The sequence below is a fragment of the Hyphomicrobium sulfonivorans genome (assembly GCF_013306565.1).
Taxonomy (GTDB): Bacteria; Pseudomonadota; Alphaproteobacteria; order Rhizobiales; family Hyphomicrobiaceae; genus Hyphomicrobium_A; species Hyphomicrobium_A sulfonivorans.
Genome location: NZ_PZPO01000001.1, coordinates 570,911 through 684,575, shown reverse-complemented (window position 1 = coordinate 684,575; position 113,665 = coordinate 570,911). Strand labels below are relative to the sequence as shown.

The following is a 113,665-nucleotide window of genomic DNA, read 5'->3' as shown; positions in this document are numbered from 1 at the left end:
GGCGACGCGCATGGTTACGTCGCTGATGGAAAGCGCTGGCGTGCATGTGACGAATGGCGTTGCAGGCGCACGGGTGGCCAATCAGTCGGTTGCGATCCACCAGCACGAGGCGAATTTTCGTCTCGCATGTCAGATATGGTCCGTTGACGGAAAGCTCGTCGGAAAGTCCAGCGATGCGCCGATGACGCAGCTCACTTCCGTCAACAGCGGTTACACCAATCAGGAAATCAACGGCACGCCATGGCGCGTTTATGCGCATGTCGATCCGGTGCTGGGCATTCGTGTTCTGGTGGGCGACAGCATCAGCCACCGCCAGCGTCTTGTTCGCGATCTCATGTGGGGATTGGCGTTGCCGGGGCTGTTTGTTCTGGCAGCACTCAGTGGCCTGCTGTGGTTGGCCTTGCGCGAAGGTCTGGAGCCATTGCGCCGCATGAGCGCTACGCTGGCAGCACGTTCGCCCGATGCGCTGGAGCCACTGGATATCGGACGTGCACCGGCCGAGATTCGCCCGGTCGTTGACTCCATGAACAGCCTGTTCGACAAGGTGGCGAAGGCGCGCGAGCATGAGCGCAGCGTGACGGCGTTTGCCGCGCACGAACTGCGCACGCCGCTTGCCGGGTTGCGCACTCAGGTGCAGATCGCGTTGGCGGCGTCCGATGCCACCATCCGTTACAATGCACTACGCAGTGCGCTTACCGCAGCCGACCGCACGACGCGTATGGCCGGGCAATTGCTGGCAATGGCGCAGGTTGATGCAACCGAAACGCGTGCGCCTCAGGAATGGATAAACGTTGGCGCTCGCCTGAAGGGCATCTGTGATGAATTGCGCCGTTCGGACACGCAGCCAAATGTGACGATTGAAGCGGCACTGTACGACTGCCGCATTCAGGTCAATCCAGATGCGTTTCACATGGTGGCGCGTAATCTCACCGAGAATGCCATGCAGCACTCCGGTGGCGCGGGTGCCGTGCGCTGGTCGATGGTGGTGGCGGAGCACGCACTGCTGTTGACCTTGGAAGACAGCGGCCCCGGCATCCCTGAGGATGAACTGGCCCTGGTGCGCAATCGCTTTTTCCGCGGCCGTCACAAAAGCGCAATCGGTAGCGGGTTGGGTCTGTCCATCGCGCACACGGCGCTGGAGAAGGACGGACTGGACCTGCACCTTGAGAACCGCGCGCCAGAGGCCGGTTTGCGGGCGCAGATCGCCTTTGCTGTCGAGCGGTTCGTCATCGACATCACCGTGCCAGATGCCGGCGAAAGCCAGTCGGACATTGCGCGCACTGGATAGGCGCGCGCGTCAGTCCATCGACTATCGACCGGAAATGAAAACACGGAAGAACGGCCCATGTGGATCGTGAGATATGCGCTGAGCCATCGCCACAGCATCGGCGTTCTGGCGCTGTTACTGCTGTTGCTCGGCGGGCTGGGCGGACGCGGCATGTCGACCGACATCCTGCCCGCGGTGAACATTCCGGCCATAAATCTGATCTGGACCTATCAGGGCCTTAATCCGCAGGAGATGGCCAGCAAGCTGACGTCGTTCAGTGAGCTTGCGGTGATGAATAATGTCGACAACATCCGCGAGGTGCGCTCCGAAACCGTGAATGGCGTCGGCATCGTGCGAGTCACGTTTCAGCCGGGCACCAATGTCACGGATGCGTTCGCGCAGGTAACATCCGTCAGTCAGACCATTCTGCGCCGTATGCCGCCCGGCACAAATCCGCCGCTGATCGTGCCGTATGTGCCGTCGAGTGTGCCGATCATCCAGCTTGTGCTTGCCTCTGATACGCTCACCGATGGCGCGCTTTATGACTACGCGCGTCTCGCGTTGCGCGCACAGATACAGTCGATACCCGGCATCCGCCTGACGCTGCCGTATGGTGGTGCTTCGCGGCAGGTCATGATCGATCTGAAGCCCGAGGCGCTGCAGGCATACGGCATTTCCGCCGGCGATATTGCGCGCGCAACGGCAACACAAAATCTGACGCTGCCTTCCGGTTCGCTGCGCGTCGATGAACGCGACATCACCATCACCACCAATGCAAGTCCGGAGACGGTGGCTAATTTTGCCGATCTTCCGTTGCGTTCGGTGGATGGCCGGGTGGTGCGCGTTTCCGATGTCGCCAGCGTGCGCGACGGTCAGGCGGTGCAGACCAACATTGCGCGGCTCGATGGCCAGAACGCTGTGATCGTGCAGATCCTGAAGCTGGGCGACGCATCGACACTCGACATCGTGCAACAGATTCATGCGCGCATGCCGGAGCTGCGCGCCGCGGCTCCCGAAGGCATCACGATTGCGCCGGTGTTCGATCAGTCGGTGTTTGTCGTCAATGCGATCAACAACGTGATGGTCGAGGCCGTGATCGTTGGCCTGCTGGTTGCGCTTGTGGTGCTCGTGTTTCTCGGCAGCTGGCGCTCGTCGCTTATCGTGCTGACGTCAATTCCGCTGGCATTGCTGGCCTCTATTGCCGGTCTGGCGCTAACCGGAAACACCTTCAACCTGATGACGCTGGGCGGCTTAATGCTGGCCATCGGTATTCTGGTCGATAACGCGCTGGTCGAGATCGAAAACATCAACCGCAATCTCGAAATGGGATTGCCGCTGAATGAAGCGATCCTCAAGAGCGCCAGCGAGGTGGCGTTCCCGGAGTTCGTCTCGACGCTTTCGATCTGCATCGTGTTTTCGCCGTTGTTCCTGCTCACCGGCACGGCCGCCTTCGTATTTGTGCCGCTGGCGCTGGCGGTCGTGTTCGCAATGATCGCGTCATATGTGTTGTCACGCACGCTGGTGCCGACGCTGGCTTCGCTGATGCTTCATGCCGGTCCCCATCACGCGCCGGGCGGCTTGTTCGGCTTCATTGCGCGTGGTGTCGACAAGCTGCTGGGCGCGTTAGAGCGTATGATCGCAGCCATCGCCGCGCTGCTGTTGCGCTGGAAGTTTATTCCGCTCGCTGGGCTTGTGGTGGCGCTTGGCCTTGGCGGTTGGTCGGCCGCAAATCTCGGGCGCGAGTTCTTCCCAGAAACCGACGCGGGCATGATCCGCATTTATCTGCGCGCGCAAACGGGGCTGCGGCTGGAAGAGACGGCCGTGCGTTTCGCCGACGTGCAGCGCGAGATACTGGAGATCATTCCGCCCGACGAGGTGGAGTTCATCGCCGAGAATATTGGCAGCCCTGAACCGATCAATCTCGGCTGGGTTGAAAGCGGCGTGATCGGTTCGTTCGATGGCGAAATGCTGGTGCAGCTCAGTCATGCGCACGCACCCACGGAGATGTACGTGCGCAAGATCCGTCAGATGCTGACGGAGAAATTCCCGCAGATGGTCGCGTATTTCCGGCCTGCCGATGCAACCTCGCAAACGCTGGCGGGTTCGGCACAAACGGCGATTGAGGTGCGCCTCATCGGTCGCGATCGTGCAGGCAATGCCGAAATCGCGCACGAGCTCATGACGCGCATGCACGATATTCCTGGCGCAGTGGATGTCGCTCAGCGACAGGTGACGGACCTGCCGTCATATTATCTCGAAATCGACCGCGTGCGCGCGTTGCAGATTGGTGTAACACCGCAGGATGCCGCCACTGCATTGCTGGCTGCGCTCGGCGCGTCGGGAACGGTGTCGCCCAGCTTCTGGTCAGACCCCGAGCAAGGCGCGGCCTACACGGTGCAGGTTGTGGCGCCGCCGGCCAATCTCACTTCGCTTGAGCAGCTTTTGAATACGCCCGTGCGCCCATCGGCTGGCGGTGAGCCGGTTGCGTTGCGTACATTTGCATCGCTGCAGATGCGCGAAATTGCGGCCAACATCGATCGCACGACACTGCAGCCCACCATCACCATTCTTGCGAATGTGGAAGGGCGCGATCTCGGCGGCGTCTATGGCGATGTGGCTGCGCTGGTCGATGAGGCGCGCGCGCGCCTGAAGCCCGGCAACCGCATCGTCATCGCCGGACAAGCGCAATCTATGCAGCAGGCCTATGCGGAAATGCTGGGCGGTCTGCTGATGGCGTCCATCTTCGTTTATCTGGTGATGGTGGTGAACTTCCAGTCGTGGATCATGCCGGCCATCGCCATGGGTGGATTGCCGGTGGCGATATCGGGCGCATTGTTCGCGTTGCTGCTGACGGGCACAGCGGTTTCGGTGCCGGCGTTGACCGGCCTCATCATGGTGATCGGTGTTTCGACCGCAAACAGCGTTCTGGTGACGAGTTTCGCGCGTGACCTTTTGCTTGAAGGCATAGCGCCACGTCAGGCCGCGATAGAGGCTGCGCGCACGCGTTTGCGACCGGTATTGATGACGGCGACGGCGATGATCGTCGGCATTCTGCCGATGGCGCTCGGTCACGGTGACGGCGGCGAGCAGAATGCGCCGCTCGGGCGTGCGGTAGTCGGCGGACTCATCTTCGGCACCTGCGCGACGCTGACGTTCGTTCCGTTTCTGTTTGCGACTTTGGCCGGCATTGGTCGACGCAAGCAGGCGGCGAGCGATCATCACTCAGGTCAGAAACAGGAAATCGCACCTACGTCGCTCAGCGGCGTCCCGGCGGAATGAGGATGGAGCAAGTCATGGGCCTGAAACGTCTGGCGATCGCGCTTGCGGTGGTTTCGGTGTGCGGCACCGGTGTTTACGTGTTCACGCGCGCCGATAACGGTGCGTTGCTGGCCGATGCGCTGCGTTATGCGGGGCTGGCAAACAACGCGCATGCCAACCCGGCGCAACAGACAAAGGCCGATGCGCAGCGGGTTCGCGAGGTGCGCGTGATCGCGCCGGTGGCGGCGCCTGAATCTGTTGTGCTGACGCTGTCCGGCCGGACAGCGCCGGTCGAGCAGGCGCTGCTGTCGTCGCGTGCCAGTGGCATCGTGTCGGAACGCCGGGTCGACATTGGCGACAAGGTCAAGGCCGGCGATGTGCTGATCGTCATCGATGCGCCGGAGGTGGAGCAGGAGCTACGCCGTGCCCGTGCGGCTGTGGATCAGGCAAAGGCTAGGCTGACGCTGGCGCGCGTGAACCTTGAACGCTCGGAAAGTCTTGTCGGCAAGGGGCACACGTCGATGCAGACGGTCGATGAAAGGCGCGCGGCGGAACTGATTGCCAAGGCCGACGTTGCCGCCGCCGCTGCGGAGGTGAAGCGGTTGGAGGAAGTGGCCGGCTTCCAGACTATTCGCGCGCCGTTCGATGGCACCATCATCGCGCGGCACGTTGAGCGGGGGGACAAGGTGTCGGGCGAGTCGGGTCAGCAAAGCGGCTACCTGCTGCGTATCGGCAGGCTGGATGAGCTGCGCATTGAAGTGGATGTGCCGCAGTCATCCTCGCTTGTCGTTGTTCCCGGTTCTGCGGCCAAGGTTCAGTTTGCAGAGTGGCCGCAGGAGCTGGAAGCTAAAGTGGTGCGGGTTGCCAGCCAGATCGATGCTTCATCGAGCACCATGCGCGCAGAGCTGCTGATGAATAACCCTGCGGGCAGAATTCCGGCGGGTCTGAATGGGCAGGTATCGATCCACGTCGAGGCCGAGAAGGGCGCTGTCAACGTGCCTTCAAATACGTTGATGACGCGCGCCGGCAAGCAGGTCGTCGCAGTGGTTGATGCGCACAGCAAGGTGCAATGGAAAACGGTGCGCGTTGCGCGCGATCTGGGGGGCAGCGTAGTGATCGCTGCCGGTTTGACGGTAAGCGATCAGGTGATCGTCAGCCCGAATGCGCTGTTGCGTCCGGGTGATCAGGTGGAAATTGCACAACCGTCAGCGCAGGTGGGTATGGCGCGCCAGTAAGCGACGCCACTAAGTTGCGCCAGCGCTCGCGCAGTGCGGATTACCGGTTTTCGTACGGCGGCAATCGCGTGCTTGGTTCTACGTACGTGCGCTGTCCGCGCCATCTGCTGTTGAGCGAGAGCGCGACGCCAACCGGAATTGCGACCAGCAGCAGGATGCCGATTATCAGCGCCGCTCCCACCAGGAAAAACGCCGCCAAAATCAGTCCTGCGATCGAACCGATGACGAGCCCCGCCAACAGCAGCCATGCACGCCATCCGGAAACGACCGTCGTTTGTCCGTTATTCTGGATGACCAGCATATAAAACCTCGCAATCTGTGGCGGCTGATGGCGTCGCCAGCGATATTTAAGGAAACCAGCGGGCAATTGCGAGTGCTGGCGTTGTAAGCGACTGGTTTTGATCCCATAAGATGCGCCGGCGGATCAATGCAGCGACAACGGAAAACATGATAGATCTCTATTATTGGGCCACGCCCAATGGCCACAAGATCACGATATTTCTTGAGGAGGCGGATGTTTCGTTCCGCCTGCTCCCGGTCAATATCGGCAAGGGCGAGCAGTTCGATCCCGCGTTTCTGCGCCACGCACCCAACAACCGCATTCCGGCAATCGTCGATCACTCACCGGGCGACGGCGGCGAGCCGATCAGCATTTTTGAATCCGGTGCCATTCTTCAGTATCTGGGCCGCAAGACTGGGCTGTTCTATCCGCAGGAAGAGCGCGCAAGGGTTGACGTGGATCAATGGCTGTTCTGGCAGGTGGGTGGCCTCGGACCGATGGCGGGGCAGAACCACCACTTCGTGCAGTACGCCAGTGAAAATGTGCCGTATGCGATCGAGCGCTACGTGAAGGAAACGAACCGCCTTTATGGTGTGTTGAACCGCCGTCTGGCCGATCGCGAGTTCATTGCCGGCGAATATTCAATCGCCGATATGGCCTGTTATCCATGGATCGTACCGCACGAGCGGCAGCGTCAAAACCTTGCGGATTTCCCGCATCTGGCGCGCTGGCTGGAAACCATTGCAGCGCGTCCGGCGGTGCAGCAGGCATACGCGCTGGCCGAGACGGTGAATGCAAACGCGGTCATGTCGGAGCAGGATAAGCAGGTGCTGTTCGGCCAGACTGCCAAGCGCGATTGATTTTGATGCTGGCGATCATCGCAGCGCGCCTCAGTTTGGGGAGCGCTGCGATGACGTCTCTGTTTGTCAGCGCGCGCGGATGTAATGCGGCAGAATGAATGGCACGCCTTCCGATGGCGTCCTGTTGGTGCGCACTTCGCAGCCATAGGCTCGCGATAACACATCGTCCTTCAGCACTTCGGCCGGCGTTCCGCGCGCGGTTATCCGCCCGGCACTGAGTAGCACGAGTTCGTCGGCAAACACGGCGGCCAGATTGAGGTCATGCAGAATGGCCATAACCGCAAGCCCCTTGCGCGCCTGCTCCAGGGCCTCTTCCAGCACAACGCCCTGATGGGCGAGATCGAGGCTGGCGGTCGGCTCATCCAGCAACAGAATGCCCGGTTCGTTTTCAGCGCGCTTCGCCATCGCAAGCTGCAAGAGCGCGCGCGCAATGTGTACGCGCTGGCGTTCGCCGCCGGAAAGATTGGTGAACAGGCGATGTTCAAGCGCCAGCAGGCCCACAGTGCGCAGGCAGTCCAGCGCCATGCGCTCGATATGCTCCGGTGGCTCTGCGAAGCCGGGAACGGTTGCGCCCAGCAGAACCACTTCGCGCACGCTGAACGGAAACGAGAGTGCCGTCGATTGCGGCACGACGGCGCGACGGCGGGACAGATCCAGCGCGGTGAAGCTGGACAGCGCGCGGCCGTCCAGCGTGATCGCACCTGAGGTTGGCTTGATCTCGCCCGATAGCAGCTTCAGCAGCGTGGATTTGCCAGCACCATTCGGGCCGACAAGTGCAACCAGCTTGCCCGGCGGGATCGCCATGTTGATGTCGGAGACGAGCGTCTTGCCGTTGATCTGAAACGCGGCGGCGTGTGCAGTCAGCATTGTCTACTCCGAGCCGCCGATGCCGCGTTTCATCACCAGATGCAGGAACACGGGCGTTCCTATCGCAGCCATCACGATGCCGATGGGCAGCTCCGCCGGGCGTACGATGAGCCGCGCGATGATGTCGGCAAACAGCAGCAGCGCCGCGCCAAACAGCGCGCTGCCCGGCAGCACGACGCGATGATCCGGCCCGGCGAGCAGGCGAATGATATGCGGCACCACGATGCCGATGAAGCCGATGACGCCAGCCATCGCGACGGCGGCGCCGACGGACGCGGCGGTGGCCACAATCGCGATGCGTTTGGTGCGCTCGACGTTGATGCCCAGGTGAAACGCTTCGGCTTCGCCCAGCAGGAAGCCGTTGAGGCCGCGGATCAGCAGCGGCGTCAGCAGTGCAATCAAAATGCCGAATGGCAGTATGGCAAGAATCTTGGGCCAGTTTGCACCGCCGAGGCTACCCATGGACCAGAAGGTGAGGTCGCGTAGCTGGCGGTCGTCGCTGGCGTATGCGAGCAGGCCGGTTAGCGCACCTGAAAGAGCACCAAGCGCGATGCCCGCAAGCAGCAAGGTGCCAATCATGAGCTGACCGTGACGTCCGGCGATCGTGACAAGTATCAGCGTCGTCACCATGCCGCCGAAGAACGCGGCAACAGGCAATGCGTAGATGCCGAGGGGCGCGAGTATCGGCGCGGCAATACCATTGCCCAGCACGATGGTTGCGACGGCGAAGAGTGCTGCGCCCGATGACACACCGACGAGGCCAGGATCAGCCAGCGGGTTGCGGAACAGGCCCTGCATGATGGCGCCGGCAATCGCCAGGCTCGCGCCGACGAAGATGCCGAGCAATGTGCGCGGCAGCCGGATATCCAGCAACACCAGTTGTTCGCGGGCGATGGTGGCATCGGTTGTGCCGCTGATAGCGGCGGAGAGCACACGCGGCAACGATGACAGTGTGATGCCGGTGGGCCCAAGGGAAAGCGACGCAACTATTGCAACAGCCAGGAGCACAGCGCTGCCAATGATGACTTGGGCAGGGCTCATGCGGTGGGTTTTCCCCGCCCGGCTGCCCGAGAGGTGAAGCGCTTCACTCGTCATTCGGCAGCGCTCGCCTTCTTCTGCACCAGCTCGGGATAAAGCGCGGCCATCAGCTCACGGGCAGCGCGCGCACAGCGTGGTCCGAAACCGAGCAGGTAAAGGCCGTTCATCTCGATGATCTCGCCATTTTTCATGGCTGGGCTGCCCGCGAGTGACGGGACGGTTTTTATGCGATCGGATGGCATGCCACCAGCACTGTGCTGCATGGTTAGGATTGCGTCCGGTGCAAGCTCGACGCCGGCTTCATCGGTCATGGGCTTATAGCCCGGCACCGAAGCTCCGGCATTCACCGCGCCGGCAAGCTGGATCATCGCATCGGCACCGGTTCCCGCGCCGCCAATGGTGGCCTTGCCGCTCTGCACGCTCAGCACGAACAGCGCGCGCTTCGGCTTCGTAATCTTGGCGCGCTGCTCTGCCAGCAGCGCAAAGTCGCGCTCGACATCTTTAGCCAGAGCTTCGCCTGCGGCTTCCAGGCCGACAACTTTCGCGATGAAGCGGATCTTGTTGGCCACACCCTCAGGCGTCTTGTCATCGGGCACCACCACATAAGGCACAGACGATGACTTCAGCACCTCAATGACCGGAGGCGGGCCGGCATCCGATGAGGCAATGATGACTGAAGGATTGGTTGAAAGCACACCCTCGGCAGACAGTGCGCGCAGATAACCTACATCGGTCTTCTTCTGCAGCGCGTCGCCGGGAAACTGGCTTGTTGAATCAATGGCGATGATTTTGTCATCGGCGCGCAGCGCATAGAGAATTTCGGTTACATCGCCGCCGACGGAGAGAATGCGTGACGTGTCGCTCACTTTTACGTCGCGCCCGCTGCCATCCAGGATCGATTGATCGGCCAGCGTAGAAGTTGCCGACAGGGCAATGCCAGATGCAAGCAGGAGGGAAGAGGCGCAAGCGCGTATCAGATAGCTGCGAAACATTGATATCTCACTTTGTCAGGATGAGCTTGCCGTTGGCGGTGATGCGCAGACGGTACTCCATGCCGTCGTGCTCAAGTATGGCCTCGCGGCCGCCTTTCAGAATATCCGTCACCGCAACGCGTACTTTGCGTTCGCCTTTAGAGCCTGTAATATGTTCTACGGCCGCATCGGGATAGGTTTCTTCTTTGGCAGCGGCCTTCATGACCTGCGCTCCATGGCTTTTTTGAAGATGGCCTCAAAATGCGAGCGGTGCGGCGTTTGTGGCAGATTTGCGCCCGAACACATTTCTTGACTTTAATAGTCATAAAACGTTAACTTGTACAAGTCCGGTACGCCGGATTGTGGTGCGTCCCGCAGTCCTTGGGGAATGCACCGGTACGAGACAAGCCCGCCAGTACGCGTTGCGTGCACGAGCCAGCCAGTCCGTTAGAAATTGATTGGGGGCTTGGAATGATGCATGCGCGTAGCGTTACGAGCGAGATCGCGGCTGTGATCTCGCCCACACTTGTCTCAGAGTGCAATAAGCCAGACACGGCCAGAGCCGCGGTGCGTCGTACTCCTGCCGGACGGCAGCTTGTGCGAGCTTTGCTTCTGCTTGGCGTGTCTGCCATCGCAGTAAATGTAAGCAGCGATGCGTCCGCTCAGGAAAATCAGCTTCCGCCGCTGACAGTTGAGGGAAATCAGGCAAAGAAGCCTGCACAGAAGAAGGCAGCGGCGAAGAAGGCAGCTCCGGCTACTGTTGCGACACAACCTCCGCAACAGCAGCAGTTTAACGCGTCGGCGGCTGCAAACGAGAGCACCATCCAAGCCTCCGAGATACCTTACACGGTACCCGCTGGCGTCAGTGTGGTGGGCGTGGGCGAAATCGACACGTTCGGCCAAACTCGCCTTGATAACGTACTGCGCGCACAAGCTGGCACGTTCACGCGTGAGAGCGCTGGCAATCCTGGCATCGCAGTCAATATCCGCGGTTTCGAGGGCATGGGCCGCGTCAACATGATGATTGACGGCGTCCGCCAGAACTTCCGCTTTCTTGGCCATGAAGCCGGTGGCTTCACCTACGTCGATCCGATGCTGCTTGCAGGCATCGATATTCAACGTGGCGCAATCTCAACCGCCGGTGGCGCCGGTGCGCTGGCGGGTGCTGCAAACTTCCGCACTTTAGGCGTTTCCGACATCATCAAGGATGGTCAGGATTCCGGCGTGTTGACCGCGGTGTCGTGGGGCAGCAACGGAGTTGGCTGGTCGGAGATGATTGCTGCCGGTATGCGGACCGAAAGTGTCGGCGTGGCCGCGGCCATCGCGAAAACAAATCAGAGCAACTACAAAAACGGCAGCGGTCAAACCGTGCCGTTTACCGATCAGGACATCGTCTCAGGACTCGTGAAAGGCTATGGCTACTTCTCGCCGGAAGCGCGCCTCGACGTCGGCGGTGTGTTCTACGACAACGACTTCTCGGCCAATTCCTACTACCAGAATCTACGCTCGAGCATTGTGACGTCGCGCTTCAGATATGCGCCCTCCGACAATCAGCTCGTCAATCTGAACATGGGTGTGCAGTACAGCAACGTTGAGATGACGTATCTCCGCGGGCTGAACGCCGTTGCTACCCAGGCCGGCCGCAAAATCGAAGATAAGGGCGCGGGCTTCGACATCTCCAATACCTCCCGCTTCTACCTGGGAGACGTTCGCGTCAGCTCAACATACGGTGTTGAGTATTTCGTTGACGACTTCAGGGTCACGAGAGGTGCAGTGAACCCTGCGGGACAGAACTCGGTTGGTGGTGTGTTCTCTGAAACCACCTTCTCCCGGGGTATTCTCGATCTGATCGTCGGCTTGCGATACGATTTCTATGGCATCGAAGGCAATGGTACGGTCATCGCTGCTGGCGGGCCGATGCCAATAGGTGCCTATACGGTCGACAAGAATGACGGCCGCATCGACCCGAAGATCACCCTTGCTGCAAAACCACTGGATTGGCTGCAAGTCTACGGCACGTATTCTGAGACCATGCGCGCACCGACGGTTACGGAAATGCTCGTCGGCGGTGATCATCCTGGCGGCGGATCTGCAAGCTACATTGCCAATCCGTTCCTGAACGCAGAGGTGTCCAAAGGTTTCGAGATTGGCGCCAATATTCTGCAGGATCGGATCTTCACTGCGAACGACAGGTTCGGCTTCAAGGCCGCCTATTTTAATATGGACATCGAAAACTACATCGTCACCTGCATGGGGGCCGTGTTCTATTTCTGCAATGCTCCTGGCACCAGCGAGGTAAGCGGTGTTGAACTGCAGGGCAATTACGATGCAGGCTTCCTGTTTGCTGGCATGACCTACACCTATCTTAATAGCAAGCTTCCGGCGCAGACGCCGGGGTTTGGCGCCAGTCAGTTCATGCCGGACAACAACCTCGTTCTGACCGGCGGCTTGCGCTTCTTCGATCAGGATCTTGAGATCGGCGCACGTGGGTACTTTGTCTCCAGTGCTGAAGACCCAGCAAATGCAAGCGGCCGCAGTCCGGGATATGATCTGATGGATCTGTTTGCGAACTACCGTTACTCGGAAAGCATTACGTTCGGTGGCACGGTGACCAACGTGTTCGACGCGACGTACACGCCTATCCTGGGTACTGCGCCGTCGTCATCTTGCGGTTCGTTTATTCCGGGAGCTTGCCCCCCGTCACCCGCAAGCGGCCGCGGACGTACGTTCCTTCTCACCACGCGCGCGCAGTTCTGACAGGGTTGGCTCGGCTTGATGCCGTGATAAACCTGTTGGCATATGTCAGCGACACCTAGGCATCGACATCGGCGGGTACCATGTATCCGCCGATGTGAGTTCAACACGCCCATGGGAGGCAAATAGAATGTCCAAGTTCATCGCCATGAACCGCTTCAAGGTGCAGAAGGGTTCCGAAAAAGACTTCGAGCACGTCTGGCTTTCGCGCGAGACGCATCTGCACGAGCTGCCCGGTTTTGTTGAGTTCCATTTGCTCAAGGGGCCGGAGCGCGAAGACCATGTGCTTTATTCCTCCCACACTGTCTGGCGCTCCAAGGAAGACTTCGAGGCCTGGACCAAGTCGGAGCAGTTCCGCAAGGCGCATGCACGCGCGGGCAGCGGTGACGTGAAGCCGCTTTATGTTGGTCATCCGGAATTCGAAGGCTTCACCGTTCTGATGGAGCAGACGAACGACGGCACCTCCAAGACGCCCGTGGCGGCGGAATAATCGGCGGAGCTGAGATCATGGAAACCGCTGCAGCCGCCACAACTGAACGTCCGCCGCTGGCGGAGCGTGTCGCCGCCGGTGCCGGAGATCTGCTGGAGCAGATCGCGCGCGAATATGGCGTCAGCACGCTGGAGGTTGTGCGCAATTTGCCGGCCGATCAGGGCGTGGTCGTTTCAGGCGATGCCTTTGCCGACATCATGCAGGACATCTCCTCGTGGGGCGATGTTCTGTTCCTCATTCACAATAGCGATATCGTGCTTGAGTGCACCGGCAAGGTTCCGCAGGGCACGTTCGGCCATGGCTATTACAACATCCATGGCGACAGCCCGATCGGCGGTCACATCAAGGCTGACAACTGCAAGGCTATTGCATTCGTTGCACGCGGTTTGAAGCGCATCAGCATGTCGGTGCAGTTTTATAACGGCGCGGGCGAAGCTGTGTTCAAGATCTTCGTCGGCCGTGATGAGAACCGGGAGCTTATTCCGGAGCAGGTGCAGAAGTTCGAAGCGCTGCGCGCGCTACTCGGCGTAAACCCTGCGCGGCCTGTCTGAAGTGCAGGTCGCAAAAAAAAGATTGGGCAGACGGCCTACGACGCCTGTCCTTTGGCGCCGCCTAAGGGAGCAACCTCCCAGTTCCCCTATGCAGCAGGCGCGTCCTAGAGTATGGGCTGGCTTTATGAGCCAGCCCATACTCCTCGTCGCAGCAGCGGCGCTCGTCGATACCGATAATCGGATACTTCTCACCCGTCGCCCGCCCGGCAAGGACATGGCCGGCCTGTGGGAGTTTCCTGGCGGCAAGGTGGAGCCGGGCGAGACGCCGGAAGCTGCATTACGGCGCGAACTGTTCGAGGAGCTGGGCATTGATGTCTGCGCCGAGTGCCTGCACCCGATCACCTTCGCCAGCCACACCTACGAGAAGTTTCACCTGCTGATGCCGCTGTTTCTGATCCGGCAGTGGGACGGCATGGTTGCCGCGCTGGAGGGGCAGGAGCTTGCATGGGTTAGGGCGACACGGCTGAAGGATTATCCGATGCCGCCCGCCGATGTGCCGCTCATTCCGGCATTGCGTGATCTGCTCCGCTAACCGCTACAGTAGTCAACGCGATGCGCGTGCGGTGTGTGCCGGGGCGCGCGGCCTAGAGCCATGCTTCAGTCGGCAGCAATACCAACTGCTATTCGTCCAGCTTCCGTTCCGGCACGCCTAATGCTTCCGCAAGCCGCGCCGACGCAGATCCGGGCCGCAGCGGTTTAGGCTGGCTTTCGTCCGGTGCCCACGCGGTCAGCGTCAGGATTTCAAACGTCGCCGGAATGCGGCCATCGGATTGCGCATAGCGTTCGATGTAAATCTCCGTTGCGCGCAGCAACAGGCTTCGCGTCACCGGCGTCTTGCGCCGCGCGATAAGCATGTTGCTGGCGCCCATCGCCTTGATTTCCCGCATCAGGCTGAGCGGATCGGAATAGGTGACGGTCACGGTTTCGGAATCGACCACCGGCAGCGCAAAGCCAGCCCGTTGCAGCAGCGCACCCATGTCGCGCACGTCGGCGAATGGAGCTACGCGCGGTGATGCGCCGCCCGAAACTTCAGCCTCCGCCGCCAGCCAAGCCGCGCGCAGCTCATGCAGTGTTGTGCCGCCGAGCACGGAAGCCAGTAACAGCCCGTCCGGCCGCAATGCGCGGCGGATCTGGATCAGCGTACCCGGCAGATCGTTGACGAGCTGGAGCGACAGCGCCGACACCGCCAGGTCGAGCGTGCCGTCGCCGAAGGGAAGCGCTTCTTCGTCGGCAACGACGCGCAGGTCGGCCGGGCTCCGCGCCAGCAGCGCTGCCACCGGGTCGAGATCGATGATCCGTTCGACCCCCGCCAGCCCACGGATACGTTCGCTCAACAAGCCGTGATGCGCGCCGATATTCGCCGCCAACGGCAGCGTACGCCGCACGATTGCCAGCCGCTCGGCCAGATCGTCCGCTACCCGCTGGAGCAGAAAGTCGTGCTCGGATACGCGGCCGGCAAAGCGCCGCCGCCGCCGGGCCAGCAGCGGGCGGTCGAAAATGCGGGAGGGTTCGGGCTGGGATTGCAACGGCTAAATCCGGATCGATGACGGCCCTGCGTGCGGCCGAATTAAAAGCGTGTCGCCTCTCGCGTGCCGGCACGTTACCATCGGAGAGATGGCAACTTGCTGAATTTCGGCCTTAACCTATGTCTGCAGCATGGAATAGCACAACTGCGCCGATGCGCCGGGCCGCGCGCGCGGTGTCGGATTTTCTCGTGCCGCCGCTGTGTCTGGCCTGCCATGCTCCGATCGCCCAGCACGGGGCGCTGTGCGCGCAATGCTGGAGCCGGGTCGATTTTATCCGCCAGCCTGTTTGCGACCGCCTCGGCACCCCGCTCGCCATCGATATCGGTGCCCCGGCCATATCCGCTGCAGCGGCTGCCGACCCGCCCGAATATGACCGCGCCCGTGCTGTCGCCCGTTTTGACGGCGTCATGCGCGAGTTGGTGCACGGCCTGAAGTTTCGCGACCAGCACGGCGGGCGCCAGTTTTTCGGGCGTGTCCTGGCGTCGGCTGGGGCCGAACTGCTGTCAGATGCCGATGCCCTGATCCCGGTGCCGCTCACCCGCTGGCGTCTGCTCGGGCGTCGGTTCAATCAATCGGCGGTGCTGGCACAGGAGATTGCCCGCAATACGGGGCTGCGGTACTTGCCGGCGGCCCTCGTCCGCAGCCGGAAAACGCAGCCGCAGGTGGGGCTTACGCGTGTGCAGCGTCGCGATAATGTCGCCGGCGCCTTCGCGGTTTCCGCCAGCGCGCGCGGTAAACTTGAAGGCGCCCGGATCGTGCTGGTGGATGACGTTATCACCACCGGCGCAACGGTCCGTGCGTGCGCCCGCGCCCTGAAGAATGCCGGCGCCGCGCGGGTGGATGTTCTGGCGCTGGCAATCGTTACCGACGAGGCGCTGCTGCCGCCCTGAGATCACCCAGGAAACCGTTGCCCGGTTCGCGGCAATTCTTTTCCGGAAATGTCTAGTATTCGTCGCGATTTGCGCCGCGCCGCGAAAGCATTAAAATGGCGGTGCGTCGTCGCTTAGAGTGCTTCAACGAAACCGCTGAATGACTCTAGAGCGGGCGGGCGCATGAAAGGGGACGCATCTTAAGCCCATGCCAAAGATCACCGTCTATACCACCCGTTTTTGCCCTTATTGCCACATGGCCAAAGAGCTGCTGCGCAAGAAGGGCATCACCGCGTTTGAGGAAATCGACGCCAGCCAGCAGGACGTGCGGGCGCAGATGCGCGAGAAGGCCGGCGGCCGGCATACGGTCCCGCAGATCTGGATCGGCGATCAGCACGTCGGCGGTTGCGATGATCTCTATGCCCTCGACCGCGACGGCAAGCTGGACGGATTGCTCGCCGTGTAGCAATCAGACGGCGGCAGCAAACCAAATTTCACGAAGGTGGCATCCGATGTCGGTCGCGCCAGAGAAGTTTCGCGTCGGCCTCGTGCAGATGTGTTCGGGCAGAACCGTCGCGCCGAATATTGACGCTGCGTGTGCCCTGATCCGGCAGGCGGCGGGTGATGGCGCGCAATACATCCAGACGCCTGAGATGACCAACATTCTGGAGATCGATCGCACCCGCTTGCCGGATGCGTTGCGTCCGGAAGCTGACAACCCGGCAATTCATCGCTTCGGCGAGCTGGCGCGGGAGCTGGGTGTGTGGCTGCACATCGGCTCTCTGGCGCTGCTGGGCGAGGCTGGAAAACCCGTAAATCGCTCCATCCTGTTTTCGCCCGCAGGCGAGATCGTCGCCCGCTACGACAAGATCCATATGTTCGATGTCGATCTCGCGAACGGCGAGAGCTATCGCGAGAGCGCCAGTTACGAGCCCGGTAAAACTGCGGTTCTGGCGCAGCTGCCGTGGGGCGGATTGGGCATGACGATCTGTTACGATCTGCGCTTCCCGCACCTGCATCGCACGCTTGCGCACGGCGGCGCGCAATTCCTGGCGGTTCCGGCTGCATTCACCCGGCCAACCGGCGCCGCGCACTGGCATACACTGCTGCGGGCGCGGGCGATTGAGTGCCAATGCTATGTGTTCGCGGCGGCGCAGGGCGGCAAGCACGAAGACGGCCGCGAAACATTTGGGCACAGCCTCATCATTTCGCCGTGGGGTGAAATTCTGGGCGAGGGCGATGTCGAGCCCGGCGTTATCGTTGCCGACATCGATCTTCTGCGGCTTGAGCAAATTCGCCAGCAGGTGCCATCGCTGCGCAATGATCGTCCGTTCGATCTGGTCAAGTCGCCGCCTCCACGTCAGGGCGGTGCTGCGACGTGATCAGATACAGTCTCAGGTGTGCAGGCGACCACGAGTTTGAAGCGTGGTTTGCTTCCAGCGCATCATATGATGCCCAGGCGGCAGCAGGCGATGTTGTCTGTCCGGTATGTGCTAGCCGCAAGGTCGAAAAATCGATCATGGCGCCCAATGTCGCCGTAAGCGGCCGTTCTGCAGAAATGCCTTCACCGAACGAAGATACCGCGGCCAAGGTTCGCGCGTTGATGCGGGAAGTGCGCCAGATGGTTGAGGCGCAATCGGAAAACGTGGGCGACCGCTTCCCGGACGAAGCACGCGCGATCCACTATCGCGAAGTTGAACAGCGTGCGATCCGAGGCACGGCTTCGGCGGACGAAGTTCGTAGTCTTCTGGAAGAAGGCATTGCGATCGTTCCGCTGCCGGATCTGCCCGAAGAAGCGAACTGACGCTGGTCTGGGATCTAGGACCGGAGCGTCACAGGCGGGTTCGTGCGCGCTCATCACGTTTGCGCGAGCACCACCACGGTATAGAGCACGGCCGACCTCACATCTTCAGTGCGGAAGCGCGGCTCAGTGTTGCCAGGTGAGATCCACGTATAGCTGCGCGCATCGTGGCTCCAGATGCCATGCACATGGCCGGCGCGATCGACAATGATGCCGCCGCCGTCATAGGCCAGCGAGTAGCCTTTGATTTTCAGAATTTCATTCGATCGCAGCAGCTCGAACAGCCGTTGCTTTTTGTCTTCTCTCATCGCAGCCCCCCACGAACTTCCCCTGCTGGCGATGCGCGAGAGTTGAATCGAATCCGATCTATTTCAATGCTTGCCGATACTATTCATTACCAAATAGTTACCAATGATCCTATGGCGGAGCAAAAATGACGCTGGGTTGCTGTCACATAGCCTTCATTCACGCGGGCTAAGCGCGAAGCTGGAGTTCCATGTCTCAACGGAATTAGGCCCGATGACATCGCCCGTTCGCCTCGTAATCGTCATTGCGGCGCTGGTGTGGAGTGGCGTGGCCGCCGCCCAAACGATTTACCCGATAGACCGGGCGCAGATACTGCAAGGCGCCAAATTCGATCTGAAGGTCGAGTTTCCCGGAGCGCCGCCAGCGGGCGATCTGCGCGTAATCATCAACGGCGAAGACGCGGGCAAGGTGCTTGGCAAGGAAGCGACCGTTGTCGAGCGCGAGGACGGAGCTGCGCGGACTGCCTACTGGATCAGGAATGCTGAACTGTCCGGTAGCGGGCCGGTTGTCGTCGAAGCATCGGCCGGTGGTTCAACAGCGCGCGTCACGTGGGATGTGTTCGGCACGCCCGATGGCAGGCTTGCCCGCAACGTCATTTTGCTGGTCGGAGATGGTCTTTCAATCGCGCACCGAACGGCAGCGCGCATGCTGTCGAAGGGCATCTCGCAGGGCAAATATCACGGCGAGCTTGCGATGGACTCGATGTCCAACATGGCGCTGGTTTCAACCTCCGGTACTGATTCAATCGTGACCGACAGTGCGAATTCGATCACCGCCTATGCAACCGGACATAAGTCGTGCGTGAATGCGCTGGGTGTTTATTGCGCGTCGAATCGCGAGAACCATCAGCATCCGCAGTTCGAGACGATCGCCGAGCTTGCAAAGCGCAAGCTTGGATTGGCCGTTGGCATCGTAACTGACACTGAAATCCAGGACGCAACGCCGTCTGGATTTGTCGCGCACACGCGCGCCCGTTCAGATTATGAAGACATCGTGGAGATGTACTTCGGTCTGCAGCCCGATGTTGTTCTTGGCGGTGGTGCGCAATTCTTCCGGCCGGCTGGCGTTGATCGTGGCAAGCGTCGCGACGGTCAGGACTACATCCAGAAATTTCAGCATGCCGGATATGCGTTCGTCGATACTGCAACGACGCTTGGCGATGTCGCGGCACGGCCTGAAACGCGCCGGCTGCTGGGGCTGTTCAATGATCGCAACATCGATGGCGCGCTTGATCGCCGATTTCTGAAGAAGGGCACGGTCGCCAAATTCCCCGATCAGCCGGATCTTACCGACAGCGTTCGCGCGGCGTTGCAGGTGCTGTCGCGCAATGATCAGGGCTTCTTGCTTCTGGTTGAAGCTGGGCGCATCGACAAATACAGCCATTCGCTCGATTGGGAGCGCGCGGTCTACGACACCATCATGTTCGATAACGCAGTGGCAGTGGCCAAGGAATATGCGGCCCGCAGCAATGATGCACTCGTGATCGTCGTGCCCGATCACGCGCATCCGGTGTCGATCATCGGCACGTATGACGACCGCAAGGGCGATGAACTGCGCGAGCGGCTGCAGACCTATGCGTCCGCCGGCTTTCCGGATTACCCGGCGCCGGACGAAGCTGGCTATCCGCCGCGCGTTGATGTCGAGCGGCGACTGGCGATGGTGTTCGCCGCCTATCCCGACCACTGCGATGCCGGGCGTCCTCACCTTGGTGGGGAGAACGTTCCGACCATTGCTGCTGGTGCGGCGGGAGCGCGCGCAGGGGATCGGCGAGGAGAAAAGGCGGCTGCGGCTGAGACCCCAACCTATTGCGCGCCGGGGGAAGCCCGAAAGATCGGCAATCTCCCGATTACTGCACGCAGCGGAGTTCACGCAGCCGATGACGTCCTGCTGACCGCAGACGGCCCCGGCGCGGATGCTTTTCGCGGACGCGTTGACAACACTTACGTATTTCGTGCGATTGCACGAGCGCTAGCGCTAGGCCTAGCGAAGTAAGTCTTCAAACATATCCGTGCATTGCAAAGTACAAAATAAATTAACCTACAGGCGGGCTAATTCATTTCAGCGTAGTAGTGATAGCCGGCCAGATTGCACTTGGCTTGCCGCCACTCAACCGGCTTTCCGTCGATCGCAAACACTATGCTGTCCAGCGTAAGCAGCGGTGTGCCCTCGGCCACCTTCAGTAATTGTGCGTCGACATCGCTCGCTGTTGTGACGGCGACCTTTTCTTCAGCGCGCCCCAGCAGCACACCGTAGTGATGGGAAAGCACGACAATGCTAGGTGAAATGTCATCGGCATGTGAAAGGCCGGGAAAGCGCGACTGCGAAACGGTTGATTCTTCAGTCAGCAATGGTGCGCCTTTGTGAGAAAGAACGCGGCGTATCCGATAAACCGGTTCGCCAATTCGCAACTGTAGGTTGCGCGCCTCGCATTCACTTGCGGTGCCTTCGAGCACAGACGAGCTTTCTGCATCGCCAACTATTTTTGATCCGTCGCGCTCGCGGATATTGCTGAAGCGGACGGCATGCTCGTTGGAAGTTTGATCTATTACAAATGTACCGCGGCCCTGGCGTCGGGAAATCAGCCGCTCGCATTCCATTTCATCCAGTGCTTTGCGCACCGTGCCGACGCTTATTCCCAATTCTCGCGAAAGCTCAATTTCGTTCGGAATTGCCGCTCCCGGTTTCCACGCGCCTGCCGCAATGCGTTGGATCAGGGTGTCCTTAACTTGCAGATAAAGGGGCCGTGTGGAGAACCGTCCTACCGCTGTCATAGGGAGCCTCGAAGGTTTGAGTGACTTGCCTCCGAGCCAAAGGAACTATGGAGCATTTGTTGGCCCCGCCTCTGGCCCGCCAATGTCCGGCAACGCGAAATACGAAACCTTTGCAGTGCATATGACGCGTACGCCATTATCTTCAAAACCATGTGCACTTCGAAGTACTGTATAATAATCGCGATTAACTATAACCCGCATTAGGTCATGTTGCACTGGGGTTGTCCACGTCTATTTCAGCTACTCAACTTAAAGGTGCGACACGCGGGCGCAATATCGACATGCGCCCCGCAAAACTAATACGTGCACGGCGCAAATGTTGTTACGTTAACTATGTTCCATGTTTCGATTGTTTTTGTTTGGTAGTCCGGATTGATGATCTGGGGTTGCGGCAGAGGCTGCGTTTCGCTCGGAGCAAGCGGCGGCTACAAGTATTATTGGCGACACAGCGTATCGGTTCGTCCTTTCGCCCTTGCGGGTATTTTCAGCCCGGTGCAAACAACGGGGCGTTGTTGGCTGCAGATGGCCGGCCTTGGAGGAAGCTTTATGCAAATAATGGAGCTGCGGACGTCCCATGCATCCGTAGGGACGAGCCAATCTGCCGACCGCTCGGTGCGCCATGACTGGTCACGCGAGGAAGCGCAGGCTCTTTATGATGCGCCGTTCAACGACCTGTTGTTCAAGGCTCACACGATTCACCGTCGATATTTCGAACCCAACTCTGTGCAGTGCAGCCGGCTGCTGTCGATCAAGACCGGCGGCTGTGCGGAAAACTGCGGTTACTGCAGCCAGTCAGCGCATCACTCGTCCGGCCTCAAGGCCAGCAAGCTGATGCAGGTGGAGCGCGTTCTCTCCGAAGCGCGCAAGGCCAAGGAGCAGGGCGCTACCCGCTACTGCATGGGTGCTGCGTGGCGTTCGCCCAAGAACCGCGACATGGAAACGCTGTGCGCGATGGTTGAGGGCGTGAAGGAGATGGGCATGGAGACTTGCATGACGCTCGGCATGTTGTCCGACGATGACGTCATGCAGCTCAAGCACGCCGGTCTCGATTACTACAACCACAACATCGACACGTCCGAGCGCTACTACGACAAGGTCATCACGACGCGCACGTTCGCCGATCGCCTCGATACGCTGTCGCGTGTGCGTGAGGCCGGCATCAAGGTCTGCTGTGGTGGCATCGTCGGCATGGGCGAGGAGCCGGAAGATCGCGTCGACATGCTGTTGACGCTGGCCAACCTTCCCGAGCATCCGGAAAGCGTGCCGATCAACATGCTGATCCCCATTCCGGGTACGCCGATGGCGGATGCGGAAAAGATCGACGGTATCAATTTCGTGCGCACCATCGCACTTGCACGCATCATGATGCCCCAGTCGTTTGTCCGTCTGTCCGCTGGCCGTACCGAGATGAGCGACGAGACGCAGGCTCTGTGTTTCTTCGCCGGCGCCAATTCCATCTTCATTGGCGACACGCTGCTGACAACTGACAACCCCGGCGAAGACAGCGATGCCGTGCTGTTTGAAAAGCTGGGCTTGAAGCCGCTCGAACTCAAGAACGGAGCGGGCGAGCAGGGCGATGTACAAGAGCCATGAGCGTGCGCTTGAAGCGCTGACGCGACGCGGGCGCCTTCGGGCGCTCGCACCGGCAACCGGCCTTGATTTCAGCTCTAACGATTACCTCGCACTCGCGCGCTCAACTGAGTTGCGCGATGCTGCGCGTTCAGCTGTGCTGCGCGATGTTTCCATTGGCTCCGGCGGATCGCGGCTGTTGCGCGGTAACGATCGCGAACACGAAGCGCTGGAAGCAGAAGCGGCAGCATTCTTTGGTGCTGAGTGCGCGCTGTTTTTCGGCGGTGGCTTTCTGGCCAATCTTGCGATCTTCTCAACGCTGCCTCAGCGCGGCGATCTGGTTGTTTACGACGAACTGATCCATGCATCGGTTCACGATGGAATGCGGCTGGGCAAAGCGGATTGCGTCCCGGCCCGTCATAACGATGCCCAGGCGGTCGAGGACGCGATCACGCATTGGCGCGCCAACGGTGGCACGGGCACGCCCTGGATTGCTGTTGAGAGCCTTTACAGCATGGACGGCGATGCCGCGCCGCTGGATGAGCTCATCGCCATTGCCGACCGCCACAGCGGTGTTCTCGTCATCGACGAAGCACACGCCACCGGCGTTATGGGGCCAATGGGGCGGGGGCTGGGTGCGGCGCTTGAAGGGCGCGAAAACGTCGTCGCTCTGCACACGTGCGGCAAGGCGCTGGGCGCCATGGGTGCGCTGGTCACCGGCCCCAAAATCCTTTGCGACTACATCATCAATCGATCGCGCCCCTTCATTTATGCCACTGCGCCGTCGCCGCTGATTACATCGGTTGTGCGCGCGTCTCTGCTTGTCAGCCGCTTCGGCGCGGCACGGCGCGATAAGCTGGCTGCGCTGGTTGCGTTTGCTGGCGCGCGATTGAACGAGCGTTGCGGTCTGCCGGTTTCCGGCACGCATATTCAGCCTGTCATTGTCGGCTCGGACGAGCGCGCAACGCGTCTTGCCTCCGCCATGCAGCAGCGTGGGTTCGACATCCGCGCCGTGCGTCCGCCAACCGTGCCGGAGGGCACCGCGCGACTACGCCTGATGCTGACGTTGAACGTTGATGAAGCGCAGGTCGCCGCTGTGATCGATGCGCTCGCCGAGGAGTTGGAGAGGCTGCAGTCATGAGCGCGACAATCGTCGTGACGGGGACCGATACGGGCATCGGCAAGACGGTGTTTTCAGCTGCATTGGTTTCGGCCCTGGGCGGCGCTTACTGGAAGCCGGTGCAAGCTGGTTTGTCCGGACCGACCGACAGCGAAACCGTTCGCCGTCTGGCAGCGGCCGATAGGGAAAACATTCTGCCTGAAACCTATCGTCTGAAGACGCCGGCATCGCCGCATCTTGCAGCCGAGCGCGATGGCATAGAGATCGACGTCGAAACTCTTTCGGCCATTCCCGCCACGCCCCGTGGCACACCGCTTGTCATTGAAGGCGCCGGTGGTTTGATGGTGCCGCTGCGGCGTGACTACCTGCAGCTTGATCTTTATGCGCGCTGGCAATTGCCAGTCGTGCTCGTCGCCTCAACCCGGCTGGGCACAATCAATCACAGCCTGTTGTCCATCGAAGCACTGCAGCGTCGTGGCGTTCCGTTGCTCGGCGTCGCTTTCATTGGCGACAGCATGTCGGATTCGGAAAGCACCATTGTCACCATGGGCGGCACGCGTCGCTTGGGTCGCCTGCCGCATCTCGATGAGCTTTCGCCCGCCTCGCTTTCCGCTGCATTTGCTGCCAACTTCCGTACCGCTGATTTTATCGCAGCTGCTCCTGTTGCGCCGCCATCGTCTGCGCACCCGTCCGCGCCATGACGAACAGGTCCGGCAGTCCGATCTGGCATCCATTCACGCAGCACGGCCTGCTGCCGTCGATGATGCCGATTGCGTCAGCTTCCGGCGCCTGGCTTGAAACGCGCGACGGCACGAAGTTGCTGGATGCGATTTCGTCGTGGTGGGTGATCACGCACGGGCACTGCCATCCAAAAATTGTCGATGCCATTTCGCAGCAGGCGCAGACGCTGGATCAGGTGATCTTCGCCGGTTTCACGCACGAGCCCGCCGAGACGCTGGCCCGCGGCCTGATTGATTTTGCGCCGCGCGGACTTGAACACGTCTTTTTTTCTGACAGCGGCTCAACGTCGGTCGAGGTCGCGTTGAAAATGGCGCTCGGCTACTTCCGCAACATTGGCGAAGCGCGCAGCCGCATCGTTGCGTTTGAGCATGCCTATCACGGCGACACGGTTGGCAGCATGTCGGTCGGCGCGCGCGGGGTGTTCAGCAGCCCATATGAGCCGCTGTTGTTCGATGTGCTGCGCATTCCGTTTCCATCCGCTGGCAACGAGCAGCTCACCATCGATGCGTTTGCAGCCGCGTGCGCTGCCGGCGATGTTGCCGCGCTGATCGTTGAGCCGTTGATCCTAGGCGCGGGCGGCATGCTGATGTACGACGCAAGCGTGCTGCGTGAATTGCGCCGTGTCGCCGATGCCCATGGTGTGCTGCTGATTGCCGACGAGGTGATGACCGGCTGGGGCCGTACGGGCCGGATGCTGGCGTGCGATGTTGCTACCATTGCGCCGGACATCATGTGTCTCGCCAAGGGCATCACCGGCGGGTCGATGCCGCTGGCGGCGACGCTGTGCACGGCGCCGATTTTTGACGCGCACCGTTCGCATGACCGTTCGCGCATGTTCTTCCATTCCAGTTCCTACACCGCCAACCCGATCGCCTGCGCGGCTGCGGTCGCCAATCTCGAAATCTGGCGCGATGAGCCGGTTGTCGATCGTCTGGCCGCATTGGTCGATGCGCACGCCGCGCGCCTGGCAGCGTTCCGAGACAATCCGCATTTCGAAAATGTTCGTCAGCTCGGCACCATCGCAGCGCTTGATTTTAAGGTGGCCGACGGCGGTTATCTCGCCAGCGTGGCGCCCGCGCTGTCGCGCTACTTCCTTGAGCGCGGCGTATTGCTGCGGCCGCTGGGCAATACCATTTACGTCATGCCCCCCTATTGCATCACCGGGCAGGAGCTTGATCTCGTGTACAGCGCCATTGCCGACGCGCCGGATTGGCTGGCGAGGCAAACCGCATGAGCATCGCTGGAACAACAATCGCAGGCGCCGGACATTATGCGCCGGAGCAGCGCGTCACTAACGCCGAGATCGAACAGCGCCTGGGTCTTGAGCCCGGGTGGATCAAGCGGCGCACCGGCATCGAAGAGCGCCGTTATGCAGCGCCGGAGCAGGCGCTCACCGACATCGCCTTCCCGGCCGCCGACATGGCGCTGCGTAATGCCGGCATCGATCGCGCTGCCGTCGCGCTGACGCTGCTGGCCACCAGCACGCCGGATAATCCGCTACCGCCATCGGCGCCGCTGCTCACGCATAAGCTCGGCCTCACCAACTCCGGCGGCATCGACATGGCCGGCGCCTGCGGCGGCTTCCTTTATGCGCTTGCGCTGGGCGACAGCTTCGCACGCATTCACCGGGCGCCCGTGCTGGTGGTGGCGGCGAACATTCTTTCCCGCCGCATCAATCCGGCGGAGAGGGCCAGCTCTGTTTTATTCGCCGATGCCGCTGGCGCCGTCGTGCTGCTGCCAACCGATCGCGCCGACACCGGTGTGCTCGGCGTCAGTCTCGCCACCGATGGCAGCGCCTACGGGCTGATCCAGATTGCTGGCGGCGGCAGCCGTCGGCCGTTCGCCGCTGACCTGCCTATCGAAGAAACGCTGATGACCATCACCGATGGCAAGGCGGTGTTCGTGCGGGCCGTTGAGATGATGTCCGATGCATCGCAGAAGGCGCTCGCGATGTCGGCGCTCGAGCTGGGCCAGATGGACTGGCTTGTGCCGCACCAGGCCAATGGCCGGATCATCGCGGCTGTGTCGAAGCAACTCGGCATGCCGAGCGAACGGGTGCTGAGCAGCGTCGCGGCCTTCGGCAACAGTTCGGCGGCAACCATACCCTTCACGCTCTCACTGGCGATGGAGGCGGGGCAGGTGCAACCGGGGCAGTCGCTGCTGATGTGCGCAGCGGGAGCGGGCCTCACCGGTGGCGCGGTCGTCTACCGCTGCTGAGACGCAGGTTGGCGAGGTGCTTCGCTGGGCTGCGTTGGCCTCGTCCCTGGACAATTTCGCGCGCGGGCGATGGCCCGATTTTCATCCCTAACGCGCGGTTCATGTGGCGTTCAGGCGGAATCGCTGATCCTCTCCGGTCAGTACGCTCCGGGTGCCATTGGACGTCGGACTATGCAGAGTTGGTTGTCGTCTCAAGGCAGGTTGTCCTGCGAGGCCCCCGTCGCGCCGCAATTACCTTTCAGGAACTGGCGACTGTCGTGTCGCGTTGTTTGGGTTAACTGGAACGTGCAGTGTGCCCGTTCCGGTGTCACTTTCCTATCAGCGGCTTAGGTGGGAACCATGCCGAAGGGCGAAATAAGCTCTCTTTCACGGCGCGACCTCAGAATCGACTTTTTTCGCGGCCTGGCGCTGATCTTCATCTTCGTGGATCACGTGCCGGACAACGTGTTCGCGAAATTCACCCTGCGGAATTTCGGTTTCGCGGATGCTGCGGAAGTGTTCGTGCTGCTTGCGGGCTTCTCCGCTGTGCTGGCTTACAGCCGCACGTTCGAGCATCAGGGATTCAAGGCCGGCACGCTGCGGGTCTATGAGCGCGTGCGCGACATTTATTTCTGGCACCTTGCGCTGATTGTTATCTGCGGCATCGGCCTCACGCTCGCGGCGGCCTACTTCGGCAAGTTCTCATACGCCAAGAATATCGGCGTACATGTCTTCTCTATCGATCCGCTGCGCTCAGCGGTGCAGGCGGCGTTGCTCGCCAATCAGCCGAACCTGCTCAACATCCTGCCGCTCTACATTGTGTTGCTGATGTTCTGGATGCCGCTTGTGCTTTGGCTCATCCATCGCAATCCATGGCAGGCGCTGGTGCTGTCGTTTGGTCTGTGGGCCGTCGCCAACGTGGTGACGATGAACCTGCCGAGCATGCAGCATTCGCGAGGTTGGGTATTCAACCCGTTTGCCTGGCAGCTCATCATAACTGTCGGCGCGTTGACGGCGCACTTCACGCGCAAAGTAACGGTGCAGGCTTCGCGCCCACTCGTTGCGCTCGCTGCTGCTTATCTCGCTTTTGCGTTTATCGCTATCGCGCCATGGACGCAGATTCCGGGCTTGGAACAGACGCGTTTGCTTGCGGCGAATCCGCTCGGGCATATGGATAAAACTTACGTCTCTCTTTGGCGTCTTATGAACGTTGTAGCACTTGGCTATCTCGTTCTGGTGCTGATGGCCCCTCAAAGTGCGTTTCTTACGCGTCCTTGGGCGATGGCTATAGGTCGCTGTGGCCGTCACTCATTGGAAGTCTTCTGCGTTGGCACAATCCTGTCATTTATCGGTTGGATTGTAATGGTTGAACTCGGTAAGGGACTTGCTCTACAGATCCTGATCAACACCGTGGGTATCGGGATACTGTTGGGGACTGCATGGATAGTAGCGCAGCGCAACCGCAGCACCGATTTTGGCTTCGTGCCATCGCTGCGCCGGTTTGCAACCGTCCGTCGATCCGCTGCGCCTTCGCAGCAATTGCAAGCATAGCTGTCTCGCTGGCGTTGGTTTCGCCCGCGTCAGCCAACGCCACCTGTGAAGCACCGGATACGCTGGTGCGTTTCAAAGCGCCGCTACCGAAGTTCACGGCGGCGCTCGCTGATGGCAAGCCTGTCAGCATCATCGCTCTGGGTTCATCGAGCACGCAGGGTGTTGGCGCCTCCAGCCCCAACGCCAGTTATCCGGTAAAGCTGCAGGCAGAACTGCGCCGTCGCTTTCCGGGCAGCACCATCAAGGTCGAGAACATGGGCGTCGGCGGTCAGCTCGCCACGCATATGCTGAAGCGCATCAAAAAGGATGTGATCGCGCGCAAGCCCACGCTGGTCATCTGGCAGACGGGCGTCAACGATGCACTGCGCGGCGTTCCGCTCGACAAGTTCCGCGCCACCGTAGTGGCGGGCATCGAGCAGATGCAGCAGGCCGGCATCGACATCGTGCTGCTCGACATGCAGTATTATCCGCGCTCCGAAAAGGTCAGCAGCTTCCCGCTCTATCTGGCTTCCATTCGCCAGATTGCGGAGCAACGCGGCATCCCGGTGCTGCGGCGCTATGCGATCATGAAGCATCTGGTCAGCTCGGCCCAATACACGGCGCAGCAGCTGTTGGCGGCCGATGGCTTCCACCTCAGCGATGCCGGTTATGGCTGCCTGGGCCGCATCGTGGCCGAAGCGCTGCAGGATGAAGTGGGCGATGCTTTCACGCCGCAAAAGGCAGTAGTGCAGATGAAGTATCCTGCCGAAACCGCCAAGCGCGCTGGCACGCTGAAGGCGCCGCTGCGCTGATCATCGTCACTGAGACGGCCAACGGCTGAATCAAAAAAGAGGCGCCCGGAACATTCCGAGCGCCTCTTTTGTTTTCGAACGCAGCATCGAAGCAGCAGGATGCGCACCAGCACGCTGCCGATGTCAGGTGTTATCCGGCTTCTCGCGGCTCAGGCGATAGAGGTTCTGCAGCAAAGCATCGAGGCCGGCACCGCCGCCGTTGCCGCCGGTGTGCAGATCGATCCGCCCCACCTTCTCGACCAGCTTCTCTAGCGCCTCCAGCTCCTTCAGCCGCAGCAGCAGCGGATTGTCCTCCATCAGCTTCGCGGTGTTCAGCAGCGAGCGTGTTGCCGCTGTCTCCTCCTGCCTGCGGATCAGGTTGGCCTTCGCCAGACGCTCCGCCTCTACAACCTTGTTCAGCAGCTCGCGCACGTCACCCGGCAGGATGATGTCCTTGACGCCAATTGCCCCGATCTCGACGCCCAGATCCGCAGCTCGCTCGGCGACGAAGGTTTGCACCTCGCGATCGATCGTGTCGCGCGCTGCCAGAATTTCATCCAGCGTCCGCGTCGCCACGGCTTCGCGAATGGCAAACTGCACCAGCCGATAAAGCGTGCCCGCGACATCCGCCGCTGCCTTGGTTGCTTTCTCCGGATCGGTCACCTTGATGAACGCCGTCAGAGTGATGCGGATGGCAACGCGATCCTTGGTCAGGATCTCCTGCGCCGTCACCTCAAGCGGCTGCGGACGCATGTCCACCTTCGCGATCTTCACCGTGCGCCCAATCTGCCAGAACGCGTGGAAGCCCGGCGACAGCCGCTCCTTCAGCTCGCCATCGACGGTCAGCAGGCCGGTCTCGTGCGCGTCGACAATCGCAAACACGACCAGCTTGGTCGCGTTGGCGAGGTCAATCCGATTGATATGCTGCTTTGCCACGCGCAGTTCGTCAGCGGTGTCGATCACTTCGATATCAACGGCCGTCAGCACGCGCCAGAACGCACGTGTGCTGTTGGGGGGCACCAGATGGCGCGGCGTCCCGTCGAGTGAAACAATCGCAACTTCGGTCGGGCTGGTCTGCACCAGCTCCAGGTTCTGCTCGGCAACCGCGCGGTGCGTGCGCTGAAGCAGCAGCGCGCGCTCGGCGTTCAGTTCCGTACGGACCACCTTCACAATTTCAGCGCTGAGCTGGCGCAGCGGATCGAACGCAATTGTGCGTCCTGGCGCCAGCAGGCGCTCAAAGCGGCCGTCGCGGTAAAGAAACGCGCGCTCATCGTCGCGCACTGTAATGTCGAACCAGAAGCCGAACTTCCGCATAATACTATCCAATCAAATATCGGCCCAATCGAAGCCGCGAAGGTTGCCGGTCCGCTAACCACATCAAGAAGCACGGGCCACGGCTTGAGCCAGGCCGCGCCGCCTTCTGCGCCGGGTTGCGGCCGCTGCTCTCCGGATGGTTGGAACAGCGCCGGTGCCCGTGCTCCGGCATTGCGGTCAGGCGGTATCCGCCATGGCGCAAAGCGCCTCAAGTGTTGCCCCGAAGGGCCGGAAAGCAGACCGGCTTCCCCAAGTTCAAGATGATGCTTCGAAGGCATTCGCGGGATTCGAACCCGCACAGCAAGATCCCTATTCTTGTGCTCAACCATTGAGCGGTCGTGTGGAGAAGCCGAAGGGAATTGAACCCCCTTCCTCCCGGTCTGACCGGGTGCTCTACCGGTGAGCTACGGCCTCGGCTCTTTCTGTTGAACGCGGAACACGCAATCCGCAACGCGGCGCGCGCCAGACGGAGCTCAGCGAGTCCGTACACATGGCCTTCAACAAGCCTTGCAGTAAATCGGCAATTCCGGCGGAATTAAAGCGCGGTTCGATCTTTTGGTGACACTGCGTGTCAGCAATCACACCGCGTCGAACGGGTGGCGTTAGGGCCGCAAATCGGTTAGCTGAGGAAAGGGTAACAGGAAGAGCAGATGACTGGCCTTTCGCGCACCCTTGAGCATGCACGCGATCGCTATGACGTGATCGTTGTCGGTTCCGGTTACGGCGGCGGCGTTTCCGCCTCCCGTCTGGCGCGCGCAGGCAAATCGGTTGCCGTGCTCGAGCGCGGGCGCGAGGTGCTCGCAGGTGGTTTTCCTTCCCGCTTTCCCGATCTGAAAAACGAAATGCAGGTGACGGGCAAGAAGCTCCGCACCGGTCCATCTTCCGCGCTTTACGATGTGCGTCTGGGCGAAGACATGCACGTTCTCGTCGGCTGCGGGCTGGGCGGCGGCTCGCTGATCAACGCCGGTGTCGCGCTGCGCCCGGATGATCGCGTGTTCGAAGATCCATGCTGGCCGGATGAAGTTGCGCGCGACGGGCTGCTAGATGAAGGCTTTCGCCGCGCCCGTTTATGGCTCAATCCGCAGCCAGATCCGCGCGCTGACAGTTTCACCAAATATCGCACGCTGCAATCCGCAGGCGCCGCGCTGGGTCATTCAATTGTGCGGCCCACCATCACAGTCAGCTTCGAGCCGCAGACCAATGTCGTCGGCGTCGAGCAGCCGGGCTGCACCCGTTGCGGCGATTGCTGCGGCGGTTGTAACGTCGGCGCAAAGAATTCCGTCGCGCTGACGTATCTGCCCGACGCGGTGCGCCATGGCGCTGAGTTGTTCACCCATGCTGGCGTGCGTTATGTGCGCAAACAGCCGGATGGTACGTGGGCTGTGCATGTGCGCCGTCTGGACCGTAAAGATGACAGCGACGAAATTGTGCTGCGCGCCGATATTGTGATCCTCTCTGCGGGCACGCTTGGCACCAGCGAGATTTTGCTCCGTTCCCGCGCGCACGGCCTGGCGCTTTCAGATCGCGCGGGCGCCAGCTTCTCGGCTAACGGTGACATCATCGCCTTCGGCTATGGCGCGCGCGAGCCGGTGAACGCGGTCGGGATTGGGTATCCAGCCAAGCTGGAAGGCGTTGAGATTGGTGCAGCCGTTTCGGGTCAGCTCGAAATTGACGACGATAGCGTGCTGGCCAACGAACTGCGCGTGCAGGAAGGCGTGCTGCCATCGGCGATCGCTCCCGTGCTGCCGGTGCTGTTCCTCCCCAACGGGCGTTTGCTCGGCGCACTGCAGAGCCTCGTCAACGGCGTCTACAAAGGACCATTCGCGCGTCTGCAAACCTTCTTTGCGGTGTCGCACGACAGTGCGTCAGGCCGCTTTGTGCTCGATGATGATCGCCTTTCGTTGCGCTGGCCGGACGCAAAGAACGAGCCTGTCTATGCGCGTCTCGATGAAATTCTGTCCAAGGTCGTGGCGCAGTCCGGCGGCAGTTACGTCAAGAACCCGCTGTCCGGCACGGTGATGGGCCATCAGCCCGCCACCGCGCATCCGCTCGGTGGCGCGGGTATGGGGCGCGATAGCGGGACGGGCGTCATCAATCACAAGGGGCAGGTGTTCGACACCGGAGCAGGTCACGGCACGGGTGATGTGCACGCGGGGCTTTACGTCGTCGACGGTTCGGTGATGCCCCGTTCGCTCGGCGTCAATCCGCTGCTGACGATCACCGCGCTGGCGGAGCGAACGTTGCTGCTGATGCAGCAGGATTTCGGTTTGTCATTCGATGCCGAACCGCTGCAGGGCGTGCGTGCAACGCCGCAGGATCTGTCACCGTTCCTCGCCGCGTAATCACGCACCGGCGGCTCCCTCCCTTTTGCACCGGCGACTGCCCTTCGGGCAGCCGGCCGCCGGTGCATGGTTGGGATGAAGCAAGCCGCCGGTGCAAACCAAAATAAAAAGGCGGGCCGCCCTGTTGGAGCAGCACCGCCTGTTTTTATCGCACCAAGGTATCAAGTCACGTCAGCCGCTATCACGCGCTCTTGCGATACTTGATCGGCTCGTCAACGCCCTTCGTCGCATCGCCACCGCTGTAGGAATGCGCGCCCGTTCCGGCAAGCTTGCCCTTGTCGACGATCAGATACTCGGTCCGGATCGGTTTGCCCGCGAAGTAGTTCTCCAGAATTTCGCGGGTGCCGGCGGCGTAGCGTGCCTGCGCCGAAAGCGACGTGCCGGAGATGTGGGGCGTCATGCCGTGATGCGGCATCTTCCGCCACGGATGATCCTTTGGCGCGGGCTGCGGGAACCAGACATCGCCCGCGTATCCAGCAAGCTGTCCGCTTTCCAGCGCCTTCACCACCGCGTCACGGTCAACGATTTTCGCCCGCGCCGTGTTGATGAGGTATGCGCCGTGCTTCATCTTCGAGATCATCTTGGCGTCGAACAGATGCTCGGTTTCCGAATGCAGCGGCGCGTTGATTGTCACCACATCGCAAACTTTCACAAGCGACTCGACGTCCTTGTGATAGATCAGACCAAGTTCTTTCTCGACTTCCTTAGGCAGGCGATGCCGGTCGGTATAGTGCAGCTTCACGTCAAAAGGTTTCAGGCGACGCAGAACTGCCAATCCGATGCGCCCTGCGCCCACCGTGCCGACGTTCATGCCTTCCAGATCGTATGAGCGCTCCACGCAGTCGGCGATATTCCAGCCGCCCTTCTTCACCCATTCATACGACGGAAGATAATTGCGCACGAGCGACAGGATCATCATCACCACATGCTCGGCGACGCTGATCGAGTTCGAGTACGTCACCTCCGCAACGGTAACGCCGTTCTTCATCGCGGCGTCCAGATCGACATGATCCGATCCGATGCCTGCTGTAATCGCCAGCTTAAGCTTCTTCGCTTTCTTCAGCCGCTCCTCGGTGAGATACGCAGGCCAGAACGGTTGCGAGATCACGATATCGGCGTCGGGCAGTTCCTTTTCAAAAACCGAATTCGGGCCATCCTTGTCCGAGGTCACAATAAACGTGTGGCCCTGATCCTCGAGAAATTTGCGCAGGCCAAGTTCGCCTGAAACGCTGCCGAGCAATTCGCCGGGCTTGAAGTCGATTTTCTTCGGCGTCGGCAGTGTCTGCCCGCCGGGATAGTGATCGAGCTTTGGGATGTCGTCGCGGGCATAGGACTTCGGCTGCCCGTCGACGGGATCAGGATAAAGTACGGTGAGTATCTTCGCCATGAGTGCCATCCTCCGAGTTCGGATCTGAGGAAGCGTCCCGTTGCTATGGCTGCGTTCGCCGCAATTTTGCGGCCCGATGGATGCTGTGAGCGCTTCCAGTAACGTGTGCGGTCGAGGTCGACCAGATCACAGGCAAGGGCAGCCGACCCGCGCATCTTTGACGTATGCAGTCGCATGCCGCAGACAAGTGCTGCGCCATGGCAATTCTACGATGAAGTCGATGGCGATGATTTAATCAGAATGCAGATTATTTATCTATTTCACCGGCGGCCTGCTTCCCGGAGGAGAGTCGCCGGTGTAAAAAGACCCTCACCGGCGGCCGGCGGCCAACTTCCCCGGAGGGGTGTCGCCCGTGCGAAAGGACCCTCACCTGTGGCCAGCTCCCCGAAGGGGTGTTGCCGGTGCAAAAAAAGTATTCAGTGCACGCCGGGCATCGGCTTGCGTACGCGCAGCAGGTTCACTGGGCGCGCCTTTACGGGCTTTGCCGCAGCCGCTGCGGCCTGTGCTGCGACGGGCGCTGCCGGCTGCTGCTGTCCGCTTCGGCGACGCAGAGACCACCACTTGCGCGTCGCAGGTGTTTCCTTGCTGTTCGATTCAAGGAAGGCCAGCACGGCGCGCACATGACCCACGAACTCGTCGCGGCGCGCATCGCCCGAGCCATCGCCCTTCAGCATCAGCTTGCGCCAGCGGCCGGTCCAGGTGCCGGGAAGTTGCTTGATCCAGCGGTTGGCCGCTTCAACCTTCACGAACGGCTCATCGCTTTCCTCGGCGGCGTCCAGCACCACGCGCAAAGCAGCGATAACTGCATCGATATTGCCTGCCATCCCGCCCCTCCGCGCCTGACGTTCCCCGGCGGCAGTTTAGCGGCTTTCCAGCGCCAGTACACCGCAAGATCGGTAGGAATCGACGTAACGCACTGCAAATCCGTGTGAAAGTGACTTTTGGGGCGCGCCGGGTTGTCAGTGGAGGTTGGAGACGATCACATCAACCGTTTTCAGGCGCCCGCGCCGGCCTGCACATGCCGGGCGGAATTATCGAGAGTGATCATGCGGCGATCGTGGGATCTGTAACTGCCGTTGGTCGCAGATCGCATGCAGGGCATGTTGCAGCGCGCCGTAGTGGCCAAGCTCGGGCAGCAGATGACGCTCTGCATTCGGCAGCAGCGTCGCCAGCCGCTCCGACATTATCGGCGGTGTCCAGCTGTCGCGGCCGCCCTGCCAGATGATTGTTGGCGTCTTGACCCGTGTCGGCAGGCTCGACCACGGTCCCACATAGGCCAGAATTTCGCGCCGATAGCCGGCGCTACCGTTCGCAAAGCATTGTTTCAGAATGCCTTCCATCGTGCGACGGAATTCTGCATTCCGGGCCATGCTTTCAGACCCATCGGCGAACAACGCGCGATACAGCAGGCCCGGACAGCGGCGGGCGAACCAGCCCTGCATGGCGCTGTGCAGCCGAAACAGCTTCGGGCGCGCCGCCGCCATGCTGAATATCGCCCGGCCCGCCATCGCGTTGATGTGGTCGCTGCCATCCAGCGGACCGGCCGGCGAGATCAAATCGATCTGCGCCACTTCCGGCCCGATGCGGCCCGCCAATTCCAGCGCGGTTCTGGCGCCGAGCGAAAATCCGATCAGGTGCACCGGCCGGTTGTCGGCATAGGCCTGCACGCGGCCGGCGAGATCATCGGCGTAGGCCACGGCGTCGAGGTCTGGTCTGTCGTTCGCGCGATCGGGCGCGAACGTGCCGTTTAGCGCCGCGGGCGGACGGCCGAATAGCTGCAGCTCCGATGGCCCGCCGGGAAAGCCATGCAGATAGACAATCGCCCGATCGGACAGAACCATTGTGCAAGCTCCGCACCATTCATTCAGGGGCGGAGGTATTGAAGAACACGTATGGCTGCGATGTGGCCGCCGGAGCGTTTGAAAATCAGCCCGTAGGGCTCAGCTCGCAAGGCGACCTAAGCGCTTATTAGCGCCGCCCATATGCGGAGCGCCTTCAGGCGCGTGAGCTGAGAGAGAAAAACGCGCGCAGGGTTGGCGTGGCGGCTAAGCGCAAATAAAGTTGGTGGAGCCGAGGGGAATCGAACCCCTGACCTCTGCAGTGCGATTGCAGCGCTCTCCCATCTGAGCTACGGCCCCGGTCGTTGGCGGATTTAGGATGTCGCGCCGAATCTTGTCAAGAAAAGCCAAAGCGGCGCGCGGCACCCTCGGCACAGCAGATAGAGCGTGCAGGGGTGCGCCCAGCACGGCGGCATCAGGCAAGCGCGGCGCGCTGGGAATGCCAGCATTCAAAAGCAGGCTCAAGTTCGTAGAGGTTCAGCAGCCGCTGCGTTGAGGCAGCAAATCTCAGGCACGGGCGCACACTCGGCGCACATCAGAACTCACGCGCAGGCCGGCAATCGCCGGGGTGTCCCGTCGCGATTTAAACCAGCTTGTGCAGTGAGTTAATTGGAGCGGGCGATGAGATTCGAACTCACGACCCTTACCTTGGCAAGGTAATGCTCTACCCCTGAGCTACGCCCGCTTCCATTTGGGTATCAACGCCGCGAAGTGCAGCGGAGGCCGCGTTATGGCGCAACTCCGCGGGCTTTGCAAGCGTCTTCAACAACACCGGGTGCGACCGGATCGCCCGATGCAATTTTGGCCTATTTTCAGCCCTTTTGGCCGGTGGCGGCGCTGAAATAACCCTGCAGGCGGCACTGGCTATAGCCCGCATCGGCAAACAAACGCTTCACTTCGTGCAGGGCGATCTGACGGGTTTCGCCCACGGTTGCCGCGCAGCCCTGTTGCGGCGCGGTGCAGCACATCAGGGCGAAGACGTGCCCAAGCCCGTTGGTGTTGGCTGGCTTGGCGGCGCAAGTCGCGGATGAGGCACGACAGGAGCTGGCCGCTTTTTCCTTGGCTTCGTCTTGGGTTGCCCCCCAGACGACCTGGGCGGAATTTTCCAGATTCGGCGCAAATGCCGCCCAACGCTCCTCAGTCCCCGCGAGAGGCGCTGATCCGAACGCGACAAAGCCCAGCGTGGCGGCAACGGTTATCGGGATGGATAGAAGGGCACTTCGGCGCATCGGGTTTCCTGCATTCAGGGCAGGCGGATGCTAGGGCCGGCTCAGTCCCGTATCAAGACATCGCTCAACACTATGCTAACCGGATTGGCCAGGGCGTTGAGTTTGCAGGATGGTTTGGCGGCGTAAGGGCGAGCTACGCGTTATCTGCGGCGCAGCAGTGGCGCGCTCTTCACCTCTAATATGCAAATGCTGGGCCTATATACTGCCGCATCGCTTTGCCAATTGCTTCAGATCCATCGCCCTGGCCTCGACAATCCATGACCGATCCAGCAGCAGTCACAATCATACAGCCCGCTTCCCGCCAGAAGTTGTTTGAGCGGCTGGCCGAGCTCGGCATCGAGACCGTCACGGTTGAGCATCGGCCGCTGTTCACGGTGGCTGACAGCGCTGATCTGGAGCGCGAGCTGTCCGGCGCACACACCAAAAATCTGTTCCTCAAGGACGACAAGGGCGCGCTGTTTCTGGTGGTCGCTCAATCGACGACAAAAGTCGATCTGAAGGGATTGTCACGGCAATTCGGAGCTGGTCGCTTCAGTTTCGGCAAGCCGGAGCTGCTGCTTGAGGTGCTGGGCGTCACGCCTGGCTCGGTCACGGCATTCGCGGTGATGAACGATGATGCGCTCAGGGTCCGCGTGATAATCGACGCCGCCTTGATGGCGCATGACACCATCAACTGTCATCCGCTGGAAAACACTGCCACCACCAGCATTGCCCGCGAAGATCTGCTGCGCTTCATACGTGCCGGTGGGCACCAGTTGACGATTGAGACGTTGAGCCGGGTGGAAGATCGCCCGCCGCCGTGAGATGGCTTGGCTGGACAGCATTGGCAGCTGAGAGAAACGGTGCCGCTTGTAACAGAAGCGGTGCATGACGATCTGGGGCTTAGTTCCGGGGCTGGCCGCCATGTGGAATTGAGCCGCTGGTGAAGTTTTTGTATTGAGTTGCGCACTGGTGACAGGCTTACTGACGCGCCGCGAGGAGAAACAAAGTATGGAATTTGATTTGACGGCATCGGCCGCAGGCGGCGGTGGTGCTGACATCATCAAAGATTCAACCACGGCGACTTTTGCCAAGGACGTGCTTGAGGCATCGCGCAGCGTTCCGGTCATTGTCGACTTCTGGGCGTCCTGGTGCGGGCCCTGCAAGCAGCTCACCCCGATCCTTGAGAAAGTTGTTCGCAGCTACAACGGCAAGGTGCGGCTGGTGAAGGTGAACGTCGATGAGCATCCCGGCATCGCCGGTCAGCTCCGCGTTCAGTCCCTGCCGACGGTCTATGCGTTCCGCGATGGCCGCCCGCTGGATGGGTTCATGGGCGCCCAGCCGGAAAGCGCCGTCAAAGCATTTGTTGAGCGCTTGCTTGGCGCCGACGAGGAAGCCGACATCGCCACCATTCTCGCGACGGCCGAGCAGACGCTTGAGGAAGGCGATGTGCAGGCGGCGGCTGAAATCTATGCGGCGGTGCTGCAGCAGCATAAGGACAACGCCACTGCGCTGGCCGGTCTGGCGCGCTGCTATCTGCAGACAGGCGACATCGATCGCGCCGATCAGATGATCGCTCTGGTGCCACAGGCCGAAGCTTCCATTCCCGCCGTGCAGCAGGTGAAGGCAGCGCTGGAGCTGGCTCGCAAGGCTGGCGATTCCGGTGAGCTCGGTGTGCTGGTGCAGCGCGTCGAGGCCAATCCCGCCGATCATCAGGCGCGTTTCGATCTCGCGGTGGCGCTGGCCGCACAGAACAAGAAGGCCGATGCAGTCGAGCATCTGCTTGAACTTGTGCGTCGTGACCGGAAATGGAACGATGAGGCCGCGCGCAAACAGCTCGTGCAATTTTTCGAGGCCTGGGGCTTCAAAGACCCCGCGGCAATCGAAGGACGCCGGAGGCTTTCTTCGCTGCTTTTCGCCTGATTGATTTTGTCGATGCAAAGCCTCATCGGAGGCGGAAGGATTATGACCTGTGTCACCGACCGATCGTTACCGGCGCCCTGCAGACCTTCCGCCCCGGATTCCTGTTTTCCCGCTACGAGGCGCCATTCTGTTGCCTCGCGCCACGCTGCCGCTGAACGTGTTTGAGCCGCGCTACCTTGAAATGCTGGAAGATGTGATGGCGGGCGATCGCCTGATCGGCATCATTCAGCCGGCCGGTCAGGGCAGCGACGATGAGGAAAGCCCGCGTGAGATTGTGCCGCTGCGCTCCATCGGATGCGTCGGCCGCGTCACGTCCTATCAGGAGGTCGACAACGGCCGCCTGTCGATCACGCTCACCGGCGTCACGCGTTACGACATCATCGACGAAGCGCTGACGGATCGGCCCTATCGCGTCATGAGCGTAAGTTATGATCGCTACGCCAGCGATCTCACCGAGGGGCTGGGCGAGGAATATGTCGATCGCCCCAATCTGCTGCGGGTGCTGCGGGCTTATCTCGACGCCAACAAGCTGGAGGCAGACTGGGCCGCGATTCAGCGCGCATCCAGCGAGTTCCTCATCAACGCGTTATGCGTCATGTCCCCCTATGGCGTGGAAGAAAAGCAGGCGCTGCTGGAAGCCGCCGACTTGAAAAGTCGGGCTGAAGTGCTGGTGGCGCTGGCAGAGATGGAGCTGGCGTCAGGCGGCGGCAGCGGCACCACATTGCAATAACGTCATTGGCCTGATCGCTGCTGCGCCCTGCTTCTGCGAATAGGTCAATGGCCGGAAGATAAGGTAGCGTCTCCATGTCGGATAGCACCGATAGCTCAGACATCCCGGAGCACAGTGTCGATCGCAAGCTGCTTGAGCTGCTGGTTTGCCCGCTGACGAAAACCCGGCTTGAATATGATGCCGCTGCGCAGGAGCTGATAAGCCGTGCCGCGGGTCTGGCATTTCCGATCCGCGACGGCATTCCGCGCATGCGTATGGAAGATGCTCGCGAACTGGATCAGTCGCCGCGCGATTGAGCAATGTTCAACGTTGCCGCTGTGCCGTTGCTGGGCGCCCGTTGGCCATTTTCGAAACGGCAGCAGCCTCGGCGGATCTGTTCGCTGCGACAGTAGAGCCTTCGGTTAACCAAGCTGCTTCAGCGTTTTGAAACGCGCGCCGTCGGATGCTCGCGCCTGATTTTGGTGGGCGTTCGGGTGCGTTGGCGTGGGCGACAAAGGTTTGCATTCTTCTGGCGCGTCAGATGACCCGCTCGCTCACAACCGCGTGGGCGAAGAGGCGGCATCGCCGGCCGTCGATGGCGCCGAAGCTGCACTGTCCGGGCGTTCCGATCACGATGTGTCCGCGCTCGCCCCAGCAGGTCCACGCCGCGCATGGCTGCAACCGGGCAATTCTCTCGCCTACGTTTGCGCTCTGCTGATTGCCGGCCTTGGATGCATCGGGCTGATGCTCGCCTTGCTGCCCAATCCGCTATCACTATTGCAGATCATCGGTGTGCTGGGTGGTGCGCTGACAGGCTGCGGTATTTTCTTCGCCCTGCGCTGGGTTGCAGACAGACGCGCGCAAAAGCGGCAATCGCCTAACGGTGGCATCAACAGCGATCTCGAATGCCTGCATGATGCGCGCTGGGAATTGAGCGAGAACGAAGCCCGCTACCGCGCGCTGCTCGATACGCAGGAGCAGGCCATCGTCAGGCGGGACGCAAGCGGCAATGTCACGTTTGCCAATCGCGCATTCCGCGAGATGTTTTCCAACGCTGGCGAAGTTGTTGAAGGCCAGCCGTTTGCAATCGCCGTCAGTGCCGACGACAACAGCGCGCCGCTGTCGGCTGCCGATGGTGTACGCTCCAAGCGTTATATGCAGCACGCAATCACGACATCGGGCGAGCGCTGGATCGCGTGGGAAGAGCAGGTCGTAACCGCGCCCGGCGGCAATGGCGGCTATGAAGTGCAGGGCGTCGGGCGCGACGTCACCGAGCAGCGGCGCTGGGAAATGGATCTGGCGGAGGCACGCGATCAGGCTGAAGCGGCAAGCCGCGCCAAGAGCCGCTTTCTGGCTGCCGTAAGCCATGAGATCCGCACGCCGATGAATGGCATCATCGGTATGTCGGGTCTGCTGCACGATACCCCGCACACGCCTGAGCAGGAAACCTACATCAAGGCGATTGATCATTCCGCGCGTAATCTGCTCGCGCTGATCGGTGACATCCTCGACTTCTCGAAAATCGAAGCCGGCAAGCTTGTCCTGCTCGAAGCCCCGTTCAACCTGTCCAATTGCGTGCAGGATGCGGTCGAGCTTCTCGCGCCGAAAGCCCATGAAAAAGGGCTCGAGATTGCTTGGTCGGTAAGCGGTCTTCTGCCGGAATTGATTGTCGGCGACGAAACGCGCGTGCGCCAGATATTGCTCAATCTGCTGTCCAACGCCGTCAAGTTCACCGACAAGGGTGGCGTCAGTGTGCGCGTCATGCCGGTGCCGGGCTCGTCGTTGAGCAGCGCCGATATCCCCCTCATTGTTGAAGTGCAGGACACCGGCATTGGCCTCACCGCAGCCGAAGCGGAAGCTGTATTCGCTGAGTTTGAGCAGACCGAAGCTGCTGTCCGTCATGGCAAGGGCGGAACAGGGCTCGGCCTGGCAATCTCGATGCAGCTGGCGCAGGCAATGGGCGGAGATGTCAGCGTCAGGAGTGAGCCCGGCAACGGTTCGGTGTTCACCGCCAGCCTGCATGTCAAGCGCACGCCAGAGGTGGAGCACGCGCAGGCATTGCAGCCGCTGGATGCCGCCCATCACCATGACGCGCGCGTGCTGCTGGCGTTCGATCGTTCTCTGGAGCGACGCGCGCTGTCAGAGGCGTTGATGCAGGTGGGAGTCACCGCTGCGGAGTGCGAGTTTGAAGGCGCCATCGCAGCGCTCGAAGCGGCTGCGCAGGCCGACGCACCTTTCGACCGCATCATCATCGATGGCAGTGTCGGGCCATCGGCCGCGGGTACGTTGCTCGCGACTGCCCGTGGCTTCAATCGCCAGGGCAAGGTTCTGGGCGCCGTGCTGATCGACGTGTTCACTCGCGCCGACCTGGCCGATTTCCGCGCCCTTGGTTTCGATGCTTACCTCGTTCGGCCTGTGCGCCCGTCGTCCATGCTGATGCATCTCGGCTTGCGTCCGGTGGCCGCCACCCAGGCCGCAACACCGCAGCTTCCGCTGGCCATTTCTCGCGATCAGCACGGCATCACAGCGCGCCCGGCCTCGCCCCGTCGGGTGTTGCTGGTTGAGGACAACGAGATCAACGCTCTGCTGGCCAGCCGCGTGCTTGAGAAATGCGCCTGCGATTATATTTGCGCGCGCAACGGCGCCGAAGCCATCGCCGCTGTGCGTGAAACACTGAGTGGCGAAACCAAAGCCTACGATCTCATTCTGATGGACGTCTTCATGCCGGAGGTTGACGGCATCGAGGCCACCCGCACCATCAAGGCGCTTTATGCCGATTGCCCGCTGCCGGTTGTTTCTCCGCCGGTGGTAGCGTTGACGGCAAACACCTTTGCCGAGGATCAGGCCCGTTATCGCGAAGCCGGAATGGACGACTATCTGGCCAAGCCATTTGACCGGCGCGATCTGGAAGCGTTGCTGGACCGCTGGTTCGGTCAGTTGTCCCTCGCCAGGGCTCAGTAGATAGCCCCTGGTGCCGGCGACTTTCAGCGCCACGCCCATTCCGAATGATCTGGCATGCAGCGGCTGCTGCAACTCGGCGCATCATCCGTTCGTTAAACGCCGTCAGTTATGCTGACGCGATGGAACTCCTGGCGGGTATCGATCCGTGGCTGGCGTTGGGTGTCGTGGTCGCGACTGCGGCGACAGACGCCGTCTACGTCATGTTCACGTCATCGGTCATCGCGCGCAAACGGGTGGCCGCAGCCAACTGGAGCGCGCTCTGGTACACGCTCTCCTCGTTCGCGGTCATCAGCTACACCAACAACTGGGTCTACGTTGTTTTTGCCGCCGTCGGGTCGTGGATCGGTGCCTATGTCACCATGACGTTCCTGCATGGCGGCACCGGCAAGCCGCCCGCGCCCATTACGCCCGAAGCAACCGATTAGCCGCGCCGTGCAGGACGAGCCTGCGGCACCTTTGCCTTAGCCCGCGTGCTCCCATTCACAATCCGGTCAAAGCTTCAGCGCGGTAAGGTTCTGTTAGGCCTTTTGGCGTTCATCGGGTCGCAGGTCTGCCGCGCCGAGCAGGTCTTTGGGGCAATCGCACACCTTCCCGCCGCCGCATTTGTGCGCGTATTGTTGTCGCCTCTGGAGACTCCATGCGCCGTTTTCGCAAATTCATGCGTCCGGTTCCCCTGCTCGCGCTTGTCGCGGCGGTGCAGGTCGCGCTCGTTCTGGGTCAGAGCCATGCCCTCATGCATGCGCGCCAGCACGCCGCCGGGCACATCCATCATTCAGCAGCTGACCACGCTAGCGCACATCGTAAGTCGCCGGCGTTGGCGTGCCGCGCCATCGTGCAGCACAAGAGCTGCAACGATGCTCCGGTACGTGACGAGAACCATGATTGTTCGCTGTGCTGGATCACGGCGACCGCCAGCGGTGGCATGCTTCCGGTGGTCAGTGCGTTGCAGCCGCGTGCCGATCGCGTTGCCATTGCGGTCGCTCCGCTGTCCACGCCACTTGCCATCATCTACAGCACGGCTGATTTCGATGCGCGCGGGCCGCCGTCAGCATAGGCCCGATTTCTGTGCGTGCGCGCGGACCGTCTTCGCATGCCGCTGCTATCTCGTCCCCTGCAACCTGAATTCCGCCCATGACGCTGGCCGAAGCCGCGCGGGCCCAAGTGAGGACCACACCATGCGCACGTCACTTCGTTCCTCGATTGCGATGATCGCTGTGGCAGCGATCGCGACAACCGCCGCCGCCCACGATCACGACAAGGATCACAAGCACGACGGCCATGATCACAGCGGCCACGAACACCGCGAACTCGGCGCGCACGTGCACGGACGTGGCACGTTCAACATCGCCATCGAAGGCAACCGCGTGGCGCTGGAGCTAAAGGCGCCCGGCATGGATATCGTCGGCTTCGAAAGCGCGCCGTCCAGTGATGCGCAGAAGGCCGCGGTAGAGAAGGCTAAAGCCACGCTCGCAAAGCCGCTGGAGCTGTTCACCCTCCCTGCCGCCGCCGGTTGTTCCGTTTCTGAAACCGACGTGCACCTGCATGGCGCGAAGGACGATGATCACGCTGGCGCCGAGCACAAACATGATGATGGTCACGATCACGGCAAACATGATCATGCCGATCACAAGCACGATGATCACAAACATGACGGCCACGACCATGCGGACCATAAGCATGATCACGCAGACGACAGCGGCCACACCGAGTTTCACGCCAAGTACACGCTTGAATGCACCACGCCGGCCGCGCTGACGTCGCTTGCATTCGATTACTTCAAGAGCTTTGCCGGTGCGCAGTCGCTGGGCGTCAACGCCATCAGCGAAAAAAGCCAGAGCACCTTTGAAGCCACGCGCGACAAGCCGAGCATTGATCTGGGCGGGCTGATGTAATGTCGGCCGCTACGATTGCCAGCCCGGCGTCGGCTGCCAGCAATGCCGATGATGTCGTGCGCATGCGGGACGTGAAGTTCCGTTGGCCCGGTGCGCGCGGCTTCGGCCTGCAGATTGACAGCTTCACCCTGCCAGCACGCGCGAAGGTGCTGCTGGTCGGGCCGTCCGGCACCGGCAAGTCCACCTTCCTCAGTCTGTTGTGCGGCATCGTTGCGCCGTCATCGGGCACGCTCGAAGTGATGGGCACCGACCTCACCCGGCTGTCGCACAGCGCGCGCGATCGCTTCCGCGTCGAGCATTTCGGCATCATCTTCCAGATGTTCAACCTGCTGCCCTATGGCTCGGTGCTGGATAATGTGATGTTGCCGCTCAGCTTCTCATCGGTGCGTGCGCGGCGTGCATCTCAGGGCGGTACGGTGGAAGCTGAAGCACGTCGTTTGCTCGATAGCCTCGGCCTCGATGCGCATCAGTTCGCCAATCACTCCACCGCCGCGCTCAGTGTCGGGCAGCAGCAGCGCGTCGCGGCGGCCCGCGCATTGATCGGTGCACCGGAGATCATCGTCGCCGACGAGCCGACCTCCGCGCTCGATCGCAATCGCCAGCTTGCATTCCTCGATCTGCTTTTTGCCGAAGCGGACAAGGCTGGTGCTGCCGTTATCATGGTCAGCCACGAGGAAGAGCTCGGCACGCGCTTCGATCAGGTTGTGCGTCTCGACGAAATCTGTCGTGCGCAGCGGGGGAGTGCAGCAGCATGAGTGCGCCCCGTCTGATCGTTCCGCGCCTTGCGATGCAGTCGCTCAGCAATCGTGCGCTCACCGCGTTTCTCACCGTGCTCGCCATTGCGTTCTCGGTGATGCTGCTGCTGGGCGTTGAAAAGGTGCGCAACGGCGCGCGCCAGAGTTTCGCCAACACCATATCCGGCACCGATCTCATTGTCGGTGCGCGCAGCGGCAACATTCAGCTGCTGCTGTATTCCATTTTCCGCATCGGCAACGCCACCAACAACGTCACCTGGAAAAGCTATCAGGACATCACCAACCGGCCGGAGGTTGCGTGGTCGGTGCCGCTGTCGCTGGGTGACAGCCACCACGGTTTCCGCGTGCTCGGCACCACGCCTGAATACTTCGAGCGCTACAAGTATCGTCGCGGCCAAGGCCTCACGTTCGCTGAAGGCAAGCCGTTCGCGGATCTGTTCGACGCGGTGATCGGCGCCGACGTTGCCAAGGCGCTGGGCTACAAGGTCGGCGATCCGATCGTCGTCGCGCACGGGCTCGGTTCGGTTTCATTCGTCGAGCACGAAGACAAGCCTTTCCGCGTCGTCGGCATTCTGGAGAAGACTGGTACGCCGGTCGATCGCACCGTGCATGTCAGCCTCGAAGGCATCGAGGCGATCCACGTTGACTGGCAAACCGGCATGCCGATGCCGGGCGAGAACATCACGGCCGACGAAGTGCGGCAGATGGATCTGACGCCGAAGTCGATTACCGCCGCGCTCGTCGGCCTCAAGTCGAAGCTGGCCACCTTCCAGCTTCAGCGCGCCATCAACGAGTACCGGCAGGAGCCGCTATCGGCCATCATGCCCGGCGCGGCGCTGCAGGAACTGTGGAGTCTTGTCGGCACCGCTGAAACTGCGCTCGCGGTCGTGTCGATGATGGTGGTTGCAACTGCGCTGCTCGGTATGGTGACGATGATCCTGACAACGCTGAACGAGCGACGGCGCGAGATGGCGATCCTTCGTTCCGTCGGTGCTCGACCCACAACCGTGCTTGGCCTGCTGGCGACGGAAGCAGGCTTGCTCACGCTGGCCGGAGTCGCGCTCGGCGTCGCAATGCTCTATGGCGTGCTGCTGGCCCTGCGACCGTGGGTGGATGCAACGTATGGCATCACGCTGGCCATTGATCCGCCCACCGCGCGCGAGTGGATGATGCTTGGTGGCATTGTCGTTGCTGGTTTTCTGGCAGGATTGTTACCGGCGTTGCGCGCCTATCGCATGTCACTTGCCGATGGCATGACGGTGCGCACGTGATGGAGTGTGAGAGATGAAGCATCATTTTGCTGCAGTTGTGCTGGCCTTCGTAGCGCTGCCGATCGTGCTTGCGGCGGGCGCGCATGCGGATGCGCCGGTTGATCTTAAATGGTCGCAGCTGATGCCGCCGATCGACCCTGCGCAGCGCAAGCCAAAGACGTTCTTTTCCGGCGCCACGCCGCAGGCTGAAATGAACGCGCAGGCCGCCAATCAGCCGCCGATGCCTGACCAACCCGCAGGCGGAGAACACGATGGCCCGCTGCCTCCGTCGAGCTATCAGGAGGGTGCCTTCATGTCGATGAAGCGCCGTCAGCCCGGCGCCAATCTCCCGCCTCGCGTCGTGAAGGAGCTGGATGGCAAGCGCGTGCGCATCGGCGGTTATGTCGTGCCGCTGGATTTCGAAGCGACGACCATCAAGGAGTTTCTGCTGGTGCCGTTTGTCGGCGCCTGCATTCACGTGCCGCCACCGCCTGCCAACCAGATAATTTATGTGAAGTCTGAGGAAGGCTTTGAAGTCGCCGGTCAGTTCGATCCGGTCTGGGTGACGGGGACGATCACGACCGAGCCCGCGATCACAGGGCTTGCCGACACCGGTTACACCATCGCGGCTGAAGTGGTGGACCGGCGCAAGGAATAGCGCGCAGGAACGATATCGCACCACGCTGCGCCGGTGCGCAGACGCGATCTGACACAAGGCGCGCCGCTAATCATCAGGCAAGGCCGCCACGCACCCGCTCGGCTATCGCCTGCATGATTTGCAACGCAAGCTCCGGCTCGGTTGCTATCAGCTTCAGGAACATAGCCCTGTTGACAACAGCAACCTCAGTCGCAGTGCATGCCGTCGCGCTCTCCTTGCGGTGGCTCTCTTCCATGAGCGCCAACTCGCCGAAGATCTCCCCCGGCCCTATTTGAAACTGCCGGGTCGCACCGTCGGTTATTTCGACGGTTCCACTACACACGATATACATTGCCGTGCTCGCGTCGTTTCTGCAGAAGACAGGCGAGTTGGCAGCAAATTGGCGTAGCGGCATATCGCACCGCGACAGTACGGAGATATCAAAAATTATTCTGGACACGGATCTGATGTCCTGAAAAACGCAAGATAAAGAAATCATCTTAAACGAAATTCAGGTCGCTGAGTAGAGGGGTCTTGCGGCACGTGGCGGTGTCAGGACCGTGCAAAATAAAGCGTGACGAAACGCTCATAGATGCGGGTCAGCGTTTCCAGTTCCGCCACCGGCACGCGTTCATCCACCTGATGAATGGTGGCGTTCGTCAGCCCCAGTTCAATGACGGGACAATGATCCTTGATGAAACGCGCGTCCGATGTTCCGCCACCGGTAGACAGCCGCGGAGCAGCGCCGGTCACTTCACGCACCGCAAGCTGCGCTGTTTCCATCAGCGGTCCGGTCTGGGTCAGGAACACGTCGCCGGTGCCGGAAAACTTGATCGTATAACGCGCATCGACTTCCAGCGCCGCCGCATCGCACACATCGCGCAGTCGCGCCTCAAGATCGGGGCGCGTGTGTGCTTCGTTGTAACGCACGTTAAAGCGCGCGCGCGCCAGGCCAGGGATCACGTTGGTCGCGGTGTTCGGCACCGAGATTACGGTGACGTTCAATCGTGATGGTTCAAAGTGCGTCGTGCCTTCATCCAGCATCAGCGCGGAAAGCCGGTCGATCATGCGCGCAATCTTCGGCACCGGATTATCGGCCAGATGCGGATAGGCGGCGTGTCCCTGTTTGCCCTCGACGATCAGTTCGCAATTCAGCGAACCGCGACGGCCGATCTTGATCTCATCGCCCACCACATCCTTGCTGGAGGGTTCGCCGACGATGCAGTCGTGCAGAATTTCGCCGCGTTCCTTCAGCCAGCCAAGCAGCTTGGCGGTGCCGTTGATGCTGTCGCCTTCCTCGTCGCCCGTTATCAGCAGCGAAATCGAGCCCGGTATCTTGTCGCCGCGCGCCAGTATGCGATGCACCGCCGCGATGAAGCAGGCGATCTCGCCCTTCATGTCGACCGCGCCGCGCCCGTAAAGAATGCCGTCACGGATTTCGGCTGCGAACGGTGGCGAAGTCCACGCGTCCACATCACCCGCCGGCACCACATCGGTATGCCCGGCAAAGCACAGGTTGGGACCTGAGTTGCCGAGCCGCGCATAGAGGTTCTCGACATCGGCAAAGCCCGGCTCCGAAAACGTCATGCGATGGCACTCAAAGCCCGCAGCGGAAAGGATGCCCTCCAGCAGTGTCAGCGCACCGCCCTCAGCCGGGGTTACGCTTTCGCAGCGGATGAGTGCCTGCGCCAATGCTACCGGGTCAGCGGGGGTCGTCATGTGTCGGTCATTCCTTGCATGTGACGGCTGGCGGATCGCCGCTAGAGTAATCACCATCACTAAAGCGTTTCGGTATTATTGCGGTTCCTGACATCCCGCCCGCAAGCCCGCATGGCTGCGCCGCATCGGCTTGGCTGTGGGCATCCACCATGCCTGTAAATATTTGGCGTATGCGTCAGGTGTTTTCAAATGCGCCGGATGGCATGGCGGCGGACAGCGCCCGGGTTGAAGCGCCGGCATCGGGTTGGGCGAGGCCCTCGATAATCGTAATCTTCTGCCAGATCTTGTTGGAAAGGTCGGATGTCAGGCGCTCCACATCGCCAACCGTATCGACAACCACCGGATCGCTCAGCTTCTCCGCATAGAGCGCCGCGCATTTCGCCGTCAGCGACAGCATCTCCGAACAGTAGTCGAGATAGCGCATCAGCATGAATGGCGTCAGCGGGCGGTCGGGCGACGACCGCGTGCTGATATGGCCCAGCATGCTTGGGTCCTTGGTCAGCTGATGCATGTCGATGACGTGGATGATCGAGCGCAGCTCATGCAGTGCCTTCAGCGCCCGATCCCGCTTCCAGCGCGTCTCCAACGAGGCCAGAAAGTACGCCGCGCCGCCCAGCACGATGACGAGGTTCACGCCTGCGTCGACGCCCTGCATCATCTCCGACAGTTCATCGGATGTTTTCAGCGACGATGCCTCGATCGCCAGCATGACCGCCGTCAGCACAACGGCGATCAGCAGGCCAAGCAGCGTCAGCCGCAGGCCCCAGATCGGCCGTGACACGGCGATGATCCGCTTGGAGGTCTGGCGCGCAATCTGCTCCACCTCGGCGCATACGGTGGCCAGCCCGGAGTTGGGGAACCGGTCGTCGATGCGCGCCTGCAGTGTTTCGATGGTGCCGATGATCTTGTCGCTGGAAAGGCTGCGGTACATAGCCCGCTCCCCGGAATGTGTTTTGAAATATGCCGCCAGCTTTGTTCGCGCTGGGGTGCCGAATTTAGAAGCCAGACATCGTCGCCCGCAAGGCATCAGCGGGGTTTGATTGCGACCGGCTGATGCGATGGTTTACGGCGCGGGCCTGCGGTGTCGCCCGTGCCTCAGTTAATGTGCAATCGGTCAGGCCCCCCAACATCGGCCGCAATCGGAGCTACTGTGATCCTCGTTTCATTGCTCAGATTCTTGATCTCCGGCTTTTTTTGATGAGGTTTCCCGATGCGCTTGGCGCCCGCCCTGCCCTGTGGCCGCTTGCTCGCGTTTTTGTCCCTGGCCGCATTGTCGGCGCCCGCCGACGCGCAAACCCGAAACTTCCAGCAGCGCCCAACGACCATTACGGTCCAGTATGTCCTGCGCCTGCCGCTCAAAAGCGATGGCCTGGCGGAACAGCAGACGGCCATGGAAGAGGGGCGCAAGGCGCTTTACGCCATGAGCGCGCGCGAGTGCGCAGCTTTGATGGCGACGCTGGCATCCAGCTGCCGGCTCGCAAGCCTCAACGTGCAGACCAACGCGGCGCGCGCACGTCCCGATGACAACTCAATCACGCTGAGCGCCAACGCGCAGTATCAGATCGAGCTGAAGGATCAGGATGGCGAACGCTCCAAGGACGAGCTGTAATCGAAGCATCCGCCTCGCCAGTGGTTCAAGCAGTTTCCAAACAACAAACGCCGCGGCACTTCCATGCCGCGGCGTTTGTTGTTTGCTTGGTGAAGCAGGCTTGCAGCGGCCGCGGATCAGTCGCGCAGCAGCTCGTTGATCGAGGTCTTGGAGCGCGTCTTCGCGTCCACCTTCTTCACGATCACGGCGCAGTAGAGGTTCGGGCCGGGCGTACCATCCGGCAGCGGCTTGCCCGCCATCGATCCCGATACCACCACCGAGTACGGCGGCACCTTGCCGAAGAACTTCTCGCCGGTCGCGCGGTCGATGATGGTGGTCGAAGCACCGAGATAAACGCCCATCGACAGCACCGAGCCTTCGCCGACAATCACGCCCTCGGCCACCTCGGCGCGCGCGCCGATGAAGCAGTTGTCTTCGATGATGACCGGGCCGGCCTGCAGCGGCTCAAGCACGCCGCCAATGCCAGCGCCGCCGGAGATGTGGCAGTTCTTGCCGATCTGCGCGCACGAGCCCACCGTCGCCCAGGTGTCGACCATCGTGCCAGCGTCGACATAGGCGCCGAGGTTCACGAACGACGGCATCAGCACAACGGTCGGCGCGATGTAGGCTGAGCGGCGCACGATGCTGCCGGGCACGGCGCGGAAGCCCGCACGGCGGAAATCGTCATCGGTCATGCCGGCAAACTTCGAGGGCACCTTGTCCCACCAGTTCGCGCCGCCCGGTGCGCCGGAGATCGCAGCCATATCGTTGAGGCGGAACGACAGCAGCACGGCCTTCTTCAGCCACTGGTTCACCGTCCAGCCGTCGGCGCCCTTCTCGGCCACCCGCACTTCGCCCTTGTCCAGCAGGTTGAGGGCTGTCTCCACCGTGTCGCGGATCACGCCCGTGGTGCCGACGCTGATCCCATCGCGCTCTTCCCACATGGCGTCGATGGCGGTGGCAAGTTCGGCGCTGTTTACATTGGCTGACATCGGGGGCCCTCGGTTCAGATTTCGTTAGCGGTCCGCGTTGTCGCCCGAGGGGGAAATACTGTCAATGCGAACGAATGGTTTCGTTTTTTGCATCAATTGGATACGTCCCATTAAATCTCACGCCGGATAATACCCCAATCGGTGCCGGGAAAAGAGACGTACCAAGGGGTTGGGTCGTGTTGCAGAGCGAGCGGATTGTATCGGTCACTGCTGCCCATACGGGTGGCAAGGCCAGTGGAAAGTGGATTGCGCACGAGGGCTTCGTCGCCGAAGCGGCCGTGCAGTTCGACCGGATCAATGGCACCGTCGCCCGGCTTGAGCGTGAGCTGGAGAAGGCGCGCGCCACCATTGCCGAGATGACGGAAGAGGTGCACCGCAGTCATCGGCTGGCCGCTTTCGACCAGAGCCTGGAAAATTCCCGCAATTACAAAATTTCCGAGCTGCAGCGCTCAGGTCGCGATCTGAAAACGCGTGTCGAGCGCATGGAAGGCGACCGCAAGGCCTATCCGAACATCACCTACAAGTCGTTCGTCGACATGGACCGCAAGCTGGCGGAGCTGGGCGGGCTGAAGCTGCACATCGATCGCGTCGAGCATGCCGCCCGCCGCAACGAAGCGCTGTTCCTCGGCGCCCTCGCGCTCGCCGCGCTCGCCCTCGCCTCCAGATTCTTTATTTAGGCGCTGGCGACTGCCCTGCGGGCAGCCGGCCGCCAGCGCAGTTTATGGGCTGCATCTATCGAAGGTGACCTGATGCGCCTAACGCGCGCCATTCCCACTCCGTCTAACCTCCGCAATTCGGCCCGCCCAAACTTCTATCCAAATAGAGTAAGTTTCGGCCACCATCGCTTGCAGCTCATCGAATTCGTATAGAGCTACGCCGTCATCAAAAGTGGTTCGCATTTCGCGAGGACCATTTTTGGGAGATGAAAAATGGTTGATGCAGAACGCAACGGCAGCGTAGTCGGGGTCGGGCTTCCTGATCTGTTCGTGCATCATCGAGAACACGAACCTTCGGGCGTGAGGGGACATACCACTTCGGCGAGGATTGAAGTACGGAACGACTGCGCGCCCATCAATATTGAGTACTGCAGGCGTCCAATACTCTAATCGGTGGCCGATTGTTGTACCCATCGAATGGAAGTGCTGAGGTCGCCCTTTCCAGCGGGCGGCATATATGCTCGCTGCAACGCGGATATTCGCTTCAGCTTCGGCCGTCGATCTTGAGTTGCGTCTAATTATGGCAGCCAACTGCTGGAATGAAGTCTCTGGAGGGGCGCCGAACAGGGGGGTCTCAAGGCGCAAAAGATCACTAAGACTCTGCCTTAAGGGCTTATAAGAGTATGGTGGCCTTCCTTGCTTGAATCCTTGCAAAGCCTTCCATTTCGCTTCAATCGGCAATGGGGCGATATTCGCGAGATCAATCTCGGGCAAGAATGGGGCTGTCGTCACCTGGCTCTCCAACTAGGGGTGCTGCCGCTACGCTCACCTTATGGAATTTGAAGCGCTCTAAGATCACATCATCGGAGATTCGTAAGCCTAGCGAAACCGTAGCCTTAGCACTCTCAACGACGAAGTGCCAAGGAGCACCTTTAGCATGAGAGATATCGACGAGCCGACCCGGTGAGAGCTCACCGTAGGAGCTCAGAATGCGTTCGATGTGCCGCGCAATGATTTGGTCGGTGAGTGATGGTAGAGGGCGTCGCTCTCCCGTCAGCGCATCGATAGCAGTCGCTCGGAATGTAATGGGTTGATCTCCCGCAGACCTAAAAGCTTGATAAGCTGTTGGGTGCACAGGGCCATATTTCCATGCCTCGAAATGACCTGAAACTAGTGGCTGCTTCCGCTCAACTAAAAACAGAGCATGTGCAAAATATAATAGCTTTTGAAGAGCAAGGTTCGTCACCAGCTTTTGGGTTCGCTGGCCCTCTTCAATGATCATGTTGGCGATGGCGCGAGGATCGTGCATAGACGTGACTTACTTTGCTTTGAAGGCTAGTTCTACTGGGCATTCAGAGATTTCGATCATTCTGATCCGTATGTAACTCTATTCGTCCGGCGTCGGCGGCCGGCTGCCCGGAGGGCAGTCGCCGACGCCCAACAAAAAATCCTACAAAAATTTTTCGATCAGGCGGCGCGCGTCGGCGCTGTCCCATTCAGCCGGGCCGATCAGGCGCCCGATCTCCTTGCCGTCAGCGTTGATCAGCAGCGTCGTCGGCATGCCGATCACGCCCAGCCGCGTGCCTTCCTTCGAAGTCGGGTCGGCGTAGGGCTTCAGGCTGGTTGCGCCGATGTCATCCAGGAATTTGCGCGCGCCATCGACGCCCGATTTGTCGATCGACAGCGCCACCACCTGAAATTTGTCCGAGCCGAGCTCTTTCTCCAGCTTGTCCAGCGCCGGCATTTCCTCGCGGCACGGCGCACACCAGGTGGCCCACAGATTGAGCAATACAACCTTGCCCTTGAATGCGGACAGGTTGGTCGTCGCGCCATCCGGCGTCAGGAACGCTACGTCCGTCAGGTCGGCGGGCGTCTTCTTGAACACGAATGTCGCCATCTTGCCGGTAGCGAGCGCCCTGGCGCTATCGTCCGGCGCAGCATCGGTGGCAGCCCCGTTTGTGACGGAATTTGACGCTGCTGAGGGCGAAGAAGCCGCAGGCGTTTGATTGTCAGAGACGGCCAACGTGACGTATACCGCCGCGAAGGCGGCCAGCGCAGAGAGCGCAGCAGCCCAGATGTATGTCGAGGGGTGGTCGGGCTTTTTCTTCTGCGGCCGCTTGCTCATTCTTTTTCCTTATGCCGATCCAATCGGTCTGCCGCCTGTACGGAGCTCGAAACGCCGTGACGGACAAGCCAGCTAATAGCATGTGGGGTGGCCGGTTTTCAGCCTCTCCGGCTGAGATCATGGAGGAGATTAACGCCTCCATCGGCTTCGACAAGCGACTAGCCCCGCAGGATATTGCCGCCTCGAAGGCGCACGCCGCGATGCTGGCCGAAACGGGCATCATCGAAAAGGCCGATGCCGCCGCCATCATCGAAGGCCTCGATAAGGTGGGGGCCGAGATCGCCGAGGGCAAGTTTGCTTTTTCGCGCGCGCTGGAAGACGTGCACATGAACGTCGAAAGCCGCCTGAAGGAGCTGATCGGCACTCCGGCGGGACGCCTGCACACCGCGCGTTCGCGTAACGATCAGGTGGCGACAGACTTCAAGCTTTACGTCCGTGACCGCATCGACGCCCTGAACGCCGCGCTGGCGATGCTGCAGCTTGCCATGGTGCGCAAAGCCGAGGAGCACGCCGCCACGGTGATGCCGGGCTTCACCCATCTGCAGCCCGCCCAGCCGGTAACGTTCGGCCATCACATGCTGGCCTATGTCGAGATGCTGGGCCGCGACCGTGGCCGTCTCGCCGATGCGCGTGCACGCCTCAATGAATGCCCGCTCGGTGCCGCCGCGCTGGCCGGCACTTCGTTCCCGATCAACCGGCATCTGACGACTGAGACGCTTGGCTTTTCGAAGCCGACCGACAATTCGCTGGATAGCGTGTCGGATCGCGATTTCATCCTCGAAACGCTGGCCGCCGCTTCCATCTGCGCCGTGCACCTGTCGCGCTTCGCCGAGGAAATCGTGCTGTGGTCGACGCCGCAGTTCGGCTTCATCAAGCTGTCGGACAAGTTTACGACCGGCTCTTCCATCATGCCGCAGAAGCGCAACCCGGACGCCGCCGAGCTGACGCGCGCCAAGGTTGGCCGCATCGCCGGCGCGTTCCAGAGCCTGCTGATGGTGATGAAGGGCCTGCCGCTGGCCTACTCCAAGGACATGCAGGAAGACAAAGAGGTCGCGTTTGACGCCCTCGACAGCCTGACGCTGGCCATTGCCGCCACGACGGGCATGGTGGACGACATGCAACCTCAGCCCGCAACACTGCTGGCGGCGGCGGGTAGTGGCTATTCCACCGCCACCGATCTGGCCGACTGGCTGGTGCGCGTGCTCAAGATGCCGTTCCGCGATGCGCACCACGTCACCGGTCGCATCGTTGCGGCGGCGGAAGCGCAAAACTTACCGTTGGATAAGTTGCCGCTGGCCGACATGCAGGCTGTCGAGCCGCGCATAACTGCCGACGTGCTAACGGTTTTAAGCCCCGAGCAGTCGGTGGAGAGCCGGGTCAGCCATGGTGGAACCGCGCCACAGAACGTTGTGAAAATGGCGGCTGGCTGGCGGAAGCGGTTGGAAATCGACCAGCCGAAGGGCTAGATTAGGCAATGCGTGGCTGCACCCCATCGGTGCGGCCCGTAGCTGCTGAACTTTCCGCGTGGGACAGGTCGGGGATATGCGCGTATCGATGACACCCAAGGCAACGCTTGCCGCATTGCTGGCGGCCGGGCTGTGCCTCGGGCTGGGCGGCTGCGGTGTCCGTGGCTCGCTTGATCCGCCGCCTTCAGCCGCCGCTGCCGGCACAGCCCGCTCGGCTGAAGCCGCAGGTACCCAGCCAGAGTCAGTCGCGCCGGAGAAGCCGCACGAGGGCTTCGTGCTCGACCCTCTGCTGCGCTAAACCTATATTTCAACGCTGCTTTTTGCGCTCAGCCTTGCGTGTTGCGCACGGCCTTGCCGCGCCGATCGTCACCTGACCGGCGCAGCTGGCCGTGGCTCTAGCGGCGCACTTCAATGATATCGACAGTCACCACTTCCGGCCCGCTCGGAAACATCGACAGCGCCGGATAGGCGGTCGAGCTGACCTGCCAGCCGCGCTCGATCATCTGCTGTCTAAACAGCGGCGTATCCTGCCGACCCGGATCGGCAAACAGGGCACGGCCGCCCGCTGCCAGATTGCGTTCCAGGATCGCTGCCAGCGGGGCATGGGCCTGTCGCTCATAAATCACGTCCGAGCCAATGATCAGGTCGTAGCTCCGGCTATCGTTCCAGGCGTCCCAGTTGGCCAGCGCCAGCTCAATGCCGCTGACCCCATTCGCCGCCGCATTCAACCGGCACAGATCCAGCGCCTGGGAGATGTGGTCCGTCTGCCGCACCGGGTCCGCCCCCAGATGACGGGCGACGATGCCCGGCAGGCCGACGCCCGCGCCCAACTCCAGCACCGACTGCCCCGCAAAGCCGTCTTTATCCTCGGTCAACGCCTGGGCAAGCGCGCAGGCGGCTTCCCATAGCAGCAGCCCGAACGGAAACGCCACGAAATCGTCCGAGACGGCCAGCAGCGATGCATGGTCCTCCGCCGCATGGACGTTCCACGTCCGGCCACCGATCTCGAAGCTGAAAACCTTCAGCGGCACCCCGGCGATTTCGGTTGGCGGCGGCTGTGTGGCACCCGTTATCGGCATCAAATCCGCCCGCCGACTGTCGCTGTCCGTCGTCCCGCCATTGCATTCTCCCGTCGTCTGCCGCTATTAGCGGCGACGAATCCCTAGAGCACGATCGCGTGCAACCAAGCCGCGACGCCGCTCTAACCATTTGATGGGACCGATGATTCACGCTGCGTACCCTGATAGGTTCGAGGCAATCCCGGTCTAGTGCAGCCCGCTACATAACAAGAGATCCAGCCATGCACCATTTCGAGTATCGCGACGGCGTGTTGCATGCCGAGGGCGTCAGCCTGGCGCGGATCGCCGAAGAGGTGGGCACGCCGTTCTACTGCTATTCGACCGCGACGCTGGAACGGCACTACCGAGTGCTTACCGAAGCCTTTGCCGGTCAGGACGCGCTCATCTGCTTTGCGGTCAAAGCCAACTCCAATCAGGCGGTGCTGGCAACGCTGGCCCGTCTCGGCGCCGGCATGGATGTCGTGTCCGAGGGCGAACTGCGCCGCGCGCTCGCCGTCGGCGTCCCCGCCTCCCGTATCATTTTCGCGGGCGTCGGCAAAACGCGGTCCGAGATGGCGTTCGCGCTCGAAGCTGGCATCCTCGGCTTCAACGTTGAAAGCGAGCCGGAGCTGCGCGCGCTTAGCGAGGTGGCATCAGCGCTAGGCAAGACCGCGCACGTCGCGCTGCGCGTCAATCCCGATGTCGACGCCAAAACCCACGCCAAGATTTCCACCGGAAAGGCGGAAAACAAGTTCGGCATTCCCTATGCGCAGGCACGCGAACTCTACGCCGAGGCTGCCAAGCTGCCGGGCATCGCCGCCACCGGCATCCACATGCACATCGGCAGCCAGATCACGCAGCTCGATCCGTTCCGCAACGCGTTCCGCCTGATGCGCGAGATGGCCGAGCAACTCATCGCCGATGGCCACAAGCTGCAGCACCTCGACATCGGCGGCGGCCTCGGCGTGCCGTATGTGTCCGAGGGCGAGGTTGCCCCGCCGCCGTCGGCGTATGCGCAGATCGTGCGCGAAGAACTGGCCGGGCTTGGCCTCAAGATCGTGATGGAACCGGGCCGGGTCATCGCGGGCAATGCGGGCGTGCTCGTCACGCAGGTGGTCTACTGCAAGGAGGGCGTCGACAAAACCTTCACCGTTGTCGACGCCGCCATGAACGACCTCATCCGCCCCACGCTTTATGAGGCGCTGCACGAGATCTGGCCGGTGAAGGAAGACAAGCTTTCGATGCCGCCGGTGGTGCAGGACATCGTCGGCCCGGTTTGCGAGACCGGCGATTATCTGGCGCTGGACCGCAAGCTGCCGCCGCTGTCTTCCGGTGACCTCATCGCGGTTATGACGGCCGGTGCCTATGGTGCCGTCATGTCCTCCAGCTACAATACCCGCCCGCTGGTGCCGGAGGTTCTGGTGCACGGTGATGCCTATGCCGTGGTGCGCCCGCGCTTCGGCATCGAGCAGCTCATCGGGCTGGATAAGCTGCCGGATTGGCTGGGTTAAATCGCAACGGACGACCACAGTTCATCCGGTCCTGTCGTCCCCAGAATGACGAAAGTTTAATCATGCTGGCCGCACGCGCCCGCTAGGCCACGGCCGCAGTTCCGGCTATCGTCAGGCCATGTCGGATACCAAGGCCGCCTCCCCGGTCGACGCAAAATTTGCGCGCAAGGTCCGCGCCAGCCGCTGGGCGCTCTATTTTGAGCGGTTGTGGCCGCGCGTCTGGCTCATCCTCGGCCTCGTCGGCCTGTTCCTGCTGGTGTCGCTCGCCGGCCTGTGGCCGCTGCTTTCCGACACCGTCCATTATGCCGTGCTGGCGCTGTTCGGCGTCGCCGGTGTCGGCGCGTTGTTCCACATTCTGCGCACGCCGTTTCCGCCGCGCGATGAAGCCGTGCGCCGCATTGAGCGCGTTTCCGGCGTGCCGCACCGGCCGGCCTCGTCCTATGAGGATACCGTCACCGCCAATGCCGACGATCCGCGCACGGCAGCCATCTGGCAGGCGCACCGCGCGCGGCTCGCGGCTGCACTGGCGCGGCTGAAGGTTGGGCCGCCGCAACCGCGCGCCGACCGTCAGGATCCAATCGCACTGCGCGGCCTGCTCATCCTTGGCGTCGTAGCGCTGTTCTCATTGGTGGGTGACAGCGCGGCGGACCGTCTGCGCTCCGCATTCCGTTTCAATTCCGCTGTCGCGCTGGCCGAAGCCCGCCTAGATGCATGGGTTGCGCCGCCCGGCTATACGGCCCGCCCGCCCATCATGCTTGCCGATGGCGCCCGTGGTCCCGCCGCTCCTTCGGATGATCAGCCGAAGCTGGTCGAGGTGCCGGAGCGCAGCGTGCTGATCGTGCGCACATCGGGCAAAGGGCTCGGCGCGCCGTCGCTGGAGGTTTTTGCCGAGGGCTCGGCGGAGAAGCAGCTCGTCGAAGCCAAGGCGCCGGAGGCCGGACAGTCTACCGCTGCGCGCGCCGACATTTCCGAGATCCGCTATGAGCTGCTGAACTCGGCTGAAGTTCGCGTGCTGTCGGGCGGTTCGGAGCTGGCGCGCTGGGCGTTTTACGTGAAACCGGACAAGCCGCCGGTCATCGCCGTCACCAAGGCGCCGGAGCGGACGCGTCGTGGCGCGATGAAGCTCACCTATTCGGTCGAGGATGATTACGGCGTCGCTTCGGCGGGTGCCGAGGTGAGGCGCGATCGGGATGCGGAAAACGCAAAGCCGCGCGGGCCTGAGTTCGACTGGACTACGCCCGAGGTTTTGAAAGGCCCGCGTCCGCCATACGAACGCCCGCCCGAGATAACGCTGCGCCTGCCGCGCGCGCCGCAGAAGGAAGCGCAGACCTACATCGATTTCGCGCCGCATCCCTTTGCCGGTCGTGAAGTCATCATGACGCTTGAGGCGAAGGACGTCGCCGGCAATGTCGGCAAAGCGGTGCCGATGAAGATCGTGCTGCCGCAGCGCACCTTCACCAAGCCGCTGGCCCGCGCCGTCGTTGAGCAGCGCGCCAAGCTGATGGACGATCCGCGCTATGCACCGCTGGCCAAGCGAGCGCTCGATGCGCTGACGCTTGAACCCGATGGCTTCATCGATTCAACCGCCGTTTATCTGGGCCTGCGCGCTGCCAGCCGCGGGCTTGAGCGCAACACCTCGCGCGAAGGCCTGAAGAGCGTCGTCGACGGCATGTGGGATCTGGCGCTGCGCATCGAGGACGGCGATCTTTCGGAGGCTGAAAAGCAGCTCCGCGACGCGCAGGATAAGCTGGCCGAAGCGCTGGAGAACGGCGCGTCGGATTCCGAGATCGACCAGCTGATGCAGGAGCTGCGCGAGGCGCTGTCGAAGTATGTCGAGCAGCTCACCAAGAACGCACAGAACCAGGCTCCGCCGGAAGGCATGGATCAGCAGAACCAGCAACTGAGCCAGCAGGATCTGGAGCAGATGTTGAAGGATCTGCAGGAGCAGATGAAATCCGGCTCGCGCGAGCAGGCCGAGCAGGCGATGGCGCAGTTGCGCGATCTGCTTGAGCGTTTGCAGTCTGGCCAGGGCTCGCAGCAGCAGGCCGAGCGCGGCCAGCAGATGCAGCAGAAAATGAATGAGCTGGGCGACCTGATCGGCCGTCAGCAGCGTCTGATGGATGAGACCTATCGCGAGAAGCGCGGTGATCGCCGTCAGCAGCAGCAGGGCCAGCAAGGGCAGGAGAGCCAGCAGGGTCAGCAGCAGGGCGGCCAGCAGCAAGGTCAGCAACGCGGTCAACAGCCGGGCCAGCAGCCCGGTGGGCAGCAGGGTCAAGGTCAGGGACAGCAGGGGTCGCAAGGCCAGCAGCAGTTCGGTGAGCAGGGCCAAGGCATGCAAGGTGAGGGCATGCAAGGCCAACAGGGCCAGCAGCAGGGGCGCGGCAGCCTGAGCGACCAGCAGGAAGCGCTGAAGCAGGATCTGGAGCGGCTCGGGCAGGAACTCGGTGCGATGGGCTCGGGCTCGGAAGAGTTCAACCGGGCGCGCGAGGCGATGGAGAACGCGCGCAATTCGCTGGAAGAAGGCCGCAACGACACCGCGATCCAGGATCAGTCCGAAGCGCTCGACCAGATGCGCCAGGGCGCGCAACGCATGGCTGAAAGCATGGCCAAGGAAGGCCAGGCCCGTTACGGCCAGAACGGCGAGCAGTCACGCGATCCGCTGGGTCGTCCGCAGCGCTTCAACGGCCCCGATGCTGGCAACTCGGTGAAGGTTCCGGACGAAATCGACATGCAGCGTGCCCGCGCCATCCTCGAGGAGCTGCGCCGTCGCCTAGCGCAGCCCGCCCGTCCAACCGACGAGCTCGATTATTACGAGCGTCTGCTGCGCCGCTTCTAATCAGAGTGTTTCCCTGCACCGGCGGCCGGCTCCGCGCAGCGGAGTCGCCGGTGCAAAAGCAATCTCTTACCGCACCGGTGCGATGCGCACCTGCAGGCCGCCGACAACCTGATGGCTCACCACCTGCGTCGTGATGTGGCCACCGGCGGGCTGCTGCCCCGCAAGCCAGCGCTGCGCCTGCCGCCACAGATCCAGCGGCAGCCAGCTGCCTTCCTCTTCGCTCAGCGGCGCCTCATAGTCGGCGAACGTGAACTTGTATTCGAGGAAGAACGAAACCTTCGACAGCCGGAACTCGAAGCCGAACAGCGCCTGTCCGGCAGGCCCGGCGTAGTTATATTCATACGTTCGCGGACGCGGGTTCTGCGCCAGCTCGAATTCCGTATGCGGCAGCAGCGCGCCGCCACCCAGCCCCACGTACGGACTGATGCGCGGACCAATACTCGGCAACCGCACAAACCCGGTCAGCAGCAGCATGTTGTGGCCGTGCGAGAACTCAAGCTTGCTGACGATGTCGCCGATGCGCGTCCGCGCGGGCAGTTCCTCGCCGTTCAGCGTGCCGGAAAAACTGGCCTCGTCGTTCAGCGGCGCAAGCGCCTTCGAGTGGATGAAATCCACCCCACCGCCGGCAATGCCACCGGTGAACCACTGCGTCACGCGCGCGCCGTAATAGATCGGGCTTTTGAACGGCAGTGTGAACCAGTCCACCTTGTCGATGGTGAAGTCGGTCGGCTGCTCGGAGGGGATCTCGATGCGAACCGGGCTCGGATAAGTGTACGGCGCGCCGCTATAGGCGCCCAGCATCGTCTCGCGGCCGATGTGCTGCGCAGTCCCGTCACCGTTGCTGATTTCCGTCGCCGACTGCTCGCCGTCCAGCTGCGCCTGCTCGAATATACCGGCGGCGGTCTGCCCCGTGATCAGAACACCGGCAGCGATGGCCGCCATCATGTCGATCAGGCGGCGGTCTGGCGTGCGGCGGCCTGCCTGGGCCGACGTTTGAGCTGCCCAGCCGATTGAAAGTAGCTGTGTCACCGGCTGTTCCCCCATTATTCTTCCGACTGCGTATCGCCAGCGGTTGTACGGCGCAGCCGATTATCCGTCCATGCCCAACCTAGGCGAGCGCCGCCCCCGCGCCAATCGCCCGCTTGTGCAGGCGGTGTGCTCCGTTGCCGCGTCGGGGCCGATCTGCCTCAGGACGAAGGCTGCGGCGACGCAAGGCGCTCCAGCATCCGGTACACAGCCGTGATCTGCGGCGCGTCGCGGGTCAGATAGTCCGATCCGGTGAAGCCCCACCAGTCCCAACACCCCTGCGGGTTCAGCGGCGATGCGCTCGTCTGCGGAAACAGGATGATCAGATTATTGGTATCGGCCCAACGGGCGAAGCCGGAATCGCGCGCGAACGTATCGCCGACAAAGGTCCGGTTCTGGCCGCAGCCGTGGAAGGCTATGTGCACCCGGCACGCCGCATCGCCTTCACAGCTCTTAGGTATGTAGGCGAGGCCTTCATCGTCCATGCCGTGGTTGGAAAGATCGTCGGTGAAACGCTCCTGATCGAACAGCAGAAAGCGTCCGGTGATGTCGGCAGCAGGTGCATTCAGCGCACCATAGATGTGCCGCAGCAGCGCGCCGGCCTGATCGTAGTCGCAATCGACGATGTACGGCTTGCCGGTGTAATCGCACGCTGCGCCACGATCGACGGTGACAAACGCATGCCCCGCCGGCATGTCGCCAACGAACTCGATCTGTTCCTTGGGCACGCCGATTTCCGCATAGAACCTGTTCGCGGCCTCGACAATCGCGGGCACAACGGTGCTGTCATTCTTGCCCGAGAACAAATAGATGCGGTCCGATTGCGTCGCGCTGATCGGATCGATGCGGCCCTTCTCGGCAAGGCGTTCGGCACGCTGCGCCAACAGCTCCGGGTCTGGAACGCCAAAGGCCTGCAGCGCATTCAGCATGCAGCCGTTGATGGCCTTGTTCAGGTTCAGCAGCGCCATGCCCGGGCCGGGAATGAGGTCGGCGAATACGCTTTGCGAGCAACCGTATGGTCCGCCCGCGATGATGCCAGCGCCGATGACATCCTTGCCGTGCGCGAACTGAAACTGCCCCGCCATGTATGCGCCGGACGAAATTCCGGACACGGAGGTTGTATCGCGCTGGGCGCCGAGCGCAGGCAGGGTGTCGGCGGGCTGCTCACCGCAGCCGGAAAGCAATGCCGCAACGGCAAAGAGAGCGGCCGGTATCAGTCGTGGCATCATCGCATGGGTTCGCTGTATCTATAGCGGCAGCCTAAAGCGCTTGCGTTGAGGTGGAAACCGGTTTTCCAACACATAAATCGCCGCTGGTGCTGTGCTTTTGCAGCATTGCGCGTGGGACGCGAGTGCAAACCATAGCAGGCCTGCGCGGCCTCATGCTTCATTCCCCGTGGTCGGGCAGAAAAACGGCCGCCATTTCGGGTGATTTGAGGCGCACTGTGACGCGATCAACGCGGCCCTTCGCATCCACCACCGACAGCCTGACGAAGCCATCGCCATCGGGCTGCCAGATCACCTCGCGTGTGCGCGGATCGGATTCAATCGGCGCGCCGTTCACCAGCCACGTCAGCGGCAGCACGCCGCCGCTGGCTTTAAGCAGCAGCGCATCCTCGCTCTCGGTCTCAACCTCGGATCGGTCCGGCGGATAAGAGATCACAACGCGCGGCTCCAGAAACGGGCCTTGCACCGTCTCGGCGCCGCCCTCGCGGAAGCGCTTCAGTGGTGGTGGCAGATCCGATCCCGAAACGCGCAACGCGCCGGCCGGTGCGCCCGCAAGCGGCACGCGTTTTTCGCCGATGCGAGCGAAGGCATCAAACAGAATGGGCGCGGCTGCAAGGCGGCCGGTAAGGCCCGGCGTCGATGCGGCATCGGGGCGGCCCACCCACACCGCGATGGTATACTTGCCATCATAGCCAACAGCCCAGGCGTCGCGATAGCCGTAGGATGTACCGGTTTTGTAGGCGAAACGACCCGCACGCGCATTCAATGGCGGCGGCGCATCCTTCAGAATGTCGCTCACATACCAGGTCGCAACCGGTGACAGCAGCGTTTCATGCTTGCGCTGTTTCCCGTGAAGCAATGCCTTGGCAGCAGCTTCCGCGTCGGCGCGCCGATGCGTCAGCTGGATAACATCGCCGCCCCGCGCCAGCCCCGTGTAAAGCGTTGCAACGTCGCGCAAGGTCAGGCCAACGCCACCGAGTGCCATAGCCAGCGTCGGTTGCGTTGCGTCGGGGAATACCGTTTCGGCGCCAACCTTGCGGAACCGTCCGGCCAGTTTGCCGGGGCCAACAGCGGCCAGCACCTTCACCGCCGGAATGTTCAGCGATTGCGACAGCGCGTGGCGGATGGTGACGGTGCCGTGAAAATCTTCGTCGAAATTCTTGGGCGCGTAGGAGCCGAAACGCACCGGGCGGTCTTCAATCAGTGTCTCGGGATGGGCAAGCCCGGCTTCAAATGCGAGGCCATAAATAAACGGCTTCAACGTCGAACCCGGTGAACGCACGGCGCTGACCATATCAATAGCACCAGCCCGTGTGCCATCCAGATATCCGGCCGAACCCACGTGGGCGACGATCTCGCCGCTGGTGTGGTCGATGGCAAGAATGGCGGCGGAGAGCTTCTGGCCCAGCAGGGCGGTCTGTTCGCGCGCCAGCGTTTCCAGTGCGCGCTGGATGTTGCGGTCTATCGTGAGGCGATGTTCGGCCGCAATCGGATCGGCACGCACTTCAGATTCCGCGATGTGCGGCGCAAGCTGCGGGAAGGCGCGGCGGTGCGTCGGCACCGGCTCCAGTATCGCGCGGTCTGCCTCTGCCTGATTGATGACGCCCTCTTCAACCGCCCGCTGCAACACACGATTGCGGGCGATGCGCGCAGCCTTCGGGTTGCGGTCGGGGCGGCGCCATTCCGGCGACTGGGGCAGTGCCACCAGCAGTGCCGCCTGCCCGATCGAAAGGCGCTGCGGTTCCTTGCCGAAGTAGGCCAGCGAAGCCGCGCGTACACCTTCGATGTTGCCGCCGAATGGTGCCAGCCGCAGATACAATGCCAGCACTTCGGTTTTCGTCAGTTTATGCTCAAGCCGCAATGCGCCGACAACCTGACGCAACTTTGCATTGCCGGAGCGCTCGTAGCGGCCCTCTAGCAAACGCACGACCTGCATCGTAAGGGTCGAAGCGCCGGATACGATCCTGCCGTGCGTTATGAGCTGCCATGATGCGCGCGCAACGGAACGTACGTCCACGCCGCCATGGCTGTAGAAGCGCTTGTCTTCAAACGCCATCAGCATTGCCAGATAGCGCTGATCGACATCGGCGACTTCAACCGGCAGTCGCCAGCGGCCGTCGGAAGTGGTGAACGCGCGCAGCAGCTGGCCGTTGCGGTCCAGCACTACGGTTGAAAGTTTTTCCGCCGCAGCAAGATCCGGTGGTGGCATGCGGGAAACGGTGAATACAATCGCAGCGGTCGCGCAGAGACCGAAAGCACCAAACACCGCCGACGCCATCGCCAGTTTGCGCCGCGTCACCGCGTGGCGGCAGCGGCGCAATAACGCTCCTATGCCGCGTTGTTCATGACTGGCGTTGCTGGCTGCGTCGTTCATCGAAATTTTCAAACCCGTCCAGGAAATGCAGAACAATTAGACGTGCGGTGCTGTAATCGCTTCTGTGCAATGACGCCCCGCCGCCAAATCCTGTTCGGATCAGACAGCGGGGCGCAATTTGCGTGGCTCACTTGCTCGGCTGCACGGTGAGCGTGCCCGCGCCGGTACGCGCATAGCGCTCCGGTCGGTACATGTCTTCGATGGTTGCGGCGGGGTGCACGAACACACCCGGGGTCACCGCGCGAACGAGATAGGCAACCGTCGCGCTGCTTGCTGGCGGCGAGGCGTTTTCCTGGCCCTCACCGGTGGCTTCATCGGCGTCGTTGTTTGCCGAAGCCGCCTTGCCGGAGAAGTTGAACGCTGCCACGAAACGATCGTCGCGGAATTCCGAATGCTCCGGCTGCACGGTTGTCTTCAGCCACTCCAGAGCCTTCACATCGCCGCTGTCGACGAGACGCGGATTGTCGATCTCGAAGCCAGCAGGCAGGTGATCCACCAGCAGCACGCGGCCGCCGGCTTGCTCACCGCTCACCTTCAGCACCGTCACCAGACGTTCGTTCTGGCCGATGCTGGCGCTGCCACCGTTGGCGCTGTCGAGCACAACAGGCGTACCATCCAGCTTGAAGTACTGCCGCTCGATGGTGAAGCCCTTCGCAACCGGCGGTTCCGTTGTCAGCGACGAACCGATCACCGTCACGACGGTATCCACCGGCGCATCGCCATCGTTGGTTACGATCAGCGGTTCGCGCAGGATCGTCTCCGCCGACAGCGACCGCGACACGGGGCCAACAACCGGGGCACCGTTGACGATCAGCTTCAGGTCGTTGCCTTCCTCCGCCAGCGCATTGGCGGCCAGCAGCATCCACGCCTGTTCCTGCGTCGAGGTGTTGCTGCGGCCGGAGTAGGCCTTGGCAACCACATCGATCAGCTTCGGCGCTTCCACATTCGCCATCCGCGTTTCCGATGCCAGCGTGATGAGTGCCGCACTGTCGCGCAGGTCGGAACCGTAGTCGGCGCGATAGCCACCCAGCCCCGTCGCTTCCGGCAGATGCAACGCATCCAGCGCCGAAGCGAACGCCGTTTCCGCACGCGGCTTGTCGCCCATCATCGCCAGTGCTGCGCCCAACTGAGCGCGTGACAGCGGTGTCGAGAAGCGATCAAGACGCGTATCGGCGTAGTAACGCAGGTCGCCGATCGGTGCGCGGCCATTACGCGCCAGCACATACAGCGCGTAGGCACGGTCTTCGCCGCCCTGCTTGAAATCCTCAGCGTAGGCGATGAAGTTCTGCAGCCGGTCCAGCGCGCGGCTGAAGCCGTTCGCGTTCACGGTAAAGCCCTGCTCCTTCGCGCGGGAGAGGAAGTCGGTCACGTAGCCGGTCAGCCACAGATCCGCATTCGACGGACCCCAGGTGCCGAACGCGCCGCTGCCATCCTGCATGTCGAACACGCGATCAACAGCCGCCTGCACGCGCTCCTTCAGCTCGCCATCCGATGCAAGCCCCACACCCTTAGCAACTGAGTTGGCGTAAAGCAGCGGCAGCGCGCGGCTCACGGTCTGCTCGGCGCAGCCATAGGGGTAACGGTCGAGCGAGGTCAGCAGCGCCGGAATGTCGAAGCGTGCTGTCGGTCCGGTGCTGATCGAAACGCGGGTGCGGTTGGCGATCATGTCGCGCACCAGATCCGGGTTCAGCGTGATGTTGCCACCCGGCTTCAGCGTCGCAACCGTGGTGCGCTTGATGTCACCGGCCGGCGGCTTCACGTCGAACGTCAGCGGACGCTTCACGTCGATGCCGTCGGGGCCGGTCACGCGCACATCATAGTTCGTCAGGCCAACAACTGTCGGCTTGATGGCGATGTGTTGCGCACGGCGCTCACCGGTGTTCAGGTCCAGCGCGCCGGTGTGCACCGGCTTGCCGTCATTGGTCAGCTCTACCGTATACGCAGCCTGCGGCCCTTCAACGTTATGCACCGCGATGTCGAGGCGTGCTTCATCGCCAAGCGTCAGGAACCGCGGGCCCGATGCCGTCAGCGCAACCGCGTCGCGCACGATCACGTCCTGCTGGCCATGACCAAGCTTGTCGGCGCTCCACGCAACGGCCATCACGCGCACGGTGCCGTTGAAGTCCGGCAGCTCGAAGTCAACCTTCGCCGTACCGTCTTTGCCGACGCGCACGATGCCGGAGAACTCCGCTACCGTGGCCTCAACCGGCGGAGATCCCTGCATACCCATGTCGGCACCGTCGCCGCCGGAGCGCAGCGAACCGCGTTCCGCACGCATGCCGTCAATCAGGCGGCCATAGAAGTCGCGGATCTCCAGCCCCATGCGACGCTGCGCATAGAACCAGCTTTCCGGCGATGGCGTAGCAAAGCGCGTCAGGTTCAGAATGCCGAGATCGACAGCGGCCAGCGTAACGTAAGCCTCCTCGCCAGCCTTCAGGCCATCCACCTTCACCGGCACGTTCAGCGTGGTGCCGGATTTGATCTTCTCCGGCGCGCTGATCGCAACGTCCAGCGTGCGCTCCTTCTGGTCGAGGCCCAGCCATGCAACGCCAATGGCGCGGCTTGGCATGCGCTTCAGCTTTTCATCCAGCGGGCGATAGATCATCGCGGTGACGTAAGCACCCGGACCCCAGTTGTCGCCGACAGCAACAGTCGCCTCGCCGCCACCGTTCGGGATGTCGACCTCCTGCATGGAAATCACATCGCCGGACAGCACCGAAACCAGCGCCTTGCCGCCCAGCTTGCTGGCGATGCGCAGCTTGGCCGTATCGCCCGGCTTGTAGGTTGCGCGGTCGAGAGCAACGTCCAGAATTTCCGGGCTCTCCGAGTCGTTGGCCGTGGAATACCAGCCCGCATAGAAGATCGTGCTGGTGGCCGGGCCGTTCGGATCGGCGGATGCAACTTCAAGCTTATAGCGGCCCCATTCCACCGGCACGGCGATCTTCGCAAAGTCGCCTTCCGCGCCGGTTGCAATCGTGCCGTCCGCCACCTTGCGGGTCAGCGTCACAGCTTCATAGTTCCAGTAGCCGTCGCGGCGATACCACTGCCAGTTGGTGTCGAGGCGGCTCAGCGTCCATTTCAGGTCGCTTTCGCCGATGCGCGCGCCGGCGGCATTGATGCTGGCAACGTCAAACGAAGCCGTCTGCCCTTCATCAATTCGATCGTTCTTGAACAGCGGCTTCACGCCGATGCGCGGCTGCGCGATGTCAACCGGTATCGTGATCGTGCGTTCAATAGTGCGGCCACCGGATTCGCGCATGCGCAGGATAACGCTGGCTTCCAGCGGCTTTGCGGTCTTGGTCACTGCGGGCAGCGACACGGCAACCTTGGCGATGCCTTCAGCATTGGTGGTGGTCGCAACATCCAGCGGCTTGCGAACCGGATCGATCCGCTCGTCGGCAAGACCGAACTGGAAGCCTGCGTAACCGGGCAACTCCTTCGTTGAAGGGCGCACGACGATGTCGCCTTCAATCGCCAGATCGGCAGCAGGCGGGCCGTAGAGATAGCGTCCCGATGCTTCGATGGTCTGCGGCTTGTCCGGCGTCAGAGCAGATTCAGGTGCCTTCAGTTTCAGGTCGAGCCGTTCAGGCACGAAGTCTTCCACCAGGAAGGAAACCTGCGTCAGCGCGGGCTTTTCCGGATCGGTGTGCAGCTTCGCGCGCCACGTGCCCGTCATCGATGAAGGCGCAAGCGGCAGCGTGAAGTCGCGTCCGCCGAGACCGCGATCCTTCAGCGTGTAGCGCGCATGTTCAACGCCATCGGGGCGCGTGACGATCAGCGTAACCGGTAGCGGCACAGCCATGCCGGCTGTGTCGCGGACAAGGCCGGCAATGTGCACGTTCTCGCCGGGGCGATAGACGCCGCGTTCGGTGTAGAGATAGCCGTCGATCGGACCCGGTGCTTCACGTCCCTTCACGCCGCGATCGGTTAGATCGAACGCGCCAGAGGTGAGATCGAGGAAGGCGTATTCACCGCCAGCACTTTCAGCAACCAGCAGCGCGGGCTGCAATCCGCCTTCGCCGCGCGTCAGGCCAGCGTCGAAGCGCGCATAGCCGCGTGCATCGGTTTTGGATGTGCCCAGAACCTCGTTGTTGCGGGCGATGAGTTTCACGTTCACGTCGGCCGAGACATTGGCTTCAGCCAGCGAGCGCACAAACGCATGCACGCCGTCGTTGCCAGAGAACGCGGTCAGACCGAGATCGGAAACGATGAACCACTGCGTCGCTTCGGGGCCGTATTCGTTGCCATTGCGGTTCGACTTTTCGGTCGGCCGCGCAATCGCAATGTACACGCCCGGCTTCAGCGCGCCGACAGCATCGGTAACCGGCAGCGCCGTGGTCATTTCCTCGTTCAGCTTCTGCGGCACGTCCATGGTGCCGCTGAAGACCTTCTCGCCGGACGTATTGCGGATCTGCTCCACGTCATAGCGCTGAAGCTGGCGCTGGAAGTCGCCGCTCTGCAGCGCGCCTGCAAGATTGCGATCGCCGATGCGGAATACTTCAACTTCCACCTTGGCGGTGTTGACGGTGACAAGCGGAATGCCCTGCTGGCCACGGCTCGGCAGCACATACGAACGGCCGGAGAAGCGCACGAACGGTTTGCGGTCGGGTACGTAAACGGCAATGTCGACATTCTTCTGCAGTTCTTCTTCGACCGCAGACGGAAGCCCGGCGCGCAACTGCACGCGATAGCGCTGACCGTGCGTCAGGCCATCGATGCAAAGCTGGCTGTCTTCAGCGTTGACCGATTGCGGGTCCTTGCCATCAACGGTAACGAACTTGGTGAAGTCGGTTTCCTGACGCGAAAGGCTTTCGGAGAATTGCAGACACAGGCGCGGGGCCGCTGCTTCCGATTCCGTCTTGTAGTCGGTCATGCGGAAGCCGCGCTCGGCGCGCAGGCGGTCATAGCTTTCGCGCACGGCGCCATTGTCGGCCAGTGCAAGGCTCGTCTTCAATGCATCCAGTGCAGGCCGCCAGTAGGAGCGCTGTTCCAGTGCGCTGGCGAGAACGGCAAGCGCGCGCGCACGCTGCGGCTTATCTTTCGCGCGCTCATAGGCGATGTAGGCCGCGCCCGAGGCGTTCACCTGCAGGTCGTAACGCTCGCTGGAGTTGTTCGGATCAGCGGGAATGGCCAGCAGTGCACGCGCCAGACCCATCCATGATTCCACATCCTTGGGATCGGCTACGGCTGCACTGGCGAAGCCCCGCGCTGCCGCGCGCGGATCGGAGTGCATGGCGCGCTCGCCTTCGCGGCGCAGATCGGCGGCCCGCTTTCCATCAAGCTTCCAGTTGGCCTTCAGGTAGTCCTCGTAGCGTTTGCCGTCGTCCTTCACGCCCTGATGGGCAAAGGGGAGATCGCTGTTTTGTTTAGCTTGCGAAGCCATGGCGGGGGCCAGTGGCAGCAGCATGGTTAGTGTCAGGAGTAATCGGGCAAGGAACGTCATTGGGGCCACCATCAAAGGGCTGAGCCGGGAGCGGTCAGGCTGAATTATTTAGAAGTCTACTGCGGCGGAAAAGGGAGCAGCGGCCAATGTCCATAGAATGACGACAAGGAGCGGCTTATCGCTTTTTCCCGCCAGTTGCGGGGCGTTGTCGTGATCTGGCGCTTTCCCCGGTAAAGCCATGAAAAAAGGGGCCGATGCTTTCGCATCAGCCCCCTTTCGGAGATCGAATTGTGGCGGCCGGAATTACTGCCGGCGCATGTCAGGGGCTGCGTTTTCGGCAAGCTGCGGCATCTGGGTGAGCGAGGCCAGCGAAGGCATGGCGACCACGGGGGTGGTGGCGCGCCACAGGTTCTCGAAGGAGCGGCGGGCGAATGCGGCCGTTTCGGCACAGTCGGCGGCATAGCGCTCAAGAGCGTCGCGCTTGTGCGGGTCGCGGCGCATGGAATCGCCAACCCAGGACCGCGTCGGCGTCAGCACGAGCTGTTCGTGGGCGGCGAGCAGGCGGCTGTCGCGGATCACGCGGCACTCTGCGGAGGTGTTGAAAATCGTGGTTACCTGCTGGCCGTTGGCCGGCTCCATCTCGCTGAAGATGGCGCGGACGCTTACGCCCATCACCGACAGACGCTCAGCGTGGGAAAGCAGCGCCTGGGCGATGGGGCTTTCGGGCGACCGGGCGATGAGCAGGTAGCAATCGCCTGCTTCGCGCATACCCAATGCATCGCGTGCGTCGAGGTCGTCGGTGATAAAGGCGGTAAGTCTGGAAACCTTTTCAGCGACGGAAAGGCCATGAACCTGTGCTGGTGTTTCTGTCGACATGACCCGTAATCCCCCGTGTTGTCCCCGATAGCCACGCCGAAAGCGGCACCGGGTTTGTTGCTGTGTTGGTCAGCATTAAGCTGTCATTTCGGTTAAACAATTGTTGCCGGCTGCCTCAGATCGCTTGCCCTTCTGCATGATCCGACAACGGCTTATTCCGCCATATTGCGCAGTACCCGAGGCCGTTTGAGCGCCGGTTGATCGAAATCGCTGGCGTCGCCATCAGCATCTAGTGGTGCAACCCATTGCGCCCCCATAGCCTCCTCGGCATCCGACAAAGGCTGATCGGATGGCAGTTGAGCAATCCGGGCGACCGTTTCGGGCCGTGTCGGAGCTGATTCGGTCAGCCGGGTTGTCTCGAAAGCCAGTTCCAGTTGCGGTTCGTCCGCGGTGATTTCGGATATCTGCAACGTTGCGCCCGGCGTTGAGCGGGCAAGCCGGAGCAACTCGGCGGGCAGCGCGGCGTGGCTTACCGGCACCCGCAGCGTCGCTGTCTCGCGCTTCAGTTCCAGGTCGATGCTTTGCCAGCCGCCGGGTTCTTCGCTGCCATCCGAGGCTGCAAGCGCTGCGGCGAGGCGTGCGGCCAGGTCCGATCCAGTCGCCGCCTCAGACGATGATGCCGCAGCGCCGTTACTATATTTCTCGGCCCCCGCAGGCGTCGTCGCGACCTGATGCGGGAACGGCACGACCACCGCCGTCGCATTGCCGGGCTGCTCCGGCTCGATTGCTACCGCTTCCCCGCGCCCAAACGCGTTGGCGTCTGCCGGACGCTGGTCCGCCCCTGCCGCTATCTCAGCGTCCGCATGGATCGCGTCTTCAGCCTCGTCGGCGTCGTCTTCGATGTCCTGATAGGATGCCAGCTCGGCCTCCGCGAGCCCGGCATAGCTGCCGAAGCGTTGGCGCAACGCGGCGTCCGGCTCTTTGCCGACCTTCGGCTGCGGCGTGGCAGCTGCGGGCGACACGGCTGCCGGAGGCGCCGATGCGGGCGTCGCCTTCATGGGCGCCGCCATCACGGGCGCTGCCACCGGCTCACGGATCTCATCCGAAACTTCCGCCTGCAACTCGTCCGCGCCCGGCTGCTCGGATTGCTCCCGCTCCTCCGGCCCCTCGTCCGCAGCGGCATCCCATTCGGGATCGAATGCAAAGCCATCATCGTCGTCGATCGGTCGGCCGACCACATCCAGAATAGGCTCGGCCATCTCCTCAGCCATCCCCGGCCGATGCCGGAACGGGCGATAGCTGCGCGGCTCGCTGCGGTGGCGACGCGGGGCTAGATCCACATCCCGCTCATCGGCATCATGATCACCACCGACGTCGAGCGCGTCGCTATCAACCGTCCGGTGCGCATGCCCGCGCCCGCTTTCCGGCGCGCGGTCTTCAAGGATCGAGCGCTCAAACTCCGCCCTGACGTGCGCGTCCTCTACAACCGCAAGCGAAAGCACGCGCTGGCGCTGCTGCTCAGTCTCCATGCGCCGCGCTGCGCCCATCACCGCGCCCAGGATCATCTCCGGCCACGCGCCGCGCTTGAAGGCATAAATTCTGAACGCGGGCCTGTCCTCACCGGCATTGTCGGCGATGAACATGCCGCCAAGAGCACGCATCGCGCGCGGTACCGGCGCCACCTGAGCGTCGCGGTAACACTCGATGAACTTGGAGCCCTGTCGACGCAGCTTGCGCGCCGCCACCAGACCCGGCGCGATTTTCCACGGACGCGCCAGAATACCCTGCCCTTCCAGCGCGTAACACAGGTTGGCCAGCATCTGCGCTTCCCGCAGCAGCTCATCGCGCTGGGGGTGTTCGCGCGGCGCGTTCAATGGCACGGCGACATAATAGGTGCCGCCGGATTCAAAGATCACTTCGCGAAACACATCGAACGTGCCGCGCATCTCGTCGTGGTTATGGATCTGCGAAAACCGCGACAGGATCGGAAACACCGGCCCGCGTTCCGCATCGATCATGCTCTGCCGTGTAGCAACGAAACGGTTCATCGGCCGCCCGATTGAAACCAGCAGCAGACAGAGATCAACGAACAGCGCCACGCCGAGCGGAATGTAATCGCGCTGGGAAAGGCCGACGGACTCATTGTTCAGCGCCGCCAATGCAGCCGGATTGTCGATCGATTGCACAGCGCGCTGTTGCAGCGTGCGCAGCTCATCGGCCGATGGCGGCAGCTCAAACGACAGCAGGCCAACAAACGTTGCGGTCAGGCGGCGGAAGGCTTCGATGGTGGCTTCCGAGCCTTCAACGGCTGCTATCTGCGGTTTCTCAAGCGTTGGAAGTTGATCGATCGCGCGCACCACACCGCGCAGTGACGCCTGCAATTGTGCATCGGGGCATGCGAACGTCTTGCCGTTGTCGGCGCTGAAGCTTGAGCGCTCGGCGCGGTCGGCAAGATCGGCGCGGATCTGGCGCAGCTGCGGATCGGTGCGGAACGCGTTGAAACCGGTCACGGTCATGTCAAGGCGGCGTCCCAGCGAGCGCATGAATTCGTTACGCGTGCCGTGCGCGTCCATCGTTGACGCGTCGTTCTTCACGATCTTCGCCATGTCGCCATCCAGCAGCGCCATGTCGCTCTTGATCGAACCCACGCGGCCCGTCACAAAATCGGAAGCAAAACTGAAGCGCTGGGCATCTTCGTCGCGCAGCTTGCGGCGCGGGCCATCGCCCGGCGACGAGTTCGGGCAGGTTGAACCTTTTTCGCGTTCCAGCGTTGCCTTCTGCGTTGAGACGGCAGCAAGCTGAATTAGCGTGGAATTCAATTGTTCAAGGCGGGTTGTTGCACCGTGCAGCGCAGACTGAACCTGGCCAACCGCGCTTTCCGCCGAACGCGCAGCTTCCGAGCGGCTTTCCAGCACCTTCCAGTAGAAGCCGAAACCGAAGCCGACGGAAATGAGGGTAAGAAAGATGTATCCGAATATGTACGTGAGACGGGTGAACCAATCGATGGGCGAAAACATCTGGTCGAGCAGCCACACGACCATCGTCATCAGCATCGCCACCGAAAAGCCGATGATCGCCTTATGCACTAGAGGCAGCGAGCCCATGTTGCTCTCGATCAGCTCCAGCATGCCGACGTAGGTTGCAACCCACGATAATGCCGCCAGGCCGACGATCAGAACGATCTTTTTCCAGTCGCGTTTTTTGGCTTCGGGCTCTGCCCAATCGCTGTCGGATTCAAATCCATATCCGTAGCCAGCGCCTGCTTCGCGCATATGCGACCACGGTGCATTGGTCCGCAACGACATTTCGAAACCCGCTCAATCGATTGCGCACACGTGGTCGTCGGCTGAGCGCGTTGATGCGCAAAGCCGTTCCCACCGATGCGCGCAACGCCTCGTCCGCACTTCAGTGTCTTGTCATCGTGCCGGTAAGTGATCCTTGATTTTGTTACGCGCGATTTTTGTCTTGAGTGCGGCGCTAAGGTGACTGTGAGCTAAACATCGCGCGTTCGACCCTGTTACGCACAGGGCGTGATCGGAGTCTTTTTGTTGCGCTCGGCGACTCCCCTTCAGGGAGCCGGCCGTCGAGCGCCACCAAGCTAATTGCTCGCAGCAGCGGATCGGGTGCCTGCAGTGCGCTTTCGTGGCTGCCGACCAAGTGCCTCGGCTTCCAGATCCGCCAGCAACGCATCCACAAGTGGCGCAGCAACCTGGGCCGCGTGCAGTTTGTGCGCCCACGGTTGCGAACCCGAGCCGGTGCCGACAACCACGACATATGAATACGCGGCGCCATTAGAAAACTGCACACCGCCAGCAATCCAAGCATCCACCGTCGCGTCGCGATCCTCCGTCACCTGCGTGCCCGTCTTTGCGAAGTGCAGCTGCACGCTGTTGCGGCGACGCGCGCACCAGTGCGCCAGTTCTTTCAGCGTGCCCGCAGCACGTCCCGCCGCTTGGTGGCATAGCGGCGCTTCCAGCAACGCGCGCAGCGTTGAGCGACCATCGGCGCGGATCAGACGGTTCGGCACGATGGCCAGTTCGTCCGATGGTGTGGGCTCGGAAAGGGCGAAGTCATAGCTTTTGATCAGCGTCGGCTGCGGCAGTGGTTGCGCGCCATTGCCGGTCAGGCTCGCCAGCACGGCGCCTGCCATGTGGTGCACGCGTCTCGGCGCGCCGGCGATCTGTCCCAGTACGGCAGCGGTTGAAGGCGGCGTGCCTTCGCCGTTTGCGTTGGGCGGCGGCATCGTGAAGCCGAAGCCATCTATCAGTCGCTTGATGGGGCGCTGGCCAATCTGCGCGGTGCGCGTCAGCAGTGGTTCGTTGAGCGAACAGGCAAACGACACCAGCGCGCTGCGGCCTTGCCGTTCGTTGCCACGCGCGCAGGTATCCAGTCCGGCAGTTGGCGCACGCGGATCGACATAAACCGATTGCGGTGTGTCGCGCAGCGTGTTGGCAATGGCGATTGCAGCCAATATTTTACCGGTCGATGCAACCATGCGGCTTTCACGGTTTGCATCATAGTGGCCGTCGTCGGCACGGCGCGCAAACGGTGAGCCGAAATAGGCGGCGTTGTCACCTTGCTCATAGTAGCGCACGATTTCGCCGCGCGCGTTGGCGGCTGCAATGACTACGCCGGGGCTGCGTTGCGTGTCATTGATCGCTGCCGGGTCAAGCGTGTAGCCCGGTGAAATGCGGTCGGCATATCTGGTGTTGATGGTAGCCAGCGCCGTGCGTGCGCTGTCGCGGAAATCAAGGTTCTGCGCCGCGTCCAGTGTCGTCGTTACGCCGCGGATATGCTCGCGCCAGGCAAAGCCGAAGCGCTGCTTCATCTCCTCGCGGATACCATAGCGGGCGGATGGCAGCAGCGCGTTGGCGCGGATGACCGGGTTGGCCTGCGCCACGGTTGCGAGCGCGGGAGCATGGGCCTCAAGCGCACGGTGCAGACGCGGCTTCATCTTGGGATCCGGCGGACCGGACGCCATCGCGACCAGTTCGAACAGCACTTCCTTCTGCTGTGCTTCATCGGTGATGAGCTTCTCGGCGCAGGTGCGCGCGCGCACTTCTATAATGTAGCGCCAGCGGTCGAGGCGCACGGCGTTGAGGCGTTCGCTGCCTTCTAGAAGAATGATCGGGCGGTTCACCGCCGACGCCAGCACGAACTGCTCCGCCACCGTCAGGTCGGCGGCCTCCTTGCCGAACACGATGCGGCTCGTCACCTCGATGCCGTGCAGGGGCGATCCGCCGGTGCGTTGCGCCAGCCAGAGATGGTTCGCCGCCCATTGCTTCAATCCGGCATCGTCACCGCCTGCGGTCAGCTCGCGATAGACGACAGGTGCCAGCCACCATTCCGTCAGCTTGCGCTTCAGCTTTATGAAGGCGCCCTCGTTGCTGTGTGGCGGCGTCTTATAGATCACGCGCACAAACTGCATCGACAGCGTCGAGCCGCCGACACCCAGCACAGGGCGGCGCGACGCGACCGAGCGGCGGACTGTCGAGAATGGAATTTTGAGCACGCCGGGCAGGTCGATGCCGAATGGATTGAGCAGACCGCCCAGATTGCGGTCCTCGTGATAAACGATGCATTGCCAGAAGCTTTCCGGCACTTGACGCACGGGTATTGATTTATGATCCGGGTTGGCCACGTAGGCGCCCAAGTCGATCGCTTCGCCGGTGAAATTCACGTCGCGCAGGCTGTCGAGGCGCGGGTCAAACGTGCCGACAAAGCTGCCGCGGCTGTCGTGCAGAGCCGTCGCCAGCCAGCGTTCGGCGTCGTAGTGCAGCTTCGGACCCAGCGTATAATGGCCGATCTCGCCGCGGATTGGCGCCAGCACGTAGACCAGCGCAACCGCGAACACGACATAGACCAGCGCAGCGCCGAACACGTAGCGCAGCACGCCCAGTCTGGGATTGAATGCAAGACCGCTGAACAGCAGTTGCAGGATGCGTAGCGGTAGCAGGAGCAGCAGCTCAACCGCCCGAAACAACACGCGAAATGGAACAAGCATGGCGGCCCGCTTGCGGTTGAGCGCCGTCGTTGCGGGCTCAATAAAACGAGCGCGGGAGGCGCTCGACACAAGCTACAGCTAGCCGTTTTTTATGGCGACATTGGCCCGGTGGCATGGCGCAAGCGCGATACGGCGCGGGCAGCTAATGCGCCCCGAGGTAATCGCGCCAACGATACGTATGCTGCAGGAAGCCACCTGTCAGAACGTATTCAACAGCACAAAAAGACCAACGCCCACTGCCGGCCCCAATACTGTCGCAACGACAAGCATCATGAAAGACTTGGCAACCATAACACTATACCCCGCACGAACGCCGCCAATGCCGCAGCGGCGCCCAACTCGCAAACTAGCAACCCGTTCAAGACGTTGCCGCTGAGCCCCCTTAATGTTCAGCGACATGTATAATTTACATCAGAATAAAGCAGTTGACACGCGTTGTTTGCTGAGTCAGCCCTGAGTCGCTTCGCAAGTGCGAAGAGATTAGGCGCAAGGGCGAAGTTGTCGAGGCGCCTGTACCAGTAAAAATTGGTGTCTAGCCAAAGGCTTGCGCCGGTTGCGCCACACAATGTCGTGCGACCTGCCGACTGCGCAGGCTGGTTTGCTCAAGAGATCAGCAATCTGTGGATGCGTGGCCGATTTGCATCAGCCACGCTTGCTGAGACCGCCCGCGATGGCCCGCAGCGGCGCGTCGAAAAGGCGGAGCTGGCGCTCGTCCTGCCCTTTCGTTTCCCGCGAAAGCTGCTCGATCCGGTCGAATGGCACCTGCTCCGCCATGATCAGCGAGCGCTGCGCCTTCATCGAACGCACCAGCCCTTCCTGCACCAGATGGAACTCGCCGACTGTCTGGCCGGGCAGCACCGCCGCCGGGTCGAGTCCGGACTCGCTCTGGAATGCGGCCTTGAGCTTGCGCAGCGCGGTATCCTCACGCACGCGGCCGATGAACCAGCTCGTGATCTGATCGCGGCTCTTGTAGTCGAGGTCGCCCGGCGACTGAGTAGCGAGCATGATGCCGAGACCGGCCGAACGGGCGCGCTTCAGAAGGCTCTGCAGCGGCTCAGCGGTTGCCGGTTTCGCGTTGGCCGGAATGTAAAGGTCGGCCTCGTCGAACATCACGACGGCTTGCAGCTCATCGTTCGGGTTGCGCTGGCAGAAGCGCAGCGCTTCGGACAGGAACTGCGAGACCCAGAACAGGATGTTCTCGTTGTCGCCCAGGAAGCCTGTGTAGATGATGGAAAGGCGCGTGCGGCCCTCGCGTGCATGAGGTCCAAGCCCAAGCAGCGATTCCATGTTGAGCGTTTCGCCGCCCGCTTCGAACAGCGACGCGTTACGGTGCCGGAGACTGTCGAGCTGCGCGACCAGGTCGCGACGCAGCTTGCCGGACGGATCCATGCGCTGCGTCAGATCGGAAAGCTCGGGATCTTCGTCCTCAAGCAGGTTGATGAGATCGGCCAGCGTCACTTCGCGACTGTGGCGCGAACCCAGAATGCGCAGTGCAACCGAAAGCGTGCCCGACTGCTTCTGATGGGTTGCCGAGTTCTTCAGATGCAGCATTTCGCCGAGCGCGGCGGACGAAAGGTTCGCCAGCAGCTGCTGCTCGTGGTCGGGCAATTCGTTGATGCCGTTGGGCAGCAGCGTGATCGAAATTGGCCGCCCGGAAGAGCGTCCCGGCGTGAACACTGCAACGTCGATCGCGTCGGCCAGCTTTTCGCGCTCACCGCGTCGCTCGGAAAATTCCTCGTCGTTCTCGCGCCAGACATCCGGGTTGGCGTAGGAGCAAAGATCGCCCTTGCGGTCCAGCAGAACGGCGGGAATGCCGCGCAGCAGAAGCTGTTCGATGAGGCTCAGCGCCAGCGTTGTCTTACCGGAGCCGGAACCACCCAGCACCGCAGCGTGACGCTTCAGAACGTTCTTGTTCAGCGTGACCGGGCGACCGCCAGGGCGTAGCTCGCGGCCACCGAAAATGCTGTCGCCGTCGCTGTTTTCATCGAGGATGACTGACAGCGGGAGCTGTTCCTCCGCCTCGGCAACAACGGGAGCGTCTGAGCCCTCTTCGTCGACAGCATCAGCTGCATGTGCAGCGTCCGGCGCAGCGGGCGCCATCGTTTCCAGTGTGCCCATCAGGCCGCGCGCCGGTGTCGCTGCATCCGGCTGACCGGCGGCAGGCGCTTCCGGTTGATGCACGCCATGCAACTCCATCATGGCCGAGCGCGGCAACGTGCGCCCAAGCAGATCGAGCCGCAACAACTGAATAATGACCGTGAGGTTCGACAACAACCGCGCGCCGGCCAGCCAATCCATGAAACCTGGATCGAGACGATGGTGGGTCTGGAATTCGCGCACCATCATCATGCGCTCCCATTCGGCGATGGGAACGGTGAGCGTGCGACCGCCATTTTCGCGGAACTTGCGCACGGCCTGCGCCGTCTGGTTCTTGCGGTTGGGCGGGAAATCTGAAGCGCGCAGCATGAAGCACTGCTTGGTGCCCATGCTGGAAAGCACACGGTCAAGCTGGCGCTTCAGGCCACCGCCCTGCGTCGGACGATTGCAGATGAATACGCGCCCATCGGTGGCGAAGCCTTGTTCGTGGCGCAGTGTAAAGTCGAGCGCTGCCACGTCATCGCCAAGCTCAAGCCGCTCGACGGAAAGCTGCAGCGTGCCGGCCCACTCGTCGCGTGCCAGCGGCATAGCACCGGCCAGCACATCCAGCAGTTCGCTCTCGTCAGAAGGAATTTCAGCTTCGGATGCGCTTTGGAAACGTTCCCACGTTTCACGATAGTCAAAAGCGGGTGCAACGCTTGCACCAGCAGACCGCGTCGATGCCGGAGCGCCGCCCATCTCTTCTGGCACGCCGAGGCCAAGCGCCGCCGCGAGCCGCGAGATGAAACCGCTAGGCTCCGACTGCGCGACGCTTGCGTTGTCTTCTGTCTCTTCGTCGTCGGGTTCGTCCGACGTGGTCTTGGTGCGCAGCCGATTGTAGGCGTGCTCCAACAGTCGGCGTGTCGAAAGACCGGCGAATTCCTCGTAGAACTGCGGGCCGAAGTATGCCGACGGATCGGAATAATGGGTGCCCTGCTCAGCGGCTTCGGCGATGTGCGCCAGCCGCTTCGCAATGATCAGGCGCGCTTCCTCCGGCGTGCGGCTTTCCAGCAGCGCCACCGGCCCCGACTTCTCAATGCGGTCAATGTAGGATTGTGCGAGAACGCCGCGCACCTGGCCGTAAAAATCTTCCAGGCACGAGATGATGAGGATGGCGTTCGGCACCCGGTTGGCCATCTGGATGAGGTCGCGCACCGCGCGCTGGAAGCGTTCTTCAGCGTCGGAAAAGAAGCGCAAGTCCTCGACCTGATCGACGCAGAACACCAGTGCCGCGCGATCGATGCTCCACATCAGCCCGCCGAGCGCGGCGATGATCTCGAATGCGCGATCTTCGCCGTCATTGGGGTCGAGCGCAGCAACAGCCTGATGGGCAAGCTCCGTCAACGGGCGGCCATGCAGATACTGGCGCACACGCTGATCGATGCGCGGATCGCGGCGCTCGAGATACAGCAGCGCGCGGACGACGTTGATGTCGAGTTCGAGCTCGGCATAGCGGGGCGAAGCTAAAATGTCGTCGGCCATCTTCAGCACGAGCTGCGCCAGCCGCGTTTCATCAAGGCTTGCTTCGCGCAGGTTCTGCAGATCCTTGGGATCGACATCGGCGTTGTCGATCATGCGGCTCGTCAGGCGTGCCAGAGCGCTCTCGCCGGAAGCATCCGGGTCGTAGGTTTTTTCCAGCGAGTGCACGAGACGGCGCAGATAATAATCGGCGTAGTTGGCGACATCCGGCGTCATCTGCGCATAGCCGAAATAGGCGCGGCCTTCCCGATGCGCAGAAGTGCGCAGCGCACGCAGAAGATGCGTCTTGCCAGCGCCAGATTGGCCGTGAAACAGCAGAATGCGATCCTGCGTGCCGGGGCCGCGACCGGAAACGATGCCGGAAAGCAGCTCGGAAAACTTGCGGCGTGCCTTGGCGTGAACCTCGACAACATCGACGGGATCAGCCCGCCAGATATCGTCCTCCCACGTGATGGAGTGTTCGAACGCTGAGAACAGCCGGTCGGAAGCTGGCTGTGGGGAAGCTTGATTAAGCTGCATCAGTCGACGGTCCTCGACGTCCTAGTCTTCGACGCGCACGTAGTGCCAGACGGTGTTCTTGTAGAGGATCGCTGAATCCTCAAACTCCTTGATGTTTTGTTTGTCTTTGAGGTCTGCGCCGGCCAGCACAAGTTGGCCTGCCCGGTGAGCCCCGGCCAGCATGTCTTTGAACTCGATCTCGGAAAGCCCCCATTCGGGGTGCGAGGTGCGAATCGCGTCCCACACCTTTGAGATAAACGCCTTCCGGGCCCCTGGCCAGCCCTCGGCGTTGCTCCGTGCCGCCCGGAGCACACCGGCAGAAAATTGCGCCAATCCAGGGCGCTGCGGCGCTTCTTCCGGTTGCGGTGTGAACTGGAGGACGCTTTGCGAAAGCGATTCGCTTGGCGGCGGCAAGGGGGTTCTGTCGGCAATGCGCGAAAGTTTCGACACCTCAGCGGATGCCAATTTGCGCAATACCGCCAGACGAAGGCTTTCGACGTCGTAACGGATGCTGCCGGCCTGATCGGCGCACAGCGCAGTGATCAGGCGCGCATCAGTCGGCAGTTCGCGCGGTTTTTTTAGCAGTTGCCCGGCGAGTACGCGCCCCGCCTTGGCGGAAAGCGGTGAGCCTTTGCCGAGGCCGTCTTTCACGTTGTCGCCAAACGCACGCTCAAGTGCCAGCAACGCAAGTGCGGCGCGCAGCTTTGATGGCGAAAGCGCCTGACGGACCGACAGCCCAAACGTATGCTGCACCACCAGCGCGCTGAGGCCATCTTTGCGTGAAAGCGCCGAACGCAGCGCCGATTTGCGAGGATCGACGCCAAGTGCCTTGGCCGTCAGCCACACATCGCGCTGTTCGTTCCAGGTGCGGTTGTGAGCTTCCCTTTCGCCGAAGTATCGGGCGACGGTCTCTTCGCCGCTTTCAGTCAGCTTCAGTTTGCTGCGCGCTTCAGTGATGAAGCCGCCAAGCATCAGCTTCGTCAGTGCGGTGTCGGCTTTCGAGCGCCAACGGGTAGACGGCACCTTGGGTGTGAAAAGCGGGGCAAGGTCGCGAATGACCTGCGCGCGGCTGGCACCGCCTGCGCACGCTGCCCGCACAAGAATGAGATGCTCGATAGGGCTAGCTGCGTCCTGCTTCGGTCCACTGCCGTTCACCGGCAGCGCCTGCGCGCTCAAGCTCGGCGCCGACATACAAGGCTTCTCCTTCGTAGACCTTCGGCCGAACGCGCGAATCAGCAGCCACTGAAATTGGATTGTGTTTGAAGTCCCCGATGCATCAAGGGGCTGAGGAAGTTACTGACACCAAATGTTGCATCGCCCGCTGCGGGCTTTTGTCTGATTGGTGCCGGGGTTTGGCCTCAACTGGGCCAAATTGGCGTCGTCATAATGTTAGGCGCGCTTTGGCTCCGAAACGCTGCTGGAGCCTGCGGAGAGTAGGGAAGCCCTTCAAATCATGGCTGGATTGGGCGGTGGTCCGGATCTGCACATATGGTTCCGGGCTGTTAGCATTAACGGCGAGTTAACGGGTTATCGCGATGATTGATCAATGTACCGCAATCATCCACGCGGGAGTGGTTCGTATGTATCGCGTCGCGCTTTGCGCAATTGCAGCCATTGCATTGGCTGCATGCAGTCTCGGCTCTTCCAACTCCACCATTTCGTCCGGTTATGCTCAGCCTGACACAACGGGGTCGATAACTTCGTCGCCGAACATGCAGAGTGTTGCTCTGGGCGGTGATCCCGGTGCGCCGCGCGGTCGAAAGACAGCGGTAGCCGGACAGCAGTACGCCAGCCTGGGCGATCAGGCGCCGAAGGGCTCCTACGAGAAGGCGACAACCGGCGCGCTTTCCGATCGCGATTATTCGCACACGGCGCTCGATCCCGAAAAAGCTCGCGACGTGATCAATCAGTATCGCCGCGACAAGGGGCTGAAGCCGCTGCGCCTGAACGCCGAGCTATCGGAGGCTGCCAAGGGCCATTCGCGCGATCTCGCCAAGTGGGACCGCATTTCGCACTACGGCTCGGATGGCTCCAATCCATGGGATCGCGTCAAGCGCACCGGCTTCAACGCGAAGCTAGCAGCGGAGAACGTCGGCACCGGTCAGGTGGATTTTCTTGAGGTGATGCGCGGCTGGAAGGATAGCCCCGGCCACAACAAGAACCTGCTGCTAAAGGATGCGACCCACATGGGCATCGCGCTGGTGCAGGATCCGCGCACCGAGTTCAAGTCATTCTGGACGCTGGTGATCGGCACGCCGATGTAGGTTTTCGCGGCCCGCGCAAAAGGCGCGTGGGCACTGAGCACCGCCTGAAAATTCAAATGCCGCCCGGCTTTATGGCTTAGGCGGCATTTTTTATTTTGTAACCCAGCACCGGCGGCCGGCTCCCCGCAGGGGAGTCGCCGGTGCTAACTAGACTCTAGTGGCGGAAGATGTTGCGCCAGATCGCAACCTCGATGCCCAGCGAACGGCTGACGACGATGCTGTTCAGCAGCGCGCCGGTTGCCAGCGCGATCGATGTTGCGGTCGCCGCACCGATCAAGCCGTACAGCGGCACCAGTATCAGATTGAGCACAATCGTCAGCACCGCCATCGTCACCTGAACGGCGGCACTGATTTTCTGCTTGCCCAGCATGTTGAGCAGGAATTCAGCCGGGCCCATCGCGGAGCGGAACAGGAAGCCGATGATGAGGATCAGCATCACCGGATAGCCTGAGGTGAACTGGGGGCCGAACAGCCAGAGCAGCGGCATGCCCATCGCCAGCAGCACAACACCTGCGGCCAGAGACGGCCAGAAGGTCCAGTGCGAGGCTTCGCGCGCGAATCTGTCGAGTTCGCTATGATCGCCGCGTGCATAGAGCGCTGCAAACTGGTTCGCCACCGAACTGCCGACCGCGTAATGCACGAACAGGATGAGCGACATCGTCTTGGCTGCAGCGAAGTAGATCGCAACGTCGGTCGGGTTCATGTAGTGCGATACGATGAGTACGTCGGCGCTCTGCAAAGCGAACTCGCTGGCGTTGATGACCAGCAGCGGCCAGCTCACCTTCAGCCACAGCGGAAAATTGTAACGCCGCACGCCCGCGCCGATGGTGGCCTTGATGCGGCGATCCATCAGCACCGTTTGCACAACGCCCGTGATCCATGTGGCGACGATGGCTGCAGCGACGGCGGTATTTGCATCCATCGGCAGTGCAGCTTCGTGCGCGGCGACCATGGCTGCAAGCAGTAGCGCCGGGCGCAGAATATAGGGCGGAACAAGCGACAGCCCCATCCACGCGAAGGCTTTGCCGATGCCATCCTGAACCCAGGTCAGCGTGTATAGCGGGATGCAGACCAGCGCGAGATACGCCGGCACCATGTAATGGCTGTCGAGCGGCTCGAAGAGATAAAGCCCGGCCAAGCCCGCAAGCATGATGAGCGTCGCAACGCCGACCGAAAGCCAGCGTGAACCGCGGACCACGCCGCGCACCAGATCGGTTTCGCCGGTTTCGCGATAGCCAGGAATGAAGCGGATCGTGGCGACGCCGAGCCCGAGATCGGCCAGACCGCCAAGCACCATCACCCACGTCCAAACGAAAACGTAGATGCCGTACTCGTAGCTGCCCATCCACCGCGCCAGCGCGATCTGCGACAGATACATCAATGCGGCGCTGGCGCAGCGAACGGAGAACGCAGTCATCGCGTCCCGCTGTGCACGGTGACGGTCAGTCTCGCCGCGCAGAATGGTCAGGATCTGTGCCGGAAAAACGCGAATGACGTTTTTGATGCGATTTAAGGGGGAAGCCCTGAGAGTATCGGTTGTGCTCTGAGCCATGGTTTCCCGTTCAGCGCCACTTTTAGTCAAGCAGCCGCTCGTTTTCGCGCTCGCGCAAACGCTCGGCGACGTCGGCCCAGGCATCGGATCTGTCTCGGTCGCCATTTTTGAAGTGCACCGCTGAGAAGAAATCCGCCACCTCGGCCGCAAACTGGCCGTGCTTGGCCTCCAACACGATCGCCATGGCGTCGAATTCAGGCTCGTCTATGGACGGCTTGTGTTGCCAGACATTTGACATCGTCTTGGAATCCCGTGTGGTGCATCTTGCGGTAGGGATAGCAAGAAGCACGCCAGCCCGAGTTGCCCCGTTTTGAAACTGTGAAAGCCAACCCGTGCGCTCCGTGATAATCTCGCGTTGGCGTTTGTTCGGGGTGAATGGACAGCGAGGTGTACCCATGTCCCTATCGTTGCGGTTAACCATCCGTTGCGCTGCCGTTGTGATGGCTTTCGGGATTGCAGGATCTGCACTGGCTGAAGAAGCCGGAGCGCCGCAAGGCAGCGGGTCGGAAGATCGACAGCTGGAGCAGCCCGCGCCTGCGGATAACGCGCCGCCGCGGCGCGATCCGAATGTGAAGCCGTTGATCGACGTTCCCGCGGGCTGCCCATATTGGGGCAATGACAAGCTGGAACTCATCGCCTGATGGCGATTGCTCGCAGCGCAGCTGACTGAGCTCACCATTGCGTCGATTGGAGCAGGCGAGATTTTATAGCGCCCGCTCGGACCAGTGCCGGGCAAATTACTTCAGCCGGCCTGACGTTGGACGGACGGCATCCGCTCACACGCGCCGTTCCATCAAAGCTGACGCGGTTGGTTAGTGCGGCGCCTGGAAAGCTGCTGCCGGTGGTGGCATCGTGCCGCGAAGCTGGATCGCCGATGTGTCGCCGCTGCCGGTTTCAACCTCAACGGTCACCGGAGCGGGGCGTGGCTCGCCCCCATCGCCGCGCGGGGCGCGTTTGGCTTCTTTCTTTTTGCCGTCGTCCTTGGCCTTCACCGTCGCCGGTTTAGGTTTGCGCTTTTTGGCGGGCGGCGGATTACAGCCCCAGGACGTCACATCCTTGCGCACGCTGCGCACCGGAACGGCGGGCGCCAACGGCATGTTGTCGATGGTGGTTGAATTGAAAAGCTGCTTCCAGCCCGGCTGTTGAAAGCCATGTTCCAGCAGGCTGGCGGCGCGGATGTTGCGCTCCGCGCTGGTCACGTCACCCAGAACGACAGCAATGATGCGACGGCCGTCGCGGGTAGCCGAGGCAACAACGTTGAAGCCGGAATCACAGATGAAGCCGGTTTTGAAGCCATCGGCGCCATCAAACGACCGCAGCAGGCCATTGTGCGATGTAAGCCGCTGCTTGCCGAGGCGCATCTCCGACATACCCCAGTAATGGGCGTGCTCCGGGAATTCGTCGATGACCGCCCGCGTGAGCTTGGCAAGATCGCGCGCTGTCGTCACCTGCCCCGGAGCGGGCAGTCCGTTCGGGTTGACGAACACGGTGCGGCTCATGCCGAGGCGATGGGCTGTGGCGTTCATCTTGGCGACGAAGGCAACGGTGCTGCCGGCGACCGCTTCGGCCAGCATCACGGCGACATCGTTGGCAGATTTTACTATCAGGGATTCAAGCGCTTTATCGACGGTGAGCTGTCCGCCAACGGCGAGCCCGATCTTGCTGGGCGGTTGGGTGTGGGCATCGTCCGAGCAGGTCACCCTGGATTTAAGGGTCAGCTTGCCTTCCTTGATCGCGCCGAACACCAGATAGGCGGTCATGATCTTGGTGAGGGAAGCGGGATGCCAGAGGTCGTCGGCAGCTTCGGCGTACAGCACTTTGCTGTTCGTGTGCTCAACAACGAGGGCAGGGGCTGCGGTGGCCGGCCGCGATGCAAACATCGCGATCAGCATCAGGGCAACGAATGCGGTGCCGCTGCGCATGCAACTCCCCCAACTGCTCATGCTCGGCGGATACCATATCCTGTGCTGCGGCCGCAACGCGCGGCCGGGCCCTTTGTTGTGCACTGTGTCAGTAGGCGCACACAGAGACGCCAAATGAGGCAACCGTGCGATCAGTGCGCAGGGGGGAACATACGCTCCTTCGCGACGGCTGCCTTATTCCGGTGCAGGGCTCAGTTTGTCAGCGTGCGATAGGCATGTACGCTGGCCAGTATAGCGATGGGCAGGGCCACGAATACACCCACGCCAAGCGCGAGCAGGCCAAGGATGACGATGCCGAGCAGCGCAAGCATCAGCAGCGCAAGCTGCCACTTGTTGCCCTTGGTGATACGCCAGCTTTCCTTGATGGCTGCCACCGGCCCAAGCCCGCGTTCCACCACGAGATAGGGCACGAACATCAATCCGAGCCCGATGATAATGCCGGGTACGATGAAGGCCATGAGCCCCAGGGTGACGGCGATGCCGGTGAGGATGTGCGCGCCAAGAAAGCGCCAGAACGGGCCGGGATTCCAGAAGTCGGTGAGCTGTACGCCCATGACGTTGTCGTGCGCGCGCAGATAGAACGTCACGATTCCGCAGGCCGCCAGCGTTGAAACGATGATGCTGGCCAGCAGGGCGATGAGGCTTATGGCGGTGACGGGTTCGGGAATGAATTCGCCATCAGGGTCAATGTCCGGAAGGTCCGGGCCGAAGGAGCCGGGGATGGAGGTGATGATCAACACGAGCAGAAGCGTGCCGATGAGGAACCAGGGCCGCTTTTTAAAGGTCTCCCAGCCGAAGCTGATGCAGTCGCCGACGGATAATTTGCGCATGTTGCTGTCCCGCGGATTGATGAGGCGGGCAGTTTCGCACGAAGGCCTTAACAGGCCGCAGACGGGCTTGGGGGCGGCGGAGGTGCGATCGCTGGGCCGCACTCGCTTGGCGCCACATACGATGCGCGAAAATATGTATGGCCCGGCTTGAGCGGGCGCAGCTTTGCCGATCAGAGATTTTGAGAGTTCCGCGCTGTGGTGCCCGAGGTCGGACTTGAACCGACATACCCTTGCGGATGCGGGATTTTGAGTCCCGTGCGTCTACCAGTTCCACCACTCGGGCGTACCACTGCGGAGAGCTTTTGCTACAGCTTTTGTCCGGCGAAGGGAAGCGTCTCGAATCCTGTTTCCGTGCGGCACACTGGGCGGCGCCACATGGGATATGGCGAAGGTGGGCTCTCGACGGACCACACGCCGGAAAAGGTGATGCAACCTGGTGAAATCCAGCTGAGTTATTGCGGCCGGTGAGCGGTTCCGTAACGCTCCGGTGAGATCCTCCTCCCACCAGATGGCAGGGACCGACGCCCAGGGCTTGGGCGTCCGGTCTCTGGTGCGGCCTGTTCCCATGGGAGATGACCAACTTGCTGACCCCTTCGTCGGTGCTGAGCGAAGCTCAATTCATCCGCCGCGTGCTTATTGTCGTCGGCATCCTGGCGCTGGCCGCCGCGCTTTATGTGCTCTCGGACATTCTGCTGCTGATCTTCGGAGCGGTGCTGGTGGCTGTGGTGCTGCATGCCATCGCGGCTCCGGTACGCAGGCTCACCGGTTGGGGTGAGCGGACGTCGCTGGCGGTGGCGGGGTTCGGAACCGCGACGCTGATCGGACTGGTGGTTTATCTGTTCGGCGCCGAAATCGCCGATCAGCTTTATGCGCTGATTGAGAAACTGCCGGAAGCGGTATCCAGCCTGTCGCGGGCAGAGCCGTTCCTGTCGGTTTCGGATATCGTGAAGGGATCGTCCGTTGGCAATCTGATCATGAATGCGGTGTCGTGGGGATCGACCATATTCGGCGCGTTTGCCACGTTCATCGTGGTGCTGATTGCCGGCATCTACATCGCAATCGAGCCGAAGATCTATCGCGACGGGCTGCTGAAGCTGTTTCCAAAGTCGGCGCAGGAACGGGTCAGTGCAACGCTGAGCGATGCCTTTGACGCGCTGCGCATGTGGCTGGGGGCTCAGCTTGTTGCGATGATCCTGGTGGGCGTTCTGATTGCCATCGGGCTTGCAATTATCGGCGCGCCTTCAGCGTTGGCATTAGGGTTGATCGCCGGCGTGCTGGAGTTCGTTCCCATTGTCGGCCCGGTTATAGCGGCGATTCCCGCGCTGCTGCTGGCGTCGGCCGATGGTTGGAATCTCGTCTGGTGGACGCTCGGCGTGTTCGTGGTCGTGCAGCAGATCGAGAGCAACATCATCATGCCGCTGCTGTCGGGCAAGGCGGTCGACCTGCCCCCGGCGGTTGGACTGTTTGCCGTTGTGGCGCTGGGCATCCTGTTCGGCCCGCTGGGCCTGCTGCTCGGTTATCCGCTGGCCATTGTCATCGATGTCGCCGTGCGGCGCCTCTACGTGCATGAGACGCTTGGCGAAGAGGTCACGATTGCCGGCGAGAAGGTTGACGACGAAGCTTGAGCGGGCGGAGGCCCGGCCGCCTGAGCCGTCCAGTCCCAGTTCATGGGCTGGATCTCAGGCTAAACTACGCGCGCGATGTCTGGCGTCGGCCGAAAGTGCCTGACTGGCGGATGTCCTGCGCCGACGGCCATGTGCCCCGGTCGGTAAAGCGAACGCCGATGGTGAGATGATCGCGCCATGCCACGGTGCACTTGCGCGCAGCTCCGGTCATCACATCGCGCAACTCGAATGAATTGCCAACGCTGCGGGCTGAGGGGATCTCCAGCTTTGCCCCAGTATGCGACAGGTCGCAAATCGAACACGGCACGGAATCGTTGCCGCCGAGCGAAATGCGCCCCGGACGCCGCACGGATTGGCGGTGATTAATTCTGCGTTCCATAGCCTTGCTCTCCATGGCGGAAACATATGCAGGCTGTGGGCCGGAAAAGAGGTCAGTCAGATTTGATTTGCGGCGGTGGTTAAGCATTGGTGACCAAGCGCCCGACAGGAATAATCGGGCGCTGCGGTCGCCGCGTGCTGAATGCAGCCGAGCTCGAAACCCGTCACTTCCAGGAATAGGTGATGCGGCCGGTTCCGTGGTGGTGCTCGGTGATTTCGACATGATCGCCGACGTGGGGCGAACTGGTCTTGAGGGCGATGACGTTAACGTGGCGCCCATCGTTCAGCAGCATGTCTACGGTCAGGCCGTCTTCGATCATCCGCGTGCTTTTCACGTTTAGCGGTGTGATCGCGGCGACGGTGGCCGGGACGCGCACGTTTTCGATGCGCGCGTCCAGATCCTCATAAACGAAGTAGGCACCGATCGCGACCAGCGCCATGGCGCCGATCCCGATCCGTTTCAGCCGCTGGACCCGGATAACGCGGTCCAGCTTGCGACGTGTCTCTTCACGCATTGCCATTTTTTATCGGGCCTTCAGCCCTGTTTTGGCGGCGGTGCGTCGGGTCAGGCAGCCAGAGACTGGGTGCCGACGAGGCGCACGATGTCGCTCATGATGTCGTTGAGCTGGAAGTTCTTCGGCGTGTAGATGGCTGCGACGCCGAACGCTTTCAACTTCGCCTCGTCCTCGGGCGGAATGATGCCGCCGACGACGACCGGAACGTCGCTGATGCCTTCCTTGTGCAGCCGCTCCATCACTTCCTGAACCAGCGGCACGTGGCTGCCGGAAAGGATCGACAGGCCGATCACGTGTACGCTTTCATCCACCGCAGCACGCACGATCTGCGTCGGCGTCAGTCGGATGCCCTCATAAACAACTTCCATGCCGACATCGCGGGCGCGCACGGCGATCTGCTCGGCGCCATTTGAGTGGCCATCGAGACCGGGCTTGCCGACCAGGAACTTCAGGCGGCGGCCAAGCTTGTCGGAGAGGTCGTCCACTTCGGCGCGGACCGCATCGAGCGCGCCGCTGTCGCGGACAACAGCTGCCTGAGCAACGCCGGTCGGGGCGCGATATTCGCCGAACACGCGGCGCAACGTGGTGCCCCATTCGCCGGTGGTGACGCCTGCGCGTGCCGCCGCGATGGAGGACTCCATGATGTTACGGCCTTCCTTGGCCGCGCGCTCAACTTCGGCAATCGCCTTTTCGACCGCTTTGTTGTCACGCGAAGCGCGCCAAGCCTTCAGGCGTTCGATCTGCTCCGCCTCGACGGCCGGATCGACGACCATGATGGCGCCTTCTCCGGCGGTGAGCGGTGAAGGCTCCGTTTCCGTCCACTTGTTGACGCCAACAACGATCTGCGCGCCGCTCTCGATGTTGGAAAGGCGCGCCGTGTTGCTCTCAACCAGACGTCGCTTCATGTAATCGATGGCAGCAACGGCGCCGCCCATGGCTTCAATGGCGGCTAGTTCGCTCAGGGCCTGCTCTTTCAGCTCTTCGACCTTGCGCGTGATTTCCTTCGAGCCATCGAAGATGTCGCCGTATTCAAGCAGGTCGGTCTCGTAAGCAACGATCTGCTGCATGCGTAGTGACCACTGCTGATCCCACGGGCGCGGCAGGCCGAGCGCTTCGTTCCAGGCGGGAAGCTGCACGGCGCGGGCGCGGGCGCGCTTCGACAGCGTCACACCCAGCATTTCCAGCAGAATACGATAGACGTTGTTCTCAGGCTGCGGCTCGGTGAGGCCGAGGCTGTTCACCTGCACACCGTAACGGAACATGCGTTCCTTGGGATTGGTCACGCCATAGCGGTTGAGGGTGATATCCTCCCACAACTCGTTGAAGGCGCGCATCTTGCAGATCTCAGTGACGAAGCGCATGCCGGCGTTGACGAAGAACGACACGCGACCGACCACCAGGCCGAAGTTTTCTTCCGGCACCTCGCCCGAAGCTTTCACTGTGTCGAGCACGGCGAGGGCGGTGGCTAGCGCGAAGGCTAGCTCCTGTACCGGCGTCGCGCCTGCTTCCTGCAGATGGTAGGAGCAGACGTTGGTCGGGTTCCACTTCGGCACGTTCTGGTACGAGAACACGATCGTGTCCTTGATCAGCCGGAGCGAGGGCTCGGGCGGGAACACGTAGGTGCCGCGCGAAAGATATTCCTTGATGATGTCGTTCTGGATGGTGCCGGTGAGCTTGTCACGCGAGGCGCCCTGCTCGTCTGCGAAAGCGACATACAGAGACAGCAGCCACGCCGCGGTGGCGTTGATAGTCATCGAGGTGTTCATCTGGTCGAGCGGAATGCCGTCCAGCAGAGTGCGCATGTCGCCGAGATGCGACACCGGCACGCCAACCTTGCCCACCTCACCACGCGCCAGCTCGTTGTCGCTGTCGTAGCCGGTCTGTGTCGGCAGATCGAAAGCGATCGACAGGCCCGTCTGACCCTTGGAGAGGTTACGACGATAAAGTTCGTTCGACTTGGCGGCCGTCGAGTGGCCGGCGTAAGTGCGCAGCAACCATGGGCGGTCGGGAGCCCGCTTCTCGGCCCCGCTCTTGCCTTCGCTCATAAAATTCAACCTCGATTGGGTTCAGGCGTTTTGCCCTAAAGTACCCTTAACACCTCGCGCAAGGCAAAATGATCTTTGCCGCAACGTGGACAGGCAAATTTAAGGGGCTGGGTCGCTTAGACGCGGCGGATCTGACGCCCATAGGGCGAGGGTGCCTGCACCATGTCGCTCTTGAAGGCGTAATTCTGCAAAAAGAGCGTCGAAACAATAGCCATCAGCCGAAGGCTTACCAGCAACACGAGCAGTGCCGCGATCAGGCCCAGCGTGCAGGCGATGACGACGTTCACCTCCCGATCGGGGGTGGGATAAAAATGGTAGGCGTTGAAAAGGTAATTGGCCGTCAGAGCGCCAAAAACCAGGCCGGGGACAAAAATCAAGGCCAGCATTGTGCGGGACAGCACCTGCATGGTGAGTACGCCACCCCAACCCGAAAGCAGGGCAACAACTACCAGAGTATAAGTGTCGACGGTGATGGCCTGATGGAGAAAATCCGACATGCGCTACCCTGAACTCTCGCGGCCACCTCTACCCGGACTTCATTAATCCAGAGTTGGGTTTGACGGGGTTTTTTACGACCGTTCAGATTAAAGGTTCGTTGACACGATTACATAGCGGCGCAACAGCCTCTTCATTGCAGCGCGAAATCGTGCTTGAAACGCCATCTGACTTTGCGGCCCCTGACCCTCGGGACGCCGCGGTCGAATTCTTCAGCCGGCCGCAGGCCGGCGTTTCATCCACGGACGGGAGCCAAGAATGACGAGCCAAAGCGCCGCCAGGCCGGAAATCGCCATGGGCGCACCGGTGACGACCGAGAAAAAGGATCTCTACGAAATCGGCGAGATCCCGCCACTCGGCCACGTCCCGAAGAATATGTATGCCTGGGCCATTCGCAAGGAGCGCCAGGGCGAGCCCGACACTGCCATGCAGGTTGAGGTGGTGCCGACCTGGGAGCTCGACAGCCACGACGTGCTCGTCCTCGTGATGGCCGCCGGCGTCAACTACAACGGCGTCTGGGCCTCGCTCGGCACGCCGATCTCAATGTTCGACGTCCACAAGCAGCCTTTCCACGTCGCAGGGTCGGACGCGTCCGGCATCGTTTACGCCGTTGGCTCTAAGGTGAAGCGCTGGAAAGTTGGCGACGAAGTCGTCATCCACTGCAACCAGGACGACGGCGACGACGAGGAGTGCAACGGCGGCGATCCGATGTTCTCCACCAGCCAGCGCATCTGGGGTTATGAGACGCCGGATGGCTCGTTCGCGCAGTTCTGCCGCGTGCAGGACCGCCAGCTTCTGGAGCGTCCGCGCCATCTGACCTGGGAAGAGAGCGCCTGCTACACGCTCACGCTCGCCACCGCCTACCGCATGCTGTTCGGTCACCGTCCGCACGTGCTGCGTCCGGGCCATAACGTGCTGGTTTGGGGTGCAGCCGGCGGCCTCGGCGCGTTCGCCGTGCAGCTCTGCGCGACGTCGGGCGCCAACGCCATTGGCGTTGTCTCTGAGGACGATAAGCGCGATTTCGTCATGCAGCTCGGCGCTAAGGGCGTCATCAACCGCAAGAACTTCAACTGTTGGGGCCAGCTGCCGAAGGTGAACTCGCCTGAGTATCACGAATGGCTCAAGGAGATGCGCAGCTTCGGCAAGGCGATCTGGGACATCACCGGCAAGGGCGTCAACGTCGACTGCGTGTTCGAGCACCCGGGCGAGTCGACAATCCCGGTCTCAGTGCAGGTGGTGAAGCGCGGCGGCATGGTTGTGATTTGCGCCGGCACCACTGGCTACAACCTGACGATGGATGCGCGCTACCTCTGGATGCATCAGAAGCGTGTTCAGGGTTCGCACTTCGCCAACCTGATGCAGGCCGCTCAGGCCAACAAGCTGGTCGTCGAGCGACGCATCGATCCGTGCATGTCGGAAGTGTTCCCGTGGGAGCAGATCCCGAAGGCGCACATGCGCATGATGCGCAACGAGCATAAGCCGGGCAACATGGCGGTGCTGGTTTCGGCTCCGACGACCGGCCTGCGCACGTTTGAAGACGCCATTGAGGCCAGCGAGCGCATTCACGGCCCCAAATAAGGGCTGCTGCTAGCTGAGCTACATGAGATGAATGGGCGGGTTACCGATATCGGTGGCCCGCCTTTCTTTTTGTCGATCGCGATCCGGCGACTGCCGCTTGTGCGTTACACGCCTGATGATAGGGGGGATCAGCGTGTGCGATGGGCCTGCGGCGGCGACACCGCGCCCAAGCCTACGGCGCCCATGCGTTTGAACTCGAAGATGCCGCGATTAAGTTCTGCTCCGAGGATGACGATGACGGCTGTCATCTGGAAGAAGATCATCGCCACCATGAGCTGCGACAGGCCGGCATAGAAACGCGTGTAGTCGGACAGGTTGAGATAATAGGAATAGAGGCTGGCCAGCAAAATCCAGAGCGCGGTCGAAAGCAGTACGCCGGGCCAGACGTCTTTGATGCGGCGCTCTCCCGCGGCAAGCCACAGATGGAACGCGAAGAGCTGCGCGGCGATAAGGCAACCGGCCGAAACGTAGCGCATGGTGGCGCCCAGCCACGTCGACCGCATCAGGGTGAAAGACTGCGTGAGCGTCGGGTCGAAGCTTTCCGCCAGCGCCGGGCCGACCACGACGACCCATGTGAGCAGGAGCATCGACGCGGCCGACGCGAGCACGAAGCCCATGCTGCGCACGAGGCAGTAAAGATACGGCCGCTTCTCGACCACGCGATAGGCGCCGTTGAGGGCAGTGCGCAGGGTTTCGATGGCGTTGGTGGCGAAGAACAGTGACAGGCCAGCGCTGACCGTGAGCAGGTCGATACGGGTTCGGCCCATGATGGCTTCAACCTGAGGGGCGAGGCCGGCCGCAACGCCGCTGGGCAGAATCTCGAACAACTGCTCGATGGCGTGATTGGCCAGTTCGCGACCGCCGAAGATGCCGGCCAGTGCGCCTAGAAAGATGCAGAACGGGAACAGCGAGACCACGAATGAGAATGCCACCGCGCCGGCCATGGCAAAGCCGCTGTGCTCATAGAGGCGATAGATTGCCTCGAGCAATGTGCGGTAGCGCTGCATTCGTTTCTCCCGGAACGTTAAAAATTTTGGCCGGAACCTAACGGCGCAAGGCGTGCCGGTCTATGCCCGGCGATGCCGCGCCATTGGATTGCCGCAGGTTCTGGGGATTTACGCCCAGTTAGACGGCATTTCGGGCTGCGGTTACTGGTGAACATAGGCGGATGGCTGGTTCAGCGTTGGGCGCTGGCAAGGCGCTCGTGGACGCAATAGTGGCCGCCGTCTAGAATGCTGTGGCCCCGCAGGGACGCGTTTGGAGTAGGTACGGGCAGGTCAATGGAGCGTGAGTGGAAGCGTGACGCGGAAGGTGCTGGCCGGCCGGAGGCCCGGCAGTCGGCGGCCGGCTATGCTGTGCCGCAACAGCCGCCACCGGTTCCATCGCCCGTTGAATTTGATCCGGATGGCTTCGGCAGCGACGACGAGGATGGGCTGAGAATGCTTGCCGCGCTGGGGGCAATGACCAGCCTTGAGCCCGACTATTCGTCTGAATCCGCTGATGATTTTTCCGGTGAAGCGTCGGTGACGATCATCGAGGCGACGGTGATGCCGGCTCCTGCACGGCCATTCGGGGCCGCTCAGCGTGAGGGGCAGCCCTCGGCGTCATTATCAGTGCGGGATGGTTATCCGTCGATGGTCGTCGAGCCTGCAGAGCCGGACGCTGTGGCCGACAGCGATGAGGTTGGCGTGCTCAGCGCTCTGCGCGAGGAAGCCGAAGTTGAAATTATCTATCCCGATCAATCCGTTCCGGAGTTGCTCGGTGCGACGCCCACTCGGGCTGAGAAGCCCGCATCGCTGTCGGAGCGCATCGCGGCGGTGGCAGGGCGTAGCGCCGGAAGCCGCTTTATAAAGGCGCTTTCTGGAAAATGATGGGGCCTGCGGCACCGATTGCCTTGACGAGCGGGCCATTTACCCGCAACGCAGTCGGCCAGCAATTGTGAATTCAAAGTTTGCAAATTAGCGGCGCCGCTAAGGTGTTCCCGCTGCCAAATTCCCAGGGAGGTCAAGGATGACGACGTCGGTGATGACGGCCGAGCAGGATTTGCTTGCGGCGGGCCCGGGCGCGCTGCTGGAGCGCGCGGAACGTGCGGTGGCTTCAGCCGATCGCGTGCTTGATGCCGCCAAGGTGGGCGTCAAGGCCATCGTTGCCGAAGCCGGCGTCGATAATGTCCAGCACACGGCTCATGGCCTGGCATGGCTTGCGACCGCTGTTGAAGGTCTGCGCCAGTTGCAGGTCTGGGGCACCAACCTTTCTGCGGAAGGCCGTTTCAGCGAGTTCGAGCAGCTCATTCTGCTGATCGGCTTTGGCGAGTATCTGGCGCAGATTTCCGGCGGCGTGCCGATGAGCCAGCTTGAGTTCGTGCGTCCCGAGCAGCTTGGCGTCGCTCGCTCGATCATCCGCGCCTATGAGGACGAAGTGGCGGACATGATCGCCGCCGGCTCGACGCAGGCAGTGAAGCAGAAGCTGGCCGATCTTATTTCGGCGCAGCCCAACGCGGCCACGTTCGGCGATCCTGGCCTCGATGAGACGCATGCCGCCATCCTCGATCAGATGCACACCTTCTCCGAGGCGGAGGTTGTTCCGTTCGCCCACGAATGGCATCTGGCCAACGAGTACATCCCGCTGGAAGTGATCCAGAAGGTTGCCGAGCTTGGCGTGTTCGGCCTGACGATGCCGGAAGAATTCGGCGGCATGGGCCTCGGCAAGGAGAGCATGTGCATCGTCTCTGAGGAGCTGTCGCGCGGTTATATCGGCGTCGGCTCGCTTGGCACCCGCGCCGAGATCGCGGGCGAACTGATCCTCAACAACGGCACCGACGAGCAGAAGGCAAAGTATCTGCCGAAGATTGCTTCCGGTGAGCTGCTGCCGACAGCGGTATTCACCGAGCCGAACACCGGTTCGGATCTGGCCTCGCTGAAGACGCGCGCGGTGAAGGAAGGCGACACCTATAAGGTGACGGGCCAGAAGACCTGGATCACGCATCCGGTTCGCGCTGACCTGATGACGCTGCTGGTGCGCACCAATCCGGACGAGCCGGGCTATCGCGGGCTTTCGATGCTGCTGGCTGAGAAGCCGCGCGGCGATGACGCCAATCCGTTCCCTGCCGATGGCATGAGCGGTGGCGAGATTGAAGTGCTCGGCTATCGCGGCATGAAGGAATACGACATTTCCTTCGATGGCTTCGAGGTTCCGGCCGATCAGCTTCTGGGCGGCAAGGAAGGCCAGGGCTTCAAGCAGCTGATGAACACGTTCGAAGCGGCGCGCATCCAGACGGCGGCGCGCGCTGTCGGTGTTGCGCAGGCGGCGATGGATCTTGGCCTCAAGTATGCGCTGGAGCGTATCCAGTTCGGCAAGCCGATCTATTCGTTCCCGCGCATCTACAACAAGATCGTGATGATGGCGGTGGAAACGATGATCGCCCGTCAGCTCACGCTGTTCTCGGCGCGCCAGAAGGACCAGGGCCACCGTTGTGATCTTGAGGCGGGCATGGCGAAGCTGCTGGGCGCGCGCGTTGCGTGGGCGAATGCCGACTGCGCGCTGCAGATCCACGGCGGCAATGGCTTCGCGCTGGAGTATCCGATCAGCCGCGTTCTGTGCGACTCGCGCATTCTGAACATCTTCGAGGGTGCAGCGGAAATTCAGGCGCAGGTGATCGCGCGCCGCCTGCTGGAAGACAAGTAAGCCAGCGGCTGACGGCGCTGCCGTCAGAAGTCAGGTCGATAGGAGAACCCGGTGCCAGCATTGGCGCCGGGTTTTTTCTTGTCCGGTAAGCGCGGAGAACAACTGCTCCGGTTCGCCTGGGTGATGATGATTTACTTGGCGCGCGCAATGCTTTGGAAACCAGCCGACGCGGATTCCAGCGCGGGGCGTGTTTTGATGCGGCTTCATCAAGCGTGTGGCAGCATCTGTGGGTGAGCGTGATCTGCGGCGGGCAGTTTCAGCGCTGGGTCTTGCGAACCGTTTGCTGCCTGATCATCTTAAGCGTGAAGACGCCGCGTGTGCGGCGCAGCCGGTGTTTGAAAACCAGCTTTTGGAGGCGACAGACGAAACCATGACCAAGAAGAAGCCAAACCTTCGCGTCGTTTCGCTGATCGCCAGTTCCACCGAAATCCTCAACGCGCTTGGCGCCGGCAAACTGCAGGTTGGGCGATCGCATGAATGCGATTATCCGCCGTCGGTTCTCGATCTGCCGGCTATCACACGGCCGAAGTTCAGTGTGCGTGGCGGCAGTGCCGAAATCGACAGGCGCGTTCGCACGCTGGTTGAAAAGGGGCTGTCGGTTTACGAGGTCGACGCCGATGCGCTTGAAGCGCTGCACCCCGATGTGATCCTGACCCAGGACCAGTGTCAGGTGTGTGCTGTTTCGCTGCGCGATGTCGAGAAGGCGGTCTGCAAGCTGCTGCACGCCGATCCGCGCATCGTTTCGCTGCATCCGCATACGCTGGATGATATTTATCACGATATCGGGGCGATTGCCGATGCGATCGACGATCCGCAGGCGGGCAAGAAGCTCGTGGCATCGATGAAGAAGCGCTTCGCAGCGATTCGCGACAAGGTCGCCGATCAGCCGCGCAAACGCCTGGCATTCATTGAGTGGGTTGATCCGCCGATGTCGGGCGGGCACTGGATGCCGGAACTGATCGACATTGCCGGCGGTGAAAGCGTGTTCGGGACGACGGGGCAGCCTTCGCCCTGGATCACGTTGAAAGACGTTGCGGCGGCCGATCCGGATGTGATCGTGATAGCGCCGTGCGGCTACGATCTTGAAATTACGCAGCGCGAGGTGCGGCCGCTGGCGCGTTATGCCATCTGGCAGCAGATGCGTGCGGTGCGCGAGGGCAATGTGTTTCTTGCTGACGGCAATGCATTCTTCAATCGGCCGGGGCCTCGCCTGGTGGAAAGCTGCGAGATCCTGGCTGAGATCATGCATCCCGACGTGTGCGATTTTGGTCTGCGCGGCGAAGCCTACGTGAAATACAAGATGGCGCGCGCGGGCGTGATCGAGAAGGTGGCCTGACCGGGCCCGAGCAACGTCGCGGCTGCTCAGGCGATCATGGCGAATGTGATCGCGGCGGTGGCGGAAACGATTGCACCGGCCGAAAAGCCGAGCATCAACGCCGAGAAAAATGTGGTCGAGCTGGGCGCTGTGCGCGACCACGCAATTTCACTTACTGCATCATGCAGGGCACGGCGAAGTTCCGGGCCGCTGAGGGTATCGATGGGCCGATTGCGCCAGGTGATGCTGTTGCTGACGATGCTACGCGATGATGCCATGGGTGCTACGCTACATTTTACGCAAACTGTTTAGGTCTCCTTCAGCAATCGGCGTGCCAATGCCTGTGGTGGCTGTGAGCCATCGCGTTAACGTTTCAGCTTGGGATGATTGAGCTGGCTCAGAAGCTCGCGCGATAAAATTCCTGGCAGCCAGCGCCAGAGTAAACAGGATGCACCTTCACGTCGCGAATCTCCTGCTTGTCGATGAGAATCGCCGTGTAATAGAGCGCGTTGCGCCCTTCATCGCGACCATATGAGTCGCGGCAGTACTGCCAGACTTCGGCAGCGCCGTTGGAGCGCACGTAGTCCGGGCCGCCGATCAATGAGACGAGTTCGGCGGTTTTCATGCCGGGCCGTACAGCGCTCCAGGCTTCAGGCGGGATCTCAGTGGCACATCCTGCAACGCCGATGGCTGATGCAACCATTGCTGACAGTGCCAAAATGGGGCGGATGCATCCGCGTATGCCTGACGGTGTGTGTGATGGGAGGTGTCCGCTGGCGCGAGCGGTGCGAGTTGGGGTTCTGACAGCGGTGGCCGAAGCGACTGCTCCGGTGTGCTGCATGTGAAGCGGAGCAGGGTATGTCGCCTGCATCGCATTTAACGTCTGCTGCCACAGTGCGGCGTCAGCATGGGCCTGATGGCGGTCGCGTCGCTGTTGTCGTTGGCGCTCTTCAAGATCCGGCAGCGATCCAAGCCAGATCAGCAACGCAACTGGCCCGCCGATCATCAATGCAAATGTGCAAAGCACTACGGCAACCTTGGCGCCGCCAATTAGAATGCATGCATGCACGAGCAACACGATGATCGCAGCGGCGAGAAGAAATGGCGATCCCTTGTGCAGCATCGGTGTGTCGGCCCCAGTCATCCAATCGTGGACTTTCTAGGGCGTACAGCCTGCGCCAAGCTTGCGTGGCTATGAATTCGCCTTGAAACCGCATGCGCAACTATAGGTGCGATAGTGCATCACCCTTTGAACTCAATAATTTAAAGGATGACTGATCGCGAAAGTAAGATGTTGTGCATAACTTAAAGGATGAGATGATCGCCGTGTGATTCGGGGGGCAGCGATGATCATCATTGTGGACGATTGTGATGCGTTGGAGCGTGCGGACACTCTCGGGTTTGGTCGCGAGGGCATCTCGACCGAAGGCTTAGCCGCTAGCGATTTCAAGGAATGGGTGCGGACCGCGCCTGAGCCGGAGCTTGCAGCAGTCGAAGCATTCGTGCTGGGCCAGTTTGATGATCGGCGCTTCTTTCCGAAGATCATCAAGCAGCGCACGCATGCGCCTGTGCTGGCGCTGAACGGCGGTCGCTCGCTGCAGGAGACGCTGGATCTTTTTGCTTCTGGCGTCGACGACGTCATTGCTGATCCAACGCACATCCATGAAATTCTTGCGCGGATCAAAGCGATCAAGCGTCGCGCGGGCTCTGAGCCTGCAGGCGAAGTGAGCGGCCAGATTCTCGTGTTTGGTGACGGTCGCGATCCTGAGGTCGGCGGAGAGCCGCTGCATTTGCCTCGCCGTGAGCGTCGCATTCTCGAATACCTTGTGAGCAACAAGGGACGTCGCGTCACCAAGGGGCAGATCTTCAATTTTGTGTACGGACTGTTCTCTGAGGACATCGACGAGAACGTGATCGAGAGCCACATCAGCAAGCTGCGTAAGCGTCTGCGGCATCGGCTGGGCCACGATCCGATCGATTCACAGCGGTATTTAGGATACCGCCTGAACGACTGCTGAGAAACTGTATCAAAGCACGCGCGCCTATTCAGTTTCGCGCAAGGCGTGAATGTTCCAATCGGCCGCACTAGGCATGACGAGGGAGCATTAGCCGATGGGTCTTTATAGTACGATGCGGACGAGCGCATCCGGTATGGCTGCGCAGGCCAATCGGTTGGGTGCGGTTTCCGATAATATCGCGAACGCTACGACGGCGGGTTACAAGCGCTCGACGATCGAGTTTTCGTCGTTGGTTCTGGATGGCGGCGGCTCCGAGTATGTCTCGGGCAGCGTTGAATCGCACACGCGCTACATGATCAGCGAGCAGGGTGCGCGAAGCTTTACGACATCCGGCACCGATCTGGCCGTGAAGGGCAATGGCTTCTTCATCGTCAGCAACGAGAACGGCCAGACGTTCATGACCCGCGCCGGCTCGTTCGTACCGAACGGCAATGGCGAATTGATCAATGCTGCCGGCTTCAAGCTTATGGGCTACAGCGTTCTCAACGGTCCGCCGAGCATTGTTGCGAACGGAACGGCCGGACTGGAAGTGGTCTCGATCGGCAAGCTTGGCCTGCAGGCTAACGCTTCGACCGAAGGCCGGTTGAAGGTCAACATGCCGTTGAATGCCGCTGTTGTGCCGGCCGCTAATCTGCCGTCGGCAAATGCGGCGAATGCACAACACACGGCGATGACCTCGCTTACAGCATACGACAATCTCGGTAACCAGCTTACGCTCGACGTCTATTCGACGAATCTTGGCGGCGGCAATTGGGAAGTCTCCGTGTTTAATCGTGCGGATGCGGCTCCTGGTGGCGGGTTCCCGTATGCTGGCGGTGCAATGGCAACCGAGACGCTGGTGTTCGATACGACCAACGGTAAGTTTACATCGACCAGCCCAACGGCCGTCAGCGTAGCAGTTCCGAACGGTGCAACCCTGTCGATCGATATGTCGGGTAGCACTAACCTGGCCGGCGATTATCAGTTGCTGGATGCGACGGTCGTCAACGGCAACGCACCGGAAGACGTGGATCGCATCGAGATCGCCGAAGATGGCACGATGTATTCCGTATTCGGCAGCGGCACGCGCATTGCGACCTACAAGATTCCACTCGGCGGCGTAGCGAGCCCTGACAACCTGCAGCCAATGGCAGGCAACGTTTTCGTTGCAACGTCAAAGTCAGGCGAAATGCAGATCGGGTTCCCCGGTGAGAGTGGCTTCGGCACGATGATTGCCGGCGCGCTGGAGCAATCCACCGTCGATCTGGCATCGGAGCTGACCACGATGATTGAGGCGGAGCGTAACTACACCGCCAACTCCAAAGTGTTCCAGACCGGCGCCGAACTAATGGACGTACTGGTCAACCTAAAGCGCTAATAGCAGCGCTTTAGCACTCTAAGACGCGGAATTATCGGATGTCACTTTCTGCCAGTCTCAATACTGCAGTATCCAGCCTAGCTACTCTGGCGGAGCAGACATCCGTGCTTTCCCGCAACGTCGCTCGTGCGGGAGATCCGACCGCGTCGAGGAAGACGGCGCAGATCATCACGGTTCCGGGTTACGGTGTGCGTATGGCCGCCGTAACCCGTGTCGTGAACGATGCGCTGTTCACGAGTGTTTTGAATAACTCATCCAGCGCCGCAGGTCAGCGCGCGCTGGTTGAGGCGCTGGACAAGCTTGAAGCGACTATAAACGATACCGAGCTTAATTTTTCACCGGCTGCGCTGGTGCAGAAGCTGAACAACGCGCTGCAGCAGTACTCATCGTCGCCGGAAAGCGCGGCGTTCGCTCAATCGGCAGTGGCTGCCGCGCGTGATCTTGCCAACGCGCTGAACAGCGCCACTACGCTCGTGCAGGATGTACGCAGCCAGGCAGACGCCGAAATTTCCAGCGCGGTTAGTTCTCTCAACACGCTTCTGTCGCGCTTCGAGACCGTCAACAAGCAGATCGTCAAAGGCACGATCAACGGCAGCGACGTGACCGACTATCAGGATCAACGCGATGCGTTGCTGCTGGAGATATCGCAGGAAATCGGCATTCGTACGGTGGCACGTGCAGACGGCGGTATGAACATTTATACGGAAAGCGGCGTGACGCTTTTCGATGTCGTTCCGCGTCAGGTTACGTTCCAGCCAACGCCGATGCTGGCGCCGGGCGTGGCCGGTAACATCGTTTATGCAGACGGCGTGCCGATCACAGGCAGCACAGCAACGATGGGTGTCAGCAATGGACGTATCACGGGGCTTGTGCAGGTTCGTGATGATGTCGGCATAACCTATCAAAATCAGCTTGATGAACTTGCGCGCGGATTGATCGTCGCGTTTTCTGAAAGCGATCAAAGCGCGACGCCAGCACTGGCTGATGTAGCGGGCTTGTTCAGCTGGAATGGCGGTCCCGGATTACCACCTTCGGGTTCGATCACGTCGGGGCTGGCCGGCACAATTCGTCTCAATGCGGCGGTCGACCCAGATCAGGGCGGCGACGTGAAACGGCTGCGTGATGGCGGCATGAACGGCGCTGCGTACGTCTACAACTCGGACGGAGTTGCTGGCTATACCGGACGCCTGGATGCGCTCGTAGACCAGATGCGTGCAACACAGACTTATTCCTCCGACTCCAAGATCGCCACCGTGGCTACGCTGGTTGGCTTCGCTTCCAATTCCGCTGCGTGGCTGGAAGAAGCGCGCCGGTCTTCGAACAGCGAGTACGCGTATCGCGAAACCGTTTTGGGGCGTGCGTCGGAGTCGCTGAATAAAATCACCGGCGTGAACCTTGACGAAGAAATGGCGCTGATGCTCGAGCTGGAGCGTTCATTTCAGGCATCGAGCAAAGTCATAACAACAATCGATTCGATGCTGGCGTCGCTGCTGGCAGCGGTGAGGTAAGCTGTGAAGACAACATTCATCTCCACAAATTCCATGTCGGCCGCTACGCGCCAGGCTTTGGCGAAGGTGCAGCAGCAGCTTGCCGATGCGCACCTGGAAATGACGACCAGCCGGTATGCGGATGTCGGCAAAACGCTTGGTTACAAAGCGGGCGATACGATCTCGTTGCGGCAGGAGTTTGCCCGCCTCAACACCATAATCGATACCAACAGCACAGTAACCTCACGCCTTAAATCGTCTCAGTCGGTTCTTCAGAACCTCGTTGATACGGGGCGCGATTTCGTCGGTCAGCTACTCGGTTCGCGTGTGGGTGGGGCAAGCGCCCTGAACGTCAAAGCGGAGGCCCAGTCGCGCCTCGACGGCTTCATCGACGCCATGAACATGGCATTTGGCGACGGCTACCTGTTTGCCGGCGTCAATTCGGACGTGAAGCCGATGGCCGATTACTTCAGCACACCGGCCAGCGCGAGCAAGCAGAGCGTTGCGAACGCCTTCTTTGCCGAGTTCGGAATCTATCAAGATGATCCTGCTGCGGCTAACATCAGCGCCGCAGACATGCAGACGTTCCTGGACACGACGTTCTCGGATTTGTTTGCCGATCCCGCATGGACGTCCGATTGGTCGTCGGCATCGTCGCAAAATGCTCGCAGTCGAATTTCAAGTTCAGAGCTGCTTGAGACATCAACCAACGCCAATGAGTCAGCCTTCCGCAAGTTTGCTCAGGCATACACGATGATTGCCGATCTTGGTGTGGAGAACCTCGGGCAGCCGGCGTTCGAAGCCATCATCGACAAAGCCACCCAGCTTGTGAACGAAGCGATTCAGGAGGTGGGCGATCTGCAGGCGCGGCTCGGCATATCTGAGCAGCGCGTCGGTGACGCAAGTGAGCGCATGAAGCTGCAAGTCGATATTCTCACGCGCCAGGTGAAAACCCTGGAAGAAGTTGATCCTAACGAGGCAGCCGTCCGAATTAATCAGATGCTGACTCAGATGGAAATTTCGTACGCACTAACGTCACGTATCATGGGGCTTAGCCTGCTGAAGTATATCTGACGTGCGTAGAGTGTCAGCGCGTAGCAATTCGTAAGTGAGATGGAACAATGTATCAATTCTCCTATGCCGATGTGCTTGAGACCAGCCCGAAGGTTGCGCGCGAGCGTGAGCGGCAGGTTTTTGAGCGCAGCATCGAATTGCTGAAAGCCGCTGACGAAAAGGGACCAAACTCCATAGAGGCGGTCGAAGCGCTGACGTTCAGTCGACGCATGTGGGCTGCGCTTTTGGAAGATCTGGCAAGCCCAGACAACGCGCTTCCCGATGAGCTGCGCGCGCAAATCATATCCATTGGCATTTGGGCTGTGCGTGAAGCCGAGAATATCCGACTGGGTAAAACCGCGGATTTCAAACCGCTGATCGACATCACAACGGCGCTGTATGAAGGTCTGCAATGAAAAAGCTGCAGATATCGCTGAAGCCGGGCGGCCGCATTTATGTCAACGGCGCGGTACTCAAGGTTGATCGCAAGGTTTCGATCGAGTTTCTGAATGACGTGACGTTCCTGCTGGAGCATCACGTGCTGCAGCCTGGCGACACGCACACACCGCTGCGGCAGCTCTATTTCATCATTCAGACGGTGCTTATCGATCCGGCTAACAGCGAAGACGCACGCTCCATGTTCCACTCCGCCCATGCGGCGTTGCTGGCATCGTTCAAGAATTCGACAATCATCAACGGTCTGGTTGAAGTGGGAGATGCGTTCGAGCGGGGCCGACCCTTCGATGCACTCAAGATTCTCCGTCCGCTGTTTGTCATCGAAGATGAGATCATCGCGCAGGGCATGCGCCCTGAGCGCACGGAAATCCAGCATGAATGCGAGGCCCGCTGATGTACGTTCCTGCAACAACAGGCACTGAAAGCACGCAGCAGAAAAGCAGCACCCAAAGCAGCACCCAAAGCAGCACGCAGGCAGGCACCGGCGCAACTATTGACTACAACACCTTCTTGCGCCTTCTGATTGCGCAGATGAAGAACCAGGATCCGACCAACCCGACGGATCCGGCGCAGTGGATTGGTCAGCTTGCGTCGTTCTCCGGCGTTGAGCAGAGCATGCAGACCAACGCGAAGCTTGATTCGCTGATGACGTCGATGGCGTTATCGCAAGCTGACAGCCTGGTCGGGCGTAATCTCACGCTGCTTGAGGATGGTTTTAGCGGCAAGATTGAATCGGTGCGCATTATTACCGGTGGCACCGTCGCGGTGCTTGAGGATGGCACCGAGATTCTGCTGGGCGCGGGCGTGGAAATTTCCTGATGAACCAAGCTGACGCTCTGGATCTCGTGCAGGCGGCTATCTGGACCATTATTGTTGCGTCCAGCCCCGCCGTTGTTGTCGCGATGCTGGTGGGCGTCGTCATTGCCCTGTTGCAGGCGTTGACGCAGGTGCAGGAAATCACGCTCACCTTCATTCCCAAGATCGTTGCCACATTGCTGGTGGCATCGCTGATGGCGCCGTTTATCGGAACCGTGATTTACACGTTTGCCGAGCAGATTTACGGCCGCATAGAGCAAGGTTTCTAACAGCCTCCGTTGCGGGCGACCTTCGCGCAAGCTTCGGCATCTATCTCTTTCGCGTCTAAGTGGGGGAGAGCATGGCCGAAAGCGTTGTTGCAGCAGGGGCGGTACCGCGCAAGCGTGGCGGAAACCACGACGTAAGCCTCGCCATCGGTATCGTTCTGATTCTGGCGGTGCTGTTTTTGCCGCTGCCTGCGGCCATCATTGATATTGGCCTCGCCTTCTCCATTGCGCTGGCTGTTCTTGTTCTGATGGTTGCGCTGTGGATTCAGCGTCCGCTGGACTTCTCCGCTTTCCCCACGGTCCTGCTGATTGCAACGATATTGCGATTGGCACTGAATATCGCCACGACGCGTCTTATCCTTTCCAATGGTGCAGGAGGACACGACGCTGCGGGACACGTCATTGCCGGTTTCTCCAGCTTCGTGATGAGCGGCGATTTCATTATCGGAACCATCGTGTTCCTGATTCTGATTACCGTGAACTTCATCGTCATCACCAAGGGTGCGACGCGTATCGCCGAAGTGGGTGCGCGCTTCACCCTTGATGCCATTCCCGGCAAGCAGATGGCGATCGATGCCGATCTTTCGGCAGGCCTCATCGATGAAAAAGAGGCCATGCACCGCCGGCGTGAGCTCGAAGAAGAAAGCTCGTTCTTCGGCTCCATGGACGGTGCGTCGAAGTTTGTGCGCGGTGATGCGATCGCCGGTCTCATCATCACCGCGATCAACATCTTTGGCGGCATCATCATCGGCGTTACGCGACATGATATGTCGGTGTCGGCCGCAGTTGATGTGTTCACCAAGCTTTCGGTGGGTGACGGTCTCGTAACGCAGATTCCGGCGCTGATCATTGCGCTTGCGGCCGGCCTTCTTGTTTCAAAAGGTGGCACCCGGGGAAGCGCGGACAAGGCAGTGTTCGGCCAGCTCGGCAATCATCCGAGAGCCCTGTCGCTGGCGGCTGTCGTTATGTTCGTGCTTGCAGTTGCGCCGGGTCTGCCGTTCCTGCCGTTCGCGGTTCTTGGCAGCGCAATGGGCTTCGTAGCCTATGCAATTCCGCGCCGTGCCGCCGCAGCGAAGGCGCACGAAGAAGCGCTTGAGCTTGAGGCCAGGAACCAGGCAGAGGAAGAAGTTCGCCAGTCGGTCAAGGAATCGCTCAAGACTGTTGAGCTGGAGCTTTGCCTCGGCAAGCAGATTTCGGGCACGTTGTTATCGGCGCATAACGAGCTCGCGCAGCGCGTCAGCAAAATGCGCCACAAGTTTGCGCGCCAGTATGGCTTTGTCGTGCCGGAGATTCGTCTCACCGACGACCTGTCGATTCCGCCCAAGAGCTATCAGATCAAAATACATGGCACGGTGGTGGCCAGTGAAGAGCTGCGCATCGGCGATGTGATGGTCATCGTTGGCGATGGGCCAGCACCGGATGTTCCGGGCGATGAAGCGCGCGAGCCGGCGTTCGGCATGAAGGCCATGTGGACGTCGGAAATGTTCATGGGGTCCTTGCAGCGCGATGGCTTTACCGCCGTTGACAACATGTCGGTGCTGCTGACGCATCTGGGCGAGGTCATCCGCAACAATCTGGCGCAGCTGCTGTCGTACAAGGATATGCGGACGCTGCTGGATCGGCTTGAGCCAGAATATCGTCGTCTCATCGAAGAGATCATCCCGTCGCGCATATCGTATTCAGGTCTGCAGGCTGTATTGAAGCTGTTGCTGGCCGAACGTATATCGATCCGCAACCTGCATCTCATCCTTGAAGCGATTGCGGAGATCGCGCCGCATGCATCGCGCGCCGAGCAGATTGCAGAGCACGTACGCCTGCGTATGGCGCAGCAGATCTGCGGCGAGTCATCGGAAGGTGGCGAACTTAAAGTGCTGCGTCTCGGCAATCGGTGGGAGTTGGCTTTCCACCAGGCCTTGCGCCGCGACCCCAAAGGTGAGGTGGTTGAGTTCGACATCGATCCCAAGCAGATTGAGCAGTTCAGCACTGAGGCGACGACGGCAATCCGCAAGCTCATGGATCAACGCCACAAGTTCGTTCTGGTCGCCGCGCCTGATGCACGACCGTATGTGCGCATGATTACGGAGCGTCTGTTCGCAACATTGCCGGTGCTGTCGCATCTAGAAATTGCGCGGGGCGTACAGATAAAATCCCTCGGTACGATCTCGTGACGGCGATTGGCCCGACGACAGTACTGGCCACGTTTCTGATTTTCTGCCGGGTCGGCACTTGTCTCATGCTGATGCCGGGGTTTGGTGCGCAGCGCGTGCCTATGCGCGTTCGCCTGTTTATAGCGTTGTCGTTGACGTTTGCGCTGGCACCGCTGCTGGTTCCGGCGGTGGAGCCGGCAACGACGGGCAACATTACGCCGGTTGCGTTGCTGGGCTTGATCGCATCGGAAGCGCTTGTCGGCGCGATCCTCGGCCTGATGGCGCGCATGTTCCTGCTGTCGCTGCAGTTCGCCGGTGCGGCGATCGGAATGCTAATCGGCCTTTCCAATACGCCAGATACGATGATTGACGAGGACGAGCCCGCTGCCAGTCTGACGACGCTGATAACGCTGACGGCCACGGTGCTGATATTCCTGACGGAGCTGCACTGGGAAATGTTGCGCGCTGTGGTCGATTCGTACGGAACCGTTCCGGTGCCGCATCAGATGGCGGCGAATTTCGGCCTGGTGAAGCTGGTCGACGCCGTGACCGATGGCTTCATGCTGGCGCTGCGGATCTGCTCGCCGTTTATCGTCTATTCGCTGCTCGTCAATCTGCTGTTCGGTATTCTGGGAAAGCTCACGCCGCAGATTCCGGTCTACTTTATTTCGATCCCGTTCGTGCTCGCGGGCGGCGGGTTCATTTTGTATTTCACGTCGGCTGAGTTCCTGCAGATTTTCATTGTGACATTCTCCCAGTGGCTTCAGAGGCTGTAGGCGATGACGCGGATACGCTTGGAGAAGGCGCAGCGACTGCTGAAGCTCAATCGAGAAATGCAGAAGCTTGAGGAAGAAAAGCTGGTGTCGGCGCGCGGACAGCAGGCCGAACTGCGCGAGGAGCAGGACAATCTTATCGATACGTTGAGCGGTGTTTCTGACATGCAGGCACTGCCGACTCCGATGGTGCTGCAACGGCTTCGCAAGCTGGAAGATCGACAGCGTGCTTTGGAAACCGAAATTACCGCGCGATCGACGTCGCTACGCACTGTTGCGACGCGCGCGAAGTTCTCAGAACGCCTGACAAAGGAATATGAACTGCAACATAAGCGTGCGGTTGAAGAAAAAGCGCTGCACGAGGTGATCGAGCGTGTGCTGAGGAAGAGTGACGCAAGCCTCCCATAAGCTATTTAGGCGACCATGTTGTTACACCTTTCATGGACCGCCCAAGGATAGTTGCAGGGTATGATAATCGGCTCCGATCTCGTTCTCGGCGTCGCCAACGCCGCCGATGCCGTCAGGCAGCGTGAGGCAATGGCTAAGCTTCAAAAACTGAACAACGGCAAGTCGGAGCTGGCGACCGCTGCAAGTTCTTCCGCTGCCAGGCAGTCGGATAGCTCCGCAGGTGTCGCTGCCGATACTTGGTCTGCGCTAGTCAGCGAATCCGGTTCGCATGGTGCGAAGACGCAGACGGTGGCGCACACGCCGCGCACGCGTGTGATTGAAAACTCCGGCAGCGAAACGGATGTCTACACGCAGTTCGAGGCGGTGTTGCTGCAGAACATGGTCGAGGAAATGATGCCAAAAGACAGCCAGGCGATGTTTGGCAGCGGTACGGCTGGCAATATGTGGAAGTCCATGTTGGCTGAAAAGATTGCTGAGCAGATCGCAAAGTCGGGAGCGCTTGGCATCGCAGAACAAATTGCAGCGGGTCAGGAAGCATTGACGTCCGCCCGCGCCGCGGCAAACACGAAAACCGGTGACGCATGATGGCTAATGAAGCAGGAGTGGAGCGCAAGCGGCGGGCGCTGATGAACTCAATGACCACCACCATGCGGCGCATAGAGCTGCTGGTGGATCAGGAAACAGAAGCGTTGCGGTCAAGAAGCGAGATTGACCTCAAGGACACGAACAATCGCAAAAGTCAGGCGCTGCTGGAGTTGGGGCTGGCGGCCCGCGCGCTTGAAGGCGGCGTGTTGGACGAGGACATTGCGGAGCGTTTGCGCGGACTGCGTGGCAAGCTGGAGCGCAATCAGGCCATGCTGCAGCTCCATCTGGAAGCTGTGCGGGAAGTTGCCACCATCGTAGCGGATACAATCCGCGACAGGGATTGGGATGGCACCTATTCGGAGCATCTTGGAAGCGGCGGTGCTCAACGATGATCCGCCTGATTGCCACAGGGCTTTGGATCTGTCTGGTGACGGCACTTTCCACTTACGCGGCGACGATGTGGGAATCCAAGACCACACCGGCGACGGAAGTGGATCAGCTTTTCGGCGGTTTGCGGTCGATGCAGACAAGCACGATCAGCGTGCCCGTCATCGATAACGGCGGCGTGCAGGGATACGTGCTGGCGCAGTTCACGTTCACGATGAATTCCGAGATTGTTAATCGGATGTCGATCACGCCAGACGTGTTTCTGCTGGATGCTGCATTCCGCACGATCTATGCAACCGATGCGGAGACGCTGAGCGGCTCCAAAAAGCAGGATTTCCAGAAACTGACGTCAGCGATCAAGAAGCGCGTGAATGAGCGCTTCGGCCATGATTTCGTGGCGGATGTGTTGATCGAGAAATTTAATTTCGTCTCCAAAGACCAGACCCGACAGGGCATGGAGCAGGTCAAGGCGCGCCCCGAATTCTAGCGCGCGCCTTAGGCGAATCTTCAACTGGTGGATGTTTGCAATTCGTCAACGCAGGCGCGGATGTGTGCGCGCGTTGCTGTGGCAGCTGCACATTGTTTGGCTTTATTGCGACTGCTGTTGCGGTGGTGGCGCACCCGCGGCCGCAGCAGCATTTTGCAGAGCGCGGGCAACTTCCTGAAATGCGTCGGTGCTTTGCGGGTCTGGCGGAGATTGCTTGAGCGCATCGAACAAGCGCGGCACGATCTCAATCGCCTTATCCAGTTCTGCGTCCGAACCTGCGCGGTAGCCGCCCATCAAACGCAGATCCCGGGTATCTTCAAAGCGAGCGATCAGCGACCGCAGCTTGCCAATCAGAGTTGTCTCTTCGGGCGTCCATGCGTGTTGAGCCAGACGCGAAATTGACGTCATGACATTGATCGCGGGATAGCGCGCCTGATCGGCAATGCTGCGCTCAAGCACGATATGACCGTCGAGCGTACCGCGGATGCTGTCGGCGATCGGATCGTTGTGGTCATCGCCATCGACAAGCACGGAATATATGCCGGTGATGGAGCCCGTTCCGATTTCACCGGGGCCAGCGCGCTCAAGTAGATTGGGCAGATTGCTGAACACGCTTGGCGTATAACCGCGCGCGACCGGAGGTTCGCCAGCGGCAAGCGCAACCTCGCGCGCGGCGTGGGCAAAGCGGGTTATGGAATCGACGATCAGCAGAACCTTGTCGCCGCGATCGCGAAAATATTCAGCAATGCAGGTTGCCGTTTTGGGCGCCAGGCGCCGCATCATCGGGCTTTCATCGCCGGTGGATACGACGGCAATGACCCGCTCGCGGCTTTCGCCAAGCGTATCTTCCAGAAACTCGCGCACTTCCCGGCCGCGTTCGCCGACAAGCGCGATGACGACAGTGTCAAATCCCTGCGCGCGTGAAAGCATGGCCAGCAGTGTGGATTTGCCGACGCCGGAGCCGGCGAAAATGCCGATGCGCTGTCCAAGGCAAATTGGCGTGAAGAGATCGACTGCGCGCACGCCGGTTTTGATGGGGGCGTTTATGCGCTGACGGCGCAGAGCAGAGGGAGCATTGCGATCGGGGAATGCGGGCTGGTCGCCGTGCGCAAGGGAAACGTTCTCGCCGATTGGAATGCCGAGTGCGTTGAACACGTGTCCCTTCCAGGACGGATGCGGATAGATGGCGGCCTGACCCATCTTCCACGCTTTGGCACCCAGCCCGGCGGTGATCGGCTCCTGGAAAGTCTTGATCGTTACCTGTGACTCTTCAAGCCGGATCACTTCACCTAGCTGCGAAGCGCCGTGCTCGCTGCCTATCG

At 61.4% G+C, this 113,665-nt stretch carries 101 protein-coding genes and 4 tRNA genes (2 of these 105 cut by a window edge); 59 read left to right on the top strand and 46 right to left on the bottom strand.

Going from position 1 to position 113,665, the window contains the following annotated elements; translation table 11 throughout:
* The 3 genes in view from C6Y62_RS03150 to C6Y62_RS03140 are tightly spaced (at most 57 nt apart) and all read left to right on the top strand, a layout consistent with a single transcriptional unit that may run on beyond the window.
* On the top strand, window positions 1-1,288 hold the 3' portion of the coding sequence (locus tag C6Y62_RS03150) for an ATP-binding protein (protein WP_173952739.1). It extends 134 nt beyond the left edge of the window; the window shows 1,288 of its 1,422 coding nt (coding positions 135-1,422); its start codon lies beyond the left edge, outside the window; the stop codon is at window positions 1,286-1,288.
* 57 nt (window positions 1,289-1,345) lie between these two features.
* On the top strand, window positions 1,346-4,546 hold the full coding sequence (locus C6Y62_RS03145; RefSeq protein ID WP_173952738.1) for an efflux RND transporter permease subunit: 3,201 nt from the start codon (window positions 1,346-1,348) through the stop codon (window positions 4,544-4,546).
* Between the two features lie 14 nt (window positions 4,547-4,560).
* Window positions 4,561-5,760 (top strand): efflux RND transporter periplasmic adaptor subunit, encoded by a 1,200-nt coding sequence (locus tag C6Y62_RS03140; RefSeq protein ID WP_173952737.1) that lies wholly within the window; start codon window positions 4,561-4,563, stop codon window positions 5,758-5,760.
* A 40-nt stretch (window positions 5,761-5,800) separates the two neighbouring features.
* Here C6Y62_RS03140 and C6Y62_RS03135 read toward each other — a convergent pair whose 3' ends face one another.
* The gene (locus tag C6Y62_RS03135; protein ID WP_173952736.1) at window positions 5,801-6,061 is read right to left on the bottom strand and encodes a hypothetical protein; all 261 of its coding nucleotides are present in this window, start codon (window positions 6,059-6,061) and stop codon (window positions 5,801-5,803) included.
* 146 nt (window positions 6,062-6,207) lie between these two features.
* On the opposite strand from C6Y62_RS03135, the gene C6Y62_RS03130 reads away from it, so the two are divergent.
* Window positions 6,208-6,900 carry a glutathione binding-like protein gene (locus tag C6Y62_RS03130; RefSeq protein WP_173953068.1) on the top strand — a complete coding sequence of 231 codons (693 nt, stop codon included), beginning with the start codon at window positions 6,208-6,210 and terminating at the stop codon, window positions 6,898-6,900.
* A gap of 66 nt (window positions 6,901-6,966) precedes the next feature.
* On the opposite strand, the gene C6Y62_RS03125 is transcribed toward C6Y62_RS03130, so the two are convergent.
* From C6Y62_RS03125 to hemP, 4 genes are read right to left on the bottom strand one after another with little or no spacing between them, the layout of a single operon-like run.
* The gene (locus C6Y62_RS03125) at window positions 6,967-7,767 is read right to left on the bottom strand and encodes a heme ABC transporter ATP-binding protein (RefSeq protein ID WP_173952735.1); all 801 of its coding nucleotides are present in this window, start codon (window positions 7,765-7,767) and stop codon (window positions 6,967-6,969) included.
* Window positions 7,768-7,770: 3 nt separating this feature from the next.
* Entirely contained in the window at window positions 7,771-8,808 is a 1,038-nt protein-coding gene (locus tag C6Y62_RS03120) for a FecCD family ABC transporter permease (protein WP_246274259.1), read from the bottom strand.
* A 50-nt stretch (window positions 8,809-8,858) separates the two neighbouring features.
* Window positions 8,859-9,797 carry a heme/hemin ABC transporter substrate-binding protein gene (locus tag C6Y62_RS03115; RefSeq protein ID WP_173952733.1) on the bottom strand — a complete coding sequence of 313 codons (939 nt, stop codon included), beginning with the start codon at window positions 9,795-9,797 and terminating at the stop codon, window positions 8,859-8,861.
* A gap of 7 nt (window positions 9,798-9,804) precedes the next feature.
* Entirely contained in the window at window positions 9,805-9,999 is a 195-nt protein-coding gene (gene hemP, locus C6Y62_RS03110; RefSeq protein WP_173952732.1) for a hemin uptake protein HemP, read from the bottom strand.
* 374 nt (window positions 10,000-10,373) lie between these two features.
* On the opposite strand from hemP, the gene C6Y62_RS03105 reads away from it, so the two are divergent.
* The 4 genes from C6Y62_RS03105 (at window position 10,374) to mutT (ending at window position 14,103) form a co-directional block, all read left to right on the top strand.
* Window positions 10,374-12,533 (top strand): TonB-dependent receptor domain-containing protein, encoded by a 2,160-nt coding sequence (locus C6Y62_RS03105; RefSeq protein WP_173952731.1) that lies wholly within the window; start codon window positions 10,374-10,376, stop codon window positions 12,531-12,533.
* A gap of 127 nt (window positions 12,534-12,660) precedes the next feature.
* The gene (gene hmuQ, locus C6Y62_RS03100) at window positions 12,661-13,020 is read left to right on the top strand and encodes a heme-degrading protein HmuQ (protein WP_068462732.1); all 360 of its coding nucleotides are present in this window, start codon (window positions 12,661-12,663) and stop codon (window positions 13,018-13,020) included.
* 17 nt (window positions 13,021-13,037) lie between these two features.
* The gene (gene hutX, locus C6Y62_RS03095; RefSeq protein WP_173952730.1) at window positions 13,038-13,571 is read left to right on the top strand and encodes a heme utilization cystosolic carrier protein HutX; all 534 of its coding nucleotides are present in this window, start codon (window positions 13,038-13,040) and stop codon (window positions 13,569-13,571) included.
* 124 nt (window positions 13,572-13,695) lie between these two features.
* The gene (mutT, locus tag C6Y62_RS03090) at window positions 13,696-14,103 is read left to right on the top strand and encodes an 8-oxo-dGTP diphosphatase MutT (RefSeq protein WP_173952729.1); all 408 of its coding nucleotides are present in this window, start codon (window positions 13,696-13,698) and stop codon (window positions 14,101-14,103) included.
* Window positions 14,104-14,191: 88 nt separating this feature from the next.
* On the opposite strand, the gene C6Y62_RS03085 is transcribed toward mutT, so the two are convergent.
* On the bottom strand, window positions 14,192-15,097 hold the full coding sequence (locus C6Y62_RS03085) for a methyltransferase domain-containing protein (protein WP_173952728.1): 906 nt from the start codon (window positions 15,095-15,097) through the stop codon (window positions 14,192-14,194).
* A gap of 152 nt (window positions 15,098-15,249) precedes the next feature.
* Here C6Y62_RS03085 and C6Y62_RS03080 point away from each other — a divergent pair, with 152 nt between their 5' ends.
* The 4 genes from C6Y62_RS03080 (at window position 15,250) to C6Y62_RS03065 (ending at window position 17,770) form a co-directional block, all read left to right on the top strand.
* A complete protein-coding gene (locus C6Y62_RS03080) occupies window positions 15,250-15,987 on the top strand; it encodes a ComF family protein (protein WP_246274257.1) in 738 nt (245 codons plus the stop codon).
* A gap of 187 nt (window positions 15,988-16,174) precedes the next feature.
* Window positions 16,175-16,432, top strand: a complete 258-nt coding sequence (gene grxC, locus C6Y62_RS03075) for a glutaredoxin 3 (protein ID WP_068462722.1) — start codon at window positions 16,175-16,177, stop codon at window positions 16,430-16,432.
* Window positions 16,433-16,478: 46 nt separating this feature from the next.
* Window positions 16,479-17,348, top strand: coding sequence for a carbon-nitrogen hydrolase family protein (locus C6Y62_RS03070; RefSeq protein WP_173952726.1), 870 nt, complete (start codon window positions 16,479-16,481; stop codon window positions 17,346-17,348).
* Window positions 17,345-17,770, top strand: coding sequence for a DUF1178 family protein (locus C6Y62_RS03065; protein ID WP_173952725.1), 426 nt, complete (start codon window positions 17,345-17,347; stop codon window positions 17,768-17,770). The genes C6Y62_RS03070 and C6Y62_RS03065 overlap by 4 nt, the downstream gene beginning before the upstream one ends.
* A 53-nt stretch (window positions 17,771-17,823) precedes the next feature.
* Here C6Y62_RS03065 and C6Y62_RS03060 read toward each other — a convergent pair whose 3' ends face one another.
* The gene (locus tag C6Y62_RS03060) at window positions 17,824-18,075 is read right to left on the bottom strand and encodes a hypothetical protein (protein WP_173952724.1); all 252 of its coding nucleotides are present in this window, start codon (window positions 18,073-18,075) and stop codon (window positions 17,824-17,826) included.
* A 211-nt stretch (window positions 18,076-18,286) separates the two neighbouring features.
* Between C6Y62_RS03060 and C6Y62_RS03055 the strand changes: the two genes are divergently transcribed.
* Window positions 18,287-20,065 carry an alkaline phosphatase gene (locus tag C6Y62_RS03055; RefSeq protein ID WP_173952723.1) on the top strand — a complete coding sequence of 593 codons (1,779 nt, stop codon included), beginning with the start codon at window positions 18,287-18,289 and terminating at the stop codon, window positions 20,063-20,065.
* A 56-nt stretch (window positions 20,066-20,121) separates the two neighbouring features.
* Here C6Y62_RS03055 and C6Y62_RS03050 read toward each other — a convergent pair whose 3' ends face one another.
* A complete protein-coding gene (locus tag C6Y62_RS03050) occupies window positions 20,122-20,844 on the bottom strand; it encodes a GntR family transcriptional regulator (protein WP_173952722.1) in 723 nt (240 codons plus the stop codon).
* 555 nt (window positions 20,845-21,399) lie between these two features.
* Here C6Y62_RS03050 and bioB point away from each other — a divergent pair.
* The 7 genes from bioB to C6Y62_RS03015 all read left to right on the top strand — a co-directional run bounded on the left by bioB (window position 21,400) and on the right by C6Y62_RS03015 (window position 28,812).
* Window positions 21,400-22,437 carry a biotin synthase BioB gene (gene bioB / locus C6Y62_RS03045; protein WP_068462710.1) on the top strand — a complete coding sequence of 346 codons (1,038 nt, stop codon included), beginning with the start codon at window positions 21,400-21,402 and terminating at the stop codon, window positions 22,435-22,437.
* Window positions 22,421-23,554 carry an 8-amino-7-oxononanoate synthase gene (locus tag C6Y62_RS03040; protein ID WP_173952721.1) on the top strand — a complete coding sequence of 378 codons (1,134 nt, stop codon included), beginning with the start codon at window positions 22,421-22,423 and terminating at the stop codon, window positions 23,552-23,554. The genes bioB and C6Y62_RS03040 overlap by 17 nt, the downstream gene beginning before the upstream one ends.
* Window positions 23,551-24,234: a dethiobiotin synthase gene (gene bioD / locus C6Y62_RS03035; RefSeq protein WP_173952720.1), complete on the top strand. Its 684-nt coding sequence runs from the start codon at window positions 23,551-23,553 to the stop codon at window positions 24,232-24,234. The genes C6Y62_RS03040 and bioD overlap by 4 nt, the downstream gene beginning before the upstream one ends.
* Window positions 24,231-25,508, top strand: a complete 1,278-nt coding sequence (locus C6Y62_RS03030) for an adenosylmethionine--8-amino-7-oxononanoate transaminase (RefSeq protein WP_173952719.1) — start codon at window positions 24,231-24,233, stop codon at window positions 25,506-25,508. Before bioD ends, C6Y62_RS03030 begins: the two co-directional genes overlap by 4 nt.
* On the top strand, window positions 25,505-26,491 hold the full coding sequence (locus C6Y62_RS03025) for a beta-ketoacyl-ACP synthase III (RefSeq protein ID WP_173952718.1): 987 nt from the start codon (window positions 25,505-25,507) through the stop codon (window positions 26,489-26,491). Before C6Y62_RS03030 ends, C6Y62_RS03025 begins: the two co-directional genes overlap by 4 nt.
* A 339-nt stretch (window positions 26,492-26,830) precedes the next feature.
* Window positions 26,831-28,021, top strand: coding sequence for an OpgC family protein (locus C6Y62_RS03020; protein WP_173952717.1), 1,191 nt, complete (start codon window positions 26,831-26,833; stop codon window positions 28,019-28,021).
* Window positions 27,910-28,812, top strand: a complete 903-nt coding sequence (locus tag C6Y62_RS03015; RefSeq protein ID WP_246274255.1) for an SGNH/GDSL hydrolase family protein — start codon at window positions 27,910-27,912, stop codon at window positions 28,810-28,812. Before C6Y62_RS03020 ends, C6Y62_RS03015 begins: the two co-directional genes overlap by 112 nt.
* 123 nt (window positions 28,813-28,935) lie before the next feature.
* Here C6Y62_RS03015 and C6Y62_RS03010 read toward each other — a convergent pair whose 3' ends face one another.
* Entirely contained in the window at window positions 28,936-30,105 is a 1,170-nt protein-coding gene (locus C6Y62_RS03010) for a slipin family protein (protein ID WP_173952715.1), read from the bottom strand.
* A gap of 341 nt (window positions 30,106-30,446) precedes the next feature.
* Window positions 30,447-30,519, bottom strand: a tRNA-Leu gene (locus tag C6Y62_RS03005).
* A 236-nt stretch (window positions 30,520-30,755) separates the two neighbouring features.
* On the opposite strand from C6Y62_RS03005, the gene C6Y62_RS03000 reads away from it, so the two are divergent.
* Window positions 30,756-32,447 (top strand): GMC family oxidoreductase N-terminal domain-containing protein, encoded by a 1,692-nt coding sequence (locus C6Y62_RS03000; RefSeq protein WP_173952714.1) that lies wholly within the window; start codon window positions 30,756-30,758, stop codon window positions 32,445-32,447.
* 181 nt (window positions 32,448-32,628) lie between these two features.
* Here the strand turns inward: C6Y62_RS03000 and C6Y62_RS02995 are convergent, their stop codons facing one another.
* The 6 genes from C6Y62_RS02995 to C6Y62_RS02970 all read right to left on the bottom strand — a co-directional run bounded on the left by C6Y62_RS02995 (window position 32,629) and on the right by C6Y62_RS02970 (window position 36,901).
* Window positions 32,629-33,834 carry an NAD-dependent formate dehydrogenase gene (locus tag C6Y62_RS02995; RefSeq protein ID WP_173952713.1) on the bottom strand — a complete coding sequence of 402 codons (1,206 nt, stop codon included), beginning with the start codon at window positions 33,832-33,834 and terminating at the stop codon, window positions 32,629-32,631.
* Window positions 33,835-34,250: 416 nt separating this feature from the next.
* Window positions 34,251-34,658 carry a hypothetical protein gene (locus C6Y62_RS02990; RefSeq protein ID WP_173952712.1) on the bottom strand — a complete coding sequence of 136 codons (408 nt, stop codon included), beginning with the start codon at window positions 34,656-34,658 and terminating at the stop codon, window positions 34,251-34,253.
* A gap of 207 nt (window positions 34,659-34,865) precedes the next feature.
* Entirely contained in the window at window positions 34,866-35,675 is an 810-nt protein-coding gene (locus C6Y62_RS02985; RefSeq protein ID WP_173952711.1) for an alpha/beta fold hydrolase, read from the bottom strand.
* Window positions 35,676-35,896: 221 nt separating this feature from the next.
* Window positions 35,897-35,972, bottom strand: a tRNA-Ala gene (locus C6Y62_RS02980).
* 310 nt (window positions 35,973-36,282) lie between these two features.
* A tRNA-Gly gene (locus C6Y62_RS02975) sits at window positions 36,283-36,357 on the bottom strand.
* 127 nt (window positions 36,358-36,484) lie between these two features.
* Window positions 36,485-36,901 carry a hypothetical protein gene (locus C6Y62_RS02970; protein ID WP_173952710.1) on the bottom strand — a complete coding sequence of 139 codons (417 nt, stop codon included), beginning with the start codon at window positions 36,899-36,901 and terminating at the stop codon, window positions 36,485-36,487.
* Window positions 36,902-37,158: 257 nt separating this feature from the next.
* On the opposite strand from C6Y62_RS02970, the gene C6Y62_RS02965 reads away from it, so the two are divergent.
* From C6Y62_RS02965 to C6Y62_RS02915, 11 genes are all read left to right on the top strand, one after another.
* Window positions 37,159-37,704 (top strand): prolyl-tRNA synthetase associated domain-containing protein, encoded by a 546-nt coding sequence (locus C6Y62_RS02965; RefSeq protein WP_173952709.1) that lies wholly within the window; start codon window positions 37,159-37,161, stop codon window positions 37,702-37,704.
* 187 nt (window positions 37,705-37,891) lie between these two features.
* Window positions 37,892-38,803 carry a thioredoxin gene (trxA, locus tag C6Y62_RS02960; RefSeq protein WP_173952708.1) on the top strand — a complete coding sequence of 304 codons (912 nt, stop codon included), beginning with the start codon at window positions 37,892-37,894 and terminating at the stop codon, window positions 38,801-38,803.
* A gap of 49 nt (window positions 38,804-38,852) precedes the next feature.
* Window positions 38,853-39,533, top strand: a complete 681-nt coding sequence (locus C6Y62_RS02955; RefSeq protein ID WP_173952707.1) for an LON peptidase substrate-binding domain-containing protein — start codon at window positions 38,853-38,855, stop codon at window positions 39,531-39,533.
* Between the two features lie 74 nt (window positions 39,534-39,607).
* Window positions 39,608-39,829 carry a Trm112 family protein gene (locus C6Y62_RS02950; RefSeq protein ID WP_068461943.1) on the top strand — a complete coding sequence of 74 codons (222 nt, stop codon included), beginning with the start codon at window positions 39,608-39,610 and terminating at the stop codon, window positions 39,827-39,829.
* Window positions 39,830-40,016: 187 nt separating this feature from the next.
* The gene (locus tag C6Y62_RS02945) at window positions 40,017-42,473 is read left to right on the top strand and encodes an ATP-binding protein (protein WP_173952706.1); all 2,457 of its coding nucleotides are present in this window, start codon (window positions 40,017-40,019) and stop codon (window positions 42,471-42,473) included.
* 128 nt (window positions 42,474-42,601) lie between these two features.
* A complete protein-coding gene (locus C6Y62_RS02940) occupies window positions 42,602-42,898 on the top strand; it encodes a hypothetical protein (RefSeq protein ID WP_173953067.1) in 297 nt (98 codons plus the stop codon).
* Window positions 42,899-43,110: 212 nt separating this feature from the next.
* Complete coding sequence (locus tag C6Y62_RS02935) at window positions 43,111-43,527, top strand: hypothetical protein (protein WP_173952705.1); 417 nt, start codon at window positions 43,111-43,113, stop codon at window positions 43,525-43,527.
* A gap of 121 nt (window positions 43,528-43,648) precedes the next feature.
* On the top strand, window positions 43,649-44,365 hold the full coding sequence (gene zrgA / locus C6Y62_RS02930) for a zinc uptake protein ZrgA (protein WP_198491315.1): 717 nt from the start codon (window positions 43,649-43,651) through the stop codon (window positions 44,363-44,365).
* Window positions 44,365-45,120: an ABC transporter ATP-binding protein gene (locus C6Y62_RS02925; RefSeq protein ID WP_173952704.1), complete on the top strand. Its 756-nt coding sequence runs from the start codon at window positions 44,365-44,367 to the stop codon at window positions 45,118-45,120. The genes zrgA and C6Y62_RS02925 overlap by 1 nt, the downstream gene beginning before the upstream one ends.
* Complete coding sequence (locus C6Y62_RS02920) at window positions 45,117-46,391, top strand: ABC transporter permease (RefSeq protein WP_246274253.1); 1,275 nt, start codon at window positions 45,117-45,119, stop codon at window positions 46,389-46,391. Before C6Y62_RS02925 ends, C6Y62_RS02920 begins: the two co-directional genes overlap by 4 nt.
* 13 nt (window positions 46,392-46,404) lie before the next feature.
* The gene (locus tag C6Y62_RS02915; protein WP_173952703.1) at window positions 46,405-47,028 is read left to right on the top strand and encodes a DUF3299 domain-containing protein; all 624 of its coding nucleotides are present in this window, start codon (window positions 46,405-46,407) and stop codon (window positions 47,026-47,028) included.
* Window positions 47,029-47,101: 73 nt separating this feature from the next.
* On the opposite strand, the gene C6Y62_RS02910 is transcribed toward C6Y62_RS02915, so the two are convergent.
* The 3 genes from C6Y62_RS02910 to C6Y62_RS02900 all read right to left on the bottom strand — a co-directional run bounded on the left by C6Y62_RS02910 (window position 47,102) and on the right by C6Y62_RS02900 (window position 49,657).
* Complete coding sequence (locus C6Y62_RS02910) at window positions 47,102-47,467, bottom strand: cyclic nucleotide-binding domain-containing protein (protein WP_173952702.1); 366 nt, start codon at window positions 47,465-47,467, stop codon at window positions 47,102-47,104.
* A 92-nt stretch (window positions 47,468-47,559) separates the two neighbouring features.
* A complete protein-coding gene (gene dapE / locus C6Y62_RS02905) occupies window positions 47,560-48,726 on the bottom strand; it encodes a succinyl-diaminopimelate desuccinylase (RefSeq protein ID WP_173952701.1) in 1,167 nt (388 codons plus the stop codon).
* A gap of 175 nt (window positions 48,727-48,901) precedes the next feature.
* Entirely contained in the window at window positions 48,902-49,657 is a 756-nt protein-coding gene (locus tag C6Y62_RS02900) for a hypothetical protein (protein WP_173952700.1), read from the bottom strand.
* A 279-nt stretch (window positions 49,658-49,936) separates the two neighbouring features.
* Here C6Y62_RS02900 and C6Y62_RS02895 point away from each other — a divergent pair, with 279 nt between their 5' ends.
* Window positions 49,937-50,335, top strand: coding sequence for a hypothetical protein (locus tag C6Y62_RS02895; protein ID WP_173952699.1), 399 nt, complete (start codon window positions 49,937-49,939; stop codon window positions 50,333-50,335).
* 116 nt (window positions 50,336-50,451) lie between these two features.
* Here C6Y62_RS02895 and dapD read toward each other — a convergent pair whose 3' ends face one another.
* On the bottom strand, window positions 50,452-51,306 hold the full coding sequence (gene dapD / locus C6Y62_RS02890; RefSeq protein ID WP_173952698.1) for a 2,3,4,5-tetrahydropyridine-2,6-dicarboxylate N-succinyltransferase: 855 nt from the start codon (window positions 51,304-51,306) through the stop codon (window positions 50,452-50,454).
* A gap of 176 nt (window positions 51,307-51,482) precedes the next feature.
* On the opposite strand from dapD, the gene C6Y62_RS02885 reads away from it, so the two are divergent.
* On the top strand, window positions 51,483-51,983 hold the full coding sequence (locus C6Y62_RS02885) for a hypothetical protein (RefSeq protein ID WP_173952697.1): 501 nt from the start codon (window positions 51,483-51,485) through the stop codon (window positions 51,981-51,983).
* A 78-nt stretch (window positions 51,984-52,061) separates the two neighbouring features.
* On the opposite strand, the gene socB is transcribed toward C6Y62_RS02885, so the two are convergent.
* The 3 genes from socB to C6Y62_RS02870 all read right to left on the bottom strand — a co-directional run bounded on the left by socB (window position 52,062) and on the right by C6Y62_RS02870 (window position 54,087).
* The gene (gene socB, locus C6Y62_RS02880) at window positions 52,062-52,754 is read right to left on the bottom strand and encodes a type VI toxin-antitoxin system SocB family DNA replication inhibitor toxin (protein WP_173952696.1); all 693 of its coding nucleotides are present in this window, start codon (window positions 52,752-52,754) and stop codon (window positions 52,062-52,064) included.
* Window positions 52,723-53,271 carry a type VI toxin-antitoxin system SocA family antitoxin gene (gene socA / locus C6Y62_RS02875; RefSeq protein ID WP_173952695.1) on the bottom strand — a complete coding sequence of 183 codons (549 nt, stop codon included), beginning with the start codon at window positions 53,269-53,271 and terminating at the stop codon, window positions 52,723-52,725. The genes socB and socA overlap by 32 nt, the downstream gene beginning before the upstream one ends.
* Before the next feature lie 141 nt (window positions 53,272-53,412).
* On the bottom strand, window positions 53,413-54,087 hold the full coding sequence (locus tag C6Y62_RS02870) for a TlpA family protein disulfide reductase (protein ID WP_173952694.1): 675 nt from the start codon (window positions 54,085-54,087) through the stop codon (window positions 53,413-53,415).
* Window positions 54,088-54,143: 56 nt separating this feature from the next.
* On the opposite strand from C6Y62_RS02870, the gene argH reads away from it, so the two are divergent.
* Together argH and C6Y62_RS02860 are read left to right on the top strand one after the other, a co-directional pair.
* Window positions 54,144-55,553, top strand: coding sequence for an argininosuccinate lyase (gene argH / locus C6Y62_RS02865; RefSeq protein WP_338074307.1), 1,410 nt, complete (start codon window positions 54,144-54,146; stop codon window positions 55,551-55,553).
* An 88-nt stretch (window positions 55,554-55,641) separates the two neighbouring features.
* Window positions 55,642-55,851, top strand: a complete 210-nt coding sequence (locus C6Y62_RS02860; protein WP_157066719.1) for a lipoprotein — start codon at window positions 55,642-55,644, stop codon at window positions 55,849-55,851.
* Between the two features lie 97 nt (window positions 55,852-55,948).
* On the opposite strand, the gene C6Y62_RS02855 is transcribed toward C6Y62_RS02860, so the two are convergent.
* Window positions 55,949-56,584, bottom strand: a complete 636-nt coding sequence (locus C6Y62_RS02855; protein ID WP_173952693.1) for a methyltransferase — start codon at window positions 56,582-56,584, stop codon at window positions 55,949-55,951.
* Window positions 56,585-56,853: 269 nt separating this feature from the next.
* Between C6Y62_RS02855 and lysA the strand changes: the two genes are divergently transcribed.
* Window positions 56,854-58,122, top strand: a complete 1,269-nt coding sequence (gene lysA, locus C6Y62_RS02850; RefSeq protein ID WP_173952692.1) for a diaminopimelate decarboxylase — start codon at window positions 56,854-56,856, stop codon at window positions 58,120-58,122.
* 118 nt (window positions 58,123-58,240) lie between these two features.
* The gene (locus tag C6Y62_RS02845) at window positions 58,241-60,958 is read left to right on the top strand and encodes a TIGR02302 family protein (protein ID WP_173952691.1); all 2,718 of its coding nucleotides are present in this window, start codon (window positions 58,241-58,243) and stop codon (window positions 60,956-60,958) included.
* 66 nt (window positions 60,959-61,024) lie between these two features.
* On the opposite strand, the gene C6Y62_RS02840 is transcribed toward C6Y62_RS02845, so the two are convergent.
* The 9 genes from C6Y62_RS02840 to C6Y62_RS02800 form a co-directional block, all read right to left on the bottom strand.
* Complete coding sequence (locus C6Y62_RS02840; protein ID WP_173952690.1) at window positions 61,025-61,987, bottom strand: hypothetical protein; 963 nt, start codon at window positions 61,985-61,987, stop codon at window positions 61,025-61,027.
* A 158-nt stretch (window positions 61,988-62,145) separates the two neighbouring features.
* Complete coding sequence (locus C6Y62_RS02835) at window positions 62,146-63,213, bottom strand: extracellular catalytic domain type 2 short-chain-length polyhydroxyalkanoate depolymerase (protein WP_246274251.1); 1,068 nt, start codon at window positions 63,211-63,213, stop codon at window positions 62,146-62,148.
* Between the two features lie 157 nt (window positions 63,214-63,370).
* Window positions 63,371-65,584 carry a penicillin-binding protein 1C gene (gene pbpC, locus C6Y62_RS02830; RefSeq protein ID WP_246274249.1) on the bottom strand — a complete coding sequence of 738 codons (2,214 nt, stop codon included), beginning with the start codon at window positions 65,582-65,584 and terminating at the stop codon, window positions 63,371-63,373.
* Between the two features lie 127 nt (window positions 65,585-65,711).
* Window positions 65,712-70,967, bottom strand: a complete 5,256-nt coding sequence (locus C6Y62_RS02825; protein ID WP_246274247.1) for an alpha-2-macroglobulin family protein — start codon at window positions 70,965-70,967, stop codon at window positions 65,712-65,714.
* Window positions 70,968-71,270: 303 nt separating this feature from the next.
* Entirely contained in the window at window positions 71,271-71,843 is a 573-nt protein-coding gene (locus C6Y62_RS02820; protein WP_068461981.1) for a hypothetical protein, read from the bottom strand.
* A gap of 152 nt (window positions 71,844-71,995) precedes the next feature.
* On the bottom strand, window positions 71,996-75,088 hold the full coding sequence (locus C6Y62_RS02815; protein WP_173952688.1) for a hypothetical protein: 3,093 nt from the start codon (window positions 75,086-75,088) through the stop codon (window positions 71,996-71,998).
* 293 nt (window positions 75,089-75,381) lie between these two features.
* Window positions 75,382-77,787, bottom strand: coding sequence for a transglycosylase domain-containing protein (locus C6Y62_RS02810; RefSeq protein ID WP_173952687.1), 2,406 nt, complete (start codon window positions 77,785-77,787; stop codon window positions 75,382-75,384).
* Between the two features lie 642 nt (window positions 77,788-78,429).
* Window positions 78,430-81,921, bottom strand: a complete 3,492-nt coding sequence (locus C6Y62_RS02805; RefSeq protein ID WP_173952686.1) for a helicase HerA-like domain-containing protein — start codon at window positions 81,919-81,921, stop codon at window positions 78,430-78,432.
* Window positions 81,922-81,942: 21 nt separating this feature from the next.
* Window positions 81,943-83,091: a hypothetical protein gene (locus tag C6Y62_RS02800; RefSeq protein WP_173952685.1), complete on the bottom strand. Its 1,149-nt coding sequence runs from the start codon at window positions 83,089-83,091 to the stop codon at window positions 81,943-81,945.
* Between the two features lie 389 nt (window positions 83,092-83,480).
* Between C6Y62_RS02800 and C6Y62_RS02795 the strand changes: the two genes are divergently transcribed.
* Window positions 83,481-84,164, top strand: a complete 684-nt coding sequence (locus C6Y62_RS02795) for a CAP domain-containing protein (RefSeq protein WP_068461990.1) — start codon at window positions 83,481-83,483, stop codon at window positions 84,162-84,164.
* A gap of 154 nt (window positions 84,165-84,318) precedes the next feature.
* On the opposite strand, the gene C6Y62_RS02790 is transcribed toward C6Y62_RS02795, so the two are convergent.
* Window positions 84,319-85,716 carry a lipopolysaccharide biosynthesis protein gene (locus C6Y62_RS02790; protein WP_173952684.1) on the bottom strand — a complete coding sequence of 466 codons (1,398 nt, stop codon included), beginning with the start codon at window positions 85,714-85,716 and terminating at the stop codon, window positions 84,319-84,321.
* Window positions 85,717-85,738: 22 nt separating this feature from the next.
* Window positions 85,739-85,954 carry a hypothetical protein gene (locus C6Y62_RS02785; RefSeq protein WP_068461994.1) on the bottom strand — a complete coding sequence of 72 codons (216 nt, stop codon included), beginning with the start codon at window positions 85,952-85,954 and terminating at the stop codon, window positions 85,739-85,741.
* A gap of 157 nt (window positions 85,955-86,111) precedes the next feature.
* Here C6Y62_RS02785 and C6Y62_RS02780 point away from each other — a divergent pair, with 157 nt between their 5' ends.
* On the top strand, window positions 86,112-86,357 hold the full coding sequence (locus tag C6Y62_RS02780) for a hypothetical protein (protein ID WP_173952683.1): 246 nt from the start codon (window positions 86,112-86,114) through the stop codon (window positions 86,355-86,357).
* A gap of 171 nt (window positions 86,358-86,528) precedes the next feature.
* On the opposite strand, the gene C6Y62_RS02775 is transcribed toward C6Y62_RS02780, so the two are convergent.
* From C6Y62_RS02775 to C6Y62_RS02765, 3 genes are all read right to left on the bottom strand, one after another.
* Window positions 86,529-87,638, bottom strand: coding sequence for a D-alanyl-D-alanine carboxypeptidase family protein (locus C6Y62_RS02775; RefSeq protein ID WP_246274245.1), 1,110 nt, complete (start codon window positions 87,636-87,638; stop codon window positions 86,529-86,531).
* Between the two features lie 191 nt (window positions 87,639-87,829).
* The gene (locus C6Y62_RS02770) at window positions 87,830-88,468 is read right to left on the bottom strand and encodes a DUF975 family protein (RefSeq protein WP_173952682.1); all 639 of its coding nucleotides are present in this window, start codon (window positions 88,466-88,468) and stop codon (window positions 87,830-87,832) included.
* 196 nt (window positions 88,469-88,664) lie between these two features.
* A tRNA-Leu gene (locus C6Y62_RS02765) sits at window positions 88,665-88,751 on the bottom strand.
* 298 nt (window positions 88,752-89,049) lie between these two features.
* Here C6Y62_RS02765 and C6Y62_RS02760 point away from each other — a divergent pair.
* Window positions 89,050-90,093, top strand: coding sequence for an AI-2E family transporter (locus tag C6Y62_RS02760; protein ID WP_173952681.1), 1,044 nt, complete (start codon window positions 89,050-89,052; stop codon window positions 90,091-90,093).
* Between the two features lie 64 nt (window positions 90,094-90,157).
* Here C6Y62_RS02760 and C6Y62_RS02755 read toward each other — a convergent pair whose 3' ends face one another.
* The 4 genes from C6Y62_RS02755 to C6Y62_RS02740 form a co-directional block, all read right to left on the bottom strand.
* Window positions 90,158-90,472 carry a PilZ domain-containing protein gene (locus C6Y62_RS02755; RefSeq protein ID WP_246274243.1) on the bottom strand — a complete coding sequence of 105 codons (315 nt, stop codon included), beginning with the start codon at window positions 90,470-90,472 and terminating at the stop codon, window positions 90,158-90,160.
* Between the two features lie 163 nt (window positions 90,473-90,635).
* Window positions 90,636-90,986: a hypothetical protein gene (locus C6Y62_RS02750; RefSeq protein ID WP_068462008.1), complete on the bottom strand. Its 351-nt coding sequence runs from the start codon at window positions 90,984-90,986 to the stop codon at window positions 90,636-90,638.
* A gap of 50 nt (window positions 90,987-91,036) precedes the next feature.
* A complete protein-coding gene (locus C6Y62_RS02745; RefSeq protein WP_173952679.1) occupies window positions 91,037-93,031 on the bottom strand; it encodes a protein meaA in 1,995 nt (664 codons plus the stop codon).
* 116 nt (window positions 93,032-93,147) lie between these two features.
* Complete coding sequence (locus C6Y62_RS02740; protein WP_173952678.1) at window positions 93,148-93,528, bottom strand: hypothetical protein; 381 nt, start codon at window positions 93,526-93,528, stop codon at window positions 93,148-93,150.
* A gap of 256 nt (window positions 93,529-93,784) precedes the next feature.
* Here C6Y62_RS02740 and ccrA point away from each other — a divergent pair, with 256 nt between their 5' ends.
* Entirely contained in the window at window positions 93,785-95,104 is a 1,320-nt protein-coding gene (gene ccrA / locus C6Y62_RS02735; RefSeq protein ID WP_173952677.1) for a crotonyl-CoA carboxylase/reductase, read from the top strand.
* A gap of 128 nt (window positions 95,105-95,232) precedes the next feature.
* Here ccrA and C6Y62_RS02730 read toward each other — a convergent pair whose 3' ends face one another.
* Window positions 95,233-96,111 (bottom strand): YihY/virulence factor BrkB family protein, encoded by an 879-nt coding sequence (locus C6Y62_RS02730; protein ID WP_173952676.1) that lies wholly within the window; start codon window positions 96,109-96,111, stop codon window positions 95,233-95,235.
* 273 nt (window positions 96,112-96,384) lie between these two features.
* Between C6Y62_RS02730 and C6Y62_RS02725 the strand changes: the two genes are divergently transcribed.
* From C6Y62_RS02725 to C6Y62_RS02715, 3 genes are all read left to right on the top strand, one after another.
* On the top strand, window positions 96,385-96,975 hold the full coding sequence (locus tag C6Y62_RS02725) for a hypothetical protein (protein WP_173952675.1): 591 nt from the start codon (window positions 96,385-96,387) through the stop codon (window positions 96,973-96,975).
* A 139-nt stretch (window positions 96,976-97,114) separates the two neighbouring features.
* A complete protein-coding gene (locus C6Y62_RS02720; protein ID WP_068462021.1) occupies window positions 97,115-98,788 on the top strand; it encodes an acyl-CoA dehydrogenase family protein in 1,674 nt (557 codons plus the stop codon).
* Between the two features lie 214 nt (window positions 98,789-99,002).
* Entirely contained in the window at window positions 99,003-100,124 is a 1,122-nt protein-coding gene (locus tag C6Y62_RS02715) for an ABC transporter substrate-binding protein (protein WP_198491316.1), read from the top strand.
* A gap of 26 nt (window positions 100,125-100,150) precedes the next feature.
* On the opposite strand, the gene C6Y62_RS02710 is transcribed toward C6Y62_RS02715, so the two are convergent.
* Window positions 100,151-100,381: a hypothetical protein gene (locus tag C6Y62_RS02710; protein ID WP_173952674.1), complete on the bottom strand. Its 231-nt coding sequence runs from the start codon at window positions 100,379-100,381 to the stop codon at window positions 100,151-100,153.
* Window positions 100,382-100,500: 119 nt separating this feature from the next.
* Window positions 100,501-101,247 (bottom strand): hypothetical protein, encoded by a 747-nt coding sequence (locus C6Y62_RS02705; protein WP_173952673.1) that lies wholly within the window; start codon window positions 101,245-101,247, stop codon window positions 100,501-100,503.
* A gap of 202 nt (window positions 101,248-101,449) precedes the next feature.
* On the opposite strand from C6Y62_RS02705, the gene C6Y62_RS02700 reads away from it, so the two are divergent.
* The 14 genes from C6Y62_RS02700 to C6Y62_RS02635 all read left to right on the top strand — a co-directional run bounded on the left by C6Y62_RS02700 (window position 101,450) and on the right by C6Y62_RS02635 (window position 112,343).
* Window positions 101,450-102,121, top strand: coding sequence for a response regulator transcription factor (locus tag C6Y62_RS02700; protein WP_173952672.1), 672 nt, complete (start codon window positions 101,450-101,452; stop codon window positions 102,119-102,121).
* A 94-nt stretch (window positions 102,122-102,215) separates the two neighbouring features.
* Window positions 102,216-103,478, top strand: coding sequence for a flagellar hook protein FlgE (locus C6Y62_RS02695; RefSeq protein WP_173952671.1), 1,263 nt, complete (start codon window positions 102,216-102,218; stop codon window positions 103,476-103,478).
* A 38-nt stretch (window positions 103,479-103,516) separates the two neighbouring features.
* A complete protein-coding gene (flgK, locus tag C6Y62_RS02690) occupies window positions 103,517-104,986 on the top strand; it encodes a flagellar hook-associated protein FlgK (RefSeq protein ID WP_173952670.1) in 1,470 nt (489 codons plus the stop codon).
* A 3-nt stretch (window positions 104,987-104,989) separates the two neighbouring features.
* Complete coding sequence (locus C6Y62_RS02685) at window positions 104,990-106,039, top strand: flagellar hook-associated family protein (protein ID WP_173952669.1); 1,050 nt, start codon at window positions 104,990-104,992, stop codon at window positions 106,037-106,039.
* A gap of 47 nt (window positions 106,040-106,086) precedes the next feature.
* A complete protein-coding gene (gene flaF / locus C6Y62_RS02680; protein WP_068462037.1) occupies window positions 106,087-106,434 on the top strand; it encodes a flagellar biosynthesis regulator FlaF in 348 nt (115 codons plus the stop codon).
* Entirely contained in the window at window positions 106,431-106,868 is a 438-nt protein-coding gene (flbT, locus tag C6Y62_RS02675; RefSeq protein ID WP_068462039.1) for a flagellar biosynthesis repressor FlbT, read from the top strand. Before flaF ends, flbT begins: the two co-directional genes overlap by 4 nt.
* Window positions 106,853-107,293, top strand: a complete 441-nt coding sequence (gene flgD / locus C6Y62_RS02670; protein ID WP_246274241.1) for a flagellar hook assembly protein FlgD — start codon at window positions 106,853-106,855, stop codon at window positions 107,291-107,293. Before flbT ends, flgD begins: the two co-directional genes overlap by 16 nt.
* Window positions 107,293-107,559 carry a flagellar biosynthesis protein FliQ gene (gene fliQ, locus C6Y62_RS02665; RefSeq protein ID WP_068462042.1) on the top strand — a complete coding sequence of 89 codons (267 nt, stop codon included), beginning with the start codon at window positions 107,293-107,295 and terminating at the stop codon, window positions 107,557-107,559. Before flgD ends, fliQ begins: the two co-directional genes overlap by 1 nt.
* Before the next feature lie 71 nt (window positions 107,560-107,630).
* Complete coding sequence (gene flhA, locus C6Y62_RS02660; RefSeq protein WP_173952668.1) at window positions 107,631-109,724, top strand: flagellar biosynthesis protein FlhA; 2,094 nt, start codon at window positions 107,631-107,633, stop codon at window positions 109,722-109,724.
* The gene (locus tag C6Y62_RS02655) at window positions 109,721-110,479 is read left to right on the top strand and encodes a flagellar biosynthetic protein FliR (protein WP_173952667.1); all 759 of its coding nucleotides are present in this window, start codon (window positions 109,721-109,723) and stop codon (window positions 110,477-110,479) included. The genes flhA and C6Y62_RS02655 overlap by 4 nt, the downstream gene beginning before the upstream one ends.
* A 3-nt stretch (window positions 110,480-110,482) precedes the next feature.
* Entirely contained in the window at window positions 110,483-110,884 is a 402-nt protein-coding gene (locus C6Y62_RS02650) for a hypothetical protein (RefSeq protein WP_173952666.1), read from the top strand.
* A gap of 60 nt (window positions 110,885-110,944) precedes the next feature.
* Window positions 110,945-111,469 (top strand): rod-binding protein, encoded by a 525-nt coding sequence (locus tag C6Y62_RS02645; RefSeq protein WP_173952665.1) that lies wholly within the window; start codon window positions 110,945-110,947, stop codon window positions 111,467-111,469.
* Complete coding sequence (locus C6Y62_RS02640; RefSeq protein ID WP_173952664.1) at window positions 111,469-111,861, top strand: flagellar protein FlgN; 393 nt, start codon at window positions 111,469-111,471, stop codon at window positions 111,859-111,861. Before C6Y62_RS02645 ends, C6Y62_RS02640 begins: the two co-directional genes overlap by 1 nt.
* A complete protein-coding gene (locus tag C6Y62_RS02635; RefSeq protein WP_068462052.1) occupies window positions 111,858-112,343 on the top strand; it encodes a hypothetical protein in 486 nt (161 codons plus the stop codon). Before C6Y62_RS02640 ends, C6Y62_RS02635 begins: the two co-directional genes overlap by 4 nt.
* Window positions 112,344-112,445: 102 nt before the next feature.
* Here the strand turns inward: C6Y62_RS02635 and fliI are convergent, their stop codons facing one another.
* Window positions 112,446-113,665, bottom strand: partial view of a flagellar protein export ATPase FliI gene (gene fliI, locus C6Y62_RS02630; protein WP_246274239.1) — the 3' portion only. 172 nt of this gene lie beyond the right edge of the window; only the last 1,220 of its 1,392 coding nucleotides appear in the window; the start codon falls outside the window, past its right edge — the gene reads right to left on this strand; it ends in the stop codon at window positions 112,446-112,448.

What these genes read in the sequence shown, in the direction of transcription:
- C6Y62_RS02725 (WP_173952675.1), top strand. Translation starts at nt 96,385, where the DNA reads ATGGAGCGTGAGTGGAAGCGTGACGCGGAAGGTGCTGGCCGGCCGGAG.
- C6Y62_RS02820 (WP_068461981.1), bottom strand. Translation starts at nt 71,843, where the DNA reads ATGTCGACAGAAACACCAGCACAGGTTCATGGCCTTTCCGTCGCTGAA.
- lysA (WP_173952692.1), top strand. Translation starts at nt 56,854, where the DNA reads ATGCACCATTTCGAGTATCGCGACGGCGTGTTGCATGCCGAGGGCGTC.
- C6Y62_RS03080 (WP_246274257.1), top strand. Translation starts at nt 15,250, where the DNA reads ATGCGCCGGGCCGCGCGCGCGGTGTCGGATTTTCTCGTGCCGCCGCTG.
- hutX (WP_173952730.1), top strand. Translation starts at nt 13,038, where the DNA reads ATGGAAACCGCTGCAGCCGCCACAACTGAACGTCCGCCGCTGGCGGAG.
- C6Y62_RS03130 (WP_173953068.1), top strand. Translation starts at nt 6,208, where the DNA reads ATGATAGATCTCTATTATTGGGCCACGCCCAATGGCCACAAGATCACG.
- C6Y62_RS03030 (WP_173952719.1), top strand. Translation starts at nt 24,231, where the DNA reads ATGACGAACAGGTCCGGCAGTCCGATCTGGCATCCATTCACGCAGCAC.
- C6Y62_RS02785 (WP_068461994.1), bottom strand. Translation starts at nt 85,954, where the DNA reads ATGTCAAATGTCTGGCAACACAAGCCGTCCATAGACGAGCCTGAATTC.
- mutT (WP_173952729.1), top strand. Translation starts at nt 13,696, where the DNA reads ATGAGCCAGCCCATACTCCTCGTCGCAGCAGCGGCGCTCGTCGATACC.
- bioB (WP_068462710.1), top strand. Translation starts at nt 21,400, where the DNA reads ATGGAGCTGCGGACGTCCCATGCATCCGTAGGGACGAGCCAATCTGCC.
- hmuQ (WP_068462732.1), top strand. Translation starts at nt 12,661, where the DNA reads ATGTCCAAGTTCATCGCCATGAACCGCTTCAAGGTGCAGAAGGGTTCC.
- C6Y62_RS03140 (WP_173952737.1), top strand. Translation starts at nt 4,561, where the DNA reads ATGGGCCTGAAACGTCTGGCGATCGCGCTTGCGGTGGTTTCGGTGTGC.
- C6Y62_RS02645 (WP_173952665.1), top strand. Translation starts at nt 110,945, where the DNA reads ATGATAATCGGCTCCGATCTCGTTCTCGGCGTCGCCAACGCCGCCGAT.
- C6Y62_RS03010 (WP_173952715.1), bottom strand. Translation starts at nt 30,105, where the DNA reads ATGCGGAAGTTCGGCTTCTGGTTCGACATTACAGTGCGCGACGATGAG.
- grxC (WP_068462722.1), top strand. Translation starts at nt 16,175, where the DNA reads ATGCCAAAGATCACCGTCTATACCACCCGTTTTTGCCCTTATTGCCAC.
- C6Y62_RS02710 (WP_173952674.1), bottom strand. Translation starts at nt 100,381, where the DNA reads ATGGCATCATCGCGTAGCATCGTCAGCAACAGCATCACCTGGCGCAAT.
- C6Y62_RS02640 (WP_173952664.1), top strand. Translation starts at nt 111,469, where the DNA reads ATGGCTAATGAAGCAGGAGTGGAGCGCAAGCGGCGGGCGCTGATGAAC.
- C6Y62_RS02950 (WP_068461943.1), top strand. Translation starts at nt 39,608, where the DNA reads ATGTCGGATAGCACCGATAGCTCAGACATCCCGGAGCACAGTGTCGAT.
- C6Y62_RS02990 (WP_173952712.1), bottom strand. Translation starts at nt 34,658, where the DNA reads ATGGCAGGCAATATCGATGCAGTTATCGCTGCTTTGCGCGTGGTGCTG.
- C6Y62_RS02825 (WP_246274247.1), bottom strand. Translation starts at nt 70,967, where the DNA reads ATGGCTTCGCAAGCTAAACAAAACAGCGATCTCCCCTTTGCCCATCAG.
- fliQ (WP_068462042.1), top strand. Translation starts at nt 107,293, where the DNA reads ATGAACCAAGCTGACGCTCTGGATCTCGTGCAGGCGGCTATCTGGACC.
- hemP (WP_173952732.1), bottom strand. Translation starts at nt 9,999, where the DNA reads ATGAAGGCCGCTGCCAAAGAAGAAACCTATCCCGATGCGGCCGTAGAA.
- C6Y62_RS02745 (WP_173952679.1), bottom strand. Translation starts at nt 93,031, where the DNA reads ATGAGCGAAGGCAAGAGCGGGGCCGAGAAGCGGGCTCCCGACCGCCCA.
- C6Y62_RS02915 (WP_173952703.1), top strand. Translation starts at nt 46,405, where the DNA reads ATGAAGCATCATTTTGCTGCAGTTGTGCTGGCCTTCGTAGCGCTGCCG.
- C6Y62_RS02965 (WP_173952709.1), top strand. Translation starts at nt 37,159, where the DNA reads ATGACCGATCCAGCAGCAGTCACAATCATACAGCCCGCTTCCCGCCAG.
- C6Y62_RS02795 (WP_068461990.1), top strand. Translation starts at nt 83,481, where the DNA reads ATGTATCGCGTCGCGCTTTGCGCAATTGCAGCCATTGCATTGGCTGCA.
- ccrA (WP_173952677.1), top strand. Translation starts at nt 93,785, where the DNA reads ATGACGAGCCAAAGCGCCGCCAGGCCGGAAATCGCCATGGGCGCACCG.
- C6Y62_RS03115 (WP_173952733.1), bottom strand. Translation starts at nt 9,797, where the DNA reads ATGTTTCGCAGCTATCTGATACGCGCTTGCGCCTCTTCCCTCCTGCTT.
- C6Y62_RS03145 (WP_173952738.1), top strand. Translation starts at nt 1,346, where the DNA reads ATGTGGATCGTGAGATATGCGCTGAGCCATCGCCACAGCATCGGCGTT.
- C6Y62_RS02935 (WP_173952705.1), top strand. Translation starts at nt 43,111, where the DNA reads ATGCGCCGTTTTCGCAAATTCATGCGTCCGGTTCCCCTGCTCGCGCTT.
- C6Y62_RS03070 (WP_173952726.1), top strand. Translation starts at nt 16,479, where the DNA reads ATGTCGGTCGCGCCAGAGAAGTTTCGCGTCGGCCTCGTGCAGATGTGT.
- dapE (WP_173952701.1), bottom strand. Translation starts at nt 48,726, where the DNA reads ATGACGACCCCCGCTGACCCGGTAGCATTGGCGCAGGCACTCATCCGC.
- flbT (WP_068462039.1), top strand. Translation starts at nt 106,431, where the DNA reads ATGAAAAAGCTGCAGATATCGCTGAAGCCGGGCGGCCGCATTTATGTC.
- flgD (WP_246274241.1), top strand. Translation starts at nt 106,853, where the DNA reads ATGCGAGGCCCGCTGATGTACGTTCCTGCAACAACAGGCACTGAAAGC.
- flgK (WP_173952670.1), top strand. Translation starts at nt 103,517, where the DNA reads ATGTCACTTTCTGCCAGTCTCAATACTGCAGTATCCAGCCTAGCTACT.
- C6Y62_RS02900 (WP_173952700.1), bottom strand. Translation starts at nt 49,657, where the DNA reads ATGTACCGCAGCCTTTCCAGCGACAAGATCATCGGCACCATCGAAACA.
- C6Y62_RS03135 (WP_173952736.1), bottom strand. Translation starts at nt 6,061, where the DNA reads ATGCTGGTCATCCAGAATAACGGACAAACGACGGTCGTTTCCGGATGG.
- C6Y62_RS03020 (WP_173952717.1), top strand. Translation starts at nt 26,831, where the DNA reads ATGCCGAAGGGCGAAATAAGCTCTCTTTCACGGCGCGACCTCAGAATC.
- C6Y62_RS02700 (WP_173952672.1), top strand. Translation starts at nt 101,450, where the DNA reads ATGATCATCATTGTGGACGATTGTGATGCGTTGGAGCGTGCGGACACT.
- C6Y62_RS03055 (WP_173952723.1), top strand. Translation starts at nt 18,287, where the DNA reads ATGACATCGCCCGTTCGCCTCGTAATCGTCATTGCGGCGCTGGTGTGG.
- C6Y62_RS02845 (WP_173952691.1), top strand. Translation starts at nt 58,241, where the DNA reads ATGTCGGATACCAAGGCCGCCTCCCCGGTCGACGCAAAATTTGCGCGC.
- C6Y62_RS02705 (WP_173952673.1), bottom strand. Translation starts at nt 101,247, where the DNA reads ATGACTGGGGCCGACACACCGATGCTGCACAAGGGATCGCCATTTCTT.
- C6Y62_RS02740 (WP_173952678.1), bottom strand. Translation starts at nt 93,528, where the DNA reads ATGTCGGATTTTCTCCATCAGGCCATCACCGTCGACACTTATACTCTG.
- C6Y62_RS02995 (WP_173952713.1), bottom strand. Translation starts at nt 33,834, where the DNA reads ATGGCGAAGATACTCACCGTACTTTATCCTGATCCCGTCGACGGGCAG.
- C6Y62_RS03000 (WP_173952714.1), top strand. Translation starts at nt 30,756, where the DNA reads ATGACTGGCCTTTCGCGCACCCTTGAGCATGCACGCGATCGCTATGAC.
- C6Y62_RS02925 (WP_173952704.1), top strand. Translation starts at nt 44,365, where the DNA reads ATGTCGGCCGCTACGATTGCCAGCCCGGCGTCGGCTGCCAGCAATGCC.
- dapD (WP_173952698.1), bottom strand. Translation starts at nt 51,306, where the DNA reads ATGTCAGCCAATGTAAACAGCGCCGAACTTGCCACCGCCATCGACGCC.
- C6Y62_RS03050 (WP_173952722.1), bottom strand. Translation starts at nt 20,844, where the DNA reads ATGACAGCGGTAGGACGGTTCTCCACACGGCCCCTTTATCTGCAAGTT.
- C6Y62_RS02920 (WP_246274253.1), top strand. Translation starts at nt 45,117, where the DNA reads ATGAGTGCGCCCCGTCTGATCGTTCCGCGCCTTGCGATGCAGTCGCTC.
- pbpC (WP_246274249.1), bottom strand. Translation starts at nt 65,584, where the DNA reads ATGAACGACGCAGCCAGCAACGCCAGTCATGAACAACGCGGCATAGGA.
- C6Y62_RS02835 (WP_246274251.1), bottom strand. Translation starts at nt 63,213, where the DNA reads ATGATGCCACGACTGATACCGGCCGCTCTCTTTGCCGTTGCGGCATTG.
- C6Y62_RS02650 (WP_173952666.1), top strand. Translation starts at nt 110,483, where the DNA reads ATGACGCGGATACGCTTGGAGAAGGCGCAGCGACTGCTGAAGCTCAAT.
- C6Y62_RS02695 (WP_173952671.1), top strand. Translation starts at nt 102,216, where the DNA reads ATGGGTCTTTATAGTACGATGCGGACGAGCGCATCCGGTATGGCTGCG.
- C6Y62_RS02810 (WP_173952687.1), bottom strand. Translation starts at nt 77,787, where the DNA reads ATGCTTGTTCCATTTCGCGTGTTGTTTCGGGCGGTTGAGCTGCTGCTC.
- C6Y62_RS02800 (WP_173952685.1), bottom strand. Translation starts at nt 83,091, where the DNA reads ATGTCGGCGCCGAGCTTGAGCGCGCAGGCGCTGCCGGTGAACGGCAGT.
- C6Y62_RS02790 (WP_173952684.1), bottom strand. Translation starts at nt 85,716, where the DNA reads ATGGCTCAGAGCACAACCGATACTCTCAGGGCTTCCCCCTTAAATCGC.
- C6Y62_RS03040 (WP_173952721.1), top strand. Translation starts at nt 22,421, where the DNA reads ATGTACAAGAGCCATGAGCGTGCGCTTGAAGCGCTGACGCGACGCGGG.
- trxA (WP_173952708.1), top strand. Translation starts at nt 37,892, where the DNA reads ATGGAATTTGATTTGACGGCATCGGCCGCAGGCGGCGGTGGTGCTGAC.
- C6Y62_RS03060 (WP_173952724.1), bottom strand. Translation starts at nt 18,075, where the DNA reads ATGAGAGAAGACAAAAAGCAACGGCTGTTCGAGCTGCTGCGATCGAAT.
- C6Y62_RS02895 (WP_173952699.1), top strand. Translation starts at nt 49,937, where the DNA reads ATGCGCTTGGCGCCCGCCCTGCCCTGTGGCCGCTTGCTCGCGTTTTTG.
- C6Y62_RS03015 (WP_246274255.1), top strand. Translation starts at nt 27,910, where the DNA reads ATGGATAGTAGCGCAGCGCAACCGCAGCACCGATTTTGGCTTCGTGCC.
- C6Y62_RS02750 (WP_068462008.1), bottom strand. Translation starts at nt 90,986, where the DNA reads ATGCGTGAAGAGACACGTCGCAAGCTGGACCGCGTTATCCGGGTCCAG.
- C6Y62_RS02755 (WP_246274243.1), bottom strand. Translation starts at nt 90,472, where the DNA reads ATGGAACGCAGAATTAATCACCGCCAATCCGTGCGGCGTCCGGGGCGC.
- socA (WP_173952695.1), bottom strand. Translation starts at nt 53,271, where the DNA reads ATGCACGATCCTCGCGCCATCGCCAACATGATCATTGAAGAGGGCCAG.
- C6Y62_RS03025 (WP_173952718.1), top strand. Translation starts at nt 25,505, where the DNA reads ATGAGCATCGCTGGAACAACAATCGCAGGCGCCGGACATTATGCGCCG.
- C6Y62_RS02780 (WP_173952683.1), top strand. Translation starts at nt 86,112, where the DNA reads ATGTCCCTATCGTTGCGGTTAACCATCCGTTGCGCTGCCGTTGTGATG.
- flhA (WP_173952668.1), top strand. Translation starts at nt 107,631, where the DNA reads ATGGCCGAAAGCGTTGTTGCAGCAGGGGCGGTACCGCGCAAGCGTGGC.
- C6Y62_RS03125 (WP_173952735.1), bottom strand. Translation starts at nt 7,767, where the DNA reads ATGCTGACTGCACACGCCGCCGCGTTTCAGATCAACGGCAAGACGCTC.
- C6Y62_RS02815 (WP_173952688.1), bottom strand. Translation starts at nt 75,088, where the DNA reads ATGTCGTTGCGGACCAATGCACCGTGGTCGCATATGCGCGAAGCAGGC.
- C6Y62_RS02970 (WP_173952710.1), bottom strand. Translation starts at nt 36,901, where the DNA reads ATGCGCCGAAGTGCCCTTCTATCCATCCCGATAACCGTTGCCGCCACG.
- C6Y62_RS02870 (WP_173952694.1), bottom strand. Translation starts at nt 54,087, where the DNA reads ATGAGCAAGCGGCCGCAGAAGAAAAAGCCCGACCACCCCTCGACATAC.
- C6Y62_RS02985 (WP_173952711.1), bottom strand. Translation starts at nt 35,675, where the DNA reads ATGGTTCTGTCCGATCGGGCGATTGTCTATCTGCATGGCTTTCCCGGC.
- flaF (WP_068462037.1), top strand. Translation starts at nt 106,087, where the DNA reads ATGTATCAATTCTCCTATGCCGATGTGCTTGAGACCAGCCCGAAGGTT.
- C6Y62_RS03120 (WP_246274259.1), bottom strand. Translation starts at nt 8,808, where the DNA reads ATGAGCCCTGCCCAAGTCATCATTGGCAGCGCTGTGCTCCTGGCTGTT.
- C6Y62_RS02635 (WP_068462052.1), top strand. Translation starts at nt 111,858, where the DNA reads ATGATCCGCCTGATTGCCACAGGGCTTTGGATCTGTCTGGTGACGGCA.
- C6Y62_RS02805 (WP_173952686.1), bottom strand. Translation starts at nt 81,921, where the DNA reads ATGCAGCTTAATCAAGCTTCCCCACAGCCAGCTTCCGACCGGCTGTTC.
- C6Y62_RS02720 (WP_068462021.1), top strand. Translation starts at nt 97,115, where the DNA reads ATGACGACGTCGGTGATGACGGCCGAGCAGGATTTGCTTGCGGCGGGC.
- C6Y62_RS02860 (WP_157066719.1), top strand. Translation starts at nt 55,642, where the DNA reads ATGACACCCAAGGCAACGCTTGCCGCATTGCTGGCGGCCGGGCTGTGC.
- zrgA (WP_198491315.1), top strand. Translation starts at nt 43,649, where the DNA reads ATGCGCACGTCACTTCGTTCCTCGATTGCGATGATCGCTGTGGCAGCG.
- C6Y62_RS02730 (WP_173952676.1), bottom strand. Translation starts at nt 96,111, where the DNA reads ATGCAGCGCTACCGCACATTGCTCGAGGCAATCTATCGCCTCTATGAG.
- C6Y62_RS02770 (WP_173952682.1), bottom strand. Translation starts at nt 88,468, where the DNA reads ATGCGCAAATTATCCGTCGGCGACTGCATCAGCTTCGGCTGGGAGACC.
- C6Y62_RS02775 (WP_246274245.1), bottom strand. Translation starts at nt 87,638, where the DNA reads ATGCGCAGCGGCACCGCATTCGTTGCCCTGATGCTGATCGCGATGTTT.
- bioD (WP_173952720.1), top strand. Translation starts at nt 23,551, where the DNA reads ATGAGCGCGACAATCGTCGTGACGGGGACCGATACGGGCATCGGCAAG.